96 protein-coding genes and 3 pseudogenes (1 of these 99 only partly in view) are annotated in these 115,343 nt (G+C 71.6%); 45 read left to right on the top strand and 54 right to left on the bottom strand.

Features of this window, described 5'->3' with window-relative positions:
* A protein-coding gene (locus HNQ79_RS24760; protein WP_185034701.1) for an SDR family oxidoreductase crosses the window boundary here: on the bottom strand, positions 1-120 show its beginning. The gene continues 627 nt to the left of window position 1, outside the view; the window shows 120 of its 747 coding nt (coding positions 1-120); the start codon lies at positions 118-120; its stop codon lies beyond the left edge, outside the window.
* A 676-nt stretch (positions 121-796) separates the two neighbouring features.
* On the opposite strand from HNQ79_RS24760, the gene HNQ79_RS24765 reads away from it, so the two are divergent.
* The gene (locus tag HNQ79_RS24765) at positions 797-2,107 is read left to right on the top strand and encodes an MFS transporter (RefSeq protein ID WP_229923507.1); all 1,311 of its coding nucleotides are present in this window, start codon (positions 797-799) and stop codon (positions 2,105-2,107) included.
* 82 nt (positions 2,108-2,189) lie between these two features.
* Here HNQ79_RS24765 and HNQ79_RS24770 read toward each other — a convergent pair whose 3' ends face one another.
* The 11 genes from HNQ79_RS24770 to HNQ79_RS24820 form a co-directional block, all read right to left on the bottom strand.
* Entirely contained in the window at positions 2,190-3,278 is a 1,089-nt protein-coding gene (locus HNQ79_RS24770) for a glycosyltransferase family 9 protein (protein ID WP_229923477.1), read from the bottom strand.
* Positions 3,275-4,720, bottom strand: a complete 1,446-nt coding sequence (gene rfaE2, locus HNQ79_RS24775) for a D-glycero-beta-D-manno-heptose 1-phosphate adenylyltransferase (RefSeq protein ID WP_185034703.1) — start codon at positions 4,718-4,720, stop codon at positions 3,275-3,277. The genes HNQ79_RS24770 and rfaE2 overlap by 4 nt, the downstream gene beginning before the upstream one ends.
* A complete protein-coding gene (locus HNQ79_RS24780; RefSeq protein WP_185034704.1) occupies positions 4,717-5,391 on the bottom strand; it encodes a D-sedoheptulose-7-phosphate isomerase in 675 nt (224 codons plus the stop codon). Before HNQ79_RS24780 ends, rfaE2 begins: the two co-directional genes overlap by 4 nt.
* Positions 5,392-5,616: 225 nt before the next feature.
* The gene (locus tag HNQ79_RS24785) at positions 5,617-6,891 is read right to left on the bottom strand and encodes a glycosyltransferase (RefSeq protein WP_185034706.1); all 1,275 of its coding nucleotides are present in this window, start codon (positions 6,889-6,891) and stop codon (positions 5,617-5,619) included.
* Positions 6,888-7,853, bottom strand: a complete 966-nt coding sequence (locus HNQ79_RS24790) for a glycosyltransferase (RefSeq protein ID WP_185034708.1) — start codon at positions 7,851-7,853, stop codon at positions 6,888-6,890. The genes HNQ79_RS24785 and HNQ79_RS24790 overlap by 4 nt, the downstream gene beginning before the upstream one ends.
* Positions 7,850-8,992 (bottom strand): glycosyltransferase family 9 protein, encoded by a 1,143-nt coding sequence (locus HNQ79_RS24795; protein WP_185034710.1) that lies wholly within the window; start codon positions 8,990-8,992, stop codon positions 7,850-7,852. Before HNQ79_RS24795 ends, HNQ79_RS24790 begins: the two co-directional genes overlap by 4 nt.
* Complete coding sequence (locus HNQ79_RS24800; protein WP_185034712.1) at positions 8,989-9,690, bottom strand: D-glycero-alpha-D-manno-heptose-1,7-bisphosphate 7-phosphatase; 702 nt, start codon at positions 9,688-9,690, stop codon at positions 8,989-8,991. Before HNQ79_RS24800 ends, HNQ79_RS24795 begins: the two co-directional genes overlap by 4 nt.
* Positions 9,687-10,787, bottom strand: a complete 1,101-nt coding sequence (locus tag HNQ79_RS24805) for a glycosyltransferase family 2 protein (protein ID WP_185034714.1) — start codon at positions 10,785-10,787, stop codon at positions 9,687-9,689. The genes HNQ79_RS24800 and HNQ79_RS24805 overlap by 4 nt, the downstream gene beginning before the upstream one ends.
* Positions 10,787-12,448, bottom strand: a complete 1,662-nt coding sequence (locus HNQ79_RS24810) for a carbamoyltransferase family protein (RefSeq protein WP_185034716.1) — start codon at positions 12,446-12,448, stop codon at positions 10,787-10,789. Before HNQ79_RS24810 ends, HNQ79_RS24805 begins: the two co-directional genes overlap by 1 nt.
* A gap of 251 nt (positions 12,449-12,699) precedes the next feature.
* Positions 12,700-13,662 (bottom strand): NAD-dependent epimerase/dehydratase family protein, encoded by a 963-nt coding sequence (locus HNQ79_RS24815; protein WP_185034718.1) that lies wholly within the window; start codon positions 13,660-13,662, stop codon positions 12,700-12,702.
* A gap of 299 nt (positions 13,663-13,961) precedes the next feature.
* Positions 13,962-14,207: a DUF6158 family protein gene (locus HNQ79_RS24820; protein WP_185034720.1), complete on the bottom strand. Its 246-nt coding sequence runs from the start codon at positions 14,205-14,207 to the stop codon at positions 13,962-13,964.
* A 271-nt stretch (positions 14,208-14,478) separates the two neighbouring features.
* On the opposite strand from HNQ79_RS24820, the gene HNQ79_RS24825 reads away from it, so the two are divergent.
* The 3 genes from HNQ79_RS24825 to HNQ79_RS34815 all read left to right on the top strand — a co-directional run bounded on the left by HNQ79_RS24825 (position 14,479) and on the right by HNQ79_RS34815 (position 16,669).
* Positions 14,479-14,940 (top strand): DUF4383 domain-containing protein, encoded by a 462-nt coding sequence (locus HNQ79_RS24825; RefSeq protein WP_185034721.1) that lies wholly within the window; start codon positions 14,479-14,481, stop codon positions 14,938-14,940.
* Between the two features lie 306 nt (positions 14,941-15,246).
* Entirely contained in the window at positions 15,247-15,663 is a 417-nt protein-coding gene (locus HNQ79_RS24830) for a CBS domain-containing protein (protein ID WP_185034722.1), read from the top strand.
* 139 nt (positions 15,664-15,802) lie between these two features.
* Positions 15,803-16,669, top strand: a complete 867-nt coding sequence (locus tag HNQ79_RS34815) for a DUF6098 family protein (protein WP_373312549.1) — start codon at positions 15,803-15,805, stop codon at positions 16,667-16,669.
* Positions 16,670-16,857: 188 nt separating this feature from the next.
* On the opposite strand, the gene HNQ79_RS24845 is transcribed toward HNQ79_RS34815, so the two are convergent.
* From HNQ79_RS24845 to HNQ79_RS24855, 3 genes are all read right to left on the bottom strand, one after another.
* The gene (locus HNQ79_RS24845; RefSeq protein ID WP_185034723.1) at positions 16,858-17,103 is read right to left on the bottom strand and encodes a hypothetical protein; all 246 of its coding nucleotides are present in this window, start codon (positions 17,101-17,103) and stop codon (positions 16,858-16,860) included.
* Between the two features lie 100 nt (positions 17,104-17,203).
* A complete protein-coding gene (locus HNQ79_RS24850; RefSeq protein WP_185034724.1) occupies positions 17,204-17,797 on the bottom strand; it encodes a hemerythrin domain-containing protein in 594 nt (197 codons plus the stop codon).
* The gene (locus HNQ79_RS24855; protein WP_185034726.1) at positions 17,794-19,008 is read right to left on the bottom strand and encodes a hypothetical protein; all 1,215 of its coding nucleotides are present in this window, start codon (positions 19,006-19,008) and stop codon (positions 17,794-17,796) included. Before HNQ79_RS24855 ends, HNQ79_RS24850 begins: the two co-directional genes overlap by 4 nt.
* Before the next feature lie 374 nt (positions 19,009-19,382).
* Between HNQ79_RS24855 and ctaD the strand changes: the two genes are divergently transcribed.
* The 4 genes from ctaD (at position 19,383) to HNQ79_RS24875 (ending at position 22,533) form a co-directional block, all read left to right on the top strand.
* Entirely contained in the window at positions 19,383-21,101 is a 1,719-nt protein-coding gene (gene ctaD / locus HNQ79_RS24860; protein ID WP_185034728.1) for an aa3-type cytochrome oxidase subunit I, read from the top strand.
* Between the two features lie 2 nt (positions 21,102-21,103).
* A complete protein-coding gene (locus HNQ79_RS24865) occupies positions 21,104-21,463 on the top strand; it encodes a hypothetical protein (RefSeq protein ID WP_185034730.1) in 360 nt (119 codons plus the stop codon).
* Positions 21,464-21,650: 187 nt separating this feature from the next.
* Positions 21,651-21,824, top strand: coding sequence for a hypothetical protein (locus HNQ79_RS24870; protein WP_185034742.1), 174 nt, complete (start codon positions 21,651-21,653; stop codon positions 21,822-21,824).
* Positions 21,825-21,837: 13 nt separating this feature from the next.
* Complete coding sequence (locus tag HNQ79_RS24875) at positions 21,838-22,533, top strand: hemerythrin domain-containing protein (protein ID WP_185034744.1); 696 nt, start codon at positions 21,838-21,840, stop codon at positions 22,531-22,533.
* 88 nt (positions 22,534-22,621) lie between these two features.
* Here HNQ79_RS24875 and HNQ79_RS24880 read toward each other — a convergent pair whose 3' ends face one another.
* Positions 22,622-23,155, bottom strand: coding sequence for a hypothetical protein (locus tag HNQ79_RS24880; protein WP_185034746.1), 534 nt, complete (start codon positions 23,153-23,155; stop codon positions 22,622-22,624).
* Positions 23,156-23,793: 638 nt separating this feature from the next.
* On the opposite strand from HNQ79_RS24880, the gene HNQ79_RS24885 reads away from it, so the two are divergent.
* A complete protein-coding gene (locus HNQ79_RS24885; RefSeq protein WP_185034748.1) occupies positions 23,794-24,411 on the top strand; it encodes a hypothetical protein in 618 nt (205 codons plus the stop codon).
* Positions 24,412-24,750: 339 nt separating this feature from the next.
* On the opposite strand, the gene HNQ79_RS24890 is transcribed toward HNQ79_RS24885, so the two are convergent.
* The 3 genes and pseudogenes from HNQ79_RS24890 to HNQ79_RS33940 all read right to left on the bottom strand — a co-directional run.
* On the bottom strand, positions 24,751-25,248 hold the full coding sequence (locus HNQ79_RS24890) for an STAS domain-containing protein (protein WP_185034750.1): 498 nt from the start codon (positions 25,246-25,248) through the stop codon (positions 24,751-24,753).
* Positions 25,249-25,517: 269 nt separating this feature from the next.
* Positions 25,518-26,423 carry an SDR family oxidoreductase gene (locus HNQ79_RS24895; protein WP_185034751.1) on the bottom strand — a complete coding sequence of 302 codons (906 nt, stop codon included), beginning with the start codon at positions 26,421-26,423 and terminating at the stop codon, positions 25,518-25,520.
* A gap of 675 nt (positions 26,424-27,098) precedes the next feature.
* Positions 27,099-27,271 (bottom strand): annotated as a pseudogene (locus tag HNQ79_RS33940) (site-specific integrase); the annotation flags it as partial.
* A 157-nt stretch (positions 27,272-27,428) separates the two neighbouring features.
* Between HNQ79_RS33940 and ku the strand changes: the two are divergent.
* Both ku and HNQ79_RS24905 read left to right on the top strand, forming a co-directional pair.
* Complete coding sequence (ku, locus tag HNQ79_RS24900) at positions 27,429-28,370, top strand: non-homologous end joining protein Ku (RefSeq protein WP_185034753.1); 942 nt, start codon at positions 27,429-27,431, stop codon at positions 28,368-28,370.
* A 502-nt stretch (positions 28,371-28,872) separates the two neighbouring features.
* Positions 28,873-30,405 (top strand): carboxylesterase/lipase family protein, encoded by a 1,533-nt coding sequence (locus HNQ79_RS24905; protein WP_229923476.1) that lies wholly within the window; start codon positions 28,873-28,875, stop codon positions 30,403-30,405.
* Between the two features lie 455 nt (positions 30,406-30,860).
* On the opposite strand, the gene HNQ79_RS24910 is transcribed toward HNQ79_RS24905, so the two are convergent.
* On the bottom strand, positions 30,861-31,742 hold the full coding sequence (locus tag HNQ79_RS24910) for an SDR family oxidoreductase (RefSeq protein ID WP_185034757.1): 882 nt from the start codon (positions 31,740-31,742) through the stop codon (positions 30,861-30,863).
* A 378-nt stretch (positions 31,743-32,120) separates the two neighbouring features.
* Between HNQ79_RS24910 and HNQ79_RS24915 the strand changes: the two genes are divergently transcribed.
* Both HNQ79_RS24915 and HNQ79_RS24920 read left to right on the top strand, forming a co-directional pair.
* Positions 32,121-32,813, top strand: a complete 693-nt coding sequence (locus tag HNQ79_RS24915) for a DUF899 domain-containing protein (protein ID WP_185034759.1) — start codon at positions 32,121-32,123, stop codon at positions 32,811-32,813.
* 259 nt (positions 32,814-33,072) lie between these two features.
* A complete protein-coding gene (locus HNQ79_RS24920) occupies positions 33,073-33,678 on the top strand; it encodes a hypothetical protein (protein WP_260421775.1) in 606 nt (201 codons plus the stop codon).
* Positions 33,679-34,318: 640 nt separating this feature from the next.
* On the opposite strand, the gene HNQ79_RS24930 is transcribed toward HNQ79_RS24920, so the two are convergent.
* From HNQ79_RS24930 to HNQ79_RS24940, 3 genes are all read right to left on the bottom strand, one after another.
* Positions 34,319-34,939: a PE-PGRS family protein gene (locus HNQ79_RS24930; protein WP_185034763.1), complete on the bottom strand. Its 621-nt coding sequence runs from the start codon at positions 34,937-34,939 to the stop codon at positions 34,319-34,321.
* A 254-nt stretch (positions 34,940-35,193) separates the two neighbouring features.
* Positions 35,194-36,246, bottom strand: a complete 1,053-nt coding sequence (locus tag HNQ79_RS24935) for a hypothetical protein (RefSeq protein ID WP_185034765.1) — start codon at positions 36,244-36,246, stop codon at positions 35,194-35,196.
* Between the two features lie 104 nt (positions 36,247-36,350).
* A complete protein-coding gene (locus HNQ79_RS24940; protein ID WP_185034766.1) occupies positions 36,351-37,595 on the bottom strand; it encodes an FUSC family protein in 1,245 nt (414 codons plus the stop codon).
* A 334-nt stretch (positions 37,596-37,929) separates the two neighbouring features.
* Between HNQ79_RS24940 and HNQ79_RS24945 the strand changes: the two genes are divergently transcribed.
* Entirely contained in the window at positions 37,930-38,649 is a 720-nt protein-coding gene (locus tag HNQ79_RS24945) for an N-acetylmuramoyl-L-alanine amidase (protein ID WP_185034768.1), read from the top strand.
* A 192-nt stretch (positions 38,650-38,841) separates the two neighbouring features.
* Here HNQ79_RS24945 and HNQ79_RS24950 read toward each other — a convergent pair whose 3' ends face one another.
* The gene (locus HNQ79_RS24950; protein ID WP_185035016.1) at positions 38,842-41,994 is read right to left on the bottom strand and encodes an RHS repeat-associated core domain-containing protein; all 3,153 of its coding nucleotides are present in this window, start codon (positions 41,992-41,994) and stop codon (positions 38,842-38,844) included.
* A 583-nt stretch (positions 41,995-42,577) separates the two neighbouring features.
* Here HNQ79_RS24950 and HNQ79_RS24955 point away from each other — a divergent pair.
* Positions 42,578-42,970 carry a peptidase inhibitor family I36 protein gene (locus HNQ79_RS24955; protein ID WP_185034770.1) on the top strand — a complete coding sequence of 131 codons (393 nt, stop codon included), beginning with the start codon at positions 42,578-42,580 and terminating at the stop codon, positions 42,968-42,970.
* 129 nt (positions 42,971-43,099) lie between these two features.
* Here the strand turns inward: HNQ79_RS24955 and HNQ79_RS33950 are convergent, their stop codons facing one another.
* A complete protein-coding gene (locus tag HNQ79_RS33950) occupies positions 43,100-43,231 on the bottom strand; it encodes a hypothetical protein (protein ID WP_260421776.1) in 132 nt (43 codons plus the stop codon).
* A 224-nt stretch (positions 43,232-43,455) separates the two neighbouring features.
* Between HNQ79_RS33950 and HNQ79_RS24960 the strand changes: the two genes are divergently transcribed.
* Positions 43,456-43,641 (top strand): hypothetical protein, encoded by a 186-nt coding sequence (locus HNQ79_RS24960; RefSeq protein WP_185034772.1) that lies wholly within the window; start codon positions 43,456-43,458, stop codon positions 43,639-43,641.
* 4 nt (positions 43,642-43,645) lie between these two features.
* Here the strand turns inward: HNQ79_RS24960 and HNQ79_RS24965 are convergent, their stop codons facing one another.
* On the bottom strand, positions 43,646-44,116 hold the full coding sequence (locus tag HNQ79_RS24965) for a DedA family protein (RefSeq protein WP_185034774.1): 471 nt from the start codon (positions 44,114-44,116) through the stop codon (positions 43,646-43,648).
* A gap of 341 nt (positions 44,117-44,457) precedes the next feature.
* A complete protein-coding gene (locus tag HNQ79_RS24970) occupies positions 44,458-44,622 on the bottom strand; it encodes a hypothetical protein (protein WP_185034776.1) in 165 nt (54 codons plus the stop codon).
* A 171-nt stretch (positions 44,623-44,793) separates the two neighbouring features.
* On the opposite strand from HNQ79_RS24970, the gene HNQ79_RS24975 reads away from it, so the two are divergent.
* On the top strand, positions 44,794-44,955 hold the full coding sequence (locus HNQ79_RS24975; protein WP_185034778.1) for a hypothetical protein: 162 nt from the start codon (positions 44,794-44,796) through the stop codon (positions 44,953-44,955).
* 594 nt (positions 44,956-45,549) lie between these two features.
* On the opposite strand, the gene HNQ79_RS24980 is transcribed toward HNQ79_RS24975, so the two are convergent.
* Positions 45,550-46,332: a hypothetical protein gene (locus HNQ79_RS24980; protein WP_185034780.1), complete on the bottom strand. Its 783-nt coding sequence runs from the start codon at positions 46,330-46,332 to the stop codon at positions 45,550-45,552.
* 619 nt (positions 46,333-46,951) lie between these two features.
* Here HNQ79_RS24980 and HNQ79_RS24985 point away from each other — a divergent pair.
* The 3 genes from HNQ79_RS24985 to HNQ79_RS24995 all read left to right on the top strand — a co-directional run bounded on the left by HNQ79_RS24985 (position 46,952) and on the right by HNQ79_RS24995 (position 49,807).
* Positions 46,952-47,323 (top strand): hypothetical protein, encoded by a 372-nt coding sequence (locus HNQ79_RS24985; RefSeq protein ID WP_185034782.1) that lies wholly within the window; start codon positions 46,952-46,954, stop codon positions 47,321-47,323.
* 334 nt (positions 47,324-47,657) lie between these two features.
* Complete coding sequence (locus HNQ79_RS24990) at positions 47,658-48,245, top strand: phosphoesterase (RefSeq protein ID WP_185034784.1); 588 nt, start codon at positions 47,658-47,660, stop codon at positions 48,243-48,245.
* On the top strand, positions 48,242-49,807 hold the full coding sequence (locus tag HNQ79_RS24995) for an alkaline phosphatase D family protein (RefSeq protein WP_185034786.1): 1,566 nt from the start codon (positions 48,242-48,244) through the stop codon (positions 49,805-49,807). Before HNQ79_RS24990 ends, HNQ79_RS24995 begins: the two co-directional genes overlap by 4 nt.
* 24 nt (positions 49,808-49,831) lie before the next feature.
* On the opposite strand, the gene HNQ79_RS25000 is transcribed toward HNQ79_RS24995, so the two are convergent.
* The gene (locus HNQ79_RS25000) at positions 49,832-49,996 is read right to left on the bottom strand and encodes a hypothetical protein (protein ID WP_185034787.1); all 165 of its coding nucleotides are present in this window, start codon (positions 49,994-49,996) and stop codon (positions 49,832-49,834) included.
* Positions 49,993-50,229: a helix-turn-helix domain-containing protein gene (locus HNQ79_RS25005; protein WP_185034789.1), complete on the bottom strand. Its 237-nt coding sequence runs from the start codon at positions 50,227-50,229 to the stop codon at positions 49,993-49,995. The genes HNQ79_RS25000 and HNQ79_RS25005 overlap by 4 nt, the downstream gene beginning before the upstream one ends.
* A 242-nt stretch (positions 50,230-50,471) precedes the next feature.
* On the opposite strand from HNQ79_RS25005, the gene HNQ79_RS25010 reads away from it, so the two are divergent.
* Both HNQ79_RS25010 and HNQ79_RS25015 read left to right on the top strand, forming a co-directional pair.
* On the top strand, positions 50,472-51,116 hold the full coding sequence (locus tag HNQ79_RS25010) for a LysE family translocator (protein ID WP_185034791.1): 645 nt from the start codon (positions 50,472-50,474) through the stop codon (positions 51,114-51,116).
* 184 nt (positions 51,117-51,300) lie between these two features.
* Positions 51,301-55,419, top strand: a complete 4,119-nt coding sequence (locus tag HNQ79_RS25015; RefSeq protein WP_185034793.1) for a hypothetical protein — start codon at positions 51,301-51,303, stop codon at positions 55,417-55,419.
* A 170-nt stretch (positions 55,420-55,589) separates the two neighbouring features.
* On the opposite strand, the gene HNQ79_RS25020 is transcribed toward HNQ79_RS25015, so the two are convergent.
* The 3 genes from HNQ79_RS25020 to HNQ79_RS25030 all read right to left on the bottom strand — a co-directional run bounded on the left by HNQ79_RS25020 (position 55,590) and on the right by HNQ79_RS25030 (position 59,241).
* Entirely contained in the window at positions 55,590-56,270 is a 681-nt protein-coding gene (locus HNQ79_RS25020) for a class I SAM-dependent methyltransferase (protein WP_185034795.1), read from the bottom strand.
* Positions 56,271-56,759: 489 nt separating this feature from the next.
* Entirely contained in the window at positions 56,760-57,611 is an 852-nt protein-coding gene (locus tag HNQ79_RS25025; RefSeq protein WP_229923475.1) for a GNAT family N-acetyltransferase, read from the bottom strand.
* Between the two features lie 124 nt (positions 57,612-57,735).
* Complete coding sequence (locus HNQ79_RS25030; protein WP_185035018.1) at positions 57,736-59,241, bottom strand: MFS transporter; 1,506 nt, start codon at positions 59,239-59,241, stop codon at positions 57,736-57,738.
* Between the two features lie 260 nt (positions 59,242-59,501).
* Between HNQ79_RS25030 and HNQ79_RS25035 the strand changes: the two genes are divergently transcribed.
* Positions 59,502-60,479, top strand: coding sequence for a TetR/AcrR family transcriptional regulator C-terminal domain-containing protein (locus tag HNQ79_RS25035; protein WP_185034799.1), 978 nt, complete (start codon positions 59,502-59,504; stop codon positions 60,477-60,479).
* Between the two features lie 131 nt (positions 60,480-60,610).
* Here HNQ79_RS25035 and HNQ79_RS25040 read toward each other — a convergent pair whose 3' ends face one another.
* On the bottom strand, positions 60,611-61,165 hold the full coding sequence (locus HNQ79_RS25040) for an HAD domain-containing protein (protein WP_185034801.1): 555 nt from the start codon (positions 61,163-61,165) through the stop codon (positions 60,611-60,613).
* 251 nt (positions 61,166-61,416) lie between these two features.
* On the opposite strand from HNQ79_RS25040, the pseudogene HNQ79_RS25045 reads away from it, so the two are divergent.
* Positions 61,417-62,222, top strand: a pseudogene (locus tag HNQ79_RS25045) (aminoglycoside phosphotransferase family protein).
* Positions 62,223-62,354: 132 nt separating this feature from the next.
* Here HNQ79_RS25045 and HNQ79_RS25050 read toward each other — a convergent pair.
* The 3 genes from HNQ79_RS25050 to HNQ79_RS33960 all read right to left on the bottom strand — a co-directional run bounded on the left by HNQ79_RS25050 (position 62,355) and on the right by HNQ79_RS33960 (position 63,530).
* Complete coding sequence (locus HNQ79_RS25050; protein ID WP_185034803.1) at positions 62,355-62,876, bottom strand: AAA family ATPase; 522 nt, start codon at positions 62,874-62,876, stop codon at positions 62,355-62,357.
* A 151-nt stretch (positions 62,877-63,027) separates the two neighbouring features.
* A complete protein-coding gene (locus HNQ79_RS33955; RefSeq protein ID WP_229923474.1) occupies positions 63,028-63,240 on the bottom strand; it encodes a hypothetical protein in 213 nt (70 codons plus the stop codon).
* Entirely contained in the window at positions 63,222-63,530 is a 309-nt protein-coding gene (locus HNQ79_RS33960) for a GNAT family N-acetyltransferase (RefSeq protein ID WP_229923473.1), read from the bottom strand. The genes HNQ79_RS33955 and HNQ79_RS33960 overlap by 19 nt, the downstream gene beginning before the upstream one ends.
* A gap of 250 nt (positions 63,531-63,780) precedes the next feature.
* Here HNQ79_RS33960 and HNQ79_RS25060 point away from each other — a divergent pair, with 250 nt between their 5' ends.
* From HNQ79_RS25060 to HNQ79_RS25080, 5 genes are read left to right on the top strand one after another with little or no spacing between them, the layout of a single operon-like run.
* Entirely contained in the window at positions 63,781-64,977 is a 1,197-nt protein-coding gene (locus tag HNQ79_RS25060) for an SDR family oxidoreductase (RefSeq protein ID WP_185034804.1), read from the top strand.
* A gap of 12 nt (positions 64,978-64,989) precedes the next feature.
* Positions 64,990-66,573, top strand: coding sequence for a PfaD family polyunsaturated fatty acid/polyketide biosynthesis protein (locus HNQ79_RS25065; RefSeq protein ID WP_185034807.1), 1,584 nt, complete (start codon positions 64,990-64,992; stop codon positions 66,571-66,573).
* 51 nt (positions 66,574-66,624) lie between these two features.
* A complete protein-coding gene (locus HNQ79_RS25070; protein ID WP_185034809.1) occupies positions 66,625-72,678 on the top strand; it encodes a type I polyketide synthase in 6,054 nt (2,017 codons plus the stop codon).
* A 44-nt stretch (positions 72,679-72,722) separates the two neighbouring features.
* Positions 72,723-80,495, top strand: a complete 7,773-nt coding sequence (locus HNQ79_RS25075; RefSeq protein WP_185034811.1) for a polyketide synthase — start codon at positions 72,723-72,725, stop codon at positions 80,493-80,495.
* Entirely contained in the window at positions 80,492-82,759 is a 2,268-nt protein-coding gene (locus tag HNQ79_RS25080) for an MMPL family transporter (RefSeq protein WP_185034813.1), read from the top strand. The genes HNQ79_RS25075 and HNQ79_RS25080 overlap by 4 nt, the downstream gene beginning before the upstream one ends.
* 183 nt (positions 82,760-82,942) lie before the next feature.
* Here the strand turns inward: HNQ79_RS25080 and HNQ79_RS25085 are convergent, their stop codons facing one another.
* Together HNQ79_RS25085 and HNQ79_RS25090 are read right to left on the bottom strand one after the other, a co-directional pair.
* On the bottom strand, positions 82,943-84,412 hold the full coding sequence (locus tag HNQ79_RS25085; protein ID WP_185034815.1) for a family 43 glycosylhydrolase: 1,470 nt from the start codon (positions 84,410-84,412) through the stop codon (positions 82,943-82,945).
* Positions 84,394-85,362, bottom strand: a complete 969-nt coding sequence (locus tag HNQ79_RS25090; RefSeq protein ID WP_229923506.1) for an arabinan endo-1,5-alpha-L-arabinosidase — start codon at positions 85,360-85,362, stop codon at positions 84,394-84,396. Before HNQ79_RS25090 ends, HNQ79_RS25085 begins: the two co-directional genes overlap by 19 nt.
* Before the next feature lie 387 nt (positions 85,363-85,749).
* Here HNQ79_RS25090 and HNQ79_RS25095 point away from each other — a divergent pair.
* The 4 genes and pseudogenes from HNQ79_RS25095 to HNQ79_RS25110 form a co-directional block, all read left to right on the top strand.
* A pseudogene (locus HNQ79_RS25095) lies at positions 85,750-85,973 on the top strand (hypothetical protein); the annotation flags it as partial.
* Between the two features lie 354 nt (positions 85,974-86,327).
* The gene (locus HNQ79_RS25100; protein WP_042169227.1) at positions 86,328-86,531 is read left to right on the top strand and encodes a cold-shock protein; all 204 of its coding nucleotides are present in this window, start codon (positions 86,328-86,330) and stop codon (positions 86,529-86,531) included.
* A gap of 355 nt (positions 86,532-86,886) precedes the next feature.
* Positions 86,887-87,291, top strand: coding sequence for a CBS domain-containing protein (locus HNQ79_RS25105; protein WP_185034819.1), 405 nt, complete (start codon positions 86,887-86,889; stop codon positions 87,289-87,291).
* Between the two features lie 52 nt (positions 87,292-87,343).
* Positions 87,344-87,652 (top strand): SCO5918 family protein, encoded by a 309-nt coding sequence (locus HNQ79_RS25110; RefSeq protein WP_185034821.1) that lies wholly within the window; start codon positions 87,344-87,346, stop codon positions 87,650-87,652.
* A 125-nt stretch (positions 87,653-87,777) separates the two neighbouring features.
* Here the strand turns inward: HNQ79_RS25110 and HNQ79_RS25115 are convergent, their stop codons facing one another.
* Both HNQ79_RS25115 and HNQ79_RS25120 read right to left on the bottom strand, forming a co-directional pair.
* On the bottom strand, positions 87,778-88,179 hold the full coding sequence (locus HNQ79_RS25115) for an ATP-binding protein (protein ID WP_185034823.1): 402 nt from the start codon (positions 88,177-88,179) through the stop codon (positions 87,778-87,780).
* Positions 88,180-88,422: 243 nt separating this feature from the next.
* Positions 88,423-88,806, bottom strand: a complete 384-nt coding sequence (locus HNQ79_RS25120) for an STAS domain-containing protein (protein WP_185034824.1) — start codon at positions 88,804-88,806, stop codon at positions 88,423-88,425.
* A gap of 472 nt (positions 88,807-89,278) precedes the next feature.
* Between HNQ79_RS25120 and HNQ79_RS25125 the strand changes: the two genes are divergently transcribed.
* Positions 89,279-90,847 (top strand): GMC oxidoreductase, encoded by a 1,569-nt coding sequence (locus tag HNQ79_RS25125; RefSeq protein ID WP_229923472.1) that lies wholly within the window; start codon positions 89,279-89,281, stop codon positions 90,845-90,847.
* A gap of 34 nt (positions 90,848-90,881) precedes the next feature.
* Here HNQ79_RS25125 and HNQ79_RS25130 read toward each other — a convergent pair whose 3' ends face one another.
* From HNQ79_RS25130 to HNQ79_RS25140, 3 genes are read right to left on the bottom strand one after another with little or no spacing between them, the layout of a single operon-like run.
* Positions 90,882-92,105 (bottom strand): beta-ketoacyl-[acyl-carrier-protein] synthase family protein, encoded by a 1,224-nt coding sequence (locus HNQ79_RS25130; RefSeq protein WP_185034828.1) that lies wholly within the window; start codon positions 92,103-92,105, stop codon positions 90,882-90,884.
* Positions 92,102-92,377 carry a phosphopantetheine-binding protein gene (locus tag HNQ79_RS25135; protein ID WP_185034830.1) on the bottom strand — a complete coding sequence of 92 codons (276 nt, stop codon included), beginning with the start codon at positions 92,375-92,377 and terminating at the stop codon, positions 92,102-92,104. The genes HNQ79_RS25130 and HNQ79_RS25135 overlap by 4 nt, the downstream gene beginning before the upstream one ends.
* A gap of 41 nt (positions 92,378-92,418) precedes the next feature.
* Positions 92,419-93,543, bottom strand: coding sequence for an SDR family oxidoreductase (locus HNQ79_RS25140; RefSeq protein WP_185034832.1), 1,125 nt, complete (start codon positions 93,541-93,543; stop codon positions 92,419-92,421).
* 290 nt (positions 93,544-93,833) lie between these two features.
* On the opposite strand from HNQ79_RS25140, the gene HNQ79_RS25145 reads away from it, so the two are divergent.
* The 4 genes from HNQ79_RS25145 to HNQ79_RS25155 all read left to right on the top strand — a co-directional run bounded on the left by HNQ79_RS25145 (position 93,834) and on the right by HNQ79_RS25155 (position 96,461).
* A complete protein-coding gene (locus HNQ79_RS25145; RefSeq protein ID WP_185034834.1) occupies positions 93,834-94,142 on the top strand; it encodes a hypothetical protein in 309 nt (102 codons plus the stop codon).
* A complete protein-coding gene (locus HNQ79_RS33965; RefSeq protein WP_229923471.1) occupies positions 94,139-95,002 on the top strand; it encodes an MFS transporter in 864 nt (287 codons plus the stop codon). Before HNQ79_RS25145 ends, HNQ79_RS33965 begins: the two co-directional genes overlap by 4 nt.
* Complete coding sequence (locus HNQ79_RS33970) at positions 94,963-95,460, top strand: MFS transporter (RefSeq protein ID WP_229923470.1); 498 nt, start codon at positions 94,963-94,965, stop codon at positions 95,458-95,460. The genes HNQ79_RS33965 and HNQ79_RS33970 overlap by 40 nt, the downstream gene beginning before the upstream one ends.
* A gap of 437 nt (positions 95,461-95,897) precedes the next feature.
* Positions 95,898-96,461 (top strand): GNAT family N-acetyltransferase, encoded by a 564-nt coding sequence (locus HNQ79_RS25155; protein WP_185035020.1) that lies wholly within the window; start codon positions 95,898-95,900, stop codon positions 96,459-96,461.
* A gap of 50 nt (positions 96,462-96,511) precedes the next feature.
* On the opposite strand, the gene HNQ79_RS25160 is transcribed toward HNQ79_RS25155, so the two are convergent.
* The 4 genes from HNQ79_RS25160 to HNQ79_RS25175 form a co-directional block, all read right to left on the bottom strand.
* On the bottom strand, positions 96,512-97,411 hold the full coding sequence (locus tag HNQ79_RS25160; RefSeq protein WP_185034836.1) for an alpha/beta fold hydrolase: 900 nt from the start codon (positions 97,409-97,411) through the stop codon (positions 96,512-96,514).
* Between the two features lie 16 nt (positions 97,412-97,427).
* Positions 97,428-98,660, bottom strand: a complete 1,233-nt coding sequence (locus tag HNQ79_RS25165; protein WP_185034838.1) for a beta-ketoacyl-[acyl-carrier-protein] synthase family protein — start codon at positions 98,658-98,660, stop codon at positions 97,428-97,430.
* Positions 98,657-98,893: an acyl carrier protein gene (locus HNQ79_RS25170; RefSeq protein WP_185034840.1), complete on the bottom strand. Its 237-nt coding sequence runs from the start codon at positions 98,891-98,893 to the stop codon at positions 98,657-98,659. Before HNQ79_RS25170 ends, HNQ79_RS25165 begins: the two co-directional genes overlap by 4 nt.
* A 302-nt stretch (positions 98,894-99,195) precedes the next feature.
* The gene (locus HNQ79_RS25175; RefSeq protein ID WP_185034842.1) at positions 99,196-100,215 is read right to left on the bottom strand and encodes a DUF389 domain-containing protein; all 1,020 of its coding nucleotides are present in this window, start codon (positions 100,213-100,215) and stop codon (positions 99,196-99,198) included.
* 204 nt (positions 100,216-100,419) lie between these two features.
* Between HNQ79_RS25175 and HNQ79_RS25180 the strand changes: the two genes are divergently transcribed.
* The 5 genes from HNQ79_RS25180 (at position 100,420) to HNQ79_RS25200 (ending at position 105,678) form a co-directional block, all read left to right on the top strand.
* Positions 100,420-100,818, top strand: coding sequence for an SHOCT domain-containing protein (locus HNQ79_RS25180; protein WP_185034843.1), 399 nt, complete (start codon positions 100,420-100,422; stop codon positions 100,816-100,818).
* Between the two features lie 166 nt (positions 100,819-100,984).
* On the top strand, positions 100,985-101,416 hold the full coding sequence (locus tag HNQ79_RS25185) for a hypothetical protein (RefSeq protein ID WP_185034845.1): 432 nt from the start codon (positions 100,985-100,987) through the stop codon (positions 101,414-101,416).
* 341 nt (positions 101,417-101,757) lie between these two features.
* Positions 101,758-102,246, top strand: coding sequence for a potassium channel family protein (locus HNQ79_RS25190; RefSeq protein ID WP_308437336.1), 489 nt, complete (start codon positions 101,758-101,760; stop codon positions 102,244-102,246).
* Positions 102,247-102,438: 192 nt separating this feature from the next.
* The gene (locus tag HNQ79_RS25195; protein ID WP_185034847.1) at positions 102,439-103,782 is read left to right on the top strand and encodes a chloride channel protein; all 1,344 of its coding nucleotides are present in this window, start codon (positions 102,439-102,441) and stop codon (positions 103,780-103,782) included.
* Positions 103,783-104,196: 414 nt separating this feature from the next.
* Positions 104,197-105,678, top strand: coding sequence for an MFS transporter (locus tag HNQ79_RS25200; protein ID WP_185034849.1), 1,482 nt, complete (start codon positions 104,197-104,199; stop codon positions 105,676-105,678).
* 145 nt (positions 105,679-105,823) lie between these two features.
* Here HNQ79_RS25200 and HNQ79_RS25205 read toward each other — a convergent pair whose 3' ends face one another.
* From HNQ79_RS25205 to lpdA, 3 genes are all read right to left on the bottom strand, one after another.
* Positions 105,824-106,327, bottom strand: coding sequence for a metallophosphoesterase family protein (locus tag HNQ79_RS25205; RefSeq protein WP_185034851.1), 504 nt, complete (start codon positions 106,325-106,327; stop codon positions 105,824-105,826).
* Positions 106,328-106,545: 218 nt separating this feature from the next.
* A complete protein-coding gene (locus HNQ79_RS25210) occupies positions 106,546-106,770 on the bottom strand; it encodes a hypothetical protein (protein WP_308437335.1) in 225 nt (74 codons plus the stop codon).
* 49 nt (positions 106,771-106,819) lie between these two features.
* Positions 106,820-108,223, bottom strand: a complete 1,404-nt coding sequence (gene lpdA, locus HNQ79_RS25215; protein WP_185034853.1) for a dihydrolipoyl dehydrogenase — start codon at positions 108,221-108,223, stop codon at positions 106,820-106,822.
* Between the two features lie 669 nt (positions 108,224-108,892).
* Here lpdA and HNQ79_RS25220 point away from each other — a divergent pair.
* The gene (locus tag HNQ79_RS25220) at positions 108,893-109,762 is read left to right on the top strand and encodes an alpha/beta fold hydrolase (RefSeq protein WP_185034855.1); all 870 of its coding nucleotides are present in this window, start codon (positions 108,893-108,895) and stop codon (positions 109,760-109,762) included.
* A 158-nt stretch (positions 109,763-109,920) separates the two neighbouring features.
* Positions 109,921-110,475, top strand: coding sequence for a GNAT family N-acetyltransferase (locus tag HNQ79_RS25225; protein WP_185034857.1), 555 nt, complete (start codon positions 109,921-109,923; stop codon positions 110,473-110,475).
* Positions 110,476-110,646: 171 nt separating this feature from the next.
* Here the strand turns inward: HNQ79_RS25225 and tpg are convergent, their stop codons facing one another.
* The 3 genes from tpg to HNQ79_RS25240 all read right to left on the bottom strand — a co-directional run bounded on the left by tpg (position 110,647) and on the right by HNQ79_RS25240 (position 115,041).
* The gene (gene tpg / locus HNQ79_RS25230) at positions 110,647-111,204 is read right to left on the bottom strand and encodes a telomere-protecting terminal protein Tpg (RefSeq protein ID WP_185034859.1); all 558 of its coding nucleotides are present in this window, start codon (positions 111,202-111,204) and stop codon (positions 110,647-110,649) included.
* Positions 111,205-111,207: 3 nt separating this feature from the next.
* Complete coding sequence (tap, locus tag HNQ79_RS25235; RefSeq protein ID WP_185034861.1) at positions 111,208-113,562, bottom strand: telomere-associated protein Tap; 2,355 nt, start codon at positions 113,560-113,562, stop codon at positions 111,208-111,210.
* A 1,032-nt stretch (positions 113,563-114,594) separates the two neighbouring features.
* Positions 114,595-115,041, bottom strand: coding sequence for a VOC family protein (locus HNQ79_RS25240; RefSeq protein WP_229923469.1), 447 nt, complete (start codon positions 115,039-115,041; stop codon positions 114,595-114,597).
* Between the last annotated feature and the right edge of the window lie 302 nt (positions 115,042-115,343).

Consider the following 115,343-nt stretch of genomic DNA (forward strand, 5'->3'; position numbering starts at 1 on the left):
GACCAGTACGCTCGCACCGGCCCCCGCCAGCTTCCTCGCGATCGAGGCTCCCAGCCCGCGGGCCGCTCCGGTCACCAGTGCGTGCTTTCCGTCGAGATCGAGCTGCGCTGCGCCGCCCATTCCTGTGCCTTCCGTCGCCGGTCGAGGAACGGTGCGCTGCGCAACCGTCCCGCTTCCCACTGTGACGGCGACAAGAGGGTCCGGCACCTCGGGACGGGCCGCGGCGAAGGGCACGCGAGCGTCATCCGGATCACTCCGGAAGGGTCCGGGGCCCGGCGCGGCCTGCGGGCATGGAGCGGTGTGAGCAAGCCCACCACACGCGCCGAGGCCTTGTGCGACAAGCGTCCGCGCCCTTACGGCAGTGGCTTGAGCAGAACCGTTCGCAGCTACGGCGATCGCGTCTGTCACCATGGTCGACGCCGTACTCCGCAGCGTCCACGCGTCTTCCTGCACGCCTTGACGACGATCCTCCCGCAGCACGGCACCCCTGACAGATCCGGCGGAGTGACGGCGCGGTGCAACCGGTGCCCCGAGCAGCTCCCGCCGCGCCCCTTGCCCGGTCCCCCGGGCTCGCCCCGAGTCTTCGAGTGCCTCTGTGTCTTCCGTGCCTTCCTTCCCTGCCACGCCTTCCTCCCCTGCCCCGACGGCGCCGTCCCACTCCTCCGCTCCGGACGACGTGGCCGAACTGCCCGTAGCCGCAGCGCCCCTCCCCGGACCGTCCCTCCCCGGGCCGCCCGCCGCCGGATCGTCGGCGGCCGGCTCGCAGTCACCGTGGCGGTCGTTGCGCTACCGCAGCATGCGCTGGTGGTCCGTTGCCAACTTCGTGTCCAACGCGGGCACCTGGATGCAGCTCACCGTGCAGAACCTGCTGGTCCTGCAGATCACGGGTTCGGCAACCGCCACGGGCCTCTCCATGTCGGTACAGGCGGCCCCGGCACTGCTGATGAGCCTTGTCGGCGGTGCCGCCGTCGACCGCTGGCCGCGCAAGCTCACCGCCTCCGTCAGCCAGGCCCTGCTCGGCGCCGTCGCCTTCACGACGACCGTCCTCGTGGCGACGGGCGGGCTCGATCTGACCGTCCTCATGGTGCTGGCGGCCGTCACCGGCATCATCGCCACGGTCGACGGACCCGCGTGCGCCCTGCTGGGCAACGATCTCGTGCCACCGCAGGACGTTCCGTCCGCCATCGGCGTCGGCTCGTTGGTGCACAGCGCGGGGCGCCTTGCCGGAGCGGCGCTCGGCGGTGTCACCGTCGGCTTCCTCGGCACGGCCGCCGCCTACGCCGCCAACGGCGTGTCGTTCCTCTTCGTCGCCGCGGTCATCCCCTTCCTCCGTCCCGCGTACGGAGCGCTGCGCCAGACCGCGCCGGGGCGCCCGACCGACCCCGCGCAGGCCACGCCCGCGCACGCCGTTCCCGTGCAAGCCGTTCCCGCGCCGAGCGGTCCCGCACCGGTCGGCGAGAACATGACCGTCCGGCAGGGGCTGGCGTACTTCATGAAGCGGCCCCGGCTCGTGGCCCTCGCCGGTATCACCGGTGTCAGCGCGGTTTTCGGGCGGAATTACCACCTCACGCTGGCGGTGCTCGTCACCGGACCGCTCGCGGGGGGCGCCGGGGCGTTCGGCACGGTGTCCACCGTCCTCGCCGTCGGAGGAATCATCGGTGCGGTCCTCGGAGCCCGGCTGCGGCGGCCGTCCGTGCGGCTGGTGGGCACCCTGGCCGCCGCGGGCGCCCTGTTGCAGGCGGTCGCGGGCTTCTCCCCCTCGCTCGCCGTGCTGCTGGTGCTCGTCCTGCCGATGGCCGTCGTGGAATCCGTTTCCGACACGGCGGGGACGACCGTCCTGCAGACCGATCCGCCGGCCCACCTGCGGGGCCGCGTGCTGGGCGTGTGGGGAAGCATCAGTACCGCCTGGGGCCTCGGCGGTCCGCCCGCGCTCGGCCTCCTCATGGAGCTGGCCGGAGCCCGCGGCGCCCTGGTGGGCGGTGGGCTGATCGTGGCCGGCTCCATCGGAGCGGGCTTCCTGCTGCGCAGGCGCGGGGCCGCCGTGCCCGTAGTCCTGCGCAAGGAGGCGCTGGTTCCGGTACAGCCGGTGCTGCAGACGGCCGCCTGAACACAGCGGTGCGGCGCCGGCCCCTTTCGCGCCGCACGGACATGGCTGGGCGGCAACGCCCCCGAACCCGGCCGCCCGCCGCCTACAGCCGCCCGCCAGGGAGGGGTGCCCCCGCCGGTGCCGGCCCCGGCGGGGGCCCGGACAGGGGCTGCGGGCGGGGAAGGCCCCCTACCGCTCTCACCGCCTCCAGGACCTCTTCCGTCGTAATGCGCAGCAACCGCTCGTCGGGCCGGCGCCCGTGGGCGTCGCCCGGCCGGATACGGCCGTCGCCGTCGGGGTGCCACAGCGCCCGGTGACGAGCGTCCGCCACCGGGCCCCACAGCCGGGGCGACACCGGGCCGAACAGCACGACCGAGGGGGTGCCGAGCGCCGTCGCCAGGTGGGCGAGCCCGGTGTCTCCGACGAGGACGCAGCGGGCGTGCGCCACGAGCGCCGACAGCACGTCGAACGGCACGTCCCGCGTACCTCCCAGTACGGCGTCCGCCGACAGCCCCGCCCGCGCCGCCACGTACCGCGCGAGCGTGTCCTCCCCGGCCCCGGCGGTCACCACCACCCGGTGGCCACGGGCGGTGAGTTCCCGTGCCACGGCGGCGAACCGCTCCGGGGGCCAGCGGCGGGCGCCGGCGTCGGCACCCGGATGGACGACCACCGCGCCGGGCGCCGGTGAGGCGACGTCGGGCGGCGGGATCCGCACGTCCGCGGGATCCGCCCGGACGCCGTACCAGGACAGCAGCCGGCACCACCGGTCCCGCTCGTGCTCGTCCTCCCGCCACGCGGGCCCCGCGATGCCGGGCGTCCCCGGATGCGCGTAGGCGAACAGCCGCCCGGGACGCAGCCGCTGGAGCAGCAGGTGGCTCGGTGGCCCGTTGCCGTGCAGGTCGACGGCGATGTCGGGGGCCGGCCCCGTCCAGGCGAGGGCGGCGGGCACCGCGCGGCCGGCGGCCGACGTGGGCAGCACGCGGTCGACCAGGCCGGTGGCCATGGCGGGCCCGGTCAGCCGCTCCGGAGCGGCCAGCACGATCTCGTGGTCCGGCAGTTGTCGCCGCAGGGCGCGCAGTGCCGGTACGACGGCCAGCAGGTCGCCCAGCCCCAGTGCCCGCAGTACCAGCGCCCGAAGGCGGTCCTGTGCCGGAGGGTCCGCCGGTGGGCGCCGGGTGCCTTGGTCGTTCACGTTCGTGGGGGCCTCTCGGCTCGGGGGGTGCTCGGCCGGGTCCGTGCGGCAGCCGCGGCGGCCCGGCGGGCCAGCTGGGTGGTGGAGCGGCCGTCGAGGTAGGGCAGGACGACGGCCTGGCCGCCCCATTCGCGCAGGGTCCGCGCCTCGGGCAGGTCCTGGACGCTGTAGTCGCCGCCCTTGACCCATACGTCCGGCCGCAGCCTGGTGAGCAGTTCCTGCGGGGTGTCCTGCGCGAAGACGGCCACGGCGTCGACGCTGCCCAGTGCCTCCAGGACCCGGATGCGGTCGGCTTCCCTGTTGAGCGGGCGTCCGGGGCCCTTGCGGCGGGTGAGCGACTCGTCGGAGTTGAGGCAGACGATCAGGCAGTCGCCGATGCGCCGGGCGCTCTCCAGCAGGCCGACGTGGCCGGCGTGCAGGAGGTCGAAGCAGCCGCCGGTGGCCACGACCGTGCCGCCGCGCGCCCGCACCTGTGCGGCGAGGGCGAACGCGTCCGTGGAGGACATGTCCCGGACGCCGCGGTGCGCGGGCGCCGTCCGCCACAGGTCACGGTTGCCGGCTCCGCCCGCGGACACGAAGGCGGCGGCCTCCGCGACGGCGCGCTGGAGGGCCTCTTCCGGGAGTGCTCCGTCGGCCAGCGCGGCGGCGGTGACGGCCGCGAAGCAGTCACCGGCGCCGCACGGGTCGCCGGTCGCGCGGTAGGGCGGCGGCACGAGCATCGGCGTACCCGGACCGGGGCTGGTCAGCAGAACCCCCCGCTCGCCCAGCGTCACGGCGACTCCCGCCGCCTGCCAGCGCTCCGCCAGTTCCGCGCCCCGCTGGGCGTACGCGCGCAGCGTTGCGCCTCCGTCCTGTGTCCCGCTCCCGTCGGGGCACAGGGCGCGGGTCTCGGCCGCGTTCGGCGTGACGAGCCGCGCGCCCGCCACGGGGGCGTCACCTCTGGGATGGGGGTCCCACACCAGCGGGACGCGGGGGGCGAGGGCAGCCAGCTCCTCCCGTACGGCGCTCGCGGTCCGTCGTCCGTAGTCCGCGACGAGAACGGCGTGCGCCCCTTTCAGCGCGTCCCGTACGGCGGCGCCGGGCTCGCCCGGTGTGCCGCCGCCCCGGTCGACACGGACCAGGGGGCGGCCCGAGGCCAGGACGCGCGTCTTCACCGGCAGGCTGCCGTTCAGCGGCAGCTCCACCAGCCGCACCCGGCTGCTGAGCGCGCGGCGTACGGCGTCGCTCGCGGGGTCGTCGCCCAGTGCGGTCACCAGGGTCACCTCGCGGCCGTCGCGTGCGGCCAGCGCGGCGGCGAGCCCCGCGCCTCCGGGGCGCCGCCGGTCGCCGGTGACGTCCACCACGGGGGCCGGGGCGTCGGGAGAGAGCCGGGTGGCGGTGCCTTCGACATCCTCGTCGAGCAGGACGTCACCGACGACGACGAGCGGCCTCGGCCCGCTCACAGGAGACTTCCGTTGGCGGAGATGGCGTCCGCGTCGACGGGGACCATGTCGTGGGGTGTGGTGCGGCGGCCCGCGGCGGCCCCGGGCGGTGCGGCGAGTACCGCGTCGAAGGCTTCGCACAACAGGTGGACGGCGACGAGGTGGGTCTCCTGCACGGTCGCCGTGGTGTCGCCCTCGACGCAGAGCGCTTCGTCGGCGGCTTCGCCCAGCGGGTTGGGGCCGGGGCCGGTGAGTGCCCAGACGCGCAGTCCGGCGGCCCGGCCCGCCATCGCGGCTGCGATCAGGTTGGCGCTGCGGCCGGACGTGGACAGCAGGAGCAGGATGTCGCCGGGCCTGCCGTGGGCGGAGACCTGACGGGCGAACACGTGGTCGAAGCCGTAGTCGTTGCCGATGGCGGTCATGCTGGAGGTTTCCGCGTGCAGGGAGATGGCCGAGTAGGCCGGTCGTTCCCGCTGGTAGCGGCCCACCAGTTCGGCGGTCAGGTGCTGTGCCTGGGCGGCGCTGCCGCCGTTGCCCGCCGCCAGCAGCCGGCTGCCGGCGGGCAGTGCGGCGGCGAGCCGGCCGCCCCAGTCCGCGATCCGGCCGAGGCCGTCCCGGCACAGCAGGCCGAGCGCTCGCTCCAGGGACCGGCAGTGCAGCTGCGCGGCGTCGAGTGCAGGGGATTCGCTCATACGGATCGGGCGTACCGCGCCTTGACGGGCGGCGGGCCCGCACCTCCTTCGGGTGTCGGTGCTTGACGATCGGTCGGCGGTCGGTTCGGTACGGGCATCCGCACCGGGCTGTCCGGTGCGTACCGCACCTGACGGACAGTGCTCACCTGCCGGACAGTTCGGTGGGTATTGCAGGCTGACGGACCGTTCGGTACGGCAGCCCGGCCGGACTGTCCGGTACCTGCCTCACACCGCCCCGACCCCCGTCACACGGGGCAGGGCGTCCAGGACTTCGCAGTAGGCCGCCTCGGTGGCCGCCGCGACCTGCCCCCAGCCGTAGCGGCGCAGGACCCTGCGCCGGCCGGCCGCGCCGCAGGCCTCACGCAGGGCCCGGTCGCCGAGGAGTTCGAGGACGGCGCGGGCCAGGGCCTCGGGATCCCCCGGCTCCACCAGGCGGCCCGCGACCGGGTCCGCCACCGTGTCGAGCTGCCCGCCGACGGCGCTGGCGACGACCGGCCTGCCGCACGCCATCGCCTCCAGCGGCACGATGCCGAACGGTTCGTAGTCCGCGGGGCACAGCACGACGTCGGCCGCGCGCAGGAGCGCCGGCACCTGGGCGCTCGGTACGCCACCGGTGAAGCGCACCCGGTCCTCGACGCCCGCCTTCCGGGCGAGTGCGCGCAGTCTGCGGACCTCGGCGTCCTCGTCCAGCCGGTCGGCGGACGGCCCGCCGACCACGAGCAGTTCGGTCTCGGGCAGCAGGGCCAGCGCGGCGATGGAGACCGCCGCGCCCTTGCGCGGCACGAGGCGCCCCAGCTGGAGCACCTGGTGCCGGTGGGCGCCGCGCGGCGCGGCCGGCCCACGGGGAGTGAACAGTTCCGTGTCGACGCCGCACGGCACGATGCCGGTCTTGGTGGCGGGAATGCCCATCCTGCCCAGTTCCGCGACCTCGTCCCGGCAGGTGGCGATGATCCGGTCGCAGCCGTGTCCCAGTTCCGTCTCCAGCGCGATCCGCTGGGGCGGGCTGGAGTCGGCGACTTGCTGGTGGCGCCTCTTCACCGTGCCGAGCGCGTGATACGTGTGCAGCAGGGGAAGGCCGAGTTCGCGGGTGGCGCGCAGCGCGGCCAGACCGGACATCCAGAAGTGCGAGTGCACCACGTCGGGCAGCGCGCCGCGCCAGGTGCGCGCCAGGTAGCGGCCGAACTCCGGCATGTGGGGCAGCAGTTCGTCCTTGGGGATCTGCTCGGGCGGGCCCGCGGGCACGTGGTGCACCTCCACTCCCGCACACAGGGGGACGCGTACGGGCAGACCGGGCGAGTCACGGCGGGTGTAGACGGTCACCCGGTGCCCGCGATCGGCGAGCGCGCCGGCGAGGCAGGCGACGTGCACGTTCTGGCCGCCCGCGTCGACGCCGCCCAGCGTGGCGAGCGGACTGGCGTGCTCCGAGACGAGGGCGATGGAGAGCGCTCCGGGACCGCCGGGCTCCGCGTCGAGAGCCGCCGGATCGAGGGTCGAGGTCATGAGGTCGCCTCCGTCAGCACACGCTCCCAGTCGTCGAGGAAGCGCTTGAGTCCGTACCGTTCGAGAGCGGCCTGGCGTGCGCGCGCGCCGTCCTCGGCCGCGGCCTCCGGTTCCCGCAGGTAGTGCCGGGCCGCCCGGGCGAGCACCTCGGGACGGGTGGAGAGTGTGCCGGTGCCGGGTTTGACGGCCTCGATCGCCTCGGTGGTGGCGAGTGCCACGACCGGCATACCCAGGTGCATGGCCTCCAGCAGCGAGAGACCGAGGGACGTCCAGCGCACCGGGTGCAGGTACAGGCGTCGCTGTGCGAGTGCCGCGTGCAGTTCGCTCTGCGGGAGGTCGGCGGTGCGGCAGCGGTCCTCGGGGACGCCCAGGTGTGCGGCCAGGCCCTCGGTCCGCATCCCGAAGACGTCGAGGGGCGCCGCCTCGCTCAGAGCGGGAAGGAGGTCGGTGCCGGTGTGACGGCCGCGGCGCACCGGCTCGTTGACGACGACGGCGGCCCGGGCCAGGCGGCCGGTGTACTGGTGGCCCGGGTCGACGATGCCGTGCTCGATCACCTCGGTGCGGGTGGTGCCGTTGTCCCAGAAGAGCCGGTTGAAGTGCGTGACGTGCACGAGCGTCAGGTCGTCGCGGCCGGCGCACGGGTGCCGGGTGCGCGGCACGTCGCCGTCCGGGGTGTTGTGCTCCAGGTACACCGCGGGCACGTCCCGTCCCGGGCGCCGTCCGCCGAGCCAGCGTTCGGCCAGTTCCGCTTCGTGCGGCCGCTGGAGGAGGACCAGGTCCACGTCCGCGTCGCGCAGTTCACCGGGCGTCATCTCGCGCACCGAGTCGGGCCAGGCGAACGTGCGCGCGCGGCCGAGGCCGTCGGGTCCGCGGTCCGGTGTCACGGGTACGAGGTAGGTGTGCGGTCCCTGCACGAACGAGGTCGTCCAGGAACCGTGTACGTGCCACAGCAGGATGTTCATACGCTCGCTCCTCGTTCCGTGCCGGGCGTACGGCCCGTTCCGTTCGGCGGGTGGGACAGGGACGCCGTCGGCGAGGACGGCGACGCGGGCGGACGCGGGTAGGTCCGGGGGGTGGTGGTGCCGTCGGCCAGCATCGCCACGGCGGCGAGCACCTCGGCGTCCCCCACACCGTCGAGGCAGGGGTGGCCGGGCAGCGGGCAGTTCCGCGCCCTGCTGTCCGCGCACTCCTCGCGCTGGTCGCCGAGCAGGACGTGGGGTACGCCGTACGGGCCCCAGCGCTCAGCCGGCACGACCGGCGCGAACAGACTGGCGACGGGTGTTCCGACGGCGGCGGCGAGGTGCCCGGGCCCGGTGTTGCCGACCACCGCGACCCGCGCCCCCGCGAGTACGCCCGCCAGTTGCCGCAGATCGGTGTTTCCGCCGAGGTCGAGGGCGTGCCCCGCGGCGACCCGCGCGGTCAGCTCCCGCTCCGCGGGACCGCCGGTGACCACGACCCGGTGCCCGGCGGCGGCGAGGGCTGCCGCGGCGCGCCGCGCCCGGTCGGGACTCCACGCGCGGGCGGGCACGGCGGCCCCCGGGTGCAGCACGACATAGGGTCCGCCACCGGTCAGCGAGGTGGTGTCGGGCGGCGTCGTCACGCGCAGCGCCCCGTCGTCGCCGGGCGGCAGCGAGAAGCCGCAGGCGCGGGCCAGGTCCAGGGCCGCCGAAGCCTCGTGGCGGTGCGGCAGCCGGTGGTGGCGCAGATCCAGGAGGGCGCCGGGGTAGTCCTCGCTGTCGGCGGCCGTCCAGGCGACGCCTGCCAGTTTCAGGAGCAGCGCCACGGGCAGCGGGCTCTGGTGGTAGGAGACGAGGATCAGGGCTCGGTCGAAGCGGCCGCGCGTCACCGTGTCGAGCACCTGTTGCGTCGCTTCGCGTGTGACCGGCGCCGGGTCCAGTCCCACCCACGGGGCGTCGTACACCAGGACGTCGTCGACGCCGGGCAGGAGTGCCCCCGCGTCGACGCCCTGAGGTCCGCAGAGCAGCGCGGTGTACGAGGAGCCGGCCGCCACCGCACGGACGGCGGGCCCGGCCAGCAGCACGTCACCCGCACTGTCGAGGCGCACGACGAGGGTGCGCGGAAGGCGGGGGGTGCCGGTCATCGCCAGGCCTCCGTTTCCGGCGCGCGGGCGGGCGCCGCCGTGCGGGGCGTCCGCGGTGGAGCGAGGGCCAGGTGCACGGCGGCGAGGAGGTCGGGAGCCACAGCGTCCGCGTCCGCGGTCTCCTCGGCGCGGGTGACCGCGGTGGGTACCAGCACGCCACGGGCCCCGGCGGCGCGGGCGGCGAGAACGTCGGCGCCGATGTCACCGATGACGACCGTACGTCCGGGGGGCACGCCGAGGCGCGCGCACGCGGCGAGCACCAGTCCGGGCGCCGGTTTGCGGCAGGCGCAGCCGTCGCCGGGGCCGTGCGGGCAGACTGCCCACACCCCGAAGGGGCCCAGCAGTTCCTCCACGCGCCGCCGCACCGCGTCGACCTGGCAAGCGGTCAGCAGGCCGCGGGCGACGCCCGACTGGTTGCTCACGACCCCGAAGGGGACGCCCGCCGCGCGAACGGCGTCGACGGCGTCCCGCGCGGTGGGCATGAGTTTCACCAGTGCGGGGTCGCCGTTGTAGGGCACGTCCTCCACGAGGGTGCCGTCGCGGTCGAAGAGGACCGCCGCCGGGAGTTCCCGGTCGCCGCGCGGCTTCGCCCGGGTTCCCGGTGCCGGTGGTCTGCCGCGTGGTCCGTCGAGCAGCCAGGGGCCGTCGCCCCGGGTGTGCAAGCCCCGTCGCGGGCCTGCCGCGGGGAGCCCGTTCATCGGCGCACCCGTTCCTCGGGGGCCCGCCGGACCGGCGGTCCTGGGGTGCGGCCGGGTCCGGCCCCGCGCACCTGGAGCGGCTGCGCCTCCCGGTGGGCAAGCTGTCCGCGCAGCCAGTGCCAGACGGCGGCGGGCGGAATGAAGACGCTGGTCCACGCCATGGTGGCCACTTCGTCGCGGTTCCGCGGCCCCGGCAGGATCCGGGCGAGAGCGAATTCGGTGGTACCGGCCAGCCAGAGCGCGGCGCAGGCGGTGGCGGCCCGGCGCCTGCGCAGGACGGTGCAGGCGAGCGTCCCGGCCGCCGCCGCGGTCACGGCGAGGTGGCGGGGCAGCCTTCCGCGCGGTGCGGCGGCGCGGGTCCACCAGTCGGGCCCGTGCAGCCGCGTCATGAGCACGTCGTCCGCGTTCCCCGCCTGGAGGCGCAGCGAGATCCAGCGGTCGGCCGGGCGCACCGGGTGAGCCGTGGAGCGTGTTCCCGCGGCCACCCTCCAGCCGGCGGCGAGCACGCGCAGCGCGAGGTCGGCGTCTTCCCTGAACGCACGGCGGAACCGCTCGTCGAAGCCTCCGACGGCCTCCAGCGCCTCGCGCCGGTAGGCCATGTCGGCGGTGATCCAACGGGCGGTGGCGAGGCCCGCGGTGTTGCGTTCCCAGTCCGTGGGCCTGCGGTCCTCGGGCAGGGGCACGTCGATGCGGGCGGTGACCGCCGCGTCGCGCGGCCTCGCCGCGCGGAGGTCGGCGGCCAGTTCGTCCCCCCAGGCGGGCCCCGGGACGACGTCGTCGTCCAGGAAGACGATCCACGGCACGTCACCGGCCGCCCGCCACCCGGTGTTACGGGCCGCGGCGGGGCCCATGGCCCGGCCGCCGACCACGGTGGTGACGGAGGACAGGGACGGTGGGACGTGGTCCTCCAGCGGTGTCCTGCCGTGAGGTCCTGGCCGGTCGTCGACGAGAATCAGCCGGTCCGGCTTCGGTCCGGCGGCCCCGGCCAGCGCGTGCAGCGTCACCCGCAGACTGGGCCGTCCCAGGGTGGGGACGACCACCGCGTACGTGGCGGCGGCGCGGCCGGTGCCGCCGGTCCGTTTCGGGTGCGTGGACATCAGGCACCGCCGCCCTCGGAGGTCCGGAAGAGGTCCTGACGGCGGATGGCGTACGGGCCGATGGCCAGCAGGTCGACGGGCGAGGAGCCGAAGCACTCCAGCGCGTCCCGCGGGTCGTCCACCATCGGGCGGCCCGCCGTGTTCAGGCTCGTGTTGACGACGACCGGCAGGCCGGTGAGCTTCTCGAACTCGCCGAGCATGCGGGCCACCAGGGGTTCCTGCGCCGGGTCCACGGTCTGGATGCGGGCCGTCCCGTCGACGTGGACGACGGCCGGGATACGGTCGCGCCAGGCTTCGGCCACGTCGTGCACGAACAGCATGTACGGGCTGGGCATCGGGCCGTCGAAGATCTCCGGGGCGCGGTCGGCGAGCACCATCGGGGCGACGGGACGGAACTGCTCGCGGCCCTTGACGTCGTTGAGCCGTTCCAGGTTGCCCGCGTGCCCTGGGTGCGCCATGAGCGAGCGGTGGCCGAGCGCCCGGGGACCGTATTCCGACCGGCCCTGGAACCAGGCGACGATCCGGTTCTCCGCCAGCGCCCGCGCCACTGTCGCGGCGATGTCCGCGGGGCGCTCGAAGGTGACGGCGGCCGTCTTCAGCAGGGCGCCGAGTTCGGCGTCCGACCAGTCGCGGCCCAGGTCAGCGCCGGACATGGGCTCCGGCCGGACGCCCCCGTCCGCGGTGAGCAGCAGCGCGCCGCCCAGCGCCGTGCCCGCGTCACCCGCCGCGGGCTGCACCCACACCCTGGCGAAGGGGCCTTCCCTGGCGATCCGGGTGTTGGCGACGCAGTTCAGTGCGACGCCGCCGGCGAGCGTGAGCACGCTGTGGTGCGTCTTGCCGTGCAGCCAGCGCGCCAGGTCGAGCAGGGTCTCCTCAAGGACGGCCTGCGTGCTGGCCGCCACGTCCGCGTGGTCCTGCGTCCACGGTTCGTCGGCGCCGCGCGGCGGGCACAGTTCGTGCCACGGCACGGCGGTGGCACGGAAGCCCCCGTCGCCGGTCGGGTACACGTGCCGGCGCAGTTCGGGCAGCATCCGCGGGGTGCCGTGGGAGGCGAGGGCCATCACCTTGAACTCGTCGGAGGAGCGCAGGAACCCGAGGTGCTGCGTGAGCTCTTCGTAGACCAGGCCGAGGGAGTGCGGCAGGTCCTGGGAGTACAGCGGTTCGAGCGTGTCGCGGACCCGTCGTGCGGCGAGGTGCGAGGCACGCTCGCCGCGGCCGTCCAGCACCAGTACCGAGGAGTCCTCCGCATCCGGCACGGCGAAGGCGCTCGACGCGGCGTGCGCCATGTGGTGCGGCACGAACCGGACGATGCCGGGGTCCAGTCCCGGCAGGGCGGTCCTGAGGAAGTTCGGCGCCTCCCTGGCGTACGTCTGGCGCAGGTGGTCCCAGGGGTCGTCGAGGCCCATGGCGTCGGCGGGTCTGGCGAGGGCGGGATCGTAGGAGTAGGCGACCGCGTCGAGGTCCTGGGGCCGCAGGCCGGCCCTGCGCAGGCACCAGGCGGCGGCCTGCTCGGGCAGTTCCCAGGCCGAGAACGGCAGCGGCCGTTTCCCGTGCTTGCGCCGGGAGAACCGTTCCTCCTCGGCGGCGGCGACCGTTCGGCCGTCGATCACGAGGGCGGCGGCGGGGTCATGGAAGAGAGCGTTGATTCCTAGGACGCGCATGGGGTGTCCGAGATTCTGTCGGGGGTCCTTCGCACGTGCCGGTGTACGAGCCTGCGCAGTCGCGCGACCGCGGCACGGGAAACATGACCGAATGGGAAGCATGACTCAATGGGGTCCGCGCGGTGGTTCTTCCGCGGCGAGGGGCGCGGTCTCGCGCCGCTGATCGGTGGGAGGAACGCTCCGCCGATCAGCAGGGGCGAACGCACCGCCCGTCGGCGGTCCGCGGCGCCCTATGTGCGCCGCGCAGCCGATCAGCGTTCCGCTGTGGCGCGGAACCAGTCGATGGTGCGCCGGAGCCCTTCCCGGGCCGGCACGTCCGGTTCCCAGCCGAGCTTGTCGCGCGCCAGGGTGATGTCGGGGCAGCGGACGGCCGGGTCGTCCGTCGGCCGGGCGATGAAACGGATCTCCGAGCGGGACCCGGTGAGCTCGATGACCAGGCGCGCCAGTTCGAGCATCGTGATTTCGGTGGGGTTTCCGATGTTGACGGGGCCCCGCATGTCGTGGGCGGCTGCCGCGAGGATGCCGCGCACGGTGTCGTCGACGTAGCACAGCGAGCGGGTCTGGTTCCCGTCGCCGGTGACGGTGAGGGGCTCGCCATCCAGCGCCTGCCGGACGAAGGTGGGCACCGCCCTGCCGTCGTGTCCGCGCATCCGGGGGCCGTAGGTGTTGAACAGCCGCACGATGGCGGTGTCGGTGCCTTTCGCGTCGGCGTGCGCGGTGGTCAGGGCCTCACCGAACCGCTTCGCCTCGTCGTACACGCTGCGCGGTCCGACCGGGTTGACATGACCCCAGTACCGCTCGTTCTGCGGGTTCTGCTGGGGATCCCCGTACACCTCCGACGTGGAGGCGAGCACGAAGCGGGCGTCGGAGCGGTGCGCCAGCCTCAGGGCGTTGCGCGTGCCGAGGCTGCCGGTGTCCAGGGTGTGCAGGGGCAGCCGCAGGTAGTCGGTCGGCGACGCCGGCGAGGCGAAGTGCAGGACCAGATCGGGGCGGCGTTCAACGGTGAAGTCCTCGGCCACGTTCGCCCGTACGAGCTGGAACCCCGGGCGGTCCAGGAACGGTTCCAGGTTCTCCGGGCGCCCCGTGCTGAAGTCGTCCACGCAGGTCACGGCTGTTCCCTCAGCCAGCAGGGCGGCACACAGATGCGAACCGACGAAACCGCCGCCGCCCGTGACGACGGCGTGCTCCCACTTCCCTGGCGAAGCTGTGGTCATCCGAATCTCCTCCGTACGGGGGAACGGCGCGCCGTGGTGCCGACCTCGGGTCGTCGAGTGCGCCCTGGGCCGCCGAGTTCTCGATCAGCCTCTGCCATCGGAGCGCGGACGGCTCGGTGGGACGGGGCATACGGGTGACCGCGCCGCGTCGGTCCTCCCCGGCCCACGCCGACGCGGCACACGCGATGCCCGCCGCACAGCGCCGGAGCGGGGTGGCAGCGGGCATCGGGGCTGTTCGGGTGCGGGCTTTCCGGAGCGGGAGGACCGGATGGCGCCGGGGGGACTCGGGATTCGTACGGTCAGTCGTCCTCGCCGGTACGGGCGCGGGCGCCGGCGCGGGTGCGGGAGGAGGTCTGGGCGCGTTGCGGGTGACGGCGTACGTACTCGCGTTCCAGCTCGTTCATCCGTTCCGTATGCGTGGTGAGCGCGTCGTCCGACGCGTGCAGCAGGGTTTCGTGCCGCGTGCGGTGGATGGCCTCCAGTTCCTTCAGAAGCTGTCCGTCTTCCAGGTCCCGGGCCGACGGCCCGCCCTCGTGAACGGTCATCTCGGATGCGCCTCCTTCGCCTCGCCAGGTGCGGGCCGGCTGTGGACGTCGTGACGGTCCATGCCGGCTCCCGACCTCATCCTGCCCCGTCGGGCGGCCCCGCGCACAAGGAAGTCGTGCCTGGCCGACGTGTCCGGGCAGGTCCCCCGGGCCCGTGACTCCACGCGCTCCGCGTGCATGACAGTCCCAGGGGCGGGATAAAGGAGCGAGCAGTCACGCCCGGAAAGACCGGGCCGACCTCAACGTCCGTTCCACGGCAGAAAGAGCTGTCATGACCTCTTCCCAGTCCCGCCCCGCGCCCGTCGCCAGGAGCGCTGTACAGAAGGCCGCGCTACTGGTCGGCGCCGTCTTCCTCCTCGTGGGCGTCCTCGGCTTCATCCCCGGGGTCACCACCCACTACGACACGATGAAGTTCGCCGAACACCACTCGGAGGCGAAGCTCCTGGGCCTCTTCCAGGTGTCCATCCTGCACAACATCGTCCACCTGCTGTTCGGTGTCGCGGGAATCGCCATGGCCAGGGCTGCCGGCACCGCCCGCACCTATCTGGTCGGCGGCGGGATCATCTACCTCCTGCTGTGGCTCTACGGTCTGTTCATCGACCACGACAGTGCGGCGAACTTCATCCCGGTCAACACCGCCGACAACTGGCTCCACTTCGTCCTCGGCGTCGGCATGATCGCGCTGGGCGTCCTGCTGACGCGCCGCACCGCCCGCACACGGCCGGCCCGGTAGCGCCACCGGACCTGCGGACAACGGCCGGCTGCGGCGCACACCTCGTCCACCTCCCGAAGGGAGCCGCAGGCGGCCATGTCCGTGCGACCACGCACGTGCGACTCGTACGTACAACGGCGCCGTTCGACCCGGTGCTCCCCTCGGAGTCGGCGCTCGTCCCAGGGCGGCACCCACACCGGAAGGGTGAATTGTCATGAGTTATGCATCGCGGCCAGCGGGGAACGAGTGTCACGTCATGCTCACCGAACACACCGTCGCGCAGGGTTTCCGACGAGCGACGGTGGCACAGAAAAGGGGAATGTCCCGATGACGAAGGCGCGCGACATCATGACCGGCAACACCGAATGCGTCGGAGCGGACGAGACCGTACTCGACGCCGCCCGCAAAATGAAGGATCTGGGCGTGGGTGCCCTGCCCATCTGCGGCAGCGACAACAAGCTCAAGGGCATGCTCACCGACCGCGACATCGTCGTCAAGGTCCTGGCCGCCGGGAAGGACCCCGCCACGTGTCCGGCCGGCGAGCTGGCACAGGGTGAAGCGGTGACCATCGGCGCGGACGACGACGCCCAGGAGATCCTTCGCACGATGACCGCGCACAAGGTGCGTCGGCTGCCGGTGATCGACGGCCACGACCTGGTCGGCATGGTCGCCCAGGCCGACGTCGCCCGTTCCCTGCCCGATCCGCAGGTCGGGGAACTCCTGCAGGCGTTGTCCACGGACTGACGCACCGACGCCACGGGGCCCGGGGCCCACCATCCGTCGTTTCCGCCCGGGGACCCCGGCATCCGTCGGAGCGGCGGCAGGCCCCCAGCCCGGCAGACACCGACACCTGCGGTCCACAGCGGCCGGCGACCGAGGACTCATGAGCGACGCGGAGATGACTGTCTTTGCCACGCTGGCCGACCTGACGAAGTTGGTGAGCAGCGACCGGGGCCTGTACGTGCGCTGGTCGCGCGGCCCCTCGCCGGACCTGGACGCGGTTTCCAGCAGGGACGATCTCACCGGTGTACCTCTGCCCGGGTTGTCGGTCAACTCCCTCGACGTCGCGGACTGGTGGGGCGACCGGCCCGTTCATGTGTGGGTGGCCCGGCGGCTCTACGACTACTCGCACCTGCCGCGCCTCAAAGGGGCGTTCACGCGCCCCTGGGTGCTGCGTGGTGTCGAGACGGGGAGGGGCCCGGACAACGAGCCGCTGGTCAATGAGGTGGTACCGCTGGGCTGGATCGACCCGTCGGTCATCGCCGAAGCCAATGAGGTGATCACGAGCCTGCCGGGAAGCTGGGGCCCGGTGTGCCGGGACAACAGCTTCTGCCCCCCAGAGGGTCACCGCATGTACGAACGCACGCTGTACGCATGTGAGGAGAGCGTCGTGCCGGATCCCCCCGGGTCGCAGAGACTGCGTGAGGAACTCACCGAGCAGGTCGAGGTGTTCCGGCGACGCGCGGCGTCCGCCGAGGCAGTGATGGCGGAGCTCCGGGCCGACTGCGACCTCGACGCGGCAGACGCCGCTTCCACTCGCGCCGCCCTCGCGGACGAACACGGCCGCGCCGAAGAAGCGCGTCGGCAACTCGCCCGCACGACGGATGCCCTCCACCGCTTGGACGGGGGCACGTTCGGACTCTGCGTCTCCTGCGGTACCGCCATCGACCCCGAGCGGCTGCTCGCCGTGCCGCACACCCGATGGTGCGTCGCCTGCCGACGTGACGTGGAGGACCGCCCTGCGAGGTGAACCTCGCGCCATCGGTGAGGGTGCTCTCCCACCACGCGAAGCCCACCGGCAGGCCCGCACGCCGCGTCTCCGCGACCGCGGCGGACGGCCGGGCCGGGCGACTTTCCGCCATGTGAGGGCACCGCGTACCCGGTACCCGTGCCGGTCGGCAGGCGCCGCCGGGCTCTGCGCCCGACCGTCCCGCGCCCTCAGCCGCCGAGCTTGCCGACCGCGTCGTCCAACGACGCCGCCATCAAGGTGACGTCCTGCGGCGTGGGATGCGTGGTGCCCAGCCGGTCCACGAGGTCCGCCCGTGTCAGCACCACCACCGCTCCACGGAGGTCCTCGCCGTCCAGGGCTGCTCGTCCGGCCACCCTGGCGCGGCCTTCCAGCAGGACGAGCGCGGAGTCGTCCGCCGAGTCCAGCAACTCGCGCACCAGAGTCTCGCTGATCATCACGTGATCCCTTCGTTGTTCCCGTTCTCGCGTTCGCTGCGCTTCCCGGCTTTCGCGCGGACGGCCCGCCCCGGAGGGCGGGCCGTCGTCGTCATGCGGTTCAGCCGTCCTTGCCCATGGCCTGGCGGACAGCGTCCTTGGTGCGGTCCATCAGTGCGGCGACGGGGCCCAGCGCCATGTTGGCCGCCGCCGACTCGACTCCGGGGTGGGGCCGGGTGGGGGCCACCGCCTCTGCCGCCTTGACTGCCTTGGCCATCGCAGCCAGGTTGGTGACGTCGGTACTGCGGCGGATGTGGGTGAACTCGTAGCGTTCCTCGGCCCGGGCGTGCGCCTGCACCTCCGCGCGCAGCTTCAGCAGCTGCGGCATGAACTTCGGGTCGTCCGTGTCGAGGTCGTCGAGGGCAGCCAGCGTCTCCTTGGCGGCCTTCTCCTCCGCCAGTCGGTCGTCGGCGACCTGCCCGCCACCGGCCAGGTTCTTCCGGGTGAAGGGGTGGACGACCTCCTCCTCGGCCGTCTCGTGCACGGCCAGCAGGCGCACCAGCCGGCGGAACGCGTTGCGGCGCTCGTCACCCTTGGTGGCCTCGACCTCATCGAAGAGGTTGCGGATGTCACCGTGCTGGCGCATCAGCAAGGACACGACATCGGTGTCGGGAGCCCGGTCGTCCCCGGCGTGGGGGGTCTGCATGTCGCTCATGCGCCGCTGCCGCCCTTCTCCCGCTGCGAGGGGTCGGGGTGCTCGCCCTCGGTCTCGACCCGGTACTCGCGGCCGAACATGGCGTCGTGCTCCTCGATGACCCGGTCGCTGGGGGGCGCCTCGCCGCCGTGGATGTCCTCCTGCATCTTCTCGAACCGCTCGTGCGCGTCCCGTACGTACCCCGCGCCGAGCGTGGTGAGGTCCATCTGCGTGTCCAACAGCTCGCGCAGATAGGCCTTGTTGGGCTCGAAGGTGAGCACGTTCGGCAGCTCGGGCGCGAGGACGGACTCGGGGTCGCGGCCGTCGTGGCGGCGCATCAGGTCGCAGGCGATGTGCAGGTGTTCCAGCTCCATGTTGAGGTGGAGCTCCCAGATGGCCTTCACCCTCGGGTCGCTCTCCTGCTCCATGAAGGAGTGGTAGAGGTAGCACTCGTTGTACTCGTGGTTGACCAGCTGCTCCCACCACGTCTCGCCCGGGTCGACGAGGGACTCGTAGTGGGTGACGTGCTCCTCCTCGATGAGCCCGATCTCCTGGTAGAGCTGGCGGGCGATCGGCTCCATGTAGGTGGGGCCGGTGTTCATGTAGAAGTTCATCGTCTGCTGCTCCGCCGACATGATCGTCAGCGCGTGCAGCTTGGAGAGCGGGTTCGTCTCGTCCTTCACGTACGGGTCACGCACGTTGTCGACGGGGTTGCGGTGGTGGAAGCGCGTCGGGCGACCCGGCATCACCTCGGTGAGGCCGTCGACGATCGCGTCGGCCTTGCGGTGTTCGATCATCTCGTACAGGTTCGCGTACCGGTACAGGTGGTCGAAGTCCTCCAGCACACCGAACTGGTACGCCTGCTTCAGGTACGGGTCCGGCTCCATCCGCGCCACCCACGCCGTCAGATCGACCGCCACCTGCTCGTAGGCGATCGTCGTCTCCAGCACCGACGAGACACCCGGCAGCAGCCAGTTGACCACCTTCTGCTGCTGCGCCTCGATGTAGCGGGTCCGGGCGAGAAGCCTTTTCACCTCCGGGTCCTTGGTGTGCCGGGCGAGCTGGTGGCTGAACATGATCGCCTCGACCTCGATGCCGTTCATCGTGATGATGCGGCACCGGGTGTACGGGTCACAGTGGTCCGGGTCGATCGGCTTCACGTTCAGTTCACGCCAGTTGCGCAACTGCCGGTCCAGCGGAATTCCGCGCTGCTCAAGCGGATTGAAGGTCACGCCGCACTCCTTCGCGGTCGGTCTACTGACAGAAAGGCGGAGTACCCCCGCAACCGCATCCCAATCCGCTTCCGCGAAGGCACCAACTGCCCATGTTTCGCCCGTCGGCGGGAACGCGCTTCTGTACACGCCCGGACGGGTGTACGGAAACCCGTGTGGCGTAACGCCGACCGCGACACGCAGTTGCGCGGCCCCCGAGAGCGTGCGAGAGGCGCTTTCCCACCACCCCGTGCGCTCGTGCGCCGTTACGCGGCACGGCATTCCCGAACAGCGCGCGTCGGCCATGCCGGTGACGTCGCATCGGCGTAGCGTTTGTGTGCGCCGTACCGGGGTACTCCGCTGCGGCTTCGTTCGTACTCGCGCTGGGAATACGTATGACCTTGCAAACCGAGACCGAGAATGCTGCGCCCGTTCCGGTGAAGGGCCGCGGCCTGGGCGCGGTGGTGATCAGCTGGCTCACCACCACCGATCACAAGAAGATCGGTCACCTGTACCTGATCACCTCCTTCACGTTCTTCCTCTTCGGCGGGGCGCTGGCCCTGTTGATGCGGGCCGAACTCGCCCGGCCCGGCATTCAGCTCATTTCCAACGAGCAGTACAACCAGTCGTTCACCATGCACGGCACGGTGATGCTGCTGCTGTTCGCCACCCCGACGTTCGCCGGGTTCGCCAACGCCATCATGCCGCTGCAGATCGGCTCGCCCGATGTGGCGTTTCCCCGGCTGAACATGCTTTCCTACTGGCTGTTCCTGTTCGGCGGCCTGATCGTCGTGGCCGGGATGTTCACCAGCAACGGAACCGCCGACTTCGGCTGGACCGCCTACACCCCGCTCAGCAGGGAAGAGCGCTCGCCCAGCGTCGGCGCCGACATGTGGATCATGGGGCTGGCCCTGTCCGGCTTCGGCACCATCCTGGGCGCCGTCAACTTCATCACCACCATCATCTGCATGCGCGCCCCCGGGATGACGATGTTCCGGATGCCGATCTTCACCTGGAACGTACTGCTCACCTCGGTGCTCGTCCTGCTGGCCTTCCCGGTGCTGGCCGCGGCCCTGCTCGTCCTGGAGTCCGACCGCCGTTTCGGCTCGCACGTCTTCGCTCCCGAGAACGGCGGAACCCTGCTCTGGCAGCACCTGTTCTGGTTCTTCGGACATCCCGAGGTCTACATCCTGGCGCTGCCGTTCTTCGGCGTGGTCACCGAGATCCTGCCGGTGTTCTCCCGGAAACCCATCTTCGGATACGTGGGACTGGTGGGCGCCACCATCGCGATCACGGGCCTTTCGGTGACGGTGTGGGCCCACCACATGTTCGCCACCGGAGCGGTCCTGCTGCCGTTCTTCTCCTTCATGACGTACCTGATCGCGGTGCCGACCGGGGTGAAGTTCTTCAACTGGATCGGCACCATGTGGAAGGGCTCCATCAGTTTCGAGACACCCATGCTGTGGGCGGTCGGGTTCCTGGTGACGTTCCTGTTCGGCGGGCTGACCGGCGTCATCCTCGGCTCACCGCCGCTGGACTTCCACGTCACCGACTCCTACTTCGTGGTGGCGCATTTCCACTACGTGCTGTTCGGCACGATCGTCTTCGCGATGTTCGCCGGATTCCACTTCTGGTGGCCCAAAATGACCGGCACCATGCTCGACGAACGGCTCGGCAAAATCCACTTCTGGACGCTCTTCGCCGGCTTCCACCTGACCTTTCTGGTCCAGCACTGGCTCGGCGCCGAAGGAATGCCGCGCCGCTACGCCGACTACCTCGCGGCCGACGGCTTCACCGCCCTCAACACCCTCTCCACCATCGGCTCCTTCCTGCTCGGCCTCTCCACCCTGCCGTTCCTCTACAACGTGTGGAAGACAGCCAAGTACGGCAAGCGCATCGAAGTCGACGACCCCTGGGGATACGGCCGCTCCCTGGAATGGGCCACCTCCTGCCCGCCCCCGCGCCACAACTTCACCACCCTGCCCAGGATCCGCTCCGAATCCCCTGCCTTCGACCTGCACCACCCCGAAATCACCGCCCTCGACCAGGCCCGCTTCACCGGCCAGCGCGACGTCCTGGAACCGGACGACAACGTCGGCGGGAAAGAAGAGTGAGGATGCGGGACCGCAGGCAGAGCGAACGCGAGACGGCAGCGGGCATCAGCCGTCTGGAGGGGTACCTCCTGGGCCAGGCAGAGATCCAACGAGCCGAGTCGCAGGGCAAGGACTTCGCCGGGCGCCTGCCCTGGCTGACCACCGCCCAGCAGGAAGAGGTCGCCCGGCACTACACCCAGGACCGCCTCGCCACGACCAGGCAAGCACTGACGGCAGTCAACGCACGTCAAGCGGAGCTGCGGGAGGAGTACACCGCCCGCTACCAAACGCTGCGGCAGCAACTGCTGTGCCGTTGCGTAGCCCTGCTCATCACCGCCCTCACCCTGTGCTGCACCACCGTTCTCCTCGTCGTACTGCGGTGATCACTGGCTCGCGCAACAGCCGCCGGCCACCCTCAGCTCCGCCCACACGTTTCCGTTGGACCGCGCGTGTATGTGGTCGAAGAATGGTCGTGGACCGTGTGGGCCGGGGCTGACCGGGTACCCAGCGGACGGCTCTGGCATCTCCGGATCCAGCCACACCCACGACCCACTGCAGGAAGGCAGAGTCATGAGCGAACAGACACCGTCCCAGGCCGAGGGCGAGCGCGACCCGGACACCGGGACGGCGGACGCAGCGCCGGTGCCAGACTCCTCGAAGGCGCCCCGTACGACACCGTCGCAGGCCGAGGGGGACCGCTCCGAGGACGAGGAGACCGGCCCCGAAGGCCGGGCCGGGGACTGAGAAGGGCGCAGCCATGGCCAGGACCATCAAGGACCAGACAGTCGAAGAACTTGGCGGCGACGGCAGCGTACTTGCGCGGCAGCGCCGCGAGCACGCCGAAATGGACCGGCTGATGGACCGGTACCAGCGACTGACGGACTCCGAGGAACAGGCACGGCTCCTGAAGGAAATCGTCCAGCTCGTCTTCAGCCACGCGTTCGCCGAGGAGACCGTCCTGTGGCCGGCTGTCCGGTGCAGCGTTCCGGACGGGGAGGAGCTGACCGCGCGGGTCGAACAGGAGCACCAGCAGATCAATGACCTCACCAGCGAGATCGAACGCCTCGACCCGCAGGACCCACGACGCGACGAAATGGTGCGGCGGGTCTTCGCCCTGATCCGTCAGGACATCAGGGACGAGGAGGACGAACTCCTGCCCCGCCTCCAGGACGCGCTGAACCCCGCCGGGCTGCGCCGCCTCGGCGCGGCCTGGGAGGCCGTGCGCCGAAGCGCCCCCACCCGCCCGCATCCCGCCGTCCCCCGGCGACCGCCCGGCAACGCGCTCCTGGGGATTCCGCTGAGCGGCTACGACCGGGCCCGCGACGCACTCGGCGCGAGCACAGGGTCGACCGCGGGCAGGCGCAGGGCAGCCGTGGTCCTCGGGCTGCTCGCCGCAGCATCCGCCGTCGTCACGGTCGTGGTGCGGGGCGTGCGGGTTACCCGTCGGCGGTGAGGCGCGGTCGACACGACTTCGCGAGGAGGCCCACGGGCCTGCTGTCAGGACGACGACGTTCGCATCCGCGGCAGCAGGCCCTGCGCGGTCAGCGGGTGAACGCGTCCGAGCGGGGCACCGGGCCCACTCCGGTCCGCCGACCGGGCCGCAGCGCCGCATGACGCTGCCCGGGCCCGGCGCCGTCCCGCGCGGCCAGGCGGTCGGCGACGAAGCCGGTGGCGAAGGCGTAGACCGCTTTGTGGAGCAGGTCGACCGCGAGTTCTTTGCGGGGCCAGGTCTGGGGCGGGGCGCCGACGCCGGTGGCGTTCTCCAGGAGCTGATCGTTGGTGAGGCGGACCACAGCGAACTTCGCTGACGAGAGCGGCCCTCGCAGGCCCGCCTGCGCCATCGCGGACCGCAGCACGCCCAGCACGGCGGCCTGTCCGTAATGCATGGCCCAGTTGCGGGCCAGCGGCTGCCTGCCGGGACGCTCGTCCATACCCGTCAGCCTTTCCAGGACTCTGGCCGGTACGTGCGAGTCGGGGCGGCCGGTCAAGCGCTGCTCCAGCTTCTCCCCGGCCGTCATCACCACCGCGCCCGCCGTTCCGGCGAGCAGCCCTTGCCACACTGCGCGTTTCATCATGCGCACCCGGATACCCACACCGGGGCCCTGTACCCACCTGGCTGGAGGCTATTCGAATGTGCCGTCCGTCTGCCGGACATGGCGGAGGGCTTGTTCCAGTACGTGCCGGATCAGCACTCCCCCACCACGCCAGACGAACGGTCCGTCGCAGCCTTCCCTCCGCCCCACCGGACAAGATCCAGCCAGCACGGGCCGGACGGCGGCCGTCCTCCGCCCCCGCCGTCCTGGAGGGCCGGCCCGGCGGGATCGCTTCGATGAGGAGGATGCGGCGTAGCCGTCGGCACCGGACGCCTCATGCGGGCGTGTCGCACGAGTCCGACTGGCGCGCTGTGATGCGTGTGGGGGCGACGTCCGGGCCGGCAAGAGGCGGTTGCGCATCTGCGGCGCTCTTCGCCTGCCGCGTTTGCCGCTTCGTGAGCTCCAGCGCGTTCACCAGCACCGTTGGCATCTCCCACCACTGCCCCCGTCCTGAACGTCAGATCACACCCTCAAACCGCTGCTCCCGAACTGCCTGCCCGCCATAAGGGTGATGGCCGGCGAATCCTCGCTCCGGCCGCTGTCCGTGTGTCCATGATGGTGGCGAGCTCCGCCGGGGCGGGACTGTGCCAGTAGAGGCGATCGGATGGGATGTGCAAGTCGTGGGTACCGTACGGAAATCGGCACGCGAGGCCACAATTGTCGGCCTGACCGGGGCCGCGGTGCTGCTCGGTGGAGCACTGGCCCCTGTGGCGCAGGCTGTGGACGGGGGGCGTGCGTCCATGCGGGTGTGCGCCAATACGGCGGGGAAGTGGCAGAGTTCCGACGCCAAGGCGCTGGGCGACTGCCACACCGCGCGCGGTGCGTACGCCTCCAAGCGGGCCGAATTGATCCGGGGCAAGGTCCCCGGGAAGGTGGCCGAAAGCTGGGGCGCGAAGGCCGCTGGGGAGTCCCGTTCCGCCGTGGTGGATGGCGCCCGCCGCACGAACGGCCCGATGACTTCCGGCGAGGCCGTTCGGGCTGCGATGTGGGCGGCCGTCGCGTCGGATGCGGCGCGCCCCGTGGAGGCCCGGTCCGGCAGTGCGGAGTCCGCCACGGCCACTGGGGACGAGGGCTACCGCGGCGCCGTCCTGGAAGCCCGCCGCGCGGCCAGGGCGGCCTGGCGCGCAGCCGAGAGTGCCCACGCCGCCGGGGGCCGCGACACCCGCCGAAACATCGAGGCGGACCGGGCCGAGAGCAAGGCCTGGCAGACCGCGCGGACGGCCGGCTGGCTGGAGTAGCCTCCTCCCCCCTTCCCCCGCTGTGGCGGGAGCCGGAGCCGGAGACGGAGAGCGACTGAGCCTGCGGCAGCCTGGCCGGTGGGCCGTGGGAGCCTCATGAATCCGGCTCCTGCGGTCTCCCCTCAACGCAGAGAACCCCGGAAGGCGTTTGGCTGTTGTCGGCCGGCCGTCGGCACACCGACGCCGTCCGCCGCTACCTACGCCCTGTGGTCCCCGCAGCAGGGGTGCAGTTTCGCAACCCTCGCCTCGGCCGAGGCACGAGGGCACGGAACAGAGGGGAGCCGCCGCCGTCCGCGTAACAGCTCCCGCCCGGCCACTGGCGCCGCTGCGACCGGGAGGTCAGGGCCACTGAGAGCGCCGCGCCCCCAGGACGGGCCTGCGCGCGAGGGGCGGCGATGCAACGAGGCGGGGGACCAGTGGGACGCCCGGCTGTTCAACGGCGAGCGCGTCGCCGAGAGTGGACGTCGGCGGGTGCGGTGTGCTCAGCCCGGCCAGGCGCAGGACACGCAGGTGCCAGCGGTCCGTACACACCAGCGCGAAAGAGCCCCCGCCACTGTGGGCCCGTCCGCGGGCATCGCGCAGGAGGTCGAGGACGGAGCTGTCGAAGAAGCCCGCCGGACGCAGATCCACGACGAGACATGCGCTACGGCACGGGGCCGCCTCACGAAGGTGGTGGTGCAGAGCGGGGGCGGCGGCCAGGTCGGCTTCGCCGTGGATCTCGATCACCGTCACGTTCTCGAAGCACAGGGTGCGGATGCGTGGACGGCTCGTGGGGAGCCACGTCTTGCCAGGCAGGGAACCGAAACGGCTGTTCGGCGGGACAGGGCGGAACGACATGCGCATCAAAGTCCCCAGGTGCGGATGCCCCGCGCGGCGGGGCGGGCGGTCAGTGCCACTCACCAGGGGCTGGGGTGAACAATTTCCAGTCTAGGAACCGGACGGCCGAAGAAGCCACAACCCTTCCCCAGTGCCACTCCTACGGGCGACCCGGCCGGTGAAACCCCTCGGACCGCGCGAAGGCTGTGCAAAGAGAACTCGACAACGGTGCCCGAAGAGGTGGACCACCCTGATCACATCTCCCGAACGGACGGGCATCGGGCTGGGTGTCAATTACCTCCGCCGTCGAGGCCAGGCGCTGTGTCGTCGTGGCCGCCGGCTCCCAGCAGTCCGGTCGCGTCGAACGTGGCGTGCTTGCTGATGCGGGGCAGCTCGGAGCGGGAGAGACGGGTGACCAGCGGCGGCAGAACCGCGCGTACGGGCTGGACCGCCCTGAGCCAGACGGGGGCGTAGACCGCCGGGGAGCGTCGTTCGACGGCGCGGACCAGCCGGGCGGCGACCGTCCGTACGGGATAGACCTTGCGCGCGGGAGCGGGCATGTGGGCCCGCAGTTCCCCCAGGACCGTGTGCCGATCGACGTCGCGGATCATGTCGGTGTCAGTCCAGTTCAGGTAGGCGACCCCCACCCCGATGCCCTGGTGGGCGACTTCCGCCTGCAGGGCGTGGGCGAACGATTCGGCTCCGGCCTTGGACGCGCAGTAGGCACTCATCATCGGCGAGGCGCCCATCGCGGCCAGGGACGCGATCTGCAGGTAGTAGCCGCGGGTTTCTTGCAGGTCGGGCAGGAAGGAGCGGGCGGTGATCGAGCTGCCGACCAGGTTCACCTCGATCACGCGTCGCCAGGTCGCGGGGTCGGACTCGGCGAAAGGCCCTCCCTCGGCGATCCCGGCGTTGGCCACGACCACCGACACCGGGCCGAGCTGCCTGCGTACCTGGGCGGCGGCCCGGTCCATGGCGGCGTCCTCGGTGACGTCGACCTCCCACCAGCCGGCCGGCCCGGGCAAGGACTCCGCGACGCGCTCCAGCGCCGGTGCGTTGTGCCCGAGCAGCGCCACCGCGGCGCCCCGCTCCGCCAAACCTCGGGCCACGGCCTCACCCACACCCCGTGCGGCACCGGTCACGACGGCCACTCGCCCCTCCAGGGGCCGCGATCGCGGTTCTCCCTTTGCCCTCATTGGGCAAACGTAGACCAGGTCCCACGGACCGGCATGATTTCGCATGGTCGCCGGCGTCGCGTGCGGCTTGGCAGCAAGAGAGCAAAAGCGGTGAGCGTGGCCTCCGCGCCCGGACCCGCTGGCATCTGTGTCCCGTTCCCAGCCGCCCCAGGAAACGGTCGACGACCCGATCTCCGTTGTACTCACCATGACGTCACTGCGGGCATTGCCGTGACGACTTCTGTAACCGCCGCCGCGTGCCGCGAGGTAACGCTCTCGCTCCGGCCTGAGTCGGCGTCCCCGTCTGTCGGTGCTGGCCGTGACCCGCAAGGTCGCGGTCATGGTGAAGCGGTCCTGACCGGGGACGGCACCGCCGACCGCGCGCACGGACGCACGGGGCTCGCGGAGGCGCAGGCATGCGGCCATGAGAGCCAGGCGACCTGGCCGCCGAGGGTCGCGAAGGGAGCACCGATGCAGCGGTGTGCGCCTGCGCTGAAGGTGGTAGCGCGGCTCCGCGCCGTCTGTTCCAGCCCGGCTGCTTCGGAACGTAGGGGAACGCCGAGGTGACGCGGCTGCACGGTGCGGCACGTCAAGAGTCGTCACCCGCCCCCGGGAGGGAACTGCACAGACCGGCTTGCGGACAGCGACGCCGACGAGGCACGACAACGGGCGGTCGGGCGGTTCATCGTTGTCCGACCCTCGTACGGCGGTGTACTCATCGAGCAAAGCGCGGTGTGCCCGTACGACAGCCGGGCGAAGCCTGTGTCCGGGCAGATGTCACGGAGACTGACGACCTTGCCCGGTGCCGGGCAGCGGCGGGTCACGAACACCGGCCCGCGCGTACGGCCCCTCAGCAGGCGCGGCAGGAGCAGGGTGATCACCGTATCCGGCGCGAGCTGGCACCCGGGTATCTCTGTCACCCCCGCCGGCACATCATCCGCCGCCCAGCGCCGGGCGGCCAGTCTTCCGCGTGCCGCCCGCCAGCTCCGCGCCTACGCTGGATCCCCCGGATGCTGGAGGACTGCCATGCCACGCCCTGTCTGGAGCGGAGCGGTCAGTTTCGGCCTGGTCACCATCCCGATCAAGGTGCTGCCCGCGACGGAGAACCACCAGATCAGCTTCCATCAGTACCACGTGGAGGACATGGGGCGGATCCGCTACCAGAAGGTCTGCGCCCTGGACGGCGAGGTCCTCTCTCCCGACGAGATCGGCCGCGGCTACGAGGTGTCCAAGGACACCATCGTGGAGATCACCGACGAAGAGCTCGACAACATGCCTCTGCCGACCGCGAAGGCCATCGAGATCGTCGCGTTCGTCCCTGCCGACTCCATCGACCCCGTCCGGATCGGCGACAGCTACTACCTCTCCGCCGACGGCGCCGTCGCCGCGAAGCCGTACGTCCTGCTCCGCAAGGCCCTGGAGCGCAGTTCCAAGGTGGCGGTTGCGAAGTTCGCGTGGCACGGGCGTGAGCGGCTGGGGCTGCTGCGCGTGATGGAGGACGCCCTGGTTTTGCACGCGATGAAGTGGCCCGACGAGATCCGCTCCCCCGACGAGCTCGCCCCCCGCACGGTCGACCTCGACGACAAGGAGGTCGACGCCGCGATCTCCCTGATGGAGGAGATGACCACCGACGACGGGCTGGAGGGCTACCGCGACCACTACCGCGAAGCCCTCGAAGACCTGCTCGCCGCGAAAGCCCACGGTGAGAAACCTCCGGTCGCCGACACCGGCGGGAAACCCGAGGAAACCGTGGTCGACCTGATGGCCGCCCTCCAGCAGTCCGTGGAGTCCGCACGCGCCTCCCGTGGCGAAACAACTGGCGAAGACGGCAAGGACGCGAGCGTCCACGACCTCACCGGCCACGCCCAGAAGAAAGCTGCCCGGGCAAAGAAGGCCACCGCAAAAAAGACCTCCAAGACGGCGAAGAAGGCGCCGGCGAAGAAAGCCCCTCGCAGGACGACTGCCTGAGTTTTCCCTCCAGCGCACCCTTGCCGGGGCGGGCGGTTCGTCAGTGCGTCGACGTGTCGGCGTGGGGATGTACCGCTCAGGTCCTCGTGTTCCAGGGTGAGCCGAGCGGGTCCAACCGGAGTCACGGCCGTTCCGACCGTCGGCGCGGGAGCGCCGGGGGCGGGAGGTACGGGTCTCGCTCGGGCGGCTGCCGCGCGCACCGTCCGGCGGACCAAATCTGCTCGGGGCACAGCCCCGTCCCGAAGCTGTGGCGTGACTCATTCGGCCGGGAGCACTGTCGTCGGCGAAGTCGCAACGCACTCCCGGCTCCGACGGTGCCGGGCCGAACATGAACATGACCGGTGATTCGCGCGATGCGGAGGCGCGCACGGGCGCCGAGACTGCGGTACGCCAGTCACCATCCGAACCCCGCCCGGAGGTACCGATGCCCGGTCCGTATACGAGGCACGAGACGAGGACGGCGCGACGATCGCCGTTGTGGCACCGCTTACGGAAGGTGCTGGTGAGCGCGCTCCTGCTGTCGGCGACCGGGCTGGGCGCCACGCCCGCCGTGGCCGCCCCCGCGGCCCGGGCGGCCGGAGATACGACCGTCGCCACCCGCTACGGGCCGGTGCGGGGAACGGCGGATGAGAGGGCCGCCGACTATCTCGGCATCCCCTACGCGGCGCCGGCTGTCGGCGGCCTGCGCTGGAAGCCGCCGGCCAAACCCGCGCGCTGGACGGGAGTCCGGGACGCCACGGTCCCCGGCAACCCCTGTATGCAGACGGACTCGTCGACCCCCTGGGGTGATCTGGCCGGACCGGGCACGCCCAGCGAGGACTGCCTCTACCTCAACGTCCACACGCCCGTCGAGCGCTCCCTGCGCGGCCGGCCGGTGATGGTCTGGGTCCATGGCGGCGGCTTCAGGATCGGTTCGGGGACCTTCTACGACGGCGGAGAACTGGCCGCCCGGGGCGACGTGGTCGTGGTCACGCTCAACTACCGTCTGGGCGCCTTCGGTTACCTCGCTCACCCGGGCCTGGCGGGAGAGTCGGCGGACGGCACCTCCGGCAACTACGGCCTCCTCGACCAGCAGGCGGCCCTGCGCTGGGTGCGGCAGAACATCGCCGCCTTCGGCGGTGACGCCGGCAACGTCACGGTCTTCGGCGAGTCGGCGGGCGGCGGCAGCGTCTGCCAGCACCTCGTCTCCCCCCGTGCGGCCGGCCTTTTCGACCGGGCCATCGCCCAGTCGGGCTGCGGCTTCCCGCTGCCCACCCAGGAGTCGCAGCAGCGCACCGGTGCGACCTGGGCCGGCTCCCTGGGCTGTGCCGACGTCGCCTGCCTGCGCGGCAAGCCCGCCGGCGAACTGCTCACGGCCTCGACGAGCCCCGCCGCCCGCTGGGTCCCGAACGTCGACGGCCGGGTCCTCCCCCTGCAGATCGCCGACGCGTTGGAGAGCGGCAAGTTCCGCCGCGTGCCCGTTCTGCAGGGCACCACCGCCGACGAGGGTCGGCTCACCGTGGCATCCACCTACGACCTGGCCGGCCGCCGGCTCACCCCGGCCGGGTACCCGGTGGCCGTCCGCGCCCAGTACGGCGACCGTGCCGACGCGATCCTGGCCCGCTACCCGCTGTCGGACCACGGCTCCCCCGCCGAGGCACTCGGCGCGATCCTCACGGACTCGCAGTTCGCCTGCCTTCAGTCCCGCACCGCGCGGCTGATGGCCAGGCACACCCGGTCCTACCAGTACGAGTTCGCCGACCGCCAGTCCGTGGACTACCTGGGCCTGCCGGTCAGCTTCCCCCTGGGCGCCCCGCACGGCTCCGAGATCCGCTATGTCTTCGGCGGCGTCTCGGGCACCCCCGCTCAGAACGCCCTGGCCTCGACGATGCTCGACTACTGGACCCACTTCGCCCGCACCGGCATTCCCTACGCGGCCGACGCCCCGCGCTGGAGCCAGTATCCGAAGGTGCAGGTGCTCGCGCCCGAGGCGATCACGGCATCGACGACGTTCCCCGAGGACCACAAGTGCGACCTGTGGCTCCCGGAGCTGTGACCGCCAGGCACTGAACGGTGCCGGTCACGCGACGGCCCCGCCGCCCGGTGGATCCGGGCCGGGGCCGTCGTGGCGTCGTCACCGAAGGACGAGCAGCGGCCCTGTCCGGCGGGCACCGCGCGAAATACGCTCGGCGTTTCTGCTCGTACCAGAGCGAAGGGGATTCCCGGACGTTTCACGGACGTCAGACGTCGTGAGTACGGGCTGTCGGACCGGTGAGAACACTTCGCGGGACAGCCCACCTGAGGCTTGCCCCGCAATGATCTTCAGGTGAGTGTCGAAAGGCGGAGGTCTCCAGCCCAACTGTCGCAACGAACCCGGCCGGAAACGAAGGTGACCTCAATGCCGATGCGGCCGGCCTCGGGCTCGCACTCTTCGCCACGCGGCGAGAACGTGCCACGGCCGTGACCCGTCGCTGACGCACAGGTACCTCGTGCCCGCGACCTCTGGCCGGATCAAGGGAGCGGCGTGCCTCCGGTGGCGTTCATGATCTCCGCGGTGATGAAGCTCGCGTGTTCCGAGGCCAGGAACACGTACGCGGGTGCCATCTCGGCGGGCTGGGCAGGACGGCCCATCGGTGCCTGCTTGCCGAACTCCTTGGTGTCCGGCAGCGTGGCCGGAATCAGGGGCGTCCACACCGGCCCGGGAGCCACGGCGTTGACCCGGATGCCGTCCTCGACCAGCATCTGCGCGAGCCCCTTGGTGAATGTGACGATGGCGCCCTTGGTCATGGCGTAGTCGAGCAGGTGCGGGCTGGGCTGGTAGGCCTGTACCGAGGTGGTGTTGATGATGGATCCACCTGAGGGAATGTGCGGCGCGGCCATCTTGCACAGCCAGAACATGCCGTACAGGTTCGTGCGCACCACCCGGTCGAACTGCTCCGTGGTGATGTCCTGGATGCCTTCCGGCTGGGACATCTGATACGCCGCGTTGTTGACCAGCACATCGATACGTCCGAACTCCGCCACGGCCCGCTCGACGAGGCGACGGCACTGTTCCTCTTCGCGGATGTCGCACTGCACGGCCAGGCCGCGACGTCCGGCCTCCTCGACGAGGCGAACCGTCTCCTTGGCGTCCTCCGCCTCCGTGGGCAAGTAGGTGAACAGGACGTCCGCGCCCTCGCGTGCGTAGGCCAGGGCGACGGCTCGCCCGATACCGGAGTCTCCGCCGGTCACGACCGCCGCCCGGTTCTGCAGGAGCCCACTGCCCCGGTAGGAGTCCTCACCGTGGTCGGGTCGCGGATCCATCGGACCGGTCCAGCCCGGCGTCTCCTGGTCCTGCTGAGCGAACTCCGGCTGCGGGTGCTTGGTCGTCGGGTCCTGCGGGGTGTCACCCATCAGTCTGTTCCTTCCTGGGATCGTCTATGTCCAGCTTGGGGAGCACCTGACGGTGACGCCAACGCCCACCGCTCGTGGTGCTCGACTTGTGCCGAATCGTGCCATCAAGGCATCGGATGTCCCGTGATCCGAGTCCCACACACGCGGGGCGAAATTTTTCCACCTGCCATGACGGCGAGTCGCTCGCAAACGCCTTCGGCCATGCGCCGAGTCATGGACAGGGTCGGCCCTGCCCGCGGTCCCTCTCGACGCGCGGACCCGCCCGCCGTGCAGGGACGTGCGAGCGTGGACGGGGCGGCTCGGGCCGATGAGTTCCGGGGCCCGGCGGGGTCTACCTCTGCACGAGCGAAAGCTGCACACGAGTTCTGTGAGGGAACCATGACCACCCACGCACTACCCCCCGTCGTCGACGCCGCCACCTGGGGGCGCCAACTCGAGTCGCTGCGCGCGCGGGAGAAGGCCGCGACGCGGGAGCTTGACGCCATCGCCGCCGAGCGTCGTCGCCTGCCGATGGTCGAGATGCCCGATTACACCCTGGAGGGCGAGGACGGCCCGGTTCGGCTGGCGGACGTCTTCGCAGGAAAGAGGCAACTGATCGTCTACAACCACATGTGGTTCGCCGGGAAGGAATGGCAGTGCCCGGGCTGCACGGGGTTCACCTCGCAGTACACCCGCCTGGAGTTCCTGGACAACTACGATGCGCGGTTCGTCATCGTCACCCAGGGCCCGATCAAAGAGGCACTCGCCTACCGGCAGCGGGTCGGCAACCGGGTGACGTGGTACTCGACTGCCAACAGCTCCTTCGGGGCCGATGTCGGTGCACCGCCCGACGCGGGATTCGCCGTCAACGTGTTCCTGCGCGACGGCGAGACCGTCTACCGCACCTGGCACACCAACGGCCGGGGCACCGAACAGCTCAGTCACACCTTCCCGCTGATCGACGTCCTGCCCTACGGACGGCAGGAGGAGTGGCAGGACTCCCCCGAGGGCTGGCCCCAGTCGCCCACCTACAGCCGCTGGGCCGCGTCCCAGGACATCGCGGCGCTCTACGGCCCGGGCCCCGGCGGCTGACAGCCCGCACCACGACCGGTGAGCGGGTGGACCGGTGCTGCTACAGGGTGGCGAGCGCGCCGAGGAGGGCATCCAGGCCGTCGAGCCCCAACGGCTCGACTGACGCTCCATCAGTCCTCTTTCCAGTCAACGTGGTTGCGGGTTCAGGACAGCCGAGTTCTCCTCCACCCGCGCCGACTAGGGTGCCTGCAGATCCACTGCCAGGTGCTCTCGGCTGTCGAGAGGCAACACTTCGGCGTACCCACAGGACGGACGCGCGTTGAACAATCCATCGCCTCGCCTTCACCCCCGTACGACGAAGTCGCTCCTTCGCAGCAGGCTCACCTCGATACTCGGAGCGGTCGCGATGTTCGCGGCCGTTTTCACCGGCACGGCCACCAGCACGGCGAGTGCCGCCGAAGCCGGCTCCGCGGGAGCCACGGCGGGCGGGTGGACCTGCCCGGGCACCGCTGTCCCTCCCGGCTACGTGATCTCCGCATTCAACCGCAGCGGCTGCAACGGTTCGGGGGCCTGGCTGCACGAGCCTGCCCGCGACGGCATCTGGACGTGCACGTACTCCCCCGTCGTGACCGGCTACGTCATCACCGGCTACATCAGGAGCGGTTGCGACGGCATCGGATCCTGGCAGCACAAGCTCGCCCGGGACGGTATCTGGACCTGCGGAGGGTCCCCGGTCGTCGCCGGATACGTCACCACCAATTACATGAAGAGCGGGTGCGACGGCGTCGGTGCCTGGTACCACCAGCTCGTGCGCGACGGCATCTGGACGTGCCCGTACTCCCCCATCCCGGCGGGCTACCGGAGCACCACGTACAACGCGACCGGGTGCGGCGGCCTCGGCGCGTGGCTCACCGTACGCGCCTGACCCCGGGAGAGCCAGGGGTCACCCCGGCACAGTGATCGCGCACCGGTGAGGCATCCAAGGATGACGTCGCCGTCGTCACCCTTCCGGGAACGCGACGCTGCGCATCGACGGCGTGTTTCCGGCCTCGCGGCCTGCTCACCACCCCGCGAGGCCGAAGGCCCTCGGCAGCAGCAACTCCCGCGGTCTCAACCATACTTGCCAGCAGGTACGCATGCGCCGAGGCCAAAAGGCTCGCCCCGAAACCCGCCGGACTCACCTTTCCGCAGGCCGCCGCCCTCGGCCTCTCCGGTCTGACCGCACTCCAGGGGCTCCGCGACCACGGCCGCGTCGCACCGCGCATGCGCGTCGTGATCACCGGCGCCTCGGGCGGAGTCGGCACCTTCGCCGTCCAGCTCGCCGCCGTCTTCGGCGCGGAAGCCACCGCCGTCTGCCCTGCGTCGAAGACCGACGTGGTCCGCTCCCTGGGAGCGGACCACGTCATCGACCACACACAGGAGTGCCGAGGACGCGACCCGCCGACAGGGGCACGGGCAGCGCCGGCCCGTAACCCCTTGGCAGGTCCTCCCGCATCACGTTCCCGGATCCTGACGTACGGTCAGGTGATCCGAAGCGCCCGGGGCCGGCTGCTTGCCGACGGGGATCAGCAGGGCAGAGTGGTCTTCCCTGCCGCACCCGTGGCACCGGTGGCGCCGTCCGCGAAGAGGGTGGCGGGCGTGCCGTTGCCACCGTTCTTCCCCGGACAGACCGGGCTGGCGGCACCGCCGGCACCACCCGTACCGCCGGTGCGGCCGCCGCCGGCCTTGGAGGCGCCGCCGTTGCCGCCCTTGCCACCTGCGATGCCTGCCCCGGCATTGCCCGCGCCGCCGACACCGCCCAGGCCACCCTTGCCACCGAGCGAGGCATCGCCGCCGGACCCGCCGTTGCCGCCGTTGCCGTTGGCTCCGCCTGCGCCGCCCGTGCCGCCACCTCCGCCGACGCTCGCACTGCCGGTGGCGTCCCCGCCGTTGCCGCCGTTCCCGCCGTTGCCGTTGGCGCCTGCGGCACCACCGGTGCCACCGAGCCCGCCGGTCCCTCCGAGGACGCCGAAGCCGTTGCTGCCGTTGCTGCCGGGCATGCCCAGCACTCCGAGGGCGGCCTGAGCCCGTGCGCCGTCCGAACCGGCCTGGGCGGAGGCCAGGGCAGGGGTGAAGGTGAGTCCGGCGACTGCGATCGAGGCGACGAGGAAGGTCCGGGCAGTGGCCGTTGTGCGCGTGAAGCGCATGGGGTACGTCCTTCGGTTTGTGCGGACGGAGAGATTCCCCGGCCGACATGCATCAACGTAGAGACGTACGAGAAAGAACACAGCCCCTGGATAATCAAATGTCTTTAAATAGGCTGATCAATAAAACCTTGGCCGTAAAACACCCTGTTTGAAGCCTTCGTTGGCCACGCGGGCACCCGGGCCGGCTGCTTCCCCCTGCGCAGCCGTGACCCGTGGCCTGCGGCCGTACGGGGCGGGGAGCGTCGGCCCCCTGCCTACCAGTCCCCGTCCTCCACCGGTTCGCCCTGGGCGTCCTTGAGCGGCCGGACCTGCTGCGGTGCGGGCGCCTGCCACGGCTCGTGGTCGTCCCCGATCCAGTCGCCGACCGGCTTGACGTCCTGGAGCGGCCCGGCGGGCGACAGGTCGTGGGCGTCCTGGTCGTAGTAGTCGTACCAGGGCAGGCCCGCCCGCGTGTACGCGGCCCGGTCCACCGGAGAGGGCGGCGGCGCCTCGCCGGTGATGCGGTGCCACTGCGGCGGTGTCACCAGATGCACGAACACCCGTCCCGCCGGCCGCTCGGCCCAGTCCGTCAGCGGCCGTTCGTCGCGGTAGACCTCCTGGCGCATGGTCCCCCCAACGCCGAGTCCCATGGCCGGGGCCGGCCCGCCCCGGGCAGCCCCCGGTGCCGCCGGTGCCGCACGGGGGGCCGCCGGGGCGGCCATCGCCATCGGCGCGCCGTAGGCCCCGCCCGACCGCGCCGCCCGGCGCGCGAGTTCGGCGCGGCGCCGTTCCTCCTCCCGCCAGCGCGCCAGCTCGGCGTCGTTCAGCGTGAAGGCCTGCAACTGGACCCCGCCCCAGACCTCCTCGCCGGTGAGCTGGCCCTCGACCGTCGCCCCCATGCCGAGTGGCACGGCGACGAACTGACGGACCGTGCCCGTCCCGGAGTTGATCCCGTCCAGCCAGGGCTGGCGGGGCAGCACGACGTAGTTCTGCGGATCGCGCGAGAGCCGGTCGCGCCATGGCCTGCCCGAGACCGCGCACACCTTGCCGACCCCGACCTGGAGCGCGGCCGGCTCGCTGGTGCCGGCGAAACTCAGCCACATGGCCTCACGCAGATACACCGGCAGCATCACACCGCCGCGCGCCCGCCACGTCTCGGGCACGGTGTCGGCGTGGTCGGCGACCCGGCGGACCGGGAACTCGCCGAGCCCCGGTGGCAACGGATGGGTGCCCGTCTCGGGCAGCCGCAGGGTGCGGATGAAGCGCACCGACGCACCGCCCGGCAGCAACAGCCGGTTGCCGTCGACCCGCACACTCGTTCCAGTCATTCCTACGCCCCCTGCTTCGGCTGTCGTTCGTCGTGCGGTGGCCGCCCGGTCGTCCCGGTCGTCACCCGGTCGGGCCGGCGTCCGTCGCCCGGTGTCCGTCGTCCTCAAAGAGAACGCCGCGCGGCACCGCCGCGGTTCCGCTTCCCCACCCGGTCGCGGAGCCCGGTCAGCCGTGGCATACGTTCGCGCTGCTCGCGCGTGTGCCGGTCCAGTTCCTCCATGAGCCGGCGCGAACGGTGCTCGGTGTCCATCTCGTCGATGATGCGGTTGACCTCGCTCAGCACCGCGCCCTGCAACTGCCACTGCCGCGGGTCGCGCCGGACGTCGTCGAGGAGCAGGCCGGCCAGCTTGTCCCGGGTGACCGCGGCCTGCCGCAGCTCGGCGGAGAGCCGCTCCTCCGCGGACTCGGCGTCATCGCTGGCGCTGGTGGTGACCAGCACTGCGAAGCTGACCACCGCGTCGGCGATCTCGGACAGGAGCTGCTCGATCGTGGCGCCCGTCTCGGGCGGGAAGAGCGGCTCGGGTTCCCGTTCCTTCGCGAGGTCCGTGAAGGTGCGGGCGAGCACCCGTATGACCACCGTGCAGATCTCCAGCGTGTCCAGACCGGAGCGCAGCACCACCCGGTGCAGCAGCCCTTCGCGCACGCGGGGATTGAGCCGCAGACTGTCCTCGGCCTGCCGGAGGTCCTCGTCCACCTCGCCGATCTCGTGGTCGAGGCGGCGGGCCTCGTGCAGCCGGGCCGCCGCCTCGTGGAACGCCGTGCTGCCCGCGGCCTCCTCGCCCATCCGCAGCATCAGCTGCCGCACCCGCCGGGCCAGCCTCTCGATCGACTCGCCCGCCTGCTCCACCCACACCGGGGGCGCGAGCACGAGGTTGAAGGCGAGACCGACGATCGCGCCGATCAGCGTCTCCACGACCCGCGCCCACGCCAGGGCCCCGTGCGAGGTCACGCCGAGCACCAGCATGGCGCTGATCGCCACCTCTGCCACGAACTCGTGCGCCCGCACCAGGTGTCCGACGCCCAGTGCCGCGACGATCAACAGCGCCAGACTCCACCAGCTCAGGCCGACCAGCTGGCTGAAGGCGATGGCGACCAGGACACCGGCCACCACGGCGTTCACCCTGCGAAAGCTCATCTTGAGCGTCGCGTACAGGGTGACCTGGACGACGAGCAGCGCGGTGAGGGGCGCGGTGAGCGGTGCCGCCGACTTGTCGGGCGTCAGTCGCACCGCGATCACATAGGCGATCGACGCCGCGGCGGCCGAGCGCAGCGCCTGGACCACCATGGGGTCCCGGAGCCACTTCGCCCGCCGCAGAGCCGCCGCGGCACTCTTGCGTACATCGTGCATCCTCGGGCTGTTCCCTTCCCCAGGCGCCTCGAACGTATCCGGACAGGACGGTAACCGGACAAAGAGTAGCGAGAGGGTCCTGGGCGCCGCGCGGCGCGGTGCGTGCGCGAGCTTCGGGCGTTCCGGTTGTCAGACGTTCACCCCGGCGAGGCAGGCGGACGGATGGCCCATGATGCGGGCGACCTGCGAGCGGGCCGTGGCGTTCGGCACCGTCCTGGTGATCAACGCGTCCTGGCGTACGTGGTCGGGGCGACGCCGTCCTCGACTCCCCCGGTGTCACCCGTTTGACCACGGGCACCTACGAAACTTCTGAGCAGGCCGCAGAGTGAGCCCTATGTGGCTACGTCGAACCGCCGCGTGCGCCATCACCGTGCCGCTGGCTCTCCTGTTGTTCCGCGACTCGCCGGTACGGCTCTCGGCTCCGGAGCCCGCGCTGCTGTCCGGAGCTCTGCGGCCCCCGGTCGTGAGCCGCGCGACATGGCATGCCGACGAGAGCATGGCGAAGGACGTCGCGACGTCCACCGGGACCGTGCAAGCCGTCTTCATCCATCACACCGGGCACACCAACGGATACTCCTGCGCCGACGCCCCCGCGATGCTGCGGGCGATGGAGGAGGCACACATCCGCGACCAGGGCTGGGACGACATCGGCTACAACTTCGTCGTCGACCGCTGCGGGACCATCTACGAGGGCAGGGCAGGCAGTATCGGTCGCTCCGCGCTCGGGGCCCATACCACCGGTTTCAATGCCCACAGCGTGGGGATCGCGGCCCTCGGTACTTTCGACCCCGGTGTGCCGGGGTCCGATGCACTGATCAAGGGGATCGCGAAGGTGGGTGCGTGGAAACTCGACCGGGCCGTGGACCCGCGGGGCCGGGTACGGATGGTTTCGAGCAACGACGAGAGCCGCTACCGGCGGGGTGAGGTCGTCTATCTGCACACCGTGGCGGGCCACCGCGACACCTACCAGACGCGCTGCCCCGGCGACGCGCTCTACGCGCAACTTCCCGCCATCCGGGCGGAGATGGCCCAACTGCGGGCCGCCACGCAGTAGCGCATTCCGGCGCCCCCCGAGCATGTCCGCACCCATGGGAATGGCACCCGTGGCCACTGCCGGTCCGTATCGGTGGCGGGCCGAGCTCCCGAACCACGTGTCCTCGGTGAGTGCTCATGCACAGCGGGATGCCCGGACCCGGCCCGGAGAACGCGTTCTCCGGGCCGGGTCCGGGCAAGGGAGACGGAGTTCCTAGAAGGTGTACTCCGCGGTCGCCGAGCACTTGCCGGTGCTGCCGCCCGTCTCGAGTCCGAAGTCCACGCTCTGCCCGTTCGTGGCGGCGGTGACGCTGCCGGTGCCGAAGCCGCAGGAGGCGCCCACCTGGCCGCCGCTGTCCATGTCCCCGGTGTCCGCGCCTATGCCCAGACTCGCGCCGGGCGAGCCGAAGCCGAAGCTGAGCGTGGGCTTGATCTGGTTGCCGTCGGTCTTGCCGCCGACCCCGATGCACAGGCCGTAGCAGACCTCGCCCTTGATCGACCCGGTGACCAGCCCGGACGGGTCGATCTTGTTCAGCGGGTCGCCCTCGGCGTACAGGTAGGGGTTCTTCTCCTGGCCCGAGGGGTCGGGCTGGGTGAACCGGCCGAGCACCGGGTCGTAGTAGCGGGCGCCGTAGTGATAGAGCCCGGTCGGGTCCTGGTAGCCGCCGGCGAAGCGGTACGGCTGCGGCACGGCCTCGGCGGTGCCGGTCCTGGCGACCCCGCTCGGCGTGTAGTGGTAGGTGTTGACCCGCTTGCCCGCCTCGTCGACCAGCCCGATGACCGAGCCCAGTACGTCGGTCAGGTAGTAGTAGCTCTTGCCGCCGGTGCGCGCCGAGTTGAGGGTGCCGCCCGGTTCGCGGATGAACTCGGTGTCCTTGGCTCCCACCGTCTGGCCCGAGAGGCCCAGCGGGCCGTTGTGGAAGACGGTGTCGCCGAACCGGGTGCGCTCACTGCTGTCGGTGCTCGCGTAGGCGCCCGTGTAGGACGTGGACCCGACCGTCACGGCCGAGAGCTGGTGGAAGTCGGTGTACTTCTCCGCGCTGCGCGCCGTCTCGGCGGTGGGCGCGCCCGCCGTCTCGTTTCCCGCCCTGTCGTAGGACCAGCCCGTCGTGACGCCGTTCCTCGCGGTCAGCTGGGAGGCGTCGTTGTAGGTGTACCGGGTGGCGGCCGGGCAGCCCTGCGCGTCGCCCTGGGAGGCGAGGTTCCCGGCCCCGTCGAAGCAGTACTGCCAGGACGTGCGGGTCCCCGAGGTGAGCGTCTCGGCGCCGAGGGAGAGACGGCCGGTGTCGTCGTAGGAGTACGCCGTGTGCGCCTTGGTGAGGTTGTCGGTGCGGGAACGGATCTTCGTGCCGTCCAGCGACTGGCCGCCCGCGACGTACCCGTAGGTGTAGGAGAGGTCGCTCAGGACGACGCCGGAGGGCGCGATCGCCCGGATGTTCTCGGGCCGCCCCGAGTTGTCGAGCCGCTGGCTCTGCACCGTGCCGCCGGGGTAGGTGGTCTTGGTGCGCTGGTCGTTGTTGTTGTATTCGTACGTCGTCTTCTTGCCCTGCGGGTCGACCAGGAACTCCAGGCGGCCCGCGGCGTCCCACGCGTAGTCCGTGACGCCGCCCGGGTCGGTGTAGGTGTCGACGTCGCCGTCCGCGGTGTAGGCCAGCACGGTCTGGGAGCCGTCCTGGAGGGTGCGGATCGTCTCGCGGCTCAGCGCGTCGAACTGGTAGGTCTGCACGCCGGTCGCGTCCGTGCGCGAGGACATGTTGCCGTCGCCGTCGTAGGTGTACGTGACGGTGGCGTATCCGGAGGTGTCGACCTTGGTGATGCGGTCCCGCTTGTCGTAGGTGAACAGGGTCTTCACGCCACGCGCGTCGGTGGCCGTCGCGGTGCGCCCCAGCGCGTCGTAGGTGTACCTGGTGACGCCGAGCGGAGCGGGCGGGGTGACCGTCTGGAGGTTGCCGCTCGCGTCGTAGCGGAACGAGGTCTTCTTGCCGTTCCCGTCGGTGGCCGTGCAGCGCTGGCCCTGGAAGCCGCCACAGGTGGGCGTGGCCTCGTTGTAGGTGAAGGTGACGGTCGCGCCGCCGGTTCCCCGGGTGGCGACGGAGGTGGTGTTGCCCGCGCCGTCGTAGGTGTAGTCGGTCTTCTGGCCGTCCGCGCCGGTGCTGTTCTTCTGCCGTTCGGTGCCGGCGACGGTCTGCCAGCTCCCGGTGGCCGTCGCGCCGGTGGGCAGCTTCGCCGAGGCGGGATTGTTGCGGGCGTCCCAGCCGTAGGTGGTGACGTTGCCGCCCATGCCGCCGCTGCCGGTGCCCATGGCGTCGGTGGCGGTCTGCACCAGGTGGTTCTGGTACGTCGTCGAGCGGGTGTGCCCGAGGCCGTCGAGGACCTTGGTGACCTCGCCGTCCGCGTTGTGGTCGTACGTCGTGGTGTGCCCGAGGGGGTCGGTGACCTTGGTGGTGCCCGCCTCGTACGACTGCGGCGCGCTGTAGGTGTACGTGTACGTCGGCCCGCCGGTGGCGCCCTCGGCGTATCGGCGGATCGAGGTGACCCGGTCCTCTGCGTCGTAGGTGAAGGAGGTGGAACGGTTCTGCGGGGTCGTCACCTTGATGAGGCGGCCGTCCGCGTCGTACCCGAAGCGGGTCGCCTTGCCCTCGGTGTCCGTGGTGCGTACGACGTTGCCGCCTGCGGCGTCGAGTTCGTAGCCCACCGTGCGGCCGGTGTGGTCGGTCGCCTGCCAGCGGGTGGCGGTGGAGCGGACCAGGTCGACCCAGCGCCCGGAGCGCGTCTCGGTGACCTTGAACCCGGTGTCGTCGCCGTCGGCGCTGTGTGTGGCGACCGTGATCTCGCCCTTGTTGGGGTCGGTGATCTTCGTGAGCCGGCCGCTGCCGTCGTAGGTGTCGGCGGTGCCGGACTTGCGGTCGGTGAGGGTGTACGTGCCGTCGGCGTTCTGCACCAGGTCCTTGGAGTACCCGGTCGGCGTGGCCAGCGAGCCGTCCGCGTTCTTGGTGTACTCCACGGTGGCGCCGGACTCGTCGTAGTGCAGGACCATGCCGGTGAAGGTGAGGTCCAGGCGGCGCTCGTACCCCAGCCACCACGGTGAGGAGACCTGCCCGGAGGGCGCGTCGAAGGAGTTGTACGTACGGGTCAGGCGCAGCGACTGGCCCACGCCGCTCACGTCGAAGTCGGTGGCCGCGAGCATGAGGTTGCCGGTGGAGTAACTGACCCTGCCGACGAGGGAGTCGGTGATGCGGAAGTTGGAGATCCGGTGCCAGGGCACGTCGCCCTGGTCACGCGGGACGTAGCGCACGATGCCGCTCGGCGGCGGAGCCGACGGTATCGATCGGGGCGCGACCGTGCTGCCGGTGCGCACGGGCGGCATGGCGGCCCGGCCGTTGTCACCCCAGTGCGAGCCGCCGGGCGGCGGTGGAGGAGGGGCGGCAAGTGCGGGGCTCACCACGGACGCGCCGAGCACGAGGGCGAGCGCGGCGGCGGCCAGCACGCGGGCGGACCTGACCGGGGCGGCGGGAACTCGGGACCGCGGGGGTCTGCCGGAGGGGGCGGCTGCGGGCGAGCCGTCGGACGTACGGGGCATGCGGGGCGTACGGGATCTACGGGAGGCTGACACTTCGTCCCCAAGGTGAAAGGAATGTGACCCGTGTGGTCACTGACGTCCCTCAAAGTGACATCCGGCGCCCGGGCAACTCCCGGCCGTTCCCCGGGAATTGCTTTCCATGCGGTCAGGAACACGCCAAAAAAGAGCAGGACCGGAGCCCGGCACGCCCCGCGGGGACGCCCTGAGCTGGGGCGGAGCGGGACCGTTCCGATGCGGAGAAAGGCGAAATCAGCCCCCCGGAACACATCCTTCCACCGGGATCGTGAAAGCGGTCACGCACACCGTGCGGCCTTCCACCGCTCACAAGCGGAACCTCAGCCCCCGTACCGCCACCACACCTGGAGCACACATGCCCCCGCGCCTCCGCGCCCTCGTCGCCGTCCCCGTCGCCGTCTCCGCGCTCTTCGCCGCCTCGCTCGCCCTGGCCCCGGCGGCCGCCGCGGAACCGAACCCGCCCGGCTGCGAGAAGGAGTACTTCTGCCTGTACGCGGGGGAGGGCCAGACCGGTCAGCTGCTGGTGAAGACGAAGGGGAACTGGACCGGAAGCGTGGCCGCCCGTTCCGCCTTCAACAACGGCATTCCCTACCCGAACGCCGACCACGTGCAGCTGACCTGGACCTACCAGGGCGCCACCTACGAACAGTGCCTGCACTACAACCCGAGCCCCGACCCGGACCACTACAAGCTGAACTTCGCGGAGGGGGTGACCGTCACGAAGGCGGTCTGGCGCGGGGAGTGCTGAACGCCTCTCCACGGAGCACTGCGTCAGGCCCCGCCGTACAGGCAGTCGCACCGACGCCGTACGGGCAGTCGCACCGACCGAGGCGGACTGCCCGTACGCGCGCGTCAGCGGACTGCCCGTACGCGCGTGTCAGCGGTTTCTGCGCCGGAGCAACAACGCCACCAGGGCCACCGCGAAGACGGCGAAGACGATGATGAACACCGTCGCTCCCGTCCCCGACGTCCACATCTTGGCCAACTCGACCGACGACTGTGCCTCCATGCTGAGCCTCCTCCCCCCGGACCGCTCCGGGGCCGTCGTGGAGTGCTCATGCCCCGGGACATGGGACCGAATCCCCGCCCGCCCTCTCCCTCGGCGGGGCCCGGCCCGCCCGCAAGGCCGAACGGGGAGCCGCTCTCCCCTATCGCGATTCACACGGCGTCGACCGGGAACAAGTCACTTTCGGGAGGCGGGCGCCGACCGGACGCGGCAGCGAGGGAGTACTTGTGCACGATCTCGGATTCTTCTACCTGGTGGAACGGCTCGCGGCGCAAGCGGAGGACGACCGGGCGCAGGTGACGGGACGGACGGCAGCGGCCCGGAGTCTGCGGAACGGCTGGCTGCCGCTGGCGCTGGCCGGAGCACTCGCGGCCGCCACCGCCGTCGCGGCGGCACGCGCCCGGCGCACCTGACCGTTCAGGCGTCGTCGGCCGCGCGCGCGGTGCTTCTGCGACGGCGGTACACCACGACACCGCAGACCACGAGAAGCACAGCGGCGACCACACCGACAGCGGCGGCCGTGTTCCCGGCGAACAGCCGAACCAGCAACTTCAGCGCGCCGGCCCCCACCGTCGCGTACACCAGCGCCCACGCCGCTCCGCCCAGGAACAGGGCGGGAAGGTAGCGCGGCAGCGGCATCCGCATGGTGCCCGCGAGGAAGTTGGCGGCGGTCTGGAAACCGACCGTCAGGAACGAGACGGCCACCGCGGGCGCTCCCCACCGCTGGATCGAGCGTTCCACCCGCTGGAACTTGGGCTCGGACATCCGCTCGGCGAACCTGCTGCGCCTCGCCCCTGCGTGGGCGAGCCGTCCGACGGCGTACGTCCCTCCGGCCCTCAGCAGGACGATCACGTAGAGCCCGGCCGCCGTGAGCACGACCTCACCCATGACGCGCCGCCCTCGGAGCCGAATGCTGCATAGAGGCCTTCCTGGGACCGGGAACCACCGTCAGCGGACACTGCAAGGTTAAACGAACGCTTGTACCCCGAAATGCGCGGGCCCGTCGACAGGGCGGGCCGCCTGTTTTGAGGGCGTCGACGCCTTCGACGAGCGCGGGCCGCAGTGCCCCCTCCGCCTCGTCCCGCTCCTGCCCGAACGGCACGGCCCCCCCACGAGGTCGCTCTTCCTCGGGTTGGAGCTGCGTCCGCCTGTCGCTGCGGGGGACCAGTGCTCGGAGGGCTTGCCCTTCGCGGTACGAGGGCACGCCTTCCGGCTGTCGGTGTTCTGGTTCAGGTGCTCCGGGCGGGCAGCCGCAAGGGGGCGAGGAAGGCGCCGCGTTCGGGGCCGTAAACGACGCCGGAGAAGCAGGCGAGGTCGTTGTGGCGGAGGTTGCCCTCGCTGAGGTCGTGGTGGAGGAGGGCGAGGGTGGAACGGTATTCGCGTTGGCACCGCATCAAAGACACGTCAGAGGCGCGTCAGGATCCGCTGCACGGCTCAGCGGCGGCCGATACTGGCTACGTGGCCGCAGGCTGCACTTGTTTCATGGCCGGTGCGCCGGCCGCCCAGGAATCCACCGACCGGGAGCCGGTCGGTGGCCGAGCGGTCACCGCCCCGGAGGCCCGCGCATGAAAGTGATCCCCGAGCTGCGCCGTGTGGTTGCCGCTCTTCTCGTGGCGGCCGCCACTCTGGTCGTCGCCGGGGTGCTGGCCGACATGATCTGGCTGATCGGGTGCGGCGCCTGGGCGCTCATCGCTGCTGGTCTGATCGAGGTGACCTACCGGCCCTGAGCGCCTTCCTGCTTGTCCGTCAACCGAGTTCGGCGCATGCCCCCACCGCGCGGGTGGGTCTTGCCGGTGACGGCGATGACGTCGCCCTTCTCGACCACGGCGGGTGCTCCGTGGCAGTCGGCCTACCAGGTGCCGACGGCCTGCACCTGGTGGACGTAGGCAGTCAACGGTGTCTGCCACGGTTCGGTGATCGAGCCCGCGTCTCCCGTGCCCTCGGAACCTGCCGGTCCACCGTCCGGCGTCCGCCGGTCTGCGACGTCAAGCGCGCCCGGCCGCCACTGCGCAGGAGGCCTGACCGTACGCCGTGGGGCCGGCCACATGTTGGTATGCCGCCCCGGGAGGACGCGAACGGTGCCCGATGGGACCGGTGACGGCCGGGTTGGGCACCTCGCTGACGATCAGCCAGGGCGGGAAAGGGCATACCGCACTGGACACGCCGACCAGCCCGAGGCGCGGCACGTGCTTCCAGCACGCAGCCGTCGACCCGAGGCGTGGCGCGTGCTCATACCTCCGCTCACGCAACGACCCCGCTGTCCCGGCCGGCAGTCCTGCTGCACACGAGGACAGCCAACCAGTGCCGGGCCGGCCCGTGCTTCACCGTGCGGCCGCCTCCACACCCTCGTCCTGAGGCGAGGCAGCGGTGTAGAACACCGAGTTCTGTTGCTGGAGCCGCTGCGCCTTGCCCCGGCTGATCAGGGTGTTGATGGCGTTGCGGACCAGTTGGTCGCTGGTGGAGCGCTCGGGGTGGAGCTCCTTGAGCGCGGTGACGATCTCCTTCGTCGAGCGCGGGGTGTCCGCGCTGAGCAGCGGGGCGACCAGCTCGGCCAGCGACGGGCCCCGCTTGGTCCGCCCGGCGGGGACCGCCTTCGCCGCTGTTGCCCGCTGGCCGGGGACCTTCTTCGCGGCCTTCTGCGCCGTCGGCTTCCTCGCGGCACGCTTCTTCGGGCCCTCGGCGGGTGTCGCCCCGGCCGGCTCGGCAGCCTCCGGCCCGCCGTTGTCCGCGGGGGCATCCGCGGGTGCCGGGAGATCCGTGGCGGCGGTCTCGTTCTGCGGCTTCGCGGCCTTCCTCCGGGTCCGCCCGGCCTTCACCGGTGCCTGGGCGGTGGCTTCCTCGGCGGAGGGAGGCGCAGGGGCATCGTCGGCGGCGGGAGCCGCGGGAGCATCGTCGGCGGCCGGAACGTCAGCGGCCGGGGTGGCCTGGGCGGCTGCGGCCTGGGCGCGCATGGTCTCGAGCCAGGTGTACTCCTGCGCCAGGACGGCGAGACGATTCTGCGCCTCCTCCATCTGGGCGCGGGCCCTTTCCTGCTCCTCGGTGTTCCTCGCCAGGTCGTCGGCGAGCTGCTGCATGTACTGGTTCTGGATGGGAGTGGTGCTCAACGACATAGTCGCTCGCTCTCACAAAGGGGGCCGGTGGATAGCCGGATGCTACTCATACTCAGCGGGCAGTGCAGACACCTTCGCCCCGGTCCCACCCCTACGGGACACACGAAGTGCCCCAATGAAGGCGGGCCATGGGCCCCCTGGCATTGCACTGCCCGCTTCCTGGCCGAAAGAACCCTTCGGCGTATCCCGTGCCCCTGCCGCTGGGGGTGTGGCTGCAGCTGGCCGCTCCCCAGACCTGTCCGAAGGTTCCCGCACCGGAGCGCACAGCCAGGGACATACGGCGCGACCACCCGTTCCCGCCGCTGCCCCGCCGTCTCATGCGAGCGACTGGTAAACGTTCCAGCACACATTGGTCCGGCTGCCGGCTGGACGCGGCCCTTGGCTGCGCACGATTCTCGAGAACCTCACCCGGGGCGCCTCGGTCCACCTCCTCTGAGCGCCCGGCCGCCGTACCGCGCCAACTTCCTCGCCCCGCCGCAGTGGTGTCGGTGGCCATGTGAACGATCTCGCGATGTACGTAGAATTCTTCGTCGGGCAACGGTCCCCTCGGCACCAAGGCCGTGGTCAAGGCTTGCGGCGGCTGATCGGCCCTCGGGGAGGAGGAGAAAACCTCATGCAGAACGTGTTCATGGGGGCGTTCGTTCTCGCTGTAGTCGTGCAGTGCGTGACCGTGGGCGTGCTCCTTCTCCAGCTCTGGCGTTTCCTGAGGGGCAACGGGCCGGAGCCCACGGCGCTGAGCGGGTTCGATGTGCTGACGGGGGTCGCCCTGTCCGGCGGAGCCACGACGGTCCTGCAGTTGCTGACCTCTACGTGGGACGACGTGAGCTGGTCGGACACGCTGCTGTTTTCCGCCGTGTGCGGAGTCGCGACAGCCGGGTGCATGGCCTGGACACGGCGAGCCGGACACACGCGCGCCCAGCACGTGCTGCTCGTGGTGCCGCTGGGCTTCGGAATGTTGGCGGGGGCATCCGGGGTCGCCTTCTGACCCTCATCGGGTGAAACGAGCGCCGTCTACACCGAGTTTGGCGTCACCCGCAGGACCCTCGGCCTGTGCGGGATGCCGGACGTGTACCGGGGCGAGGCGGTAGAGCACGTCGTCGGTATCGCGGGCCCGGACTCGGCAACGTCCGTATTGGCCTGTGGGCGTCGGCCGGTTCCGTCCGGCGCCGCACCCCGTCCCGGCTGTCCCACATGACGGCCGCCCCACACGTTGCAGTCACACGAACGGCCATGCAGTCGCCCGGCGTTCGTGACCGGGACATCCGCTGTTCACGGAGGCCTGGTGCAATGCGCACGCCGGAACGAGCCGGGAGGCATGCGTGAATCTCATAGTGAACGGCGACGCGGAGAGCGGACCGGGAGGGTCCGCCGACCCTGTCGCTGCGGTGACCGGTTGGGAGATACGAGAGGGGGGACCGGCGCTCGTCGCGTATGGTCTCGGCGGCGGATACCCGACGGCGTCCGACCCGGGCCCGGCCACCCGCGGCAGCCGGTTCTTCGCCGGGGGACACAGTGCGCGCACCGCACTCGTACAGGCCGTCGCCCTGCCTGCGACCGGCTCGACGGGACACGCGGCCGTCGATGCCGGAGGGGTCAGGTACACGCTCTCCGGGTGGCTCGGGGGGTACGCGGGACAGGAGGACGGCGTCCGGCTGTCGGTTGAGTTCCGGGACGCCGCGGGAACACCGGTGGCTCTGTCCGTGCTCGGTCCCGTCACCGCGGGCGAACGCAACTCCCGTACCGGGCTGTTCGAGCGCACCGTGACCGCCACGGTGCCGCGCGGCGCTCGTACGGCGCGGGTGCTGCTGGTCTTCTCCCGCGCGGGCGGGACGTCCAACGACGGCTACGCCGACGCCCTTTCGCTCACGCTGACCGCCACACCGAACACTTCCCGAGGACGGAAATGACCGCGCTCAGCCGACGTGATCTGCTCAAGGCGGCCGGTGCCGCCGGTGCCCTCAACCTCGCCTGGCCCCTGAGCGCGGGCCTCTCGCCCGCCCAGGCGCGCGAAGCAGCCGAAGCGCTCGGGGCGGACTACGACCCGGCGCCGTTCACTCTCGGAGTGGCCTCCGGCGATCCGCAGTCCGACAGCGTACTGCTGTGGACCCGGCTCGCCCCCGATCCGCTCGCGGCACAACAGCCATTGTCGGAAATCGTCGAGGTCGGCTGGGTCGTCGCGCTGGACCCCCAGCTGCGCCAGGTCGTGGCGCGCGGCACGACCACGGCGTCCGCCACGCTGGGCCACAGCGTGCACGTGCCCGTCTCCGGGCTGCGCCCCGCGACCCGGTACTGGTACGTGTTCACGGCCCTGGGCAAGCAGAGCCGGATCGGCCGTACCCGGACGGCACCCGTGGGCTCCGTGGCCTCCGTGCGGTTCGCGGCCGCCAACTGCCAGGCCTTCCACGACGGGTTCTACGCGGCCCATCGCGGCATCGCCAGGGAGAACGTCGACTTCGTCGTGCACCTGGGCGACTACGTGTACGAGCACGGCAAGGTCGGCGGCGTGCCCGCCGATCATGTCCGCGACCACGAGGGCTCGGCCGCCTTCACGGTTGCCGACTACCGCCGCCGCCACGCCCTGTACAAGGGCGACCGCTCCCTGCGCGACGCGCACGCCGCCCATCCCTGGTTCCTGACCTGGGACGACCACGAGGTGGTGAACGACTACTCGGGTACGGGGGGCGACGCCCCCTTCGTGCGGCGCCGGGCCGCCGCGTACCAGGCGTGGTACGAGAACATGCCGCACCGCGACGCCGGACATGCCGTACTGCCGGACCCCGAGATCCATCGTGTCCGGCGCTGGGGCGATTTGCTCGAACTGACCGTGCTCGACCTGCGCTCCTACCGCTCGGCGCAGAACCTCAAGGACGGTTCCATTCTGGGAACTGCGCAGAAGTCCTGGCTGAAGAGCACGGTGGACCGGGCACCGGAGGCCTGGCACGTGTGGGCCAACTCGATCATGCTGAGCCAACTGCGCGGCAGGCCCGGCGGCTCGTACATGTTCACGGACCAGTGGGACGGCTTCCTCGCCGAGCGCAAGGAGATCCTGAACCACATCCACACCAGTGGCATGAAGGACTTCGTCGTCATCACCGGTGACTGGCACTCGGCCTTCGTGGACGACATCCGGCCCGACTTCGACGACGCCTCCTCCCCGGTGATCGGGACGGAGTTCACGGCCCACTCCGTCACCTCCAGCGCCTACTCCGCGGCCTGGAACCAGACCAACGGGCCGATCATGGGTGCCGCCAACCCGCACCTGAAGTACTTCGAGGGCAACCGCTACGGATACGACGTGTACGAGGTGACCCCCACGCGTTTCAGCACCCACATGCGTGTCATAGCCGACCGCCGGGACCCGGTGTCACCGGTGACGACCCTGACCACCTTCCACGTGGACCGCGGACGGCCCGGCTCGTACGAGGACCCGGCGACGAAGAACTCTCCCGCTCAGTGGCGCCGGGATTAGCGCTTCGAGCGGGGCCGGTGCGCGCTACCGGCGGGCGTGCCGGGCATGCGGCCGCCGGTGCGCAGCGGTCCGCGGGGTGAGGAGGACTTCTTCGTAGCGTCCGAGAGCGAGGAGTCCGGCCAGGAGTGCGCCGGGCAGGGCCAGCGCCAGATACGCGAGGGCGGTCGGTGCCGCCGGGTCCGGCATCACGCGTCGGGCCTCCCGGTGTGGGCGGTGCGGGGAAGGACCTCGGCCACGGACAGACCGAGGGCGTCGGCGAGTTCGCGGAGCTCCTGCTCGGTGGGGTGCACGGGGCCTGCGTCGCCGTCCTGGACAAAGACTCTGATGCGTGGGGTGCGAATACCGGTACGGTCCGCGAGCGCCTGCGTGCTGAAGTGCCGACGGCGCATAGCTGCTTCCAGAACGTACGCCAGATCTGCCATCCCCCGCTCCTGCCCCCGTTTCCGGACCCCATTCCTCTGCATGGCGCCGCGCACCTCTCAGGTGAGCGGGGGCCCGCTCCTGCCCTCGGCCGACTGGGGTGAGGGGGCACGAGTGCACCGAAGGGCAGGGCCGTATCCTGACGCGGGCGACGCAGGCACTTGCGGTGCGTCGCAGCCGTCCGTCACCGCCGGGCGACGTCCACCGGACGCCGGACATCCGGCGCAGGAAAGGGAGTTGACGCGTGATCAGTTGGACCGCTGTGGGGGGCGTTGCGCTGGTCGAACTGGGCATGGCGCTGACTCCGGGACCGAACATGATCCACCTCGCCTCCCGCGCGATCACCCAGGGCCGCAGGGCGGGCCTGGTCAGCCTGAGCGGGACCGCCGTGGGATTCCTGTGCTACCTGCTCGCTGCGGCCGCCGGCCTGTCCGCGTTGTTCGCCGCGGTGCCCCTGGCGTTCACGGTGGTCAAGCTCGCCGGGGCCGCCTACTTGGCCTACTTGGCCTGGGACATGCTCAGGCCCGGAGGCCGCTCCCCCTTCGCTCCGGCCCAGGACCTCCCTCCCGTCTCCGACACCCGCCTGTTCGCGATGGGGCTCCTGACCAATCTGCTCAACCCCAAGATCGCTCTCATGTATGCCGCCCTTCTGCCTCAGTTCATGGATCCACAGGCGGGCCCGGCGTGGGCGCAACTGCTGCAACTCGGTGGCGTGCAGATCCTCGTGGGGATCTCCGTGAACGGCCTGATCATGCTGAGTGCGGCACGGGTATCGGGGTTCTTGGCCGCCCGGCCGCGCGTGGTGACCGCTCAGCGGTTCGGGGCAGGCGGCTTGCTCGGCGTCTTCGCGCTGCGCACAGCCCTGTCCCGTACGCCTGTTACCTCCTGACAGAAGTCCCGGTGGTGCGGCTACGACGTCCCCTCGCCGCCAGGGCGCAGTCCCCGCCGCCGCGCTCCCGGCGGAACACTGCGCCCGAGGACCGCGAGGTCGGCCGGAGCGGCGCGGCCCGTCGGATCATGGCGTTCCTGGTCCTCAGGGCCCGTTGTCGGTGCCGCCTGGCAAGATCATGCGTATGACGAGCAGCACCGGAACTCCTGTCCCGCCCCCGGCCGATCACCGCAGCTCCGAGACGTACGCCGACTGGGCGCGCGCTCAGGGGCCCGGTGTCGAGAGCGATGCCCGGGACGTGCTGGAGCGGGCGGGCAGTGGCCGGCACCGGGCGTGGGGGAAGCCCGGCCGGTTCGTGGACGAGGCGGAGCGTCTGGCCCGGGGCCTGCCGGCTGCCCATCTGCCCTGGTTCTGGGACACCATCGGTCATTGGATGCTGGAGACGCACCGGCGCTCCGCCGTCCGCGCCTACGGGCAGGCACGCGCCGCCGAACGCACCCACGGGCTGCCGGTCGATCCCGGCTGGCGGCGGGCGAATCAGCTGTTGTTCGCCCGGTTCGGCGCGCTGCCCGGCAGTGAACTCAGCGGGGCGGCGCTCTGGTTGGCCGGTGTCCTGACGCCGGTCGACGCGCACCGCGAGTTCGTCCGCCTGCTGACCGTCTGGGCGGCGTCACCCGGCGAGCTTCCCGCCGACCTGGCCCGGCGGGTCCGGGACTCCGCCCGTGCGGCCGGGCTCGGCACCGAGGAGGAGGCCCGGGTGCTGGGTGGCGTGCTGGCCGCGGCCCACGGCAAGGCCGTACCCGACCGGCTGCTCGACGCGGCCGTCGGCCCGCTCTCCGCCCACCCGCCCAGCGACGAGCAGGCCAACGCCCTGCTCGACCTGTTTCCCGAGTCGAAGAACGACGCGGCGGCCTGGCTGCGGCTGCTCGTCGCGTGCGGTGCCGCCGACGCGGCCGCGGCCGGGCACATCTCCCCGGAGGGCGGCCTCGGCGAATGGCTGCGCCGGTACGCCGCCGGATACTCCCACCGCCCGTCCGGCGGAGGGCTGACCGGCCAGCCCATGCCCGCCGAACTCTTCGACCTGGTGGGCCGGTTCGCTCCGCGGCTGCGCGCGGGCGGCACCCCGGTCCGGCTGCACGAGGACCGCTACCAGTGGCCGCATCTGGACGCCGACCTGCTCGATCTCTGCCTCGCCGAGGGCATACCCGTCCACGACCCCGGGGCCGCGGTCCGCCTCGCGTTCTGGGGTGAGCGCTCCCGGCGCGACCTCACGGCGCTCGCCGCCGACCCGGTGTTCGGCCCCCGGCTGGAAGGGACCGTGCACGCCGGGCTCCGCACCCGTGGCGGCACCGCGATCAGCGGCACCGCCATCAGCCGGCTCCCGCACAATGCGGGCATTGCCGCCGAGGTGCACGCCCGTGTCGAGAAGCTGCTCGAAGCCCTGCGCGGGGGCGGGCTCGCCGCCGCCGACGAGGCCGTCGACGAGCTGCACGAGCTCCTCGACCGGCCCACCGCCGTCGCCCTGGACGGCATCGAGGAGGACCTCGACGCACTCGACCTCACCGGCCCGCTGGCCCGCGCCCTGCGAGCCGGGCTCCCCGAGGAGCTGGGCTGGCCCGCCCTGGACGAGGCTCTCGCCACGTTCCGCCCCGACGAAGCCGTGCACGTCACCTGCACCTGGCCGGTGCTCACCGTGTACGGGGAGTCCCGCGCCTGTGCCGTCGACCACGCCGGGCTGCGCGCGGAGCACACCCTGGAGCTGCCCGAGTGCTCGCTCGGCCACACCGTGCACTGGGTCGGCGGCCAGTTCCTCGTCGCCTGGAACGAGGTGCACCAGGAGAATCCCTCCCCCACCGCCTACTGGTCCGACCGCCCCGGCGAGAGGTTCACCCCGGAAGAGACGTACGGGCTGCGCCCCTACGGCGGCAGCATCCAGGGCGGCCTCGGCTACCAGTTCGAAACCCCGGACTGCAGCGGCCGGTTCGACGGCGAGCGCGTCCTGCGCGCGGGTGGCCGTGAGGGCATCGGCGCCCGCGACTACCAGATGAGCGACGGCCACGCCTTCTGGAGCACCGCGGTGTTCAGCGAGCGCCGCGACGGCTGGACCCGCATCGACCCGGCCACGGGTGTTCCCACCGCCGACCGCACCCTGCCCGCCTTCCACGACCCCGACCGGTCCCCGCCCGGCACCAAGCCCTTCGCCGACCACCGGATCCTCGCCGCACTGCCGCCCGGCGCCCCGCCCTCCCCGCTCGGCCGGAAGGGCAACCTCACCGGCTGCCGGGTCGACCACCGCACCCCGTACGCAGGTCCCTCGCCCCGCGAGTTCGTGCTGGAGTCCATCGACGGCCGTACCGCCTCCTACCGCAGCCGCAACTGGGGCCGACGCCCTTGGGGAATCCTTGCCCTGCCGCTCGGCGGTGAGGACGCCGTCCTGGCCGGTGAAACCACCATCCGCTGCCACTCCGCTGCCGACAACTCGCTGCTCTGGCAGGTCCAGGGCTTCCCCGACGGCCGCGGCAGGACCCGCAGCCGTGACACTCTGGGCGAGCCGGCCGGGCCGGTTCCGCCGCCCGCCTTCTGGCACTTCCTCGCCCCGCGCGACGAGCCCTCGTCCCGTGTCCTGAGGACGGTCACGGACACCGCGGTGCGCGAGCTGCTGCACCAGGGCGACGGGAGCGCCCTGCCCGGAGTGACCGACCCGCGGGTCCAGGAAGGGGTCGACCGCGCCGTCCGGCTCGCCGCCGACGTACTGCACCGCCGCCGGGAGCTGTCCCGCCGGGTCGCCGTCATGCGGGCCGGGCCGGTCGTCGACCTGCCCGACCCGGCGCCGGACAACCGGCTCGTCCCTGCCCTCCACGGCCTGCTGCCCCCGCTGCACGCCTACGAGGAACAGCAGCCGCGGTCACAGCCCGCCCTCCTCACCTCGGTCGCCGCCGACGGCCGGTACCTCCGCGGCGAGATCGACGACGAGGTGCGGGTGCTCGCCCTGCCCGCGCCGCCCTCCGACTGGGCGGTGCTGACCGGCCGGATCGATGCGGTGGCCTGGCGGACCGTCGTCGCGGCCACCCCCGACGAACAGCGGCAGGCGCTCACGGCACTGCTGGGGGTATGGAGCCGGCAGCCGTTCGCGGAGGCCGGCAGCTCCTGGCGGACCGGCCGGGCCCCTGAGCAGCGCATCGCCGCACTGCGCGCGGACGGTTTCGCCGTAGCCTCCGGGCCGGAGCGCGGCGGCCTCGCCCCCTTCCTCCAGCGAGCAGCCGATCCGGTGCCCGACGACGCCGAGAAGTGCACCACGCACACCGTCGCCGCCGACGACACCGACCGGCTCCCCCGTCTACTGGCCCTGCTCGCCGAACAGGGCCCGTTGCCGGTGCCCGAGGTGGCCGTGGACCTCTTCCGCTGGCGTACCGGGGTGCCGCGCCCGATCGCCGCGCTGGTCCTCGACGGATTCGCCGGCAGCGACGACTACGGTGCGCATCGCAAGCTGGTCCGCTCCAAGCCGTACAGGGCGGACCGGTCCACCCCCCGCGCGTACGACGAGTTCCGGCGGCGGCTCGGTCCGGCGGGCCGGCGTACCGTGCTCGCCGCGGCTCTGCCCGGCGACCCGGCGGAGCTGTGGGCCCCCGGTGGGACGACCGCGGCCGCGGACCGCATGGCCGTCGCCTGGGACCGGTTGCTCGGCAGCGCCCCGTACACCGATGACGGCAGCCATGCCGCTGCCCTCGCCGCGGACCACGGGCTCCCGGACACCTGGGCCTCCGCCCTGCTCACCGGCCGACTGGAGGAGCCCCTGGGGGACGGGGCCATGCGGGCCGCCGCCACCGCCGCCGCCTGGGCGCTCGCCGAGCGCCCGGTCGCAGACCCCGCCGCGCAGGGCGCCCGCGTCCTGCTCGGCCGCCTCACGGACCTGCCCGCCGATCTGCTCGCCGGCCTGCGCAGGCTGGCGGACCGGTCCGCCACCACCCCCGTTCCGCCGGGCCAGTACGAGGCCAACCCGTTGTTCGCCGTGCCGGACCTGGTGGACGAGGTGGCGTCGGCGTTCGGTGTCAGCCGTGACGCGGCCGCCCTCCACCTCCAGCTGCACGCCTTCGACCGCCCTGCCGACCGCACCGTCCGCCGCTGGAACTCCTGGTCCCTCGACCACCACCGCGCCGTGCGCAGGGAGTTGACCGCTGCGAAGGCACCGCGCCCCGCACCCGCCGCCGCGGCACAGGCCCCCGCCGCGGTCCCGGCGCCCGCGCACGAGCGGTTCGCCCGCGCCTGGGCGGAGGGCGCGGCACGGCCGGGGACGAAGGCATGACGCTGCTGGTGTGCGGCTCTCGCGAACGCGACTTGCGCGCACGCACAGGACTTGGGCCGCGTGGTGTCGTGGGCGTGGGTAGCGGCGCTCGGGACGGCTGCCCGGCCGGCGGCCGTCCCGCGGGAGCGCGCGGTGCGTGCGGGGCGGCGGCGCTGCGAGCGGTAGCGCCCTCAGCGCAGTCGGCGCGCCCGCAGCACCAGGTCGTGGGTATGGTGCGCGCCGGCGCCGCCCTCGGGCGCCACGCGTGGCCGCTCTTCGTTCACCTCCACCTTCCAGCCGTCGGTGAGCAGCGCGGTGACCATCGAGGGCCAGACGTAGTCGGCCGGGTCGAACTCGCTGTCGTGCGTCTGCTGGGTGTCCATCCCCGCGTGGTGTACGAGCAGCAGCACGCCGCCCGGTGCGACGGCCGCGAGCAGCGCTCGTTCGGCTGCGGCGTCCGGGGTGCGCAGCAGGGCCGGGTACTGGGCGGAGACCAAGTCGAAGGAGGCCGGCGGGAGCACCGCTTCCGTCAGCGCGGCGTGCACCCAGCGAACGGCGACGCCGGCGTCCCGCGCATGCCCGGCCGCCCGCCCCAGCGCCACGCCCGAGACTTCGAGCGCGGTTACGTCCCACCCGGCGCGCGCGAGCCAGACGGCGTCCGCGCCCTCGCCGCAGCCGACGTCGAGGACCCGTCCGGGTACGAGCCCGTCGACCTCGGCCACGAGCGCGCCGTTGGGCCGGCCACTCCACAGTTGTTGTCGGTCGGCATACCGGTTGTCCCACTCCTCCCGCACCGCGGGGTCTCCGACGTATCCGTCGGCGGGCAAGGGGGCGTCGGCCGCGGGCGATCCCGCTGCGATGTTGTCGGTCATGCACCCACCGTCGCCCGTCGTGGCCCGGTCCCGCCACTCCCGTTGCCACTCCGGCAAAACGGCGCCTCGAAGGCGGGCAGCAGTCGGCGCGGTAGCTGGACCCCGCCGAAGCAGGCCGGCCGCAGGCTGCGCCACCTGTGCCGTCCAATTCCGGTGACACACACCGCCGTTGCTCGGTCTTTCGATGGCAACCCGAGCAGGGTTCGACGGCACGCGACGTCAGAGGTCACGGGCGCATCGAAAGCGGCCCTCACGAGTGGTGGGTGACTTGAGCCTGCTGCAACCAGCTCAAGGTCGTTGGCTGGGGTCCTGCCCCGTACTCGGGGTTGGAGCCCATCGTTCGAGCAGGCATGGAAGTGGCTTCGACGGCCGGAACCCCGTCCGCGCGGCGAAGGTGGTGTCGATTCCCGTCCGACCGACATCGCGCCGGAGATCACGGTCTTGCCGGGTAAGGCCCCGGTCACGCGGAAACCGGCAGACGGTCGTGGCCTACTCGGCAGGCTCGGCGATCAGGGCGGTCGCCACACGTCGGAAGCCCAGACGGGCGTAGATCCGGGCGACATCATCGTCGCCTGCCGACAAGAAGACAGTTTCCACTCCTCGCGCTCGGGCGTCGGCCACCAGCGCCTTGGTGACGGCGATCCCAAGTCCGCGACGGCGCGAGGCGGGCAGCGTTCCGACACCGACGATCTCGCTGACCGATCCGACCGGCTGGTGCTGGCCGGCGCACAGCACCGTCCCGCTGCTTTCCACTGCTGCGGCGATGGACGTCAGACCCGCTTCGATCCGCGCCACCGCACGTTCCACCGACCCGTCGCGAGCCAGGCCGCGCACGGCTTCGGCGAGCTCGGTGACTCCCGCCGAGCCGATACCGGTCCCGGGCTCCGCGAAAGCAAGATGGGGTACGGCCAGCGCGCTCGCCAGCGCCGGATCGTCCGGACCCAGGGTCCGCACCCGCAATCCGCCGGGCAACTCGTGCGCAGCGGGGACCGGGGCGCTCGGGTCGAGCACCATCAAGGGGTGCTCGTGCACCTCAAGCCCCGAGTCCTCGATCGCGGCCCGTAGCGCGGGCGTGGTCTCGGCGATCCACTCGAAACTCTCCGGAATCCCGAGTTCGCGCTGCCGGGCACGGACCCGGGCCACGTCGGCGGCGCTCACCCCGCCGGAGCGTCCCCGAGCCGGACGTGCGTAGAACGGCCATCCCTCGCCCTCCCGCACGAACAGAGTCAGCGGTCCGAAGTCCTCGACCCGGGCGCTCGGACGCGGCACCGCGTCGTAGTACCCCTCAAGCCGGTCCAGCAGTACGCGCTCGGAGCGATCAGCAAGATCCACAGAAGTCACGCGGGCATCCAAACACCAGGTCATCGGTCACCGCCACCGCATTGCGACTCGCCCACGGTCACCTTCTGCGCGGACGTGCACGGGGCTGACCGCCCTTCGCTTCCAGCAGGGCCGAACCGCCCGGTCATGCGCGACCGGACCGCTCCAGGGGTTCGGAAGCCGGGGCCGGCGTTCCCGGGTCCGCGCCGTGTCGCAGCATCATGACTGCGCATGCTGCCGCCAGCAGCATGAACACCGCCGCTCCCAGCGCCGCGTAGTTGAGGCTCTGCGTGAAGGCTTCGCGGGCCGAGGCGAGCAGTGACTCCGCCTGCGCGGCCGGCAGGTGGCGGGCGGCTGCGACTGCGCCGCCCAGCGTCTCGCGCACGGCTTCGGGTACGGGCCCCGCACCCGGGCCCGTGACGGGACCCGCCATCTCCCGCGTATACACCGCGGCTCCGATGCTGCCCAGGACCGCCATCCCCAGCGCCCCACCGAATTCCGTCCCCGACTCGATCACCGAGGCCGCCGCGCCCGCCCGCTCCGGCGGGGCAGCTCCCAGGGCCATTTCGTTCGCGAGGGTCATCGCGGTGATGATGCCGCCGACGTAGGTCGCACAGCCGGTGAGCACGAACCACAGGGGCGAGTCCGTGCGGACCTGGGTCAGCCACACGAAGCCCGCCGCCGCGATCGCGAACCCGCCTGCCATGACGTGCGCCCGGTTGATCCGCCCCGCCAGCATCGCCCCGACCGGGGCGCACACGAACGCCGCCCCCGACGGCACCAGGCTCCACAGTGCCGCCTCCAGCGGCCGCATGCCCAGGACGGACTGCAGGTACTGGTTGAAGAAGACCGCGAAACCGACGGTGGCGAACATGGCAAGGACGTTCGCCACCACCGCTCCACCGAAGGCGCGTCGGCGGATCATCGTGAGGTCGATCATCGGCTGGGCGAGGGAGCGCTGTCTGCGGACGAAGAGGAGGCCGAGGGCCACGCCCGCGGCGACGTGGACCAGCGGCAGGACGTGGATCCCGCTCTTCGCCACCTCCTTGATGCCGTAGACGACGGGCAGCACTGCGGCCAGCGACAGCAGCGCGCTCAGCAGGTCGAAGCCGGGGCGGGGCGTACTTTTGAACTCGGGCAGGAGGAAGGGCGCGAGCACCAGGAGGAGCAGCATCGCGGGCAGGTTGATCAGGAACAGCGAGCCCCACCAGAAGTGTTCGAGGAGTACGCCACTGAGAACCGGGCCGAGCGAGATGCCGGCCGCCATCACCGCCGTCCACAGCGTGACGGCCTTGGCGCGCTGGGCGGAGTCGCGGAACAGGTTGCGGATGAGGGCGAGAGTGGACGGCATCAGCGTCGCCCCGCCGACTCCGAGCAACGCCCTTGCCGCGATGAGCAGGTCGGGGGTCGACGCGTACGCCGCCGCCACCGACGCCGCGCCGAAGGCGACCGCCCCGGACAGCAGCAGCCTGCGGCGGCCGATCCGGTCACCGAGCGTTCCCATGGTGATGAGCAGACCGGACAGGACGAAGCCGTACACGTCCAGGATCCAGAGTTGCTGGGTGGCGCTCGGCGCCAGGTCCTGGCTGATGAAAGGGATCGCGAAGTAGAGGACGGAGACGTCCATGGAGACGAGGAGCAGGGGCAGCATCAGGACGCCGAGGGCGGTCCACTCCTTGCGGCCCGCGAGGGGAGGCGGCGGTGGCTGGGGGTGGTCCTGTGGTGTCGGTGGGACAGTCACGATGGGCTCCTGAGGGGTGTCTGTACGGCGTACGCCAGTGGCGCGTGTACGAAATAAGCACCCCCGGGGGAACCCAGCAACAAGTGACCTAGTGCACCGCGTCCGGTCCGCAGGCCAGGGACGGTTCACCCCGGTAGTGCACTAGTGCACCCGCGAGTACAGTGCGGGGCATGACGACCCCCTCCGCCCGGTCGGCGTCCGCCATCGACCGGAAGACGACCCCTTCGGCCCGGATCGCCGACGACATTCGCCACCGGATCTCCCGCGGCGACCTCTCGCCCGGCGACAAGGTGCCCTCCACCCGGCGGATCACCCGGGAGTGGGGCGTCGCGATGGCCACCGCGAGCAAGGCGCTGGCCTCGCTCGCGCAGGAGGGGCTCGTACGGGCGGTGCCCGGAGTCGGCACCGTCGTCGTGGACGCGACGGCGGCGTCCGCCTCGCACCACGGCCGCACTCCGGGCGGCCTGAGCCGGGCCCGCATCGTGCGCACCGCGATCGCCATCGCGGACACCGAGGGGCTGGCCATGCTCACCATGCGCCGGGTCGCCACCGACCTCGGGGTGTCCACCATGGCCCTGTACCGGCACGTACCCGGCAAGGCCGACCTGGTGCACCTGATGTCGGAGGCGGCCTTCGCCGAGCGGCCGCTGGGAGAGCCGCACGGCGGAGTCGGCGCACAGGACTGGCGCCGCCGACTCACCCATGCCGCACAGTGGTTGTGGCAGATCTACGAACGCCACCCGTGGATGGCGCAGGCCATGGCATCCTTCACCCGGCCGACCGCGGCCCCGGAGGCGATGCGGTACACGGAGTGGGTGCTGCGCGCACTGAACGGGCACGGACTCACCTCGTACGAGATGCTGCACACCCACCTGACCCTGTTCGGGCACATCCAGGGGCTGGCCGCGGCAACCGAGGTGGAGAACCGGGCCCGACAGGACACCGGGATGACGCCGGAGGAGTGGATGGCATCCCACGAGCCGCGCGCGGAGGTCGTCCAGTCGGCGGGGGGCTACCCGACCCTCGGCAGGCTCTTCGAGGAGGAGGGGGAGTTCGCCCTCGATCTGGACACCCTGTTCGCCTTCGGGGTGGAGCGGATCCTGGATGGGGTGCAGGTGCTCATCTCCCGCAAGGAGAGGGCCCGTTGACGGTGCGGGGCGGCCCCGCGCCCGCGACCGCGCGTCTTCATTCGGACCTGACGCCACTGACGGCCGACGGGACGACCCGTACCCGTACCCGTACCGAGGGCAGTCCGGTGCTCGGGAATCCGCAACCAGCGCTATGCGAGGGGACGCCCCTGTGAAACCTGGTGCAACCACTCCTTGAGTGCGACGTAGTCCGGTTCGGTGAGGCCTCGGCGGGGGTCGACACGATGGAGCAGGGCTTGCCCTCGGTGGTGTGCGGATACCCAGGCGCGATCGGTGTCCGTGATTTCGTCGTCGACCCAGGCGAACGGGCGCCCGGCGGCCCAGTCGATGAGAGCGCGGGTTTTCCAGTGCAGTCCGGCCCGCTCAGCCTGCTCGTCCTCGTCGGAAGGTTCCGGCCAGACCACCACCGCCAGCTCGGGCAAGCCGATCCGGGGCGCGACGCATGCGTTCGCGTCGGCCATCCATGTCGTGGCCCAGACCACATCGCACGGTAGCGCCGCGAGTCGGGGCCCGTGTTCGGGATTGATCCTGGCCAGGAGTGGGTTCGAGTCGGCTCCCAGTACTTCGGGACCTGTCTCAAAAGTCGGATGTCCGTCCGGATGCTCCCGCGGTGCGGTTCCGAACGGAATGAGCGGCCCGTCGACATCGAGGAAGAGCACTGGACGCTGTGCGGCAGAACCGGTCACAGCTCCACGATAGTGGCTCGTCGGTGCACGAGATCCTGACCAGGACGGGCACACTGCGAGATGCCGCGGTGCGACGGCATGCCGTGAGTCGCCCTCCGGTAGGTTGCGGACCCGACTCCCTGGAAAGGCGGTCCGACGTGAGGACCTTGGATGCGGACGAGGTCCCGCAACACCTGACGGCCTCGTACCTCACGGGCTTCGGCGGGGAAGGGCGAGCCTGGATCGCCGGGTTACCGGCTCTCGCGACAGCAATGCTGGAACGCTGGGAGCTGGCACGGGATGGAACCGTCGGGGCTGGAGAAGCCTCTCTCGTTCTGCCGGTGCTGCGCCACAACGGCACGTCTGCGGTCCTCAGGCTCCAGATGCCCCGGCAGGAAACCACCGCTGCCCTGATCGGGCTCCGTACCTGGAACGGCAAGGGAATGGTACGACTGCTCGATCACGACCCCGTGAGCGGCACCATGCTCCTGGAGCGCCTGGACGGCTCCCGCACTCTGGCCTCGCTCGGCGACGACGCGGCGATGAGCACACTCGCCGGGCTTCTCGCGCGGCTGGTCGCGGTCCCCGCGCCAAGTGGACTGCGCAGTCTCGGCGGCATCGCCCACGAGATGCTGGACCAGGTCCTCCGAGCGATCACACATCTGGCCGACCCGGCCGACCGTCGACGCATGCGGAACTGGGCATCAGCAGTGGCCGAACTGGCCGGTGAGCCCGGGGACCGGATGCTGCACTGGGATCTGCACTACGACAAGTCCTCGCCGGACAGCGCGAGCCGTGGATCGCCATCGATCCCGAACCGCTCGCCGGAGACCCGGGATTCGATCTGTGGCCCGCCCTGGACAGCCGGTGGGACGACGTCGTGGCGAAGGGCGACACCCGGCGCATCGTGCAGCGCCGCTTCGACCTGCTCACCGAAACCCTCGGTCTGGACCGCGCACGCGCGACCGGCTGGACCCTGGGGCGACTGCTGCAGAACTCACTCTGGGACATCGACGACGGCAGGACCCGTCTTGCCCCCTCCTCCGCCACGATCGCGGAATCGCTCCTCAACCGGTGACCCTCGGCTCACGGCGCGTGGGTGACAACAAGCGTGCCCGTGCGCCATGCGCCGCGCATGCGGCGGCTCATCGGGCCTCTTGACCCGAGGTACAAGGGTTACAAGGCCAGCAGCGACGACCGTCGGGGCGGTTCAGCTCCTGACTGCCTCCGCGATCTGCCGGGCGGCCCGGGCGGGCGTGAGGTGCGTGGTGTCGATGACCTCGGCCTCGTCGTGCAGCCATGTGCGGGCCGCTTCGGCGTAGGGCTCCAGGTACGCGAGACGGAAGGAGGAGGGGCCCGGATCCGTATCTCCCTCGATACGCCCGCGGAGAGTCTCACGGTCGGCATGGAGGACGAAGTGCCGTACCGGAATGGCATGCTCGGCAAGGCCCGCACGAATCTCCCGCCAGTATCGCTCGACCAGGACCGTCATGGGCATCACCAGGGTGCCGCCGGTGTAGTCGAGCACGTGGCGGGCAGTCTCGACGACGAGCGGCCGCCACGGCGGCCAGTCCTGGAAGTTGCCCGTCCAGGGGAGCCCGGGCGTAATGTCCATGAGTGTCTCGCCGACCTTCTCGGCGTCGAACACCCGTGCATCGGGCAGCAGTTGCTGCACAAGTGCACTGGTCGTCGTCTTGCCCGCGCCGTGAGTGCCGTTCAGCCATACGATCATGAGACCTCACGCTAGCGCCCGTCGGGACACGTGCGGTCCCGACCGCCGAAAAGGACCATGGCCGCGGCGCGGTGGCGAGTACGGGAGTGCCACCGGCCGAGCACGACGGCCTGTGGGCCCTGGACCGAGCACGGCCCCCGGTGAAGTGTCTTCAGCGCTGGAGTGCGAGCAGCGGGCCGAGGTGCACGGGATGCGGTCCGCGGCCGACCTCTTCGTCCCGGCCGGTGGCCGCGCGCCGTTCTGTTCGGCGGAGGGGCTTGGCGTACCAGTGGTCCGCCTTGCCGTGACCGTCGTAGGGTTCGATCTCCTCGTAACCGTGCGCCGCGTACAAGGCCCGTGCCTCGGTCAGTTCGCTGTCTCGCACACGATCCGTGAGGCACCCAGCTGCTGTGCCGACGCCTCGACGGCTCGGAGCAGACCGCGCCCCAAACCCGCCCCTCGCCCGGCGGGCCGTACGTACATCCGCTTCAGCTCCGCCGTCGTCGGGGAACCCGCCAGCAGCCGCACCCCGGCGTAACCGAGCAGATTGCCCTGGTGATCGCGGGCGACGAGGAACTCTCCTCTCGGCGGGGCGAGATCGTTGTGTCCGTCAGCGTGGAGTGCTTCACGGATCTCCGTCTCGGTGACCGGGCGGCCCAGCACTCGCAGGCCCATTCCGCTGTGCGCGGGCCGGCCGCCGTGCCCAGGGTCTCGACAGGCAGGGTCAGAGGGCCCGAACTTCCGCGGGCGCAAGGGCAACCCGTTCGGGTGCACTTCCTCGAACCCACCAGTGTCCCCGTTTCCACGCGACGGGCCCGACGTTGTCCTTGTGGTCTGCCGAAGCGACCGCCGGGAGGGCCTGAGCAGCTCCCGGGCATCGCGAGGGGCAGCCCGTCCCTGTTCCGCCGATCTTGGAGCGTCGAACGTGCACGTCGCCCTCACCGGTGCCACCGGGTTCCTCGGACTGCGTCTCGTCAGGCGGCTGCTTGAGCAGCACGACTCGCTGACGGTCCTGGCCCATGCCGGGTCGCGGGACGCGCTCGGCCGGATCGCGCGATTCATGGAGCTGACCGGCGCACCCGCCGAGTCGGTCGCGGAACTGCCCGTCCGCATCCGTGTCGTGGAGATCGAGCTGGGGCAGCCGCGGATGGGCCTGGCCGATGCTGAGTTCCGGCGGCTGGCGGACGAGCTGGACGTGATCTGGCACAGCGCGGGCAACATCAATCTGGACGACGACCTCGTGAACCTGCGCCGGGTCAACGTCGAAGGGACCCGGAGCGTGCTGAACCTGGCCGCGGCCGGGGCGCGGAGACCGATGGTCCATCACATCAGCACCGCCTTCGTCGGCGGAGCCCGCCGCGAGGGCGTGGTCTACGAGGACGAGCTGGACGCCGCACACGGCTTCGAGAACGGCTATGAGCGGTCCAAGTACGAGGCCGAAACCCTGGTGCACGAGTGGTCACTGGCTCACGGGCGGTCCGCCGTGGTCATGCGGCCGAGCATCCTCGTCTCGGCCCTCCCCCCGCACCCGGAACTGCCTCTGCATCCGCTGCAGTTCTTCGGCCGGATCGCAGAGTCCGCGAGGCTCGGCACGACCTCCACAGGCGTGGACGTTCCGGAGAAGGACCGGCCGGTCGTACGCGTGGTCGGCCACCCGCGCGGCCACTTGAACCTGATGCCGGTGGAGCATACGGCCGACGTCATGGTCCGGCTGGCGAACGGCCCACACTCGACGCGGGTCGAGACCTACCACGTCGTGCATGACCACGACGTTCCGGTCACGACCCTCGTCGCACTCATGGAGCGCATGTTTCCGGTGCGCGTGCAGCTCGTCGCCAACAGACCTGACGACCCCACCCCGCTGGAAGCGGCCGTGGCCCTCCATCCCGGCTTCGCCCCGTATCTCAGCCACCGCCGACGCTTCGACGACACCCGCGTACGGACGCTCCTGGGTGCCGTCTCCTCGGGCGTCCGCGTCGACCTGGACTACCTGGGGTCCGGACTCGACACGGAGTGGACGGCATCACCGCCGGAGTCTCCGGCCGGGCACGGCCATACGGGTCCAGCGTTCCGGCAGTACCGCTTGGCGACGCAGGCCGCTGTTCGCACCTCCGCATGCTGATGGGAAACCCCCTTGTCCGTTCTGGCACGTCCTGAAGAAACGATTGCTGCCGCGCCGGCCTTCGCGCCCGAGCAGATCGCGGCCTGTGCTCAGCAAGTACGCCGACCCGCGCACGTCGTGGCCGACTCCGCGGGCACCCGGCTCGGGCTGGTGATGGGACCCAGACCCGCGGGCGAGGTCATCGGCACGCTGCCGCCGCTGTATCCGGAGTGGCTGGGCGGACGCACTTTCTGCGAGGCACACGGTGTCCGCTTCCCCTACGTGGCAGGGGAAATGGCGAACGGCATCGCGACGACGCGGATGGTGGCCGCGATGGCCCGTGCCGAGATGCTGGGGTTCTTCGGTGCGGGCGGGCTCGGGTTTCCCGAGGTCGAGCGAGCGGTGCGCGAGCTCGCGGCGGAGCTGGGCGACAGGCCCAACTGGGGTGTGAACCTGATCCATTCACCGAGTGAGCCCGAGCTGGAGTACGGCGTCGCCGGGCTCCTCCTGCGGCACGCCGTCCCCTGTGTCTCGGCGTCGGCGTTCATGGGACTCACGCCGGCCGTGGTGCTGTGCTCGGCTGCCGGGCTGAGCCGGGGCGCGGACGGGCAGATCGTCCGGCGGACCCGGCTCTTCGCCAAGGTGTCGCGCCCGGAGGTCGCGGAACAGTTCCTCTCCCCGGCACCGCCGGGACTGCTGCGCCCCCTGGTGGAGCGAGGCGAACTCAGCTCGGAAGAAGCGGAGTTGGCGGGGCGGGTGCCCGTGGCGGAGGACGTCACCGTGGAGTCCGACAGCGGCGGACACACCGACAACCGGCCGCTCGGAGTCCTGCTGCCGCGCATCCTGCTCCTGCGCGACGAACTCACGCGGCGCTTCGGCTACAGCCGTACCGCCAGGGTCGGCGCAGCCGGTGGGCTGGGCACGCCGGGCGCTGTCGCTTCCGCGTTCGCCCTCGGCGCCGAGTACGTGGTGACGGGGTCGGTGAACCAGGTGGCCGTGGAAGCCGGCCTTTCCGACGACGCGAAAGCGATGCTGGCCGACGCCGACATCGCCGACGTGATCATGGCACCGGCGGCCGACATGTTCGAACTCGGCGTCAAACTTCAGGTGTTGCGTCGCGGAACCATGTTCGCCCCCAGGGCCGGCCGGCTGTATGAGGCGTACCGGGACCATCCGTCGCTGGAGGAGCTGCCCCCGCGGGTGCGGACCAGGATCGAACAGGAGGTGCTGGGAGCCCCCGTCGAAGAGATCTGGGCCAGGACGCGCGAGTTCTGGCAGGACCGCGATCCTTCGGAGGTCGCACGGGCGCAGAACGACCCCAAGCACCGCATGGCACTCGTCTTCCGCTGGTACCTGGGGAACTCCAGCCGTTGGGCGATCGCTGGGGAGACGTCCCGGCGCAGCGACTACCAGATCTGGTGCGGGCCGGCGATGGGCGCGTTCAACCGGTGGACCGCCGGCAGCTTCCTGGCGGAACGTGCCAACCGGTCCGTGGTGCAGATCGCCCTCAACCTGCTCGAAGGCGCCGCCGTGGCCACCCGCGCGCACCAACTCCGCACGTACGGCGTGCCGGTACCGCCCTCGGCGTCCGTTTTCACGCCGCGCCCCCTCGCCTGACCGCACTCCTCCGCCGCCGAGCGCGTACCGATCCCGAGAAAAGTGGAAAGCATGCCCGACATCCGTCCCCGACAAGTGCCGATCGCCGTGGTCGGAATCGGCGCGCTGCTGCCCGGATCGCCGGACGCCGGGAGTTTCTGGCGCACCGTCGTGTCGGGCCGCGACCTGATCACCGACGTGCCCGCCTCCCGCTGGCTCGTCGAGGACTACTACGACGCCGATCCCACCGCCCCGGACAAGACCTACGCACGGCGGGGGGCGTTTTTGCCCGACGTCGGTTTCGACCCTCTGGCGTTCGGCATTCCGCCGAACACCCTTGCCGCGACGGACACCACGCAGCTCCTCGCCCTCATGGTCGCCGAACAGGTCGTCACCGACCTCGGTGGACTCGCCGGTACGGACCGCGACCGCGTGGGCGTCATCCTGGGCGCCACCGCGCCGGAGCTCGCGACCCACATGAACGCGCGCATCCAACGGCCGGTGTGGCTGAAGGCACTGCGGGAGAGCGGTGTTCCCGAAGGGGAGGCGCAGGCGGTCTGCGACCGCATCACCGACCACTACACGCCCTGGCAGGAGGCGACGTTCCCGGGAATGCTCGGCAACGTCATCGCGGGCCGGATCGCGAACAAGTTCGACCTGCACGGCACCAACCACACCACGGACGCCGCCTGCGCGAGCTCCTTCGCGGCGCTGTCGGCGGCCGTGAGCGAGCTGTCCCTCGGCCGGTCCGATCTGGTGATCAGCGGTGGTGTCGACACGGCGAACGACGCCGGTACCTTCCTGTGCTTCTCCAAGACGCCGGCCCTGTCCCCCAGCGGTGACTGCCGGCCGTTCTCCGACGCGGCCGACGGCACCATGCTGGGCGAGGGCCTCGTCATGTACGCGTTGAAGCGGCTGAAGGACGCGGAGCTCGCCGGCGACCGGATCTACGCGGTCGTCCGCGGGCTCGGCAGCTCGTCGGACGGGAAGGGCACCGCGATCTACGCGCCCTTGCCGCAGGGCCAGGCGCGGGCACTGCGCCGCACCTACGACGAGGCCGGCTACGGTCCGGAGACCGTCGAACTGGTGGAGGCGCACGGCACCGGGACCGGCGCGGGGGACGCCGCGGAGTTCACCGCACTGCGCCAGGTCTTCGAGGAGTCCGGCCGTAAGGACAAGCAGTGGTGTGCGCTCGGTTCGGTCAAGTCGCAGATCGGCCACACCAAGTGCGCCGCCGGGGCCGTCGGCCTGCTCAAAAGCGTTCTGGCTCTGCATCACCGGACACTGCCGCCGATGATCAAAGTCGACCGGCCCGATCCCGCGCTGGAAATCGGCGACAGTCCGTTCTACGTGAGCACGAGGCCGCGCCCCTGGGTACGCCCCGCCGACCATCCGCGCCGGGCAGCGGTTTCCAGCTTCGGTTTCGGTGGCAGCAACTTCCACGTCACCCTGGAGGAGTACACGCCCCCCGCCGGGTCGAGAGGCCGCGTGCCGTGGCGCGCCCGGACCGCGCCCACCGAACTGGTGCTGTTCAGCGCTGCGTCGCCACAGGCCCTGCTGGAGCGCACATCCGACAACGCCCGTCCGCTTGCCGAGATGGCACGCGAGAGCCAGCGGGACTTCCGCGCGAGCGACGCCGTACGGCTCGCGATCGTCGCGGCCGACAGGGACGAGCTGGCGGAGAAGTTCGGCCAGGCTTCCGCGATGATCACCCAGCAGGAGGGGGCGGACTTCTCCACCCCGACCGGCATCCACTACGCGACGGGCGAAGCCTCCGTGGGCCGGATCGGCTTCCTCTTCCCGGGACAGGGAGCCCAGTACGTCGGCATGGGTGCGGACGTGGCCATGCTGGCGCCGGCGGCCCAGGAGGTGTGGGACCGCCTGGCCGCCGAGGAGTTCGGTGGTCGCCACCTGCACCGGGTGGTCTTCCCGCCGCCCGCCTTCGGCGACGAGGAACGGTCCGCGCAGCACGCGCTGCTGACCGACACCGAGTGGGCGCAGCCCGCCTTGGCCGTACACAGTCTCGCTCTGCTGGAAGTGCTGCGCGGCCTCGGGCTGCGGCCGGACTGCGTGGCGGGTCACAGCTTCGGCGAACTGGTGGCCCTGTACGCCGCGGGGTCACTGGACGCCGAGTCGCTGGTGGGCCTCGCCCGGCGGCGCGGTGAGCTGATGCGGGAGGCCGCGGCCGTGCCCGGCGCGATGCTGGCCGTCGTCGCCGGGCGAGCCCGGGTCGAGGCGATCGTCGCCGGCATCGGTGCCGCCGACGTGTGGGTGGCCAACCACAACGCCCCGGCACAGGTGGTGGTCTCCGGCGCGGCGGGCTCGGTCGAGACCCTTGAGCAGAAGCTCGCCGCCGAGGGGATCGTCACCCGGCGTCTGGACGCCTCAACAGCTTTCCACAGCCCGGTCGTCGCTTCGGCGAGCGAGCCACTGCTGGCACATCTGCGCACCCTCGATGTCCGGGAGCCCCGGCTCGACGTCTACGGGAACGCCGACGCCGCGGTGTATCCGGCCGCCCCGGAGAGCATCCGGCGCAGGATCGCGGACCATCTCGCCTCGCCGGTGCTGTTCAGCGACCAGGTGGAGGCGATGTACACGGCCGGGGTACGGACCTTCGTCGAGGTCGGCGCCGGCGACACGCTGACGGGTCTCGTCGGGCAGATCCTCGGCGAACGCGAGCACCTGGCGGTCGGCCTGGACCGCAGGGGGCGCAACGGCGTCACCGCCCTCCAGGACGCGCTCGGCCGGCTCGCCGTACGGGGCGCACAACTCGACCACGACGGCTTGTGGGAGCCGTACACACCACCTACCGCAGCAGCCAAGGAGAACGAGCCCAGGATGGCCGTACAGATCAACGGCAGGAACTACGGCCGGCTCTATCCGCCCGCCGGTGGAGCCGACGCGCTGCCCGCGCCCAACCCGCCCCGTCCGCCCGCGGAGCCCCCGGCCGCCGCACCGACGCAGACACCCGTGCCGGTGCCGGTACCGATGCCCACGCCCGTGCCGACGTCTGCCGCGCATCCCGCTGCCGAGGGTCGCGCCGGCGCCTTCCCCGCTGCCACAGTCCCCGCGCCCGGTGCGCTCGCCGAGCCCCCGGCAGCCGGCCCGGACGCCGCCTGGTACGCCGTGTTCGACAACGTGCAACGGCACACCGCGGAGGCCCACACCGCCTGCCAACGCATGCTGACCGACAGCCACATGGCGTTTCTGCACATGACGCAGACGACGCTCACCGCCATGCTCGGGGTCCGGGGCGGTGAGCGCACCGGCCTTCCCGCGCCGCTTCCGGCGCCCGGCGCGCCGACCGTGGCGACGGAGCTGCCCAGGGCTCCCCGACTCTCCGCGCCGCCGGAAGCCGCGGCGCCCCCGCCCCCGCCGGTGCCGAAGCAGACCACGTCCCACGACGTACGCCGGCAGACACCGCCGCCACCGGCAGCCCCGGAGGTGTCCCGGGCGATGACGGCGGCCGAGTTCGAGGAGCTGCTGCTGTCGGTCGTGGCGGAGCGGACGGGATATCCGGTCGCGATGCTCAACGTGGACATGGAACTGGAGTCGGACCTGGGAGTGGACTCGATCAAGCGGGTCGAGATCCTGTCCGCCGTACGCGAGCGGGTCGGGGGCGAGCAACCGGACGGCGATGTCGCACAGTTGCTGAAGCTGCGCAGCCTTCGGCAGCTCGTCGACGCGTTCACCACCGCGTCCGGCGCCGACCCGGTCGAGAGCGGCCCCGCCCAACCCGACACCGCGGGCGTCCGGCCCGAGACCGCCGTCGCGCAACCCGGGAGCGCCATCGCCCGACCCGAAACCGTCGGCGCGCAACACGGGATCGCCACTGCCCGGCCCGAACCCTTGGACCCCGTATCCGCGCCCGCGGAGCAGCCGGCACTCAGCAGGCTCGCGATCCGGGCGCTCGACACCCCGGCACCCGGTCTGACGATGGCCGGCCTCGGTGACGAGCCGGTCGCCGTGGTCGAGGACGGCGGTGGCATCGCCGAACTGGTGGCGGCCCGACTGGTCGACCACGGTGTCCCGGCCACCGTCGTCACCACTGTTCCCGCCGACTCCCGCGCGGTCGTGCACCTCGGTGGCCTCGCACCTGTCACCTCCCCCGAGGACGCCCTGCACCTGCAGCGCGACGTCTTCCGGGCGGCACGGTCGGTCGCGGCGCAGTTCACCGCACGGGGCGGAGTCTTCGTCACGGTGCAGGACACCGGCGGCGACTTCGGGCTGAGCGGCGGACAGCCCGAGAGGGCCTGCTCCGGAGGTATCGCCGCGCTGGCCAGGACCGCGGCCAGGGAGTGGCCCACCGCCTCGGTCAAGGCGATCGACTGCGAACGCGGCGGGCGCGACGCGGCCGCCGTCGCCGAAGCCGTCGTCGGCGAGCTGCTCAACGGCGGCCCCGCGGCGGACGTCGGCCTGCGTGCGGACGGAACCCGCGTCACGCCGACCCCGGTTCAGGAACCCCTGGACCCGGCCCCCCAAGCCCGCGCCCCGCACATCGGACCGGACTCGGTGATCGTCGCCACCGGCGGGGCCCGCGGAGTGACCGCGGCGGCACTGCTGGACCTCGCCAGGACCCATACGCCACGGATCGTGCTCCTCGGCCGCACCGAGCCGGCCGACGAACCGCCGGGGCTGACGGCGGCGGCCGACGAGGCCGCACTCGTCCACGCCCTCGCGCAGCACGCCGATGCCGGCACTCCCGCCGCGATCGCTTCGCAGGCCCGCGGAATTCTGGCGGCCCGCGAGATCCGGTCCACGCTGGCCGCCCTCGAAGGCGCCGGCTCCCGGGTCCGGTACGTGTCCGTGGACGTCCGGGACGGCAAGGCGCTGCACGACGTACTGGAGGAGGTGCGCCGCGACTGGGGTCCGATCACGGGGATCGTGCACGGGGCCGGGGTGCTCGCGGACAAGCTGATCGCCGACAAGACCGACGAGCAGTTCGACACGGTGCTGGCCACCAAGGTCGACGGCCTGCGCGCGCTGCTCGCCGCGACCGAGGGGGACCCGGTCGACACCCTCGTCCTGTTCTCCTCGGTGGCCGCGGTCTTCGGCAACGCCGGACAGTGCGCCTACGCCATGGCCAACGAGGTGCTCAACCACCTGGCCTGTGCCGAACGCACCCGGCGGCCCGGCTGCCTCGTGCGGTCCATCGCCTGGGGCCCGTGGCACGGCGGCATGGTCACCCCGGCGCTGGCCGGGCACTTCGTCCGGTCCGGCATTCCTCTCCTCCCCCTCGACCGGGGCGCCGCCGCTTTCACCGCCGAGCTCGGTGCCCCGGGCGCCGACGCCCGGGTGGTCATCGCGGCCGGGGACGGCCCGGACCCGTCCGCAGCCGAGCCCGCGCCGGCCCAGATCCGCATCCACGCGCACCGGCATCCCTACCTCGCCGACCACGACATCGCCGGTGTCCCCGTCCTGCCGGTGGCGACGGCCATGGACTGGTTCGCCGGTGCCGCCGCGGCCTGGCGGCCCGGTGCGCCCCACCTGGTACTGCGGGATCTGCGCGTCTTCGACAAGGTCACCCTCCCGCACCTGGCGGGGGAAGGCCACCAGCTCGTCCTGCGCGGTCGGTGCGCCGCGACCGGGTCGCCCTCGGCCCTGGAGGCGGAACTGGTCGGGGACAAGGGAATGCCCCACTTCCGGACCCAACTGGAGTTCGAGGCGAGCCCCCCGCACTCGACGGACTGGGACACCCCACAGGGCCTCGCCCACCCTCGGCACGACGGGATCTACGACGGACGGGTGCTGTTCCACGGGCCGCGGTTCCAGGCCGTCCGGTCCGTGCACGGCATCGGCAAGGAGGGAGCCGAAGCGACGGTGTGCGGCGTGCACGCACTCGGCTGGGACGGTGCCCACTGGCAGCTCGACCCCGCCGCCGTGGACGGCGCCCTGCAACTCGCGGTGCTGTGGGCCGGGGAACAACTCGGTGACGCCACGCTCCCCATGGCGGTCGCGGAGTGCCGGGTGCACCGGCGCGGGCCGGTCCTGGACACGGCGCGCTGCGTGGTGCGGGCCGGGAAGGTGCACGACACGGGAGCGCGCTGCGATGTCGCGCTCATCGACCCGGACGGGTCCCCGCGAGTGGAACTGCTCGGCGTGGAACTCGTACGACGCCCCTCCTGAGCGCGGACCGCTCGCTTCTTCCCTCTCCGTGAGATGAGACTGGTATGGGCTTCGAACCGATCGCCATCGTCGGGCGGGGATGTGTGTTCCCCGACGCCCTCGATCCCGACGCGTTCTGGGACAACGTCGCCGCCGGCCGGTGCAGTTTGTCGGCCGTCCCGGACGGCCGCTGGCGACTGCCGCACCAGTGGGCCCTGGGCAGCGTCGACGACCACCTCGACCGTACGTGGACCGACGTCGGCGGCTACGTCCGCGGCTTCGAACCGGCTTTCGACCCGAGCGGTTTCCTCGTCGCCCCCGAGGAGATCGCCGGCCTGGACCCGCTCTTCCACTGGGTGCTGTACGCCGCCCGGCAGGCGTTGCGGGAAGCCGGGCACGACGGGCCGTCGCCCCGTGCCGGGATGGTCATGGGAAACCTGTCCTACCCCACCGGCACGGGCTCGGCCTTCGCCGAACACGTGTGGCTCTCCGAAGCGGCACCGTCCCTGCTGACCGCCGCCGGGCGGACCAGGCCGGACGCGCGCAACCGCTTCTCCTCGGCGCTCCCCGCCCACTTCGCGGCCAAGGCGCTCGGGCTCGGTGCGGGAGCGTTCGCCCTCGACGCCGCCTGCGCCTCGTCCCTGTACGCGATCAAGCTGGCCTGCGACCGCCTGCACGACGGGACGGCGGACGTCATGGTGGCCGGGGCGGCCCACCGTGCCGACAACCTGTTCCTGCACATCGGGTTCTGCGGCCTGTCCGCGATGAGCAGAACGAGCCGCAGCCGCCCCTTCCACCGGGACGCCGACGGGCTGCTGCACGGAGAGGGAGCCGGCTTCGTCGCCCTCATGCGGCTGCGTGACGCCGTCGACCGGGGCACGCCGGTCCTCGGCGTCGTCCGGGGGGTCGGGCTCTCCACCGACGGGCGCGGCAGGGGGCTGCTCAGTCCGGCACAGGAGGGCCAGGAGCGGGCGATGCGTCTGGCGTACGCCATGGCGGGCATCGCACCGCGGACCGTCTCGCTCGTGGAATGCCACGCGACGGGGACTCCGGTCGGGGACGTGACGGAGGTCCGCAGCATGGCGCGGGTGTTCGCCGACAGTGCCGACGTGCCCATCGGATCGGTGAAGTCCAACGTCGGGCACCTGCTGGCCGCCGCCGGTACGGGCGGGTTGCTGAAGGTGCTCGGCGCCCTGCGGGCCGGTACCCGTCCCGCCACGCTCGGCGCCGAGGAGCCGTTGAGCGCACTGCGCGGCACACCGCTGCGGGTACTGCGCGAGTCGGAACAGTGGCCCGGGCTGCGCCGCGCGGCGGTGAGTGCCTTCGGCTTCGGCGGCACCAACGCGCACCTCGTCGTCGACGCCTGGGACGACACGGCCGGCCCCGGGTCGCCCGCCCCCGCGCCCACCCGCCCCGCGAGTCCGCCGAGTCCGCCGGTGGCGATTGTCGCGGTCTCCGTCCGGGTCGGCGCGGGAGCCGATCCCCGGAACTTTCCCCGTGCGGTACTCGAAGGCGACCGGTGCGGACCGCTGTCGACGATCGAGGTGGCCCTGCCGGGCCTGGCCTTCCCGCCGCTGTCGGCCGGACAGGCGCTGCCCCAGCAGGTCCTGATGCTGGAGGCGGCACGGGACGCGGCACGGGGCATCGCCCTCCCCCGCGAGCGCACCATGGTCCTCGTCGGGACGGGCATCGACACGCAGGTCGCCCGCGCCACGGCGCGCTGGCGGGTGCCGGCCTGGCTGGAGGAGGCGGGCGAGGCCGCCGGTCCCCGGTCGGCCGAGGACCTCAAGGACGCGTTCGCCGCACCCATGGCCGCGGAGCGGATCGTCGGCACCCTGCCCAATCTCGTGGCCAACCGGATCAACACCCAACTGGACCTCGCCGGGCCCGGGTGCACGGTGTCGGCGGAGGAAGCCTCCGGCCTGGTCGCCCTGGACCTCGCGGCACGCGCCCTGCGGGCGGGGGAGGTTGACGCGGCGCTCGTCGGCGCCGTCGACCTCTCCTGGGAACCGGTGCACCAAGCGGCCGTGCGCGCACTCGGCCGGGACGACTCCCCCGGGGACGGCGCGGTCGCGCTCGTACTCAAACCCCTCACCGACGCCCGCAGGGACGGGGATCGCGTACTGGCCCTCCTGGACGGCGAACCCACCGGCCTGCCGGACCTGGTCCTCGGCGACGGAGCGGACGCCGGGTTCGACCCGGCGGATCTCTTCGGCCGTGCGCACGCCGCGCAGGGGCTCCTGGCGGTCGCGGTCGCGACGACCGCGCTGCACCACCGCGCGCGGCCCCGGGCCGGAACCCGGGCCACCGCCGACCCGGGCCTGCGCACCGCGCACGTCGAGGTGTCACCGCTGGAGGCCGGCCCGGTCCGGGTACAGCTGCGGGCCGCCGACCCCGGGTCCTGGGCACCCGATCCGGTGCCGCGGCTGTACGTGTACTCCGGTGCACACCGGCGGGAGGTCCTGGCCGCGCTGGATGCGGGCACCGAGTCCCGCGAGGGCCCGGCCCGGCTGGTCATCGTGTCGGACGGCGATCCCCGGCCGCACCGGGAGGCCGCGCGGCGCTGGCTGGCCGAAGGTGGCGTCAAGCCCGCAGGGGTGGCCTACCGCGACGCCCCGGTGACAGGCGAGGTCGCCTTCGTGTACACCAACGGGTCGGCCGCCTACCCCGGTATGGGCCGCGAACTGCTGCTGGCGCTGCCCGGCCTCGGCGACACGGTCGCTGCCGCACACGGAACGGCCGGCCGCCCGGAATCGACGCCCGGTTCCGTCCCGACGGTCCTCGACCGGATCTGGGGGGCCGCCCGACTGGCCGCCGTCCACACCGAGTTGACCCGGGGAGTGCTCGGTCTGCGACCGGACGCCGCCCTCGGCTACTCCTCCGGTGAGTCGGCGGCGCTGGTCGCCCTCGGCGCGTGGACGGATGTCGCGGCCCTGCACCACGACACGTTGCGCAGCGACCTGTTCACCAGCGAACTGACCGGTGAGCTCCGGGGGATCCGCCGTGTGTGGGAACGGCTCGGCATCGAGGGCGACCGCTGGTCGGGTTACCTGGTCACCGCGCCGCTGCACCGGGTCCGCACGGAACTCGCGGGCGAACGCGCGGTTCACCTGATGGCCGTCAACGCGCCCGACGTGTGTGTGATCGGCGGCGAGGCGCGGGCGTGTGCAGCCGTCGTGGCGCGCCTCGGTGCCGCGCACGCCCTCCCGATCGACTACGACCTGGCTGCCCACGCACCCGAACTCGCCGAGGTGCGCGACCGGTGGTGGACCCTGCACCACCGGCCCACCCGGGCCGTGCCGGGCGTGCGGTTCTACAGCGGGGCCGGCACAGGCTGGTACACCCCGACGGCCGAGAGCGCGGCCGATGCCGTCACCGCGCAGGGCCTCGGCACGATCGACTTCGCGGGAACGGTCGAACGGGCGTGGGCAGACGGCGTCCGGGTCTTCGTCGAGCACGGGCCGCGCGGGCTGTGCACCGGGTGGATCAAGCGCGTCCTGGGAGACCGCGAGCACGTGGCCGTCGCCCTCGACGCCGAGGACCGGGGGCTGCGCCAGGTGTACCTCGTCGTGGCCGAACTGCTCGCCGCCGGGGTACCGGTCCGCGCCGACGACCTCGTGGCACAACTGCGGGCAGCCGCACCGGCGGAACGCGAACCCGCCCCGACTCTCACGATGTCCGCCCACTGGGAGATCTCCTTGCCGCCCCTCGGACAGCCTCCGACCATCATGCCCCCGGCCCCGCGGCTGGCTCCCGTCGCGCCCTGCGCAACCACCGGACCCGTGCCCGTCGGCCCGCCCCCCGCGGCCCCCGGATCCGGTGCCACGGGCACCGCCCGGGCAAGCACCGTCACCACAGGCCCTGTGCCCCCGACCCCCGACGCCGAACCGCAGGTGACGGACCTGCCCACGCTCGTCGCACAGCAGACCCGGCGCGTGAGCGAACTGCATCAGGAAGTCCTCGCGATGCACCTCCAGTCGCACCGGACGTTCCTCCAGGGCAGGGCACAACTGGCCGCCGCCCTCGTTCGATCGGCGGCCGGAGCCGTGCCGCCATCGCCCACGACTGCTCCGGCCGGAGAGCGCCCGCTCCCCGCGGCGCTTCCGGCGCTCGCCCTGCCCGCGGCCGACGGGCCGCCGCCCGCCCGCACCGACACGGCCACAGCCACAACCACGGCCACCGCCGCCGGGGAGCCGCAGCACGTACCCGGGACGACGTTCGACCGGGCCCAGTTGGAACATCTCGCCGAGCACCCGCTGTCCTCGCTGTTCGGCCCCAAGTTCGCCGCCCAGGACGGATACGCGCTGCAGACCCGTATGCCCGCTCCCCCGATGCTGCTCGCCGACCGCGTCACCGTCCTCGACGCGATCCCCGCTGCCCTGGCCGAACTCGGCCCCGAACACGCCACCGGGAAGATCGGGACCGAGACGGACATCCGCCTCGACAGCTGGTATCTCGACCCCACCGGACACATCCCGGCCGGGATGCTCGTCGAGGCGGGCCAGGCCGATCTGCTGCTGATCAGCTGGCTCGGGATCGACCTGCTCAACCGCGGGGAGCGGGCGTACCGTCTGCTCGGCTGCGAACTCACCTTCCACGGTGCCCTGCCCCGGGCCGGCGAGACACTCCGGTACGACATCCGCATCGACCGGCACGCCCAGCACGACGGCATCCGCCTGTTCTTCTTCCACTACGACTGCTACGTCGGCGACGAGCTCCGGCTGAGCGTCCGCAACGGGCAGGCGGGTTTCTTCACCAAGGCGGAACTCGACGGCACGGACGGTGTGCTCTGGGACCCCGCCCGCTGCGCACCGGCCTCCGGCGTCCCGCTGGACGCCCCGGCGGTGACCTGCACGCGGTCGTCCTTCACCGCGGAACAGGTGCGGGCCTTCGCCGAAGGCCGGCCGGCGGACTGCTTCGGCGAAGGCTGGGAACACACCAGGTCACACGTGCGCTCGCCGCGGCTCGACAACGGCCGCCTGCTGCTCCTGCACGAGGTCACCGGTTTCGACCCGGCGGGCGGACCGTGGGGGCACGGATACCTCCGCGCCCGGACGCCGGTCGCGCCCGACGACTGGTTCTTCGAGGGACACTTCAGGAACGACCCGTGCATGCCGGGAACCCTGATGCTCCAGGCCGCCTTCCAGGCGATGTCCTTCTACCTGGCAGCCCTGGGGTTCACCATCGGCAGGGACGGATGGCGCTTCGAACCGGTGGACGAACAGCCCTTCACCGCCCACTGCCGTGGGCAGGCCACACCGGCCTCCGAGCGCATCGTGTACGAGGTGTTCGTGCACGGCGTCTCGGCCGGTCCGCAGCCGACGCTCTACGCGGATGTGCTGGGCACCGTCGACGGGGTCAAGGCGTTCCACGGCCAGAACCTCGGACTCCGGCTGGTGCCGGACTGGCCTCTGACGCACTGGCGTCAGTTGGGCGGGCGGGCCGAGCAGACCGACGGAACCCCGGTACCGCTCGCCTCCCTCGGCGGACTCGTCGGCCACCGGGAGACGAAGGACGTCGCGGTGGTCGACGGATTCGCCTTCGACCACCCCTCGCTGCTGGCCTGCGCCTGGGGAAGGCCGAGCGACGCGTTCGGTCCCGCCTTCCGAGCCTTCGACGGCACCCGTCGGATCGCGCGGCTGCCCGGACCTCCCTACCACTTCATGACCCGCATCGCCTCGGTACGAGGGCCGCAGCAGGGCATGCGGGAGGGCAGCGCGGTGGTCGCCGAGTACGACGTACCCGACCACGCGTGGTACTTCGAGCAGAACAGCGCCCCGGTCATGCCGTTCGCCGTGCTCATGGAGATCGCCCTGCAGCCCTGCGGGTGGCTGGCCTGCTATGTCGGGAGCCCGCTGACGACGGAGACCGATCTGCTCTTCCGCAACCTCGACGGGACGGGGACCATCACGGCCGAGATCTCGCCGTCCACCCGGACCGTGCGCACCGAGGCGGAGCTGACGAGGATCTCGCGGAGCGGCGGGATGATCATTGTTTCGTTCGAGGTGCGGTGCGTCGCCGACGGAGAGGAAGCCTTCGCGCTCTCGACGGTGTTCGGCTTCTTTCCGCCTGCGGCCTTCGCACATCAGCCCGGACTGCCGGTGCCTGAGGACGCCCTGGCGGCGCTGCGGGAGCCCGGCCCGGGTGCGGTCGACCTCACGGCGCGCCCGGAGCGCTACTTCGGCGGCGCCGCACACCTGCCCGGCCCCATGCTGCTGATGCTCGACCGGATCACGGGCTACTGGCCCGACGGCGGCGGCGCGGGCCTGGGGCGGCTGACGGCGGAGAAGGACGTCGACGCGGGCGAGTGGTTCTTCCGGGCCCACTTCTTCCAGGACCCGGTCCAGCCGGGGTCGCTGGGCATCGAGGCCATGTGCCAACTGCTCCAGTTCTACGCGATCGAGCGGGGCCTGACCCGGGGAGTGCCGCAGCCCCGGTTCGAGCCCGTGACGCTCGGCCACGAGGTGACGTGGAAGTACCGCGGGCAGATCACCCCGGCCAACCGTCTGATCAGGATCGACCTGGAGATCGTGGAGGTCGCCGCGGACACGCGGGGACCCTGCGTGATCGCCGAGGCCCGGCTGTGGGGGGACGACACCTGCCTCTACCACGTCCGCGGCCTCGGTGTCCGGGTCGTTCCCGGCGAAGGCACGGAGGCGGAGGCGGAGGCGGAGGCGGAGAGGACACTCGACCCCGCCGTCGACGTCTGGGTCAACGACCACTGCCCGACCTGGACGGTCCCCGCGCTGCCGATGATGTCCGTCGTCGACCTCCTCGCACAGGCGGCGGCGGACCACACCGGGCAGGACGTGGTGGCCGTGCGCGATGTCCGGCTCCGCCGCTGGATTCTCCTCGCCGAAGCTGCCCGGTTCCGCACGGAGGTGACGCCCACACCGGCCGGCCTGGAGGTGCGGCTGCTGATCTGGCGCGATGCGGCGACACCCGCTCTGTCACGGTTCGAGGAGGCGGCACGTGGCACCGTGGTGGTCGGCACCCGGCCCACGAGCCGTCCCGAACGGTTCGCCCCGCTGCCGGACGCCGTGCAGCAGCCCGACCCGTACGCGTCGGCCGACCTCTTCCACGGGCCGGCGTTCCAGTACCTGACGTCGTGGGCCGTCGGGGCGACCGGATCGTCCGGCGTGATCGACACCGCACGGGGGACGGTGCCGCGGGGGTACCTGCACCAGGGTGTGCTGGACGCCCTCGTCCAGGTGGTTCCGTCCGCCAGTATGTGGCGATGGATGCCACACCTCGGAACGGAGTGGGCGGGCTTCCCCTTCCGGGTGGAGTCGCTGGAGCTGTACGAAGAGCTTCCCGGGGCCGGGGAGGCCGAGGCGGAGGCACGCTTCGCCGGACCGGTGTCCGACGCGCTGGGCGTCGGCCCCTTGGCGGCGATCGACCTCCAACTGTGTGTGGACGGCCGGGTCGCCGCCGCGCTCCGGCTGGTCCACGTCCTGCTGCCCCTCGGCCCGTTCGCCGGGGTGCCGTTCGCCGACCGCCGGGACTTCCTCGCGAACCGGCGCCCCGTCGACTCGATCGCGCTGACCACAACGGTCGACGGTGCGACGGAGATCCTCGCCGATGAGGTCGACGGGCTGGACTGGCTGCCGGGCACACTCGCGCACACCCTGGGCCTGCCGCCGGGTTCTCGGGGCAGGGACCACCTGGCGGTGATCGCCGTCAAGGAACACGTCGGCCGGCTCGCCCGGGTCCACCCGTACACCGTGGAGGTGAGCGACGACCTCCGGTCCGCTAGCACCGCGGACGGACGACGCCACGTCGTCCAGGTCGTCCGCGGCGGAGACAAGGTCACGGTCCGTTCCGGTGACGAGCGATGACCGACACCCTGGACACCGGCACCGTGGACACGGTGTCCGCACCGCGACTTCGCCCCACGCGCGCCGAGCGCCTGGTCGGCGCACTGGCCAGGTGGCGGTACCCGTTCCTGGTGTTGACGCTGCTGGTGACGATCGGGCTGGGAGGTCTCGGCGCCGGCGTCTTCGGCAAGCTCTCCGGCGGCGGCTGGACCCCGGCCGATGCCGACTCCGCCCGCGCGGACGTCATGCTGCGCGAACACTTCCACTCCGGCAATCCCGACCTCGTCCTGCTGGTCACCGGGACGGCGTCCGTCGACGAACCGCAGGCTGCGGCCGCAGGCCGGCGTCTGACCGAACGGCTGCGCGGTGACCCGCGCGTGCAGCATCTGGACTCGTACTGGCCGTGGGGGGAACCGGCGCTCGTTTCCCGCGACCGCCGCACCGCGCTCGTCAGTCTGCGGCTGAAGGGCGGCGAGCACGAGGTGACGCGGGCCGCCGAGGACATCCGCCGCGAAGCCGCCGACAGCGCCACGCCCCTGAAGGTGACCGGCGCGGGCCGCACGGTGGCCAAGCGTGAACTCGAAGCGCAGAGCCAGCAGGACCTCGTACGGGCGGAGATGGTCGCCGCCCCGCTCGCCCTGCTCATCCTGGTCTGGGTCTTCGGCAACGTCCTGAGCGCTGTGCTCGCTCTCGCCGTCGGCGGTATCGCGATGGCGGGCACGCTGGCGATCCTGCGTGTGATCACCGAGTTCACCCCGGTGTCGGTCTTCGCGGTCAACCTCACCACGGCGCTGGGCTTCGCACTGGCCGTCGACTACGGCCTGTTCATCATCACGCGACACCGCGAGGAACTGGCCGCGGGACGCGACGTCGGACAGGCGGTTCTGGCCAGCGTGCGTACGGCGGGCCGGACCGTCTTCTTCTCCGCGCTGACCGTCAGCCTGTCGATGGCGGCCCTGCTGGTCTTCCCGCTGCACTTCCTGCGCTCACTGGCCTACGCGGGCATGAGTGTGGCGGCCCTGGCAGGGCTCACGGCGGTGACCGTCCTGCCGGTGTGCCTCCTGGCGGTCGGCCGCCGGATCGACCATCGGCGCGGCTCGCCACCGGCTTCCGGAAGCGGCGCCCGTGCTGTCGCCGCCAGGGGCGAGGCGGGCTTCTTCCACCGCAGCGCGCGGGCCGTCATGCGCCGTCCCCTCATCACCGTGGCCGTTGTGGTGCCGGCGCTGCTGTGCGTGGCAAGTCCCTTCCTGCGCGTCGAGTTCGGACTCTCGGACGACCGCTCGCTCTCCGCCTCCTCACCCGTGCACCGGGCCACCGAGACGATGCGCGACGACTTCGACGCCCAGGCGACAGCGGTGGTGAGCATCGTGCTGCCGGACCTGCACGGTCCGTCGACGATGCCGGACCTGGACGCCTACGCGCGCCGAGTGTCCCTGACCCCCCATGTGCTCGCCGTGGACACCGCGACGGGCTCCTACACCGGCGGACAGCGGTCCGCCGCGCCCTCCCCACGGTCCGCCCGGTTCACCGGGGCGAGCGGCAGCTGGCTCTCCCTCGTCACCGACACCGAGCCGGTCTCCGCCGGGGGCGGTGAGCTGGTCGAGGCGCTCAGGGCGGTGCCTGCCCCGGTGCCCCCACTGGTGGGTGGTGACGCGGCGGCGCTCGTGGACACCAGAACAGTCGTCGGCGACCGGCTGGCGGCAGCCGCCGCGATCATCATGCTGGTCACTTTCGTCCTGTTGTTCCTGTTCACCGGGAGCATTCTCATTCCGGTGAAGGCCGTCGTGCTCAACCTGCTCAGTCTCACCGCCACGTTCGGTGCCATCGTCCATGTGTTCCAGGAGGGCCATCTTCGTTGGCTGGTCGGCGAGTTCCAGGTGACCGGCACCACGGACACGCTGTTGCCGGTGCTGATGTTCTGCGTGGCCTTCGGCGTCTCGATGGACTGCGAGCTGTTCCTGCTGTCCCGCATCGTGGAGGAACACCGCCGCACGGGCGACACCACCTCCGCCGTGGCCGTCGGGCTCGAACAGACCGGGCGCCTGTTCACCGCGGCAGCCCTTGTCCTCGCCACCGCGATGGCAGCGATGGCCACCTCCGAACTCACCCCGCTGAAGATGCTGGGCGTGGGACTCAGCCTCGCGGTCGTCCTGGACGTCACGCTGGTGCGGCTTCTCCTGGTTCCCGCGATCATGAAGTTGGCGGGTACGGCGAACTGGTGGTGTCCGAAGTCCTTGCGTGGCGTGCATGCCAGATTCGGCGTGACGGAGGGCCCTCAGGCGTGACCTGACAGTCCTGTTTCCTGGGGCGGAGTGCCGGGGCGTGCGGTGCGGTCGTGCGCACCGCACGCCCCGGAACCGTCCGAACCGCCGCCGGGACCGTCCGCACCACCGGACCGGCACGCCCCCGGACCGCCCCGCAACGGCTCCTGCCGGGGAAGAGGTGGGCGCGTCGGTCCGGCGTGCGGGTCAGGCCGGTTTGAGCTGCCACTGCTGGCAGCCGTTGCCGAGCCAGGACCACTGGCGCACGTCGGCTCCGTCCGCCGTCGAGCAGCCGGCGACGTCGGCCACCTTGCCGGTGGCCTGATTGGTCACGCGGATCCAGCCCGCGTCCGTGGTGATGAGGCGGAACCTCTGGCAGGTGTTGTTCAACCACGACCACTGGCGCAGAGCGGCGCCGTCGGCGGCCGAGCAGTCGGCGGTGTCGAGGACCTTGCCGCTGCCCACGTTCACCAGGCGGCTGGTGTCGTCGGCCAGGTCTTCGATCCGCCACTTCTGGTTGCTGCCGCCGCCGCAGGTCCGCTGCTCGACGTTGCCGCCGTCCGCGGTCGAACCGCCCGCCACCTCGAGGCACTTGCCGCTGTTGCGGTTGGTGAGGGTGTACGCCGTCGGGGTGGCAGCGCTCTCGCCCGAGGGGCCGGGCAGTGTGGTGCCGAGCGCGACCGGCTTGCCGAACTTCGGGGTGCCGTCGGCGTTCCAGGTGAACTTCTGCGCCCTCGTCGTACGGCCGTTGTCACAGCCGTCGGACGCGGCGTCGTTGGCGTGGTAGACGATCCAGTCCTCGGTTCCGTCCGGCGACTTGAAGAAGCCGTTGTGGCCGGGGCCGTACACGCCCGCCGCGTCGTCGCGCTGGAGGACGGGCGTGGGCTTCTTGATCCAGGAGGAAGCGGCGAGCGGGTTCGGGCCGGTGAGTTCGAGCTGCCCCAGCTTGTAGTCGGGGGTCATGCAGCCGCTCGCGGAGAAGATCACGAAGGTTCTGCCGCCGCGCTGGAGCACCTCCGGTGCTTCGTTGACGTTCGAACCCACCTTCTCCCATGCGTGGGTGGGCGAGGCGATGGTGGTGAACGCGCCGCTCACCGTGTACGGGTTGGACATCGGGGCGATCAGCACGTTCTGGTTGCTGCCCTGCCAGGCGCTGGCCAGCAGGTACAGCTTGCCGCCGACGGTCATGACGTTGCCGTCGATGAGCCAGCCGCTCAGCGAGGAGTGCTGCAGACGGTTCTTGTAGTGGTAGGGGCCCTGTGGATCGGACCCGCTGCTCTCCAGTACGTGCAGGCGCTGCGAGCCGAACTCGGTGCTTTCCTCGCCGGCGGTGTAGTAGAGGTACCAGCGGCCGTCGGCGAAGTACAGCTCCGGCGCCCATATGTTGCAGCAGCGAGAAACGTTGTCGGCCTTGCCGTCCCACACCTGCACGCTCGGCGCGGTGGCGAGCCCCGCCAGGGTGGGCGACTTGCGCATGGTGATGACGTGGGTCCAACTCGTGGTCACCAGGTAGTAATTGCCCTGGTGGTAGGAGATCCAGGGGTCGGCGCCCTTCTGGGTCTTGACCGGGTTCGTGTACGGGCGGCCCTCGGCGGCGGGCGCGGACTGTGCGGCGCCGGTGCCCAGACCGATGCCCAGGACGAGGGCCATCAGCAGGGTCAGTAGGCGACGGGCCATCCCGAGCTCCAGTTCAAGAGGTTGACGCCGAGCTTGGGAGTGCCGTTGTCCAGGCCGTCGTAGTAGTGGTAGACGAGCAGGTCACCGTCGGTGTCCTTGAGGACCGACTGGCCACCGGGGCCGATGTAGCGGCCGTGGCTCTCCTGGACCGGTGTACCGCCGTTGTTCATCATGGCGACGCCGTTCCTGTCGACGTACGGGCCGGTGACCTTGGTGGAGCGGCCCACCTTGATCTTGTAGGTGGAGCTGGTGCCCGCGCAGCACGTGTCGTACGACGCGAAGAGGTAGTAGTAGCCGCCCCGCTTGACGATGTAGGGCGCTTCGACGGCCTTGGTTCCGGTGGGACGCGAGGCGAGCGGACGCCGAGCAGTGTCGCCGGTGTGCTGCTTGCCCGTCGCGGGGTCGACCCTGATCAGCTTGATCCCGGTCCACCACGAGCCGAAGGACAGCCACCACGTGCCGTCGTCGTCCACGAAGAGGTTGGGGTCGATGGCGTTGTAGTCGCTGGACGTGGTCGAGGTGTAGACGGCCCCGCGGTCGCTCCAGGAGCCGGCCTCGCCCGTGGTGGAGGTCGCCAGGCCGATGGCCGACTTGTTCGAGCCGAACGAGGAGACGGAGTAGTACATCAGGTACTTGCCGCCGTGGTACGAGATGTCCGGCGCCCAGACGTCCCCGGTGGAGTTGTAGTTGTTCCACCAGCTCGGCCGGGCGGGGAAGGCGGAGCCGCTCCGGCCGAAGGCGATCCGGTCGGTGGAGGTGCGCAGTTGCAGGCCGTCGCCGGTGGAGTAGAGCAGGTACTTGCCCGTGGAGGTGCGGACCATGGACGGGTCGTGGACGACGGTGTCGCCGGTGACGCGGCCGGGGTTGGGGTAGGCGACGGCATTGCTCGGGACGAGGGCGAGCAGCGCGGCGACGGGCAGAGCGACGAGGGCTCTGCGCCGCACGGAAATTCGGGTGCGTCTGGGGGTGCTGCCGGGGGTGCGGTTCACTCGGGTCTCCTTCGATGGTGGCGGCCGTCGCCGAAGCTGTCCGATATACCGAACGGCGATCGCGTTGTCGGACGAGACCGTAGGACCAAGGCGCATGCGCGTCAACGCTTCTCACAGGCACCTTCGACCGGCCCCTGCGTCCCACGCCGCGCGCAACACCCCCACAGCAGCGGGTGATTGCCACCGACCGGCCTTCGCGCGAGAGACCGCGGACGGGGTACCGACCGGCTCGTGACGCAGCACGAGCACGGGCGCGGCGCAACCCGGCATTCCCCCCCCACCGGCGGGGCACGCCCTCAGAAGACCTGCGACGCGTGACCGGTTCCGCCCGAAGCCGCGCCCGGCGTCGCCACGTCCACCAGCGACTACAACGCCATCGACCCCGACCTCTTCGTGACGACGACGGCAAGTGGTGGCTGGCCTGGGCCACCAGCCCCGCCGGCCCCTATTACGACCGCAACGGCGACGAGGACGTGCTCGTCTACCACTACTACGACGGCCGCGACGGCGGCGCTTCCAAGCTCGGCCTCAACCTGCTGAAGTGGGACGGCGGTTGGCCCGCCGCCTACTGATGGGCCCGGAGCGGGGGCCGGGCCCGGCCCATGTGGCGGCCGGAGCCCGGCCCGCGCTCATACGGCACGCGTTCTCAATTATCTGCAACCGTGGGAGCAGAGTTTAACGAATGGGCCGGTCAGAGTTTTTGCCGTGCTGAGCAGGGTGGAAATACGCACCCCGCGCGGCCCTTTGCGGCGTGCTACTGTCGGTCTCAGTTGCAGTTGTGGTTCCCAAACTTCAAGTGCCCTCACTGGCTCCGGCCGGTGGGAGCGCTTTTGTATTTCCGGTCATTTCCGGTCGGGGCAATCATCACGGCGACACGGCGTCCGTGCAGTGCGGATTCCGATGTACTGCCCCAAAGGAGACATGAAATGGCTACTGGCACCGTGAAGTGGTTCAACGCAGAAAAGGGCTTCGGCTTCATCGAGCAGGACGGTGGCGGCGCCGACGTGTTCGCCCACTACTCGAACATTGCCGCCCAGGGCTTCCGTGAGCTGCTCGAAGGCCAGAAGGTGAACTTCGACATCGCTCAGGGCCAGAAGGGCCCGACGGCCGAGAACATCGTTCCGGCCTGACGCTGACGCGCACTCTGTAGCTGGGGCCCGCATCCTTCGGGGTGCGGGCCCCAGCTGCATGCATTTCCCGTAACGGGTTCCACCGCCGTCGCAGCGCCGAGGAATCCGCAGTCGCAGATCCATGGTTCCGCCCGCAGGACACGGCCTCCCCCTGGGAATTGCGCAACAATCGAGGCCCCGTTTCCCCACCGCGGGGTCACTCATTTCAGTACCTGTATGCGCGTGCTTCCTCCCGCCACCGTTCGTATGTGCCATTCGTTACGCAGGTCATCACTGCGGAGGCCGTCCGTCGTCGACGCGCCGGCCTGGATCCTCCGTGATCAGGAAGCTCGCCCATCTCCGTAGGAGGCTCATTTTGACGCTGGTCCACGCACAGCCCCGCCCGACGCACGCCCAGCCCGCACCCAGGCGGGTGGCCGAGGTCATGGACACGGCCGGGCCCCAGGTCTGTGACGACATGAGTGTCGAAGTGGCGCTGTCCGTCATGACTGCGGCCCGCACGGGACGACTGGTCGTCTGCGACCAGGACGGTCAGTGCACCGGCCTGGTCACCCGGCCCGAACTCACCGCCGTCCGCGACGGCTCCGCCTACAGCGACCGCGTCCGCCTGCGCGACATCCTCGGAGAGCACGGAGCTTTCACCTCCCCCGTGACCCCCATGGCCGACGCCGAGCACGCGATGCGCTCCCGTCGGCTCGGTGCCCTGCCGGTGGTCGACAGGCAGGGTGGCGCACTGGGCCTCCTCGCCCTCTCCCGCTGAGCCGTCCCGCCCCCCGGGTCCAACCGCTCTTCCCTTCTCCCTGTGAGGCCACATGCGCTGCGTCATCGCCCGCTTCCCCTTCGACCTCACCAAGAGCGGCGTGCTGGAAACGATGAAGGGCATCAAGCCCGAACGGGGCACAGGCGAGTCCGTGATCATCGGCCGCCGCAACTACCCCGTCAAGCAGGTCGGCCAGGTCATCACCCGCCAGGACCGGCGTGACTTCAGCGCCGGCGAAGTCCTCCGGGCCATGGCTCGGCTCGGCTTCACCTGCCGCACTCTGCCCGCGGCCGCACCCACACGCGTCCTCGGCGCGCTCCAGCGCGTCTCCGTGCCGCTCGGCACCCCCGTGTCCGTCTGACCGAGGGAACGCGCACGAGGCGATGTATGCACAGCAGTTGGGCCCGACCGGCGCGCGCCGGTCGGGCCCACAGCCCGTTGAGGGGGGCGTCACGGACACTGCGCACCTTCTTCGCACCATTGTGGTCAGTGGAGGTTGAGGTGGACGGTGACGCGCTTGCCCGCGGGTTCGAGGGTCACGTCCACCGATCGGCATAGCATCCGGACGATTTCCAGGCCGTGTTGGCCGATCCGGCGGGGGTCGTGGGCCCGGCTCACCGGGAGTGCCGGGGTGGTGTCCGCCACCGTGATCAGCAGTACCTCGTCCTGCACTTGGAGTTCGAGCAGTATCCGGCCCCGGGCGTACTTCACGGCGTTGGTCACCAGCTCGGAGACGACCAGCCGCGCCCGGTCGAGGAGAAGGACGCCCACCGAGGTTCCCGCCACGATGGCGCGCAGAAGGAAGACGGTGGTGAAATCGCGGGCCGCGCCTACGGCCCTGCTGTTGCTACCGTCGAAGACCCTGCTGACGGCAGTGACCGTTCCCATGGACGTTCCCGGCTTCTTCCTGGCCCCGGCCGGTACTGAGGGGCCGTGTCGCACGGCGAGAACCTGTGCCCGGGGCATCACAGCAGTCCTGCTGCTGCCGCGCGCCACGGGCTGCGGCCCGCCCGGCCGCGAAACCCCTGCCGAGTGGCAGAGGGGGCGGCGCGGGCACCACGGCGAGTACCCGTCCTCAGCCCGGGCAACCCGGAAAGGTCGACCCCGCTGCGCCGGGGCGGCACGAGCGGGTCACACCGGTGTGCCGGGCGCGGCTGCCGCCTCGGCCACGGTGAGGAACAGCTTGAGGAGCTGGTCGGTCCCGGTGATCTCCAGCAGACGCGCCACCTGCTCGGACACCCCGGCCAGCCGCAGATCCGTCAGCTGGTGGGCGCGCAGAAGAACGTTGAGGAAGGTGGAGTCCGCGAATTCCACCGCTGTGAGGTCCAGCACCACCACCGGGCTCTCCCCCGCCGCTGTTGTCACCGCCTCCAGCATCAGCGGGCAGGAGTCGAGGTCGAACTCGCCGGACACGGCGACCACGGGCACCGCATCCAGATCCGTGCGGGCGACCTGGCCCCCTCTGGGATCGGGGACGGAAGAACTGTCGGATATGTGCGTACGGGGTTGAGACATCACCCGAGTATGCACGCCCGCCGGTGACCTTCGGGCAAGCATTGGCCAAAGCCTTGCCGCGCGACCGCGGGAACTCCGGCCCGAACGCACCGGGATCGGCGACGCTCATCACGTGCTCGCGGGAAGTTCTGCGGGGCCCTGCCGAGCGCGATCGGGGAGGGGACCTCGCTGGAGCGGGCAACGATCGGGGACATCGCGGTACGTGAGGACCGAGCAGGGGGAGAGTGCTCCCGGACGTTGCCGGGACCCTGCACGTCGGCGGTGCGCGGCGTGGCGGCGTGAACGCTACCCGGTGACCTCACCGCCAGGGCGGTGACCTGAGCTGCCTACCCGTGTCGGTGCGCACGGTGAGGTCGTTGTCCGTCCGGCTGGGGCCCGCTCCGGGAGTGGAACGTGCCCTCTTCGGCATCGTCGTCGGCGGCATGAGCCGCCGCGCGTCTCGTGGCGCGTCACTCTTGGAGGACCTGTGTCTGTGTCGCGTCGTGGGCTGTTCGGTTTTGCGGCGGGCGGTTCCCTGGCCGCGTTCGGCGAAGCGGCCGCCGCGTCCGGCGGCCGCTCTGATCGTGACGTCCGCCGCGGGCACTTCCGTGCGATCGTGATCGGCTCCGGGTTCGGCGGTTCCGTGGCCGCGCTGCGTCTGGGGCAGGCGGGAATCGACACGCTGGTCCTGGAACGCGGCCGGGAATGGCCCGTCGCCCCCGAGCGTCATCTCTTCGGCTCGGCGCACGGCATCACCGACACCATGTTCTGGCGGCGCCGCACCACCCGGTGGCCCGCGATGCTTCCGCTGCCGGTACGGCCGAACCTCGGTGTCATGGAGGTGTCGCAGGAAGCCGGGCTGGACATCGCCTGCGCCGCCGCGGTCGGCGGCGGATCGGTGGTCTACACGGGCGTCACTCTCGCCCCGCCGCGCCGCTACTTCGAGTCCCTCTATCCCGGCGCGCTGCGCTACGAGGCGTTCCGCCGGCAGTGGTTTCCGAAGGTACGCGCCATGCTCGGCGCGACCCGCATGCCCGATGACGTCTACCGCTCCGCGCCGTTCACCCACTCCAGGCTGTGGGACCGGCAACTGCACCGCGCGGGACTGCGTACCTTCCCCCTGGACTCGACCTTCGACTGGGCCACCATCCGCGCCGAACTCGACGGCGCCGCACCGCTTTCCGCCACCGTGGGGAACTCCGACTTCGGCTGCGGCAACGGCGCGAAGAAGTCCCTCACCCGCAGCTATCTGCCAGCCGCCCTGGCCACCGGCCATGTCCGGCTGCGCCCCCTGCACGAAGTGATCTCCCTGCGCCGCAGGAGGCGTGGCGGCTATCTCGTGGGGGTCCGCCGCCTCGACGCCGGCGGAACGGTCCTCGAAACCCTTGAGCTGAGCTGCGAGATGCTCTTCGTGGCGGCCGGCACCCTCAACACCAACCGGCTGCTGGTCGCCGCCCGCGAACGGGGAGACCTGCCCGACCTGCCCGCCGGTATCGGCACCGGGTTCGGCGACAACGGCGATCAGCTGAACCTGCGCAGTCAGCCCCTCGCCTTCCACGGCGGCAGCCAGGGCTCACCGAGCGCCTCGGCGGCGTTCCTGCACCGCGAGTTCGGACTTCCGCTCCTGGTGGAAAGCTGGGTGCTGCCCACCTACTCGGCTCTCCCGGCGGTCATCACCTTCGGGATGACCGTGGATCACGACCACCGCGGGACCTTCCGCTACGACCGCGTCTCCGGCCGCGTCCACCTGGCCGACTGGACCGCCGAGAAGTCGGCCGCGGCTGCCCGCGCGCTGCGGTCCCACAGTGGCCGCGTCGCCGCCGCCAACCCGGGCACGCTGCCCCTCACGCTCAGCAACCCCTACACCTTCACCGGTCACCCTGTCGGCGGCTGCGTCATCGGCCACTGCACCGACCTGCACGGGCGGGTGCGCGGCCACCGCGGGCTGTACGTGGTCGACGGATCGCTGCTGCCGGGCAATGTCGGCGGCGCGAACCCCTCCCTCACCATCGCCGCACTCGCCGAACACGCCCTGGCCGGCATCATCGCCGCCGGTGGCTGACGGGAACTCCCGGGCGCGCGTCCCACATCCCCGGTTACGCGCCGGTGAGGACGAGGGCGGCGTTCTGACCGCCGAACCCGCTGGAGGTACTGAGGGCTGCGCCCATGCGGATGGGGCGCGGGGTTTTGTGGACGATGTCGAGGTCCATGGCGGGGTCGGGGGTGTCGTAGTTGGCGGTGGGCGGGATGATCTGGTGTTCCAGCGCCAGGACGGTGGCGGCGGCTTCGATGGCTCCGGCTCCGCCGACGGCGTGCCCCAGGACGCTCTTGAGGGCGGTGACGGGGGCGGGGCGCGGGAAGACGGTGCGGATCGCGCGGTCCTCGGCCGCGTCGTTGTGGGGGGTGGAGGTGCCGTGGGCGTTGAGGTGATCGATGTCCTGGGGGCCCATGTCGGCGTCGTCCAGTGCGGAGCGGATGGCTTGGGCGAGGCCACGGCCGTCGGGGGCGGGGGCGGTGAAGTGGTGGGCGTCGCAGGACGCCCCGTAGCCGGCGACCAGGGCCCTGGCCGGGGCGTGGCGGGCGCGGGCGTGCGCGGCACGTTCGAGGACCAGGACGGCGGAGCCCTCGCCGAGGACGAAGCCGTCGCGGTCGCGGTCGAAGGGCCGGGACGCGTGGGCGGGGTCGTGACGCCGCCGGGAGAGGGCGCCCATCTGCGCGAAACAGGCCGCCGGGATGCGGAAGCACATGGATTCGGCACCGCCGGCGATGGCGATGTCACAGCTGTCGGAGCGCAGCAGGTCGCGGGCGAGACCCAGGGCGGTCGTGCCGGAGGCGCAGGCGGTGCTGACGACGAAGTTGGGGCCCTGGGCGCCGAGGTCGAGGGCGAGTTCACCGGCGACCATGTTCGGCACGCTGCGGGGCAGGGCGAGTGCGGACACCTTGTCGGGTCGCCCGGAAGCGAGCTGGTCGAACTCGCGTTCGTAGTGCTCGAAGCTGCCGGTGCCCACGCCCATGATCACGGCGACCCGGGGGGCGGTCCAGGCGCCCGGGTCGAGGCGGGCGTCGGCGATGGCCTCACGGGCGGCGACCAAGGCCATCTGCGTGGAGCGGTCGAGACGCCAGGCGAGTCGTTTGCCCAGCAGCTCCTGGGCGTCGAACCCGGGGACGCGGCAGGAGAAGTCCTGTCGCAGACCTTCCAGATGGGGGTCGCCGGCCGCGGTGGACATACCGGCGAGCAGGGACTTCCAGGTGGCCGGTGCGCCGATACCGCCCGGGGTCACCATGCCGAGCCCGGTGACGGCGATGGCATCGCGCATCATGCGGTGGTGCCCGCCGTCGTGGGGATGAGGTCGGCCGCTTCCTGGGAGGCGTTGAGCTGGTCGATGACAGCGGCGACCTCGGCCAGGGTGGACGAGGCGGAGAGGCTCTCGGGGCGTTGTCCGGTGCGCTCTTCGAGGATGAGGACGAGTTCGAGCAGCGACAGGGAGTCCAGTTCGAGGTCCTCGAACGTTGCCTCGGGGTCCACCAGGTCGGCGTCGACGCCGAGGGATTCGGTGAGCACTTCGACGATCACGGGGTAGCTGACGGACATGGCGGTGCCTCCTGAGCGTGGGGTGGGGGGTCGGGTGGGGATCAGACCGCAGCGGGGACGGCGGCTCGCAGACCGAGACTTGCCCGGAGGTAGCCCGCGTCGAGAACGGCAGGCGGTGCGATGGCCGCGTGCACGGCGGCGTCGGTCCGGGTGCGGGCGTACTCACGGCGCAGCTGGGCGTGCGGCATCGCGCCCATGGCGATCTGCGTGAGGATCTGCTCGATCGTGCCCGGGGTCTCCTGCCGGTCCTCCTCAACGAGGGACATCTGCAGCCACGGACAGATTTCCTCCATCGCGTCCAGAACCCGGCGCAGCGGTGTCGCCGTCGGATGGGTGACGTGGAAGGTGTCAACCGGGCCGGTGGGCGGCTGTTCCGCCAGATGCACGATGACGTCGGCCGCGTACTCGACCTGCACGATGTTGAGGGTGGCGTCGGTGCGGCCGGGCAGCAGTGCCTGGACGCGGCCACCGGGGCGCGTGCCGGGGACCAGGCGCGCCGGGTCCCGGCGGGCCAGCCGCGTCAGCCGGGCCTGGGCCGAGGTGAAGGGGTGGGCGGGCGCGTCCGCGGGGCGGGGGGAGTCGGTGACCAGGACGCTCGGGCGGACGATCGTCACCGGCAACCCGTGCTCGTGGGCGAAGCGGTGGACGGCCTTCTCTCCCAGGAACTTCGACTCCTCGTAGGAGTTGAGGAAGCCGTGCCGGTCGGTGAGGTCGTGCTCGTGTGCGGTGCCCTTTAGCAGCCCGCCGGCCACATAGGCGGTGCTGACATGGAGGATGCGGGGCCGGTGAGCGGCTGCGGCGGCGAACTGCAGCACGTGCTCGGTGCCCGTGACGTTCACCGCGTGCAGGGTTTCCGGGGCACTGGCCATCGCGATGCAGCCGGCGCTGTGCCAGAGGTGCGTGACTTCTTCGGCCAACTCCCGGTGGGCCTGGGGGGACATCCCCAGTCGGGGTTGTGCCACATCGCCCCGGACCATGCGGAGCAGATCCAGATTCCGTGCGGGCAGCTCGGGGCCGAGGTCGGTCGCCCGCAGCGCGCTCGCCAGGCGCTCGCGCGCCGTGTCCAGCTCTCCTCGGTACAGGACGGCGACCGGTTCTCCGCGGCGCAGCAGCCGGACCAGCAGATGAGAACCGAGGAAGCCGGTCCCGCCGGTGAGCAGATGCATCACACGCACTCCTTCAGGGCCGTAAGTGTGTACGGCGGTGCTTCACGTTTGCCGGGCGTCGATCGCCGACCACCTTCCTCCGCCCCTCCCCCGCGTTGAAGGAACCACGCCGGGCGTCCCCCGGATGCCCCGTCGCGCTTCCGTAGGCCTGCGCCGCGCCGCCGTCGTGGCAGGACGCGCACAGGTGTGTGGCCGCGGTGCGCCCGGCGGGGCGTGTGCCCGTTCCCTGTGGCCCGTGCGGGTGACCCGGGGCCGGGCGACACGAGGAGGAGAGCCAGGGAACCGAAAGGGTGTCAGCACACGCCGGACGAGGCGCCCGGGGGAGCCTGCGGGCTGTTTTCGTCCCCGTTCGGCCTCGGGCGCCGGTCGGTACTGAGCGAGGCTCCGGCGGGCTGTTCGGCGGGACGCAGGACCCCTCGACGCCACTGGCGGACCTGCGGGCCTGGAACGATCTGGTGGCGGTGCCTGCCGAGCCGCGCCTGTTCCCCGGCGCGCACATGTATCCGGCGCAGGAAGTGGCGGGGCTCGCGGGTGAAGTGGTCCGCGGCCTCGACGCGGTGGCTCCCAGGGCGGCCCTGGTACGAGGCTCGGTCGCGTGACGAGGCCGGCGACGCCGGGCGCCCGGGTGGCGGCTGCTGCCGTGGTGTGCCTGGGACTGTTCATGCTGGGGATGGACCTGACCGTCCTGAACGTGGCCCTGCCGGGGCTGCAGCAGGACCTGGACGCTTCGTCGGCCCAGGTGCAGTGGATCGTCGACGCCTACGCGCTGGTGCTGGGAGGCACGGTTCTGGCGGTGGGTGCGTTCACCGACTCCTGGGGGCGCCGGCGCTCGTTCGTCCGTGGCATGACGGTCTGCGCCGTCGCCTCGGTCTGCGGTGCTCCGGCTCCCCAACCGGAGCAGGCGATCGCCGCCCGCTGCCTGCTGGGCGTGGGGGCCGCTCTGCTGATGCCGGCGACGCTGGCAATCCTTCACGACCTCTTTCCCGAGCCCGCTCTGCGTCGCCGGGCCATCGCCGCGTGGGCCGCCGTGGGCGGGCTGGGCGGAGTGTGCGGGCCGGTGATCGGCGGGTGGCTGGTGGAGCAGTCCTCCTGGCGTGCCGGGTTCCGGGTCAACCTGCCGCTCGCCGTGACCGCCGTCGTCCTCGCACTGGCTCTTGTGCCCGAGTCGCGCGCGGCCCGACCGTCGGCGTTCGACGTCCCCGGGGCCGTCCTGTCGAGCCTGGGCCTGACGGCACGGGTGTGGGCCGTGATCGAAAGCCCCCACCGGGGCTGGACCAGCGGCTGGGTGCTGAGCGCCTTTACCTGCTCCCTCGTGCTGCTGGCCGCGTTCCTCCTGCGCCAGTCGCGCGCCCGGGAACCGATGCTGCCGCTGCCGGTACTGACGCGCCCCGTGTCGGCGTGGGGGCCGGGGCGCTTGCGGTGGTGGCGTTCGCCGCGTTCGGATCCCTGTTCGTGCTGACCCTCTATCTGCAGGGCGTCCTCGGATACGCGCCGCTGGAGGCCGGAGTACGCACGCTTCCCCTGCCCGCCGGACTGGCGGTCGGCGCCGCGCTGTCCCTGCCCCTGTCGGCGCGCCGGGGCCAGAAGACCCCGATCGTGTGGGGGCTGTGGATCGTGTCGTCGAGTTTCGTCGTCCTGGCAGGGACCACCGCGGACTCCGGGTACGGGCGCTGCGCGCTCTTCCAGCTGGTCATCGTCGTCGGCTCGGGTCTGGTGGGCGCGGCGGCGACGGAGTCGGTCAGGGGTGCCGTGCCCGGACAGAAGACCGGGCTGGGCTCGGCGATCAACGACGCCACCCGGCAGATCGGGTCCGCGCTGGGCGTGGCGGTGCAAGGAGCGATCGTCACCGCCGTGTTCACCGCGCAGTTCAGCGCAGCGCCTCGCTGGCGCAACGCGGTGCCTCCGCCCACCTGCTGACGGTGGCCGACCGCAGCATGCTCGCGGTGCCGGGGGCCGCCGCACGCCTGGTGCCGCCGGAACGCGAGGTCGTGATGGCCGCCGCCCGGGAGGCTTTCACCGATGCGTTGACAGTCACCGCCGTCGTGGCGGGCACCGTCACCCTCCTCATGTCCGTGGCAGCGGCACGGTGGATGCCCCCTGCCATGGACAAGCCGCACCAGGACGCGCCGGAGCGAGAGGCCGTCGGTGGTGGGGTGGCGGATCAGGTGGCCGGAGTGCGGATCCGACCGGCGACGAGAGGGCACGGACGGGACGCCGGGAGCTGTTCCCGCGCCCTGGATCCTTGGCCCGCCGCTGGGGGCACCGACGCCCTGACGGGGCCCCGCTCCGACCGTCGTGGTGCGGCCCCGCATTCGCCGTGCTCAGGTCGGGGCCGTACTGCATATGATCCGTCGATGGACGCTCCCGTCATACTCCGGTCCGCCGCGACGCCGACCGCTCCCGCTCTTCTCCTTCGCCCCTGGTGCGCGCGGGACGTAGCCGCACTGGTTGAGGTGTACCGGGATCCCGTGCTGCGGCGTTGGGCGATCTCTCGTATGGACAACGAGGACGAGGGGCGGCGATGGGTGCGCGCTCAGGAGCGGAGCTGGGCGGCGGGCGACCGGTTCGCCTTCGCGGTGCTGGAAACGGCTCCCGACGCGTCGCCGCGGCTGGTGGGCAACGTGGTGCTCAAGGAAGTCGCATCCGGCAAGCCGTCCGCCGAAGTCGGTTACTGGACGGCGGCACGGGCTCGCGGGCGGGGCATCGCCTCACGTGCCCTGAGTACGCTCACCGCCTGGTCCTTCGAAGCCTTCCGCGCAGAAGGCCTGGAGTGCCTCGAACTCCTCCATCAGGTCGACAACTCGGCCTCCTGCCGCGTCGCCGAGAAGAACGGCTACCGGTTCGACGCAACCCTGCCGGCGGCGCCGCCGACCTACCCGCTCGACGGCCATCTGCACATACGGCGCGCAGCTGCCTGACCCCACCGCCGTCGCCGCCCTCAACGTCCGCAGCGGGAGGGCGTGTGCTGTCAGTTCAGGCTGGGCGCACTCTCCGACGGGACGAGGTGGAACGAAGCGGTACGCGGGGCGGTACCCGGGCGGGCCGGCGTCTCGGTGAGGAAGGACTCGATCAACGAGGTGGCGGCGTCGGCGCGTTCCATGAGGAGCATGTGGTCGCAGTCGGGAATGGTCACGAACTGGCTGCCCTCGATCGTCGACGCGAAGGCGCGCTGCTCGTCCGGCGTGGAGACGGTGTCGTGTTCGCCGGCGAAGACCAGGGTGGGTACGCCTGTCAGGCCGCCGGTGAAGGCGATGCGCGAACCGAAGGCACGGTCCAGGACGTCCTCGGACATCGGCTTGCGGAGGGTGCGCAGCAGTGAGCGCCGGAAGTAGCGCAGCGCGAGGTCCCGGCGGTGGATGTGGCGGCTCTCGTCCAGACAGAACATCTCCGCGGCGAGACCGGCGACGAAGCCCTCCTTGTCACCGGCGTCCAGCAGCCTGCGGGCGTCGGTGAACCGTGCGAGCTGGGCATCACTGATCCGGGCGGGGACGCCTCCGAGGAGGAGGCGGGCACAGCGCTCGGGATGGCGCTGGGCGTACCTGAAGGCGAAGACCGAGCCGTAGGAGTAACCGTAGAGATTGACGCGCGGCACGCGCAGATCGTCGACGACCGCGGCCAGCGCCGCGTCCAGGACGTCGATGGTGTGCTCGGGCCGCAGCCAGTCGGAGTCGCCCGCGCCCGGCAGGTCGACGGTGACCAGGCCCGCGACCTCGGTGACCGCGTCCTCCAACTGCGGCCAGTCGTACATTCTCTGGAACGCGCCGCCGAGCACGACGAGCGGCTCGTACTGAGGCGCGGCCGGCTGTACCCGCCGGTAGGCGAACTCCAGCCCGTCCACGGTCAGGGTACGGACGGTTTCCTTGAGCACGTCATGTTCCTTCACGTCAGGCCCGGGTGAGTACGAGTACGGCGTTGTGCCCGCCGAAGCCGAGCGATGACGATGCCGCGCACTCCAGCCGGGCGGGACGGGCGGTCCCGGCCACCACCTCCATGGGGACGCCCGGGTCCTGCACTTCCAGGTTCACCGTCGGGGGGACCAGCTGCTCCTCCAGGGCGAGGGCGGTCAGGGCGGCCTCGATGCCGCCGGCAGCGCCCAGAGTGTGGCCGGTCATGGCCTTGGTGGAGGTGACGAGCGGCCGGTCGCCGAAGACGCGGTACAGGGCGGCGCTCTCGACGAGGTCGTTGATGACGGTCGAGGTGCCGTGCGCGTTGACGTGGCCGACGTCGCCCGGGGCGAGGCCGGCATCGGCCAGTGCGGTACGCAGTGCCGCCTCGACGCCGGCCCCCCTCTCGTCGGGAGCGACCGGGGAGAAGGCGTCGTTGGACGACCCGTACCCGGCCAACCGGGCCCGGACCGTGGCTCCCCGGGCTCGCGCGTGTTCCGCGTTTTCCAGTACGAGCAGCCCGGCTCCCTCGCCGGTGACGAAGCCGTCCCGGTCGACGTCGAACGGGCGGCAGGCAGCGGCCGGGTCGTCCACCCGGGTGGACAGGGCCCTCATCTGACAGGTGCTGGCGTACACCAGGCGCGAGCTCAGGGACTCCGCCCCACCGGCGACGGCGATGTCGCAGCGCCCGGCACGCAGCCAGCCCAGCGCCGTGCCGATCGCGTCGGTGCCCGAGGCGCAGGCCGTGCTGACCGCCAGGCTCGGCCCGCGGGCGCCCAGGTCCTGGCAGACACTGCTGGCGGCGTTGCTGTTCACGCTCAGCGGCGCGACTTTCGGCGCGACCCTGCGGGCACCGCGCGCGGTGAGCACGGCCTGCTGCTCGTCGTAGTAGTCGAGGCCGCCGTGGGCCGTACCCACGACGACGGCGACGCGGGCGCTGTCCCAGGTGTTGGGGTCGAGTCCCGCGTCGGCCACGGCTTCCCTGGCCGCGATCACCGCAAGCTGGGCGAAGCGGCTGGTGAGCCGGGCCGTCGGGCCCAGCCGCGCATCGAGGTCGAGCCCCTCGACCGTGTACATGAAGTCACAGGGCAGGTCCCGCAGCGTGTCCGGTCGGCGCACCGAGGAGGGAGCGGTGGCAGAAGTGACTTCGACCCAGGTCTGTTTGGCAGTGTGGCCCGCGGCGGTCACCATGCCGATCCCCGTCACCGCAACCGCGCCGGCCGCCGCCCTCATGCCACCGCTGCCTTCTCGCACACGGTGGCGAGCAACTGCCCCACGGTGCTGCGCGACGACAGGGGCGCGTCTTCCAGATCGAGCCGGAGCTCGTCCTCGAGCACCAGCCGGAACTCCTCCAGTGCGAGGGAGTCGATCTTCAGGCGGTACAGCGGCACGTCGGGAAGCACGGAGTCCGGGGGGAGCCGGAACATTCCGGTAAGCAGGGTGGTGACATGCTCCGCAGTGTCCATCGACTGATGCTCCTTGCTTGACGCCGATCGGAAAACCTCTCGTGGAGAAACGTCGGCTCGCACACGAGGTAGCGCCGGTCAGGCATGGAGAACCCGTTCGGATGACCGAACTGTTCACAGTGGAGTCGACCGTTTGCGCGAGAGGGGCCGTGGTCCTTTCCACCTTGATCACCGCATGTCCGCTGGTCAGGTACTGGCGGCGGTCGGGCGGGGGCGGCCACGGGTTCGGGGGCCGGGGTGAACGGTTCGCACAGCCGGAAGGGGTGCCGGCCGTCCGGCGAAGCCGATGCGGCGGCCTTGGCTCAACTGCGTCCCGCTCCCCGCACGGTGCAGCCTCCCGTGTCCGCCGGGCACCAGTGCGTACGACCGCCGACCAGATGGATTTCGAGGTCGGCGTCCGCCATGCCGTTCCGGTCCAGGGCGGCGCGCAGCTCAGTGGGTGCCGGTTGGGGTGGCAGGCCGAGCACACCGATGACGACGATGCCGTTGCGGGCCTCCACGGAGGCGATCTGCCACTTGCCGGTGGTCGCCCACTCCTCGGCGACGGGCCGGGCGTCGGCGGCGAGCGCCCGGTCGCGGGCGACGGTCACCGTGCCCGTGGTGAGCGGCACCGCCACCAGCAGTACCACCGCGACCACCGCGGCCAGGGTGCGCCCGTGGAAGTGCCCCACGGTCAGGCCCGACTCCTGCGCCGTGCCCCGGACTCCGTAGATCAGGAAGACGGTGGTCCCGGTGGCCACGATGGCGGCCACGTTGGTCGCGAACAGCAGTGCCGACTCGCCGGCGTCGTGATAGCGGCCGACCGTGAGGAGCAGTCCGGTCACGGAGAGGGGCGGCACGAGGGAGATGGCGATCGCGACACCGGGGAGCGTGTCGGAGATGTCGGCGCGGACGAGCGCGAAGGCGCCGACCGTTCCCGTGGCCAGAGCTCCGAGGAGGTCGATGAGCCGAGGGCTGATCCGCGAGGAGACCTGGCTGTTGGAGGCGAAGTTGTCCGGCGGGGCGGCGATCCAGCCCAGCAGCATCCCCAGTGCCACCACGGCGAGCGCCCCGCTGATCACGAGTACCGCGCAGCGCACCACCTGCGACCGGTCGGCGAGAACCAGGGCCAGCGCGCTTCCCAGGATCGGTGTCATGAGCGGTGCGACGATCATCGCGCCGATGACCGTCGCGACGGAGTCGCCCACCACTCCCGCGCCCGCGATGATCCCGGCCAGCACGAGCAGCCCCCAGAACCGCGTCGAGCTCGGGCTGCGCAGCGAACGCTCGATGAACAGGGTGTCGGTCATCCGGCGTACGGCGACGACGTCCACTGAGGCCATGCCCGGTCTTCCTTTCTCCACTGACAGCTTCACCACAGGCCGGATCTTCCGCCATGCGGGGCAATACCGGATGCCGCACGGGCCGTTTTCCGAACTCGTCGGGGCTGCCCGGCCTTTCGGCGCTGTTCCTCCCGGAATGCGCCGCCGAGATACACGGGCGATACTTCGGTGCGCCGCTCGCCCTGCAAATGGAAAGAGGAAGTCGTGGAAAACTACCCGCTCCTGGATCTCTTTCTCACCATGATGTACTTCTTCCTGTGGATCATGTGGCTCTTCCTGCTGTTCCGGGTGGTCATGGACATCTTCCGCGATGACGACCTGAGCGGTTGGGGCAAGGCCGGATGGCTCGTCTTCTGCATCGTCCTGCCCTTCCTCGGAGTGCTCGTCTACGTGATCGCGCGCGGCCGTGGCATGGGCCGACGCGACGTCAAGCAGGCGAAGGAGGCGGAGGAGGCGCTTCAGGACTACATCCGTAGGACCGCCGCCGACGCGAGGGCGGGGACCGGCGGACCCGACGATCTGACCAAGCTCTCCGACCTGCACCGGGCCGGAGTTCTGTCCGACGACGAGTTCAACAGGGCGAAGACCAAATTGCTCGCCTGACCGGCGCCCGCACGCAACGCCCCTGCGGAATCGGTCCCTTGTTTTCAGGCATCGCGCAACGTGGGACGGTCCGCACGGGTGGGGAAGCGGTGGGCGAATGCGGCGCGCGCCGACGTCTGGCAGGTTGGCGAGGGAGTGAGTTCTCACCGGGAAAAGGAAGATCCCCATGAAGCGTGTTCTGGCCCCTGCTGCGGTTTCTCTCGCGGCGGTTCTCTCGCTGGCTTCTTGCTCGGACAACGATTCGAGTCCGAAGGAAGAGGGAACGAAGGCCGCCTCGGAACTCTGCACCGATCTGTCGGAACTCAAGGCGGACCAGGCCAAGCTCGCCGCCCTCGACCCGGCCTCCGCCACGAAGGACCAGGTGAAGGAAGCCTACGAGGCCGTCCAGGACGACTGGGAAGAGGTCTCCACATCGCTGGGGGACCTCGACAAGGCCAAGAGGGACGGCCTGCGGTCGGCCGCGGACGATCTGAAGAAGGCGTACGAGGACCTTCCGGGCGACACCAGCGGCAAGGACGCCCTGGCCAAGGTGAAGCCGCAGATCCAGAAGCTCGGCACGACCGTCCGGGAGTCGTCGCGCAGCGTCAACTGCGGCTAGTCCTCGTCGCACACGGCGGCGACGGAACAGGGGCGCGTCGAACCGGTGCCCCATGAGCCCCGGCCACGACCGCGGCGCCCTGCACACAGTGGTCCTGGTGGCCGGCGCCGTCCCGGGCGTTGCCCGGGACGGCGCCGTGCGGGCGGACGGGTGCGGTGCACGAAGACGCCGAAGGGCCGCGACGAGGTGGCACCCGGACGGCTCCGGCGGAGCGAAGGCATGGTGCGACCCCACCGAACCGGCCCTGCCCGCACACCGGACGATGAAGGAATGGCGGTCTCGCTGACGTGACGGGCAATTCGCGGGGGCCGGCATCCAGGTGGCGACGTCCGACGCTTCTCGTGGTCGCGGCAGTCGTCATGGTGACGGCGTACTTCTTTCTCCCGCTGCAGCTCTTCGGGGCGCATCGGCCGGTTCTCAGCTGGACCGTCGTGGTGTGCGGTCTCGCGCTGGTCGCAGCGGGGCTCCTCGTACAGATCCAGGACGTCATGACCGGCCGGGGCGGAACCCGGCCCGCCTGCCTCATCGCCGCTCTCATGTGCCTGACGATGCTGCTGTTCTCGGCCGCCTACTACGTACTGGCGCGGGAGCAGCAGGAGTTCACCGGGCTGCACACCCGGGTGGACGCCCTGTACTTCACGGTGGTCACGCTCGCCACGATCGGGTACGGAGACGTCACCCCCAGCGGGCAGACGGCGCGGGTGATGACGATGCTGCAGGTTCTCTACAGCTTCGTCTTCCTCACCGCCGGCGCCACCGCGATCACCCGGCATCTCCGTGTGCAGATGCTGCATCGCAGGGACAGGCGCTCCGGGGACCAGGGGCGCTGAGGCCGTGGCGGGGACCAGGGGCGCTGAGGCCGTGGCGACCCGTTCGGCTCGCCCACGCGGGCCCCTCGCGCGGTGCTCGCGTTGGATGGGTGCCATGGTCGTTCGTGCAGGGTGCCGGAGAGGGCATACGCGAGGCAGGGCGTCCGGGGCAGACCTCGGCGGCGCATGCTGCCGTGCCGGGGCCGGTGGCGCATGACGGCCGCCGAGGACGCCGCCGACGCGCACGCGACGGAGGCGGACCGCACCGACGACGCGCGCCGGCTCCTGCTCAGCGGCGGCTACCTGCGCCTGCTGCTCCTGTCCGTGCTGCTCGGTGCCCCCATCGCCGTGGCCTGCTTCTTCTTCGTCGGCCTGCAGCACTGGTTGCAGCACGAGGTATGGACATCGTTGCCCGAGGCCCTGGGCTACGACGAAGCACCCTGGTGGTGGCCGCTCCCCGCACTGGCTCTCGCCGGGCTGATCCTCGCCCCGATCGTCAGCCGGTTCCCCGGCCGCGGGGGGCATCTGCCGGTCCATGGGCTCGGTGGGGCGCCCATCGGGCCGCGTGAACTGCCGGGAGTCGTCGTGGCGGCGCTGGCCACGCTGCCGCTCGGCGTGGTGCTCGGGCCCGAGGCCCCGCTGATGGCAGTGGGCAGCGCGCTCGCCCTTCTCGCCCTGCGCCGCCTCCGGGGCGCGAGCGACCCCCGGACCGCAACCCTCGTGGCGACCGTCGGTTCCACCGCCGCGATCTCCACGATCCTGGGCGGACCGCTCGTGGCCGCCCTACTCGTCGTCGAAGCGGCCGGACTCGCCGGTGTGCGCCTTGCCGTCCTCCTGCTTCCCTGCCTGGCTGCGAGCGCCGCCGGAGCTGTCGTCTTCACGGCCCTAGGCACGTGGACCGGCCTGCCCACCGGAGGGCTCGCGCTGCCCGCGGTGCCGCCCGGTGCCCCTCCGGACGCGGGCGACTTCCTGTGGGGAGTCCCGCTCGCCGCGCTCATCGCGTGCGCCGTGGCGCTCACCCGCCGCTTCGGCGGGCACGTGGGCCGGTGGACGGGCGGCCGTCGCATCGCCCGGCGCACGTGGATCTGTGCCGTCGCGGTGGGTGTCTGTCTCAGCGCGTACACCCTGATCACCGGCCGCTCCCCCGCCGAGGCGGCGCTCTCCGGCCAGGAAACACTCGGTGAGCTCGCGGCACAGCCCGGAGCGTGGCCGGTGACGGCACTGCTCGCGCTGGTCGTCTGCAAGGGTCTCGCCTGGGGCATCAGCCTCGGGAGCCTGCGCGGTGGACCGATCTTCCCGGCGCTGCTGCTCGGTGCCGCGGCCGCCCTCGCCTGCGCCGCGCTCCCGGGTCTGGGAGCGACGCCTGCCCTCGCTCTCGGCATCTGTGCCGCGTCGACGGCGATCACGGGACTGCCGCTGTGCAGCGCGGTGCTGACCGTGCTGCTGCTGGGCGCCGACGCGCACGAGCAGATGCCGCTCGTCGCAATCACTGCCGTGGTGGCGCATCTGGCGGCGACGTTCGTGAACGGCCGCGCCCGGCGGAGCGTGGAGCACTGACCGGCGACGCCCGGAACGCCGCCGTGATGCGGTTCCTCGCCCTGTGCGACGGCGGGGGCATGGGCCACCCCCACGGGCGGTCGGCGGCCGGCCGTGGGGGTGGTACCGGGATGTCGTATCGTGGAGAGGTTGCTGCCCCGGAGAAAACGGCGGGTGGCAGCAGGCTTCCTGTTCCTTCTGTGGCGATCTTGAGGTGTTTTTATCCCCCAGGCCCGGTAGCGGTCCGCAGTTCCCCCGCGTGTCGAGTGTTCGCACGTGTCCGGGGGCGGACTCGCGTTGGCCTGAGTTGCGTCACCCATCGCCCTACGTCGTTCCCGGGTGCAGCTCTGCCGTCTGCCCCGGGCTTCGTGCAGTGCGGCCCCGGTGCGGCTGACAGCCGAGCTCCCCGGTCCCTTTGGATCAGGAGTCCCACCCGTGTCCTCCCCCGCGCTCGGCAACGAGCCGCAGCACACCGCCGCGCCCGCGTCCCGCACCGCACCTGGCCGACCGCCGAAGACGGCACTGGGCGCCCGGATCGCCCTCGTGGTGCTCCTGGTCGCCGAGCTCATGGACATCCTCGACCAGTCGATCGTCCTGACCGCCCTGCCCGCGATCCAGTCGTCGACCGGGGCCGACCCGGCCGCGGTGCAGTGGCTGACCGCCGGATACTCGCTGATGGTGGCCGTCGGACTGATCACCGGCGGACGGCTGGGCGACCTCCACGGCCGACGCAGGATCCTCCTTCTCGGCACCGTCGTGTTCACCGTCGCCTCGCTGCTGTGCGGCGTCGCCGCCGGGCCCGGCGTCCTGATCGGCGCCCGCGTGCTCCAAGGCGCGGGAGTCGCCCTGATGATCCCGCAGGTCCTGGCCACCCTCCACGTCACCTTCGACGGGGAGAACCGCAGCAAGGCGTTCGGCCTGTACGGGGCCGTGCTCTCACTCGCGAGCGTCCTGGGACCGGTCCTCGGCGGCCTGCTCACCGAGGCCGACCTGCTCGGACTGTCCTGGCGGCCGATCTTCCTGATCAACGTGCCCGTCGGCCTCGCGGTGATCGTCCTGGGACGCAGGTTCATCCCCGAGTCGACCGCGCACAAGGCCGGCCGGCTCGACCTCACCGGCATGCTGCTGTCCGCACTGGCCATCGTCCTGATCCTCTTCCCGCTCACCGAGGGCCACGCACACCACTGGCCCCTGTGGTGCTTCGCCATGCTCGCCGCCGGAGTCCTGGTCCTCGGCGTCTTCCTTCGCCACCAGCGGGCCAGGCAGGACAGCGCACCGCTCGTGACGCTGTCCCTCTTCCGGAGCAAGCAGTTCTCCGGCGGCCTCTGCGCACAGCTGGCGCTCGGCCTGCTGTGCGGGCTGTTCTTCATGACGTGGACGCTCTACCTCCAGCGCGGCCTGGGCATGAGCCCCTTCCACGCGGCGGTCGCCTTCGTGCTGCTCGCGCTGGGCGAACTGGCCGGTGCGACGATCGCGGCGAAGAGTGCCGGGCGCTTCGGGCGTCGTCTGCCCCAGGCCGGCGCCCTGATCGCGCTCGGCTCGATGGCCGCCTACGGGTTTCAGATCGGCGTCCGGCAGGCCGATCTGACGCTCCTCGCGATGACGGCCCCGGTGGTACTCATCGGCTTCGGCCTCGGCATGGTCGGCGGCCCGCTCGCCGACATGTCGCTCGCCGAGGTCCCGCACGAGAACGCGGGATCCGCCTCGGGCCTGTTCAACACCGCCATGCATCTGGGCATAGCCCTCGGTACGGCGCTGACCGCCCTCGTCTTCTTCGCCGCCACCAACGGCTCGGCCGACGGCGGGCTGAACCGCGACGCGTTCACCACCGTGCTGTGGTGGGTCGGCGGCACCCTCACCCTGATGTGGGCCCTGATGTTCTGCCTGCCCACGCGAGCGAGCGGCAGGGCCGGCTGAGCAGAACGCGGCGTGGCCCCTGCGTCCGCCCGGGGCAGTTGGCGGGCGAGCGGAGTCCTCGGCGGCGGGCGGATACTGTGGGCGAGCTTCCGCAGCAGCCGGGGGTGGATACGGCCCGCGGCTGCTGCGACGCCGGATTTGTACCTCAGGTGCGGGGCGGCAACCGGTGCAGGCGGACGTCGAGAAGCCGGCCGTCCGACACCTCGGCGGTCATGTACGTGCAGTAGGGCTGTCGCCGCCTGTCGGTCGGCGAGCCGGGGTTCAGCAGACGCAGGCCGCCGGGCGCGACGGTGTCCCACGGAATGTGGCTGTGGCCGAACACCAGCACGTCGAGGTCCGGAAACCGGTCGGCACAGCGCCGCTCCCGGCCCTGCGCCGGCCCCGTCTCGTGTACGACGCCGAAGCGGAGCCCGTCGCACTCCGCACGTGCCACCTCGTCGAGCCGGGCCCGCAGCTCCGGTCCGTCGTTGTTGCCGTGGACGGCGACGAGACGCCGGGCGCGGGCCTGGAACACGTCCAGTGTCGCCACGTCCACCCAGTCCCCGGCGTGGAAGACGACGTCGGCCCGGTCCATCTCGGCGAGCAGAGCGGAGGGCAACTCCCGCGCTCGCTTGGGCACATGCGTGTCCGTCGTCAGCAACAGGCGCACGACCCGCCCCCGTTCCGTCGATCAGCGGTGCACGGCGTACCGGTCGTCGGGTACGCCGTGCGTCATCGTACGTTCCGCCGAGCAGGTGCACGTCGACGACCTGCCGCGAAACCGCCACCTCGCCCCGCCGGTTCCCACGCGCTCTGCGTACCGGCGTGGAACTGCCCCACCGTCAGCACCACCGAGTGTGCCGCGGCGGCCTCGCGGGAGACCACGGTCTACGGGCGGGTGACGGTGTAGCAGGCCGCCACCACCGGGTCGGTCGTCGACTCGGGGCGGGAGCCGTGCCCGCCGACGCCGTGCACAACGGCGTCGATGTCGTCGGAGTCCGACACGGTGAGGTCCGGAGTGTGCGGGAAGAACCCGGCGGGACCGGGCGTGTCGTGCTGGCCGAGCACCACGTCGGGACAGCGGAATCGGTTGTGCAGCCCGTCGGCAACCATGGCCGCCGCCCCCGGAACCGCTCACCGGAGAATCAGGACGCGCACCGGCTCAGAAGTTGATCATGTGCCCGGCAAGCCCGTGCACCGCCTCCTTGACCGCCTCGCCCAGCGTCGGGTGCGCGTGCACGTTGCGGGCGACCTCGTGGACGGTGAGGTCCCACTGCTGGGCCAGCGTCAACTCGGGGAGCAGCTCGGTGACGTCGGGGCCGATCAGGTGCGCACCGATGATCTCGCCGTGTGTGTTGTCGCTGATGAGCTTCACGAAGCCCGTCGCGTCGCCGAGCCCGTGCGCCTTGCCGTTGGCGGTGAAGGGGAACTTGGCGACCTTGACGTCGAAACCCTTCTCCCTGGCCTGCGCCTCGGTCCAGCCGAAGCTGGCGATCTGCGGCTGGCAGTAGGTCGCGCGCGGGATCATCGGATAGTCGAGCTCCATCGTCTCGGCGTCCGCGAGCGTCTCGGCCGCGATGACGGCCATGGCCTCCGCGGTGTGCGCCAGCATCAGCTTCGCGGTGACGTCGCCGATGGCGTAGATGTGCGGCACGGAGGTGCGGCAGCGCCCGTCGACGTCGATGGCCCCGCGCTCGGTGACGGCGACACCGGTCGCTTCGAGCCCGTAACCCGTGACATTCGGTGCGAAGCCGATCGCCTGGAGGACCCTGTCGGCCTCCAGTACCTTCTGCGCACCGTCCTTCCCGGAGACCGTCACCTTGAGCTGCGTACCGGACTCGTCGATCGACTCGACACGGGTGGAGGTGAGCACCTCGATGCCCAACTTGCGGTACTGTCTGGCCAGTTCGGCGGACACGTCCGCGTCTTCGAGCGGGGCGACGCGATCCAGGAACTCGACGACGGTGACCTTCACGCCGTAGTTGTGCAGGACGTACGCGAACTCGATTCCGATGGCGCCCGCGCCCGCGATGACGACGGACCGCGGAACGTCCTCGGCGAGGATCTGCTCCTCGTACGTCACGACGCGCTCGCTGCGCTTGGTGCCCGGCAGCAGCTTCGGGGTGGCGCCCGTCGCGATGATGCAGTTCTCGAACGCGATCTGCTGCGTGGTGCCGTCGGGCCCTGCGACCTGGAGGGTGTGCGCGTCGAGGAAGGTGCCCCGGCCGGAGAACTCGGTGATGCCGTTCTTCTTCATCAGGTAGTGGACGCCCTTGACCCGACCGTCCGCGACCCGGCGGCTGCGCCGGAACGCCTCGCCGTAGTCGAAGGACACCGTGCCGTCGACCTTGATGCCGAAGGTCTTGGCCTCGTGGGTGAAGAGGTGCGCCAGTTCGGCGTTGCGCAGGAGCGCCTTGGTCGGGATGCAGCCGACGTTCAGACACACACCGCCCCAGTACTTCTCCTCCACCACCGCGACCTTCTTGCCCAGTTGGGCGGCACGGACGGCGGCGACGTAACCACCGGGTCCCGCCCCGAGGACCACGACGTCGAAGCGCTCTTGCATGGAATTTCCCCTCTGATCAACCAGTGTGTCGCACCCGGCCGGGCCGACGGACCGCGACGCGAGCCGCACAAAGGGTCACGTCACCTACCGCGCCACCTGCCGTGTGTAGTCCAACCGCCGCGCCTCGAAGGTCATTCCGCGGCGCCACGGCCGATTCGTACCGTACCGGCAACCGGAACACCGCCCGCGGCGGTGGCCGACGGGGCAGGTGCCGCAAGGACCTTGGCGTACTAGCCTGGGGATTCCACGGCGGCGACGGGGGGGGCGGGGACCATGTCCTGGGCGACGACCAGATGTCAGTGCGGCGACGCACGCTTCCGGCACGGCGGCCCCCGGTACGCGGGGGCCTGCAAGGTCTGCGGATGCGCCGCGTTCGAGGGTCCGCCGCCGCTGCCGCTCCCGTCGGAACCGCCGAAGGAGGAGCCCCTCGAACCGCACCCGTCCTGTCCCCTGCAGGAACCCGGCTGCAACGGCATGCATCCCACGATCGGCTGGTGAGGGACCGGGCGCGCGCCGACGGCTCAGCCGAGGGGCTCTGCGTACAACCGGGGCAGTCGGGGCCGGCCCCGCGGAAGAAGGCACGTCGCCCGGCGATGACTTTCGCGTCTGCCCGGGGTCTACCTTCCAGAACCGCAGAAACCCCCGACAGCCCCCGACCAGGAGTCGACCATGACCTCACCCGAAACCCGCACCCTGTCCGTCGCCGGGGCCACCCTCACCTACGACGTGCGCCCCGGTTCCGGCGGGGAAGCCCCCCTGTTCCTGGTCGGCTCGCCGATGAGCGCCGCCGGGTTCGTCACGCTGGCCTCCCACTTCACCGACCGCACGGTGATCACGTACGACCCCCGCGGAGTCGACCGGAGCCCGCGCACCGACGGGGCGGCGGAGTCCTCCCCCGAGGAGCACGCGGAGGACCTGGCCAGGATCGTCGAGGCGGTCGGTGTCGAGACCCTGGACGTCTTCGCGAGCAGCGGCGGTGCGGTCAACGCGCTGGCCCTGGTCGCCCGGCACCCCGCCCTGGTCCGCACCCTCGTCGCACACGAGCCGCCGATCGCGGAGGCCCTGCCGGACCGCGAGGCCGCCCTGCGCGTGTTCGCGGACATGCACGAGACGTACCTGCGCGACGGGCTCGGTGCCGGAATGGCGAAGTTCATCGCGGCGGCGACGCACCAGGGTGAGTTCCCGGAGGACTGGGCGGACGGACCCGCGCCCGACCCGGCGGCCTTCGGCCTGCCGACGGAGGACGACGGTGCGCGCGACGATGCCCTGCTGGGCCAGAACCTGCGCAACTGCACGGGCTACGAGCCGGACTTCGCGGCGCTGCGCGCCGCCTCGACCCGCCTGGTGATCGCGGCCGGCCGGGAGTCCGAGCAGGAGATGACGGCGCGGGCGGCGGTGGGGGTGGCGGAGCGCCTGGGCCTCGCACCGACGTGGTTCCCGAGCCACCACGGAGGCTTCCTGGGCGGGGAGTTCGGCCAGGAGGGACAGCCCGCGGAGTTCGCGAAGACGCTGCGCTCGGTGCTGGACGGGCAGCACTGACCGGGCTTCGTGCCCGCGCGGGTCGCGCGGCTCCGCGCCGGCGGGCCGCGTGACCGCCACGCTTCCGGGCCGTGGGGCGCTCGGTGGTTTCAGGCACACTCTTGGCGCACCGGGACGGAATCGTCCCGGTGCGGGCACGGCCCCCTGGAGGCTTTCCGGTGATGACCTGGCGTCGGCTCGCCGAGCGCGACTTCCCGCTGCTGATGTCCTGGTTGAGGCAGCCGCACGTGGCTCGTTGGTGGAACCATGAGACCTCGCTCGCGACGGTGTCACGGGACTTCGGCCCCGCCGCCAGGGGCGAGGAACCGTCGGAAGACCTTCTCGTCCACCTCGACGACAGCCCGGTCGGCTTGGTTCAGCGCTGCCGGCTGTCCGACTACCCCGAATATCTGGCCGAGTTGGCCACCCTGGCCGAGGTGCCTCCCGGAGCGATGACCCTCGACTACCTGATCGGTGAGCCGCACCACATCGGCCGGGGGCTCGGCACTCGGATGATCCAGTCTGTCGTACGGGCGACCTGGACGGACCACCCCGACGCGCCGTGTGTCCTGGTGCCGGTGTCGGCGGCCAACCAGGCGTCCTGGCGGGTGCTGGAGAAGGCCGGACTGCGCCGGGTCGCCGAGGGCGATCTGGAGCCGGACAACCCTGTCGACGACCGTGCCCACTACCTCTACCGGATCGACCGGCCGGGCGCGGCGGGGTCGGGCACGTAGCCGGAGCCGGACCCGGTTCGCGTGCCGTGGCGCCTGCCACCGCACCGGGACACGCGAGGCCCGACGCCCGGGGGCGGGCTCGGCTCGGCTGGGCGCGGACCGACTCGAACGCTCAGGGGCGGGGGGACGCTTACGGGCAGCGCACCGGCGGGACCCCGCCGAGCCCGGTCCCTACAGCTCGATGTCGAGTCGTTCCACGTCGGTGAACTCCACGCCCAGCCCGTGCGCGCGGCTGTCGTTGGCGCGGAAGTACATCTGGGCGAGGCCGTCGGCCGCGATCCGGTGGAGCTGCTGTTCGTCGGCGCCCTGTTCCCTGGCGGTGAACAGGCGGTCGGCCCACTGGGGCGGCAGGGCCTGGGTGATGTCCCGTACCCGGGCGTCGTCCGTCGTGCCCCCGGCGGCCTCGAACCCGAAGCGGGCGCGCGTGGAGACGACCAGGCCGTCCGTGGACGCGGCCTTCTTCCTCGCCCTCGCGCGCACCTGCGGCTGCCACCGCTTCCTGACCTCACGCTCCAGGCGACCGCGGAGGTCCTGCCGGGGCCGCTTGAGCTGTCCCTTGACGTACCGCTCCACGGTGCGCTGGGAGACGCCGAGAACCTGGGCGGCGGCCCTGGTGCCCTTGAGCTGCTTCACCAGGTACTTCATCTGCGCCTGGGCGCTCTGCGGGATGCGGCGGGTGAACGCCCCCTCCAGCGCGCGGTCCAGACTGTCCGCGAGCGAGTCGACCACGGGTTACTCACCTTCTCCGGCCATGGGGTCGTTCTTGATGAGGTTGGCGACGTTGAAGACGCCGCCGCGCTCCTCGAACAGCGCTTCCGCCCACAGGACGGTCCGGGTGCCCTGGTGCTTGACCATCCCGGGCGAGACCCCGAGCCGGAACGTGCCCGGCACCGGCTTGCCGTCCTCCGTGCGCGGCAGGATGTCCAGCGGGGACGGGCCGGGCGAGGGGTAGACGATGGCGTCGGTGCCGATGGAGACCGGGTAGAGGCCGGCCGCGGCCGCCGTCTTCATCAGCTTCCGGTGCAGGCCCACGCGCTGGTTTGCCAGTACGGCGGCCCGGATGTCGGGACGCCACGTCTCCCGCTTCAGCGCCGGGTACTCCTCGTAGTACGGCACCTGGCCCCGGCTGCGCTGGCGCAACTTGCCGATGCCGCCCTTGGCCGTCGCCTTGATCGCGGTCTCCAGCAGCGCCATCGTCGGATCGACCTGCTTGCGCCGCGCCATCGCGTCCAGGAACTCGCTTCCCCCGAGGCCGCTGGTGACGCCCATGTCGGCCATCGTCTCGACGTACGCGTCGCGCAGCCGCTTGTACCAGGAGTCCAGGTAGCGGCTGTTCTGGGTACGTACGTAAGCCTCGATCGGCGTGACGTCGAAGCCGAGCTCCACCGCGTAGGCGACGGTGGGCGTGGCGTACCAGGCCGGGCCCTCGGGCCGGTCGCCCTTCGGTGTGAACGGGCTCGGGAGCCGGTCGCCGTCGACGGTGCGGCCGTTGACGCGGACGCGGGAGAGGTCGACGTGGCCGAGGTCGACCAGCCAGGAGCCGGGCAGCGATGCGTCGAACGCCGGGTGGCCGGTGAGGTGGGTCGGTCCGTTCAGCCCGACGGTGAGCCCGTTCGCGGCCGCGGCGAACGACATGTTGATGTCGACCGCGACCAGGAACTGGTTCGCGCACTCCTCGTCGGTCAGCGGCCGGCACCAGTCGTAGGGCTCCTCCATCAGCATCTCGGCCGGGGTGCGCAGATGATGCCGGGCGAACTTGCCCCTGAGGACCGGGTGTTCGTCGGGGACCTCGCACTCCACCACGTCGTACCGGGCGATCAGCGCGTCGTCGTTGAAGGCCCGCTCGAACTCGCCGGTGGCCGGGTTCTTCTCCGCGCGGGTCGGCGGGCGCAGCGCGGTCATCAGCTCCAGGCCCGTGGTCGCGGTGCTGCCGCGCGGCGTCGTCACCCGCTCCGCGTACAGGCCGAGATAGCGGGCGAGGTCTGCCGGGTGCATCGTCGGCAGCTGCGGGTCGTCCTTCTTGTCCCACTCCCGGGCGTCCAGGGCGTTCCAGGGCAGGACGCACAACTGCACGCAGCGGCGCCTGGAGCCCTCGGGGTCGCGGAAGACCCGGGCCCACGGCCCGAGGCCGCGCTGGGTGAGCTGGAGGCCGGCCCGTGCGATCTGCCTGACCACCTTGTGGCTGTCCGGCAGCCGGCTCGCGTGCCGTTCCTCGTCCGAGAGGGTGGCGGGCAGGCCGTAGCGCTCCAGCGCGGACGCGGTGAGGACGAGGATCGGGTCGGCGTCGCGGCCGTGCCGGTGCAGCCGGGTCTGCCCGAGCCGGGCCTCGGTCAGCGTCCAGTCGACCAGCGCCGGCAGCGACTTGGCGGGGACGTCCAGGACGAGGCCGCCGACGCAGTACGCCGACACCTGCCCGTCCTCGCAGTCGATGACGGCGAGCGGGCCGTTCTCGAAGCGCGGGTCGGCGGGGGCGGACGTCGTCGTGGTCCTCCTGGCCACCGACTTCTTCGCCGCAGGACGACGCGACGACGCGCCCGCCGGCTGGGCGGTGCTGCGCACCGACGGGCGGGACAGCGGTACGGAGGCGGGCGCCGGGTCGGGTTCGGGGGGCGGTTCCGTGGCGGGTTCCGGGACCGATTCGCGGGCCGGTTCCGGGACCGCGCGAGCGAACGCCTCCGGCGCCACCGGGGCCGGGGCGGCCGGGGGCGCTGCGACAGCGGGGACGACGGTGGGCCCCTCGGGGGGCGGAACGACGGCGGGCGCGTCAGTGGCCGGGACGACCGCAGGCGCCTCAGCCGCCGGGACGACGGCGGGCGCGTCGGTGGGCGGGGCGGGGAAGCGGGCCGCGAGGCCTTCCAGCAGCCGTGCGTACGCGGCACGCTTGGGCGGCCGCGGCTCGCTCCGGCCCGCTTCCCAGTTCCCCACGGACTCGCGCCGGGCGGTGAGCGCTCTGGCGATCTGTTCCTGGCTCAGCCCGGCGGCCTCCCGCAGACGCTTGCGTTCCGCGGGCGGCGGCAGGGGATCCTGGGCGACCTGTTCCAGCAGCGCGTCGACCGCACTGAACAGGGCCCCTTCATCGTCGGACATACGGTTGGCCTCCATCAGGCCGCACCCTACCTCAAACACACATGTATCGCACGTGGTTTGCGCCCCGATTGCGCAGAGGTGTCGTCGGGGTGCCCGTGCAGTGTGCCAGTCCGGCCGGACCGGGGCACGTATGACGAGGAGTGGGCGGCGGCGCATTCGCGCGACAGTGGGCGGGCCCGTCGTCGCCGTACTTGCCGGGGCACTCGTGGGTTCATTGTGGAGGAGTCATGGACTTGCTCACCGTCCACGACGAGGCGGTGGCCGCTCTCACCACTCCTCTGAACGAGGACGACCGGGAACGCCCGCACGGACCGGCTCTTCGAAGCAGTCGCTCCGACTCACGGCCGGGAAGCAACGGGTCGGCGAGCGGCGGCGATGCCGCAGGTCCGTTGCCCGAGGAGGCGGTGCGGCTGCTCGCGGCGGGCCTGGCCCGGGCGCCGGCCGACGCGTTGCGGGACCGTCCCGTAGAGCCCGACAGATGCGCGAAGGCTCCGGTGTGCTCCGAGGTGGCCGGTCAACTGCCTCTGCCCGCAAGGACCAAGGAACTCGACTACTCCGCGAAGGCTACAAGGGCGCCTCGACCAGCTGTGCGTGGGGAGAGATACTCGGCGACCCCGAGAAGGTCAGGATCACGGGCCTGACCGACAAGGTGCACGCGTTCGTCGGCTGGGAACTGAAGCGCGACGACCACGAGACCGACCAGCAGCGCAAGGACTCCCCAGGAGGACGCCGCCAAGGAAACACCGGAGACGGACCTCGGCTTCGGAGACGAGGCGTACTGGAGCGCCCCTTACGGGTCCTACCCCGATCCCGAAGAACACTGCAGCCTGTACGTGCGCGACGGCAATCTCGTGGTCCGCGCGGCCCTGGGCGGCGAGGAACACCCCGCGTCGACCTGCGAGTCGGAGGCCAAGGGGATCGCCCGCGCCGCGATCGCGGCCATGCCAGAGTGAGGTGACCGGCCGTACCCGGGCGCCGACCGGAAATCCAGGGGGCGGCCGGGACGGCGTAGTCCGGTCGTCGGACGGGTGCCTACCTGACGAAGATGCAGAAGGGGTGACCTGCCGGGTCCGCGTACACGCGGAACGGCTCGTCCGGGCCGTCCTTGCGGTCCTGCCACAGCGAGCCGCCGAGGGCCAGAACGCGGTCGTGCTGCTTGCGCAGGTCCGCGATCGACGCCACGCTCAGGTCCAGATGAAGTTGTTGCGGCACCTCGTCGTCCGGCCACGTCGGCCGGGTGAGCCTGGCGACCTGCTGGAAGGCGAGCTGTGGAGTTCCGTCCGGGGTTCGCAGGACGAGCCAGTCGTTGCCGCGCTCGTCGGGCTGCCCTTCTTCCGGCGGCTCGTCCCCGGGAGCGTAGGTCAGGCCCAGCAACTCGCGGTAGAACTCGGCCAGCGTCCTGGCATCGGTGCAGTCGAGCACCACTTGGCACAGTTGGGGCACGTCACCCTGGCCCGTTACGCCCTTTTGGTCCGTCACGTCGAGCACCTCCGGTGGTCATTTTGCACGGTCGCGACCGCGGAAGATGAACGACACGTACTCCCGCACTGTTCACCTTCGATATCTCCGGTTCAGCTGTCGGCCCCTTTAGGGGTTCGACACTAAGTAGAGGCAGAGTACCCCTCCCTTTGTGTAACAAACGCGCATCTTTTTCCTTGCGAGCGGCGGGGTGGTGGTGTTACGTTCGACTTCGAAAGTATTGCCGAAACGACGACCAGCATCCTTTCTCTTCGCCGCTTCTGCGCAGGCGTGGAAACCGGTGCCGTTTGGCGCAATACACG

This window comes from Streptomyces candidus (genome assembly GCF_014207445.1).
GTDB classification, from domain to species: Bacteria; Actinomycetota; Actinomycetes; order Streptomycetales; family Streptomycetaceae; genus Streptomyces; species Streptomyces candidus.

Coding starts and splice junctions, on each gene's coding strand:
- HNQ79_RS24765 (WP_229923507.1), top strand. CDS start 797: ATGCGCTGGTGGTCCGTTGCCAACTTCGTGTCCAACGCGGGCACCTGG.
- HNQ79_RS24780 (WP_185034704.1), bottom strand. CDS start 5,391: ATGAGCGAATCCCCTGCACTCGACGCCGCGCAGCTGCACTGCCGGTCC.
- HNQ79_RS24785 (WP_185034706.1), bottom strand. CDS start 6,891: ATGACCTCGACCCTCGATCCGGCGGCTCTCGACGCGGAGCCCGGCGGT.
- HNQ79_RS24790 (WP_185034708.1), bottom strand. CDS start 7,853: ATGAACATCCTGCTGTGGCACGTACACGGTTCCTGGACGACCTCGTTC.
- HNQ79_RS24795 (WP_185034710.1), bottom strand. CDS start 8,992: ATGACCGGCACCCCCCGCCTTCCGCGCACCCTCGTCGTGCGCCTCGAC.
- HNQ79_RS24800 (WP_185034712.1), bottom strand. CDS start 9,690: ATGAACGGGCTCCCCGCGGCAGGCCCGCGACGGGGCTTGCACACCCGG.
- HNQ79_RS24805 (WP_185034714.1), bottom strand. CDS start 10,787: ATGTCCACGCACCCGAAACGGACCGGCGGCACCGGCCGCGCCGCCGCC.
- HNQ79_RS24810 (WP_185034716.1), bottom strand. CDS start 12,448: ATGCGCGTCCTAGGAATCAACGCTCTCTTCCATGACCCCGCCGCCGCC.
- HNQ79_RS24815 (WP_185034718.1), bottom strand. CDS start 13,662: ATGACCACAGCTTCGCCAGGGAAGTGGGAGCACGCCGTCGTCACGGGC.
- HNQ79_RS24820 (WP_185034720.1), bottom strand. CDS start 14,207: ATGACCGTTCACGAGGGCGGGCCGTCGGCCCGGGACCTGGAAGACGGA.
- HNQ79_RS24825 (WP_185034721.1), top strand. CDS start 14,479: ATGACCTCTTCCCAGTCCCGCCCCGCGCCCGTCGCCAGGAGCGCTGTA.
- HNQ79_RS24830 (WP_185034722.1), top strand. CDS start 15,247: ATGACGAAGGCGCGCGACATCATGACCGGCAACACCGAATGCGTCGGA.
- HNQ79_RS34815 (WP_373312549.1), top strand. CDS start 15,803: ATGAGCGACGCGGAGATGACTGTCTTTGCCACGCTGGCCGACCTGACG.
- HNQ79_RS24845 (WP_185034723.1), bottom strand. CDS start 17,103: ATGATCAGCGAGACTCTGGTGCGCGAGTTGCTGGACTCGGCGGACGAC.
- HNQ79_RS24850 (WP_185034724.1), bottom strand. CDS start 17,797: ATGAGCGACATGCAGACCCCCCACGCCGGGGACGACCGGGCTCCCGAC.
- ctaD (WP_185034728.1), top strand. CDS start 19,383: ATGACCTTGCAAACCGAGACCGAGAATGCTGCGCCCGTTCCGGTGAAG.
- HNQ79_RS24865 (WP_185034730.1), top strand. CDS start 21,104: ATGCGGGACCGCAGGCAGAGCGAACGCGAGACGGCAGCGGGCATCAGC.
- HNQ79_RS24870 (WP_185034742.1), top strand. CDS start 21,651: ATGAGCGAACAGACACCGTCCCAGGCCGAGGGCGAGCGCGACCCGGAC.
- HNQ79_RS24875 (WP_185034744.1), top strand. CDS start 21,838: ATGGCCAGGACCATCAAGGACCAGACAGTCGAAGAACTTGGCGGCGAC.
- HNQ79_RS24880 (WP_185034746.1), bottom strand. CDS start 23,155: ATGATGAAACGCGCAGTGTGGCAAGGGCTGCTCGCCGGAACGGCGGGC.
- HNQ79_RS24890 (WP_185034750.1), bottom strand. CDS start 25,248: ATGTCGTTCCGCCCTGTCCCGCCGAACAGCCGTTTCGGTTCCCTGCCT.
- HNQ79_RS24895 (WP_185034751.1), bottom strand. CDS start 26,423: ATGAGGGCAAAGGGAGAACCGCGATCGCGGCCCCTGGAGGGGCGAGTG.
- ku (WP_185034753.1), top strand. CDS start 27,429: ATGCCACGCCCTGTCTGGAGCGGAGCGGTCAGTTTCGGCCTGGTCACC.
- HNQ79_RS24910 (WP_185034757.1), bottom strand. CDS start 31,742: ATGGGTGACACCCCGCAGGACCCGACGACCAAGCACCCGCAGCCGGAG.
- HNQ79_RS24915 (WP_185034759.1), top strand. CDS start 32,121: ATGACCACCCACGCACTACCCCCCGTCGTCGACGCCGCCACCTGGGGG.
- HNQ79_RS24930 (WP_185034763.1), bottom strand. CDS start 34,939: ATGCGCTTCACGCGCACAACGGCCACTGCCCGGACCTTCCTCGTCGCC.
- HNQ79_RS24935 (WP_185034765.1), bottom strand. CDS start 36,246: ATGACTGGAACGAGTGTGCGGGTCGACGGCAACCGGCTGTTGCTGCCG.
- HNQ79_RS24940 (WP_185034766.1), bottom strand. CDS start 37,595: ATGCACGATGTACGCAAGAGTGCCGCGGCGGCTCTGCGGCGGGCGAAG.
- HNQ79_RS24945 (WP_185034768.1), top strand. CDS start 37,930: ATGTGGCTACGTCGAACCGCCGCGTGCGCCATCACCGTGCCGCTGGCT.
- HNQ79_RS24950 (WP_185035016.1), bottom strand. CDS start 41,994: ATGCCGCCCGTGCGCACCGGCAGCACGGTCGCGCCCCGATCGATACCG.
- HNQ79_RS24955 (WP_185034770.1), top strand. CDS start 42,578: ATGCCCCCGCGCCTCCGCGCCCTCGTCGCCGTCCCCGTCGCCGTCTCC.
- HNQ79_RS33950 (WP_260421776.1), bottom strand. CDS start 43,231: ATGGAGGCACAGTCGTCGGTCGAGTTGGCCAAGATGTGGACGTCGGGG.
- HNQ79_RS24965 (WP_185034774.1), bottom strand. CDS start 44,116: ATGGGTGAGGTCGTGCTCACGGCGGCCGGGCTCTACGTGATCGTCCTG.
- HNQ79_RS24970 (WP_185034776.1), bottom strand. CDS start 44,622: ATGCGGTGCCAACGCGAATACCGTTCCACCCTCGCCCTCCTCCACCAC.
- HNQ79_RS24975 (WP_185034778.1), top strand. CDS start 44,794: ATGAAAGTGATCCCCGAGCTGCGCCGTGTGGTTGCCGCTCTTCTCGTG.
- HNQ79_RS24985 (WP_185034782.1), top strand. CDS start 46,952: ATGCAGAACGTGTTCATGGGGGCGTTCGTTCTCGCTGTAGTCGTGCAG.
- HNQ79_RS24995 (WP_185034786.1), top strand. CDS start 48,242: ATGACCGCGCTCAGCCGACGTGATCTGCTCAAGGCGGCCGGTGCCGCC.
- HNQ79_RS25005 (WP_185034789.1), bottom strand. CDS start 50,229: ATGGCAGATCTGGCGTACGTTCTGGAAGCAGCTATGCGCCGTCGGCAC.
- HNQ79_RS25015 (WP_185034793.1), top strand. CDS start 51,301: ATGACGAGCAGCACCGGAACTCCTGTCCCGCCCCCGGCCGATCACCGC.
- HNQ79_RS25020 (WP_185034795.1), bottom strand. CDS start 56,270: ATGACCGACAACATCGCAGCGGGATCGCCCGCGGCCGACGCCCCCTTG.
- HNQ79_RS25030 (WP_185035018.1), bottom strand. CDS start 59,241: ATGCTGCCCCTGCTCCTCGTCTCCATGGACGTCTCCGTCCTCTACTTC.
- HNQ79_RS25035 (WP_185034799.1), top strand. CDS start 59,502: ATGACGACCCCCTCCGCCCGGTCGGCGTCCGCCATCGACCGGAAGACG.
- HNQ79_RS25050 (WP_185034803.1), bottom strand. CDS start 62,876: ATGATCGTATGGCTGAACGGCACTCACGGCGCGGGCAAGACGACGACC.
- HNQ79_RS33960 (WP_229923473.1), bottom strand. CDS start 63,530: ATGGGCCTGCGAGTGCTGGGCCGCCCGGTCACCGAGACGGAGATCCGT.
- HNQ79_RS25070 (WP_185034809.1), top strand. CDS start 66,625: ATGCCCGACATCCGTCCCCGACAAGTGCCGATCGCCGTGGTCGGAATC.
- HNQ79_RS25075 (WP_185034811.1), top strand. CDS start 72,723: ATGGGCTTCGAACCGATCGCCATCGTCGGGCGGGGATGTGTGTTCCCC.
- HNQ79_RS25080 (WP_185034813.1), top strand. CDS start 80,492: ATGACCGACACCCTGGACACCGGCACCGTGGACACGGTGTCCGCACCG.
- HNQ79_RS25085 (WP_185034815.1), bottom strand. CDS start 84,412: ATGGCCCGTCGCCTACTGACCCTGCTGATGGCCCTCGTCCTGGGCATC.
- HNQ79_RS25100 (WP_042169227.1), top strand. CDS start 86,328: ATGGCTACTGGCACCGTGAAGTGGTTCAACGCAGAAAAGGGCTTCGGC.
- HNQ79_RS25110 (WP_185034821.1), top strand. CDS start 87,344: ATGCGCTGCGTCATCGCCCGCTTCCCCTTCGACCTCACCAAGAGCGGC.
- HNQ79_RS25115 (WP_185034823.1), bottom strand. CDS start 88,179: ATGGGAACGGTCACTGCCGTCAGCAGGGTCTTCGACGGTAGCAACAGC.
- HNQ79_RS25120 (WP_185034824.1), bottom strand. CDS start 88,806: ATGTCTCAACCCCGTACGCACATATCCGACAGTTCTTCCGTCCCCGAT.
- HNQ79_RS25130 (WP_185034828.1), bottom strand. CDS start 92,105: ATGATGCGCGATGCCATCGCCGTCACCGGGCTCGGCATGGTGACCCCG.
- HNQ79_RS25135 (WP_185034830.1), bottom strand. CDS start 92,377: ATGTCCGTCAGCTACCCCGTGATCGTCGAAGTGCTCACCGAATCCCTC.
- HNQ79_RS25140 (WP_185034832.1), bottom strand. CDS start 93,543: ATGCATCTGCTCACCGGCGGGACCGGCTTCCTCGGTTCTCATCTGCTG.
- HNQ79_RS25155 (WP_185035020.1), top strand. CDS start 95,898: ATGGACGCTCCCGTCATACTCCGGTCCGCCGCGACGCCGACCGCTCCC.
- HNQ79_RS25165 (WP_185034838.1), bottom strand. CDS start 98,660: ATGAGGGCGGCGGCCGGCGCGGTTGCGGTGACGGGGATCGGCATGGTG.
- HNQ79_RS25170 (WP_185034840.1), bottom strand. CDS start 98,893: ATGGACACTGCGGAGCATGTCACCACCCTGCTTACCGGAATGTTCCGG.
- HNQ79_RS25175 (WP_185034842.1), bottom strand. CDS start 100,215: ATGGCCTCAGTGGACGTCGTCGCCGTACGCCGGATGACCGACACCCTG.
- HNQ79_RS25185 (WP_185034845.1), top strand. CDS start 100,985: ATGAAGCGTGTTCTGGCCCCTGCTGCGGTTTCTCTCGCGGCGGTTCTC.
- HNQ79_RS25195 (WP_185034847.1), top strand. CDS start 102,439: ATGACGGCCGCCGAGGACGCCGCCGACGCGCACGCGACGGAGGCGGAC.
- HNQ79_RS25210 (WP_308437335.1), bottom strand. CDS start 106,770: ATGGTTGCCGACGGGCTGCACAACCGATTCCGCTGTCCCGACGTGGTG.
- lpdA (WP_185034853.1), bottom strand. CDS start 108,223: ATGCAAGAGCGCTTCGACGTCGTGGTCCTCGGGGCGGGACCCGGTGGT.
- HNQ79_RS25220 (WP_185034855.1), top strand. CDS start 108,893: ATGACCTCACCCGAAACCCGCACCCTGTCCGTCGCCGGGGCCACCCTC.
- tap (WP_185034861.1), bottom strand. CDS start 113,562: ATGTCCGACGATGAAGGGGCCCTGTTCAGTGCGGTCGACGCGCTGCTG.